The sequence below is a fragment of the Pseudoduganella violacea genome (assembly GCF_014191875.1).
Lineage (GTDB): Bacteria > Pseudomonadota > Gammaproteobacteria > Burkholderiales > Burkholderiaceae_D > Rugamonas > Rugamonas violacea_A.
Window position 1 is genome coordinate 335,474 of sequence record NZ_JACHXD010000003.1, and the last position, 108,619, is coordinate 444,092.

General features: G+C 64.2%; 115 protein-coding genes, 2 tRNA genes and 1 pseudogene (2 of these 118 cut by a window edge). 49 read left to right on the forward strand and 69 right to left on the reverse strand.

From position 1 onward, the window contains the following. The 7 genes from FHS03_RS07350 to FHS03_RS07380 all read left to right on the forward strand — a co-directional run. A protein-coding gene (locus FHS03_RS07350) for a putative selenate ABC transporter substrate-binding protein (RefSeq protein WP_183440354.1) crosses the window boundary here: on the forward strand, nt 1–239 show its 3' portion. The gene continues 640 nt to the left of window position 1, outside the view; only the last 239 of its 879 coding nucleotides appear in the window; its start codon lies off the left edge, out of view; the stop codon is at nt 237–239. Nucleotides 240–242: 3 nt separating this feature from the next. Further along, entirely contained in the window at nt 243–1,139 is an 897-nt protein-coding gene (locus tag FHS03_RS07355; RefSeq protein WP_183440355.1) for a phosphonate ABC transporter ATP-binding protein, read from the forward strand. Nucleotides 1,140–1,150: 11 nt separating this feature from the next. Continuing rightward, a complete protein-coding gene (locus FHS03_RS07360; RefSeq protein ID WP_183440356.1) occupies nt 1,151–1,996 on the forward strand; it encodes a PhnE/PtxC family ABC transporter permease in 846 nt (281 codons plus the stop codon). Further along, the gene (gene phnE, locus FHS03_RS07365) at nt 1,993–2,805 is read left to right on the forward strand and encodes a phosphonate ABC transporter, permease protein PhnE (protein WP_183440357.1); all 813 of its coding nucleotides are present in this window, start codon (nt 1,993–1,995) and stop codon (nt 2,803–2,805) included. The genes FHS03_RS07360 and phnE overlap by 4 nt, the downstream gene beginning before the upstream one ends. Nucleotides 2,806–2,825: 20 nt before the next feature. Continuing rightward, nucleotides 2,826–3,506 carry an ABC transporter ATP-binding protein gene (locus FHS03_RS07370; RefSeq protein WP_183440358.1) on the forward strand — a complete coding sequence of 227 codons (681 nt, stop codon included), beginning with the start codon at nt 2,826–2,828 and terminating at the stop codon, nt 3,504–3,506. 170 nt (nt 3,507–3,676) lie between these two features. Next, nucleotides 3,677–3,964 carry a hypothetical protein gene (locus FHS03_RS07375; protein WP_050408514.1) on the forward strand — a complete coding sequence of 96 codons (288 nt, stop codon included), beginning with the start codon at nt 3,677–3,679 and terminating at the stop codon, nt 3,962–3,964. 207 nt (nt 3,965–4,171) lie between these two features. Beyond that, nucleotides 4,172–5,320 carry an efflux RND transporter periplasmic adaptor subunit gene (locus FHS03_RS07380; protein ID WP_183440359.1) on the forward strand — a complete coding sequence of 383 codons (1,149 nt, stop codon included), beginning with the start codon at nt 4,172–4,174 and terminating at the stop codon, nt 5,318–5,320. Between the two features lie 118 nt (nt 5,321–5,438). Here the strand turns inward: FHS03_RS07380 and FHS03_RS07385 are convergent, their stop codons facing one another. The 7 genes and pseudogenes from FHS03_RS07385 to FHS03_RS07415 all read right to left on the reverse strand — a co-directional run bounded on the left by FHS03_RS07385 (nt 5,439) and on the right by FHS03_RS07415 (nt 11,136). Then, the gene (locus FHS03_RS07385) at nt 5,439–5,990 is read right to left on the reverse strand and encodes a TetR/AcrR family transcriptional regulator (protein WP_183440360.1); all 552 of its coding nucleotides are present in this window, start codon (nt 5,988–5,990) and stop codon (nt 5,439–5,441) included. 16 nt (nt 5,991–6,006) lie between these two features. Beyond that, nucleotides 6,007–6,475 (reverse strand): annotated as a pseudogene (locus tag FHS03_RS07390) (nuclear transport factor 2 family protein). Nucleotides 6,476–6,615: 140 nt separating this feature from the next. Further along, the gene (locus FHS03_RS07395; protein ID WP_050408517.1) at nt 6,616–7,395 is read right to left on the reverse strand and encodes a GNAT family N-acetyltransferase; all 780 of its coding nucleotides are present in this window, start codon (nt 7,393–7,395) and stop codon (nt 6,616–6,618) included. Between the two features lie 85 nt (nt 7,396–7,480). Next, nucleotides 7,481–8,053: a hypothetical protein gene (locus tag FHS03_RS07400; protein WP_183440361.1), complete on the reverse strand. Its 573-nt coding sequence runs from the start codon at nt 8,051–8,053 to the stop codon at nt 7,481–7,483. A 94-nt stretch (nt 8,054–8,147) separates the two neighbouring features. Next, the gene (locus FHS03_RS07405; protein ID WP_183440362.1) at nt 8,148–9,605 is read right to left on the reverse strand and encodes a Ppx/GppA phosphatase family protein; all 1,458 of its coding nucleotides are present in this window, start codon (nt 9,603–9,605) and stop codon (nt 8,148–8,150) included. Nucleotides 9,606–9,684: 79 nt separating this feature from the next. Next, nucleotides 9,685–10,845: a GGDEF domain-containing protein gene (locus FHS03_RS07410; RefSeq protein WP_183440363.1), complete on the reverse strand. Its 1,161-nt coding sequence runs from the start codon at nt 10,843–10,845 to the stop codon at nt 9,685–9,687. A gap of 15 nt (nt 10,846–10,860) precedes the next feature. Further along, the gene (locus FHS03_RS07415) at nt 10,861–11,136 is read right to left on the reverse strand and encodes a hypothetical protein (RefSeq protein WP_176348785.1); all 276 of its coding nucleotides are present in this window, start codon (nt 11,134–11,136) and stop codon (nt 10,861–10,863) included. A gap of 153 nt (nt 11,137–11,289) precedes the next feature. Between FHS03_RS07415 and FHS03_RS07420 the strand changes: the two genes are divergently transcribed. The 3 genes from FHS03_RS07420 to FHS03_RS07430 all read left to right on the forward strand — a co-directional run bounded on the left by FHS03_RS07420 (nt 11,290) and on the right by FHS03_RS07430 (nt 15,253). Beyond that, a complete protein-coding gene (locus FHS03_RS07420) occupies nt 11,290–12,048 on the forward strand; it encodes a fused MFS/spermidine synthase (protein ID WP_183440364.1) in 759 nt (252 codons plus the stop codon). Between the two features lie 143 nt (nt 12,049–12,191). Further along, nucleotides 12,192–15,068, forward strand: a complete 2,877-nt coding sequence (locus FHS03_RS07425; RefSeq protein WP_183440365.1) for a bifunctional diguanylate cyclase/phosphodiesterase — start codon at nt 12,192–12,194, stop codon at nt 15,066–15,068. After that, entirely contained in the window at nt 15,065–15,253 is a 189-nt protein-coding gene (locus FHS03_RS07430) for a hypothetical protein (RefSeq protein WP_050408523.1), read from the forward strand. The genes FHS03_RS07425 and FHS03_RS07430 overlap by 4 nt, the downstream gene beginning before the upstream one ends. On the opposite strand, the gene FHS03_RS07435 is transcribed toward FHS03_RS07430, so the two are convergent. Beyond that, nucleotides 15,234–16,151: a LysR family transcriptional regulator gene (locus FHS03_RS07435; protein WP_183440366.1), complete on the reverse strand. Its 918-nt coding sequence runs from the start codon at nt 16,149–16,151 to the stop codon at nt 15,234–15,236. The genes FHS03_RS07430 and FHS03_RS07435 overlap by 20 nt on opposite strands. A 109-nt stretch (nt 16,152–16,260) precedes the next feature. Between FHS03_RS07435 and FHS03_RS07440 the strand changes: the two genes are divergently transcribed. Beyond that, nucleotides 16,261–17,466: a serine hydrolase domain-containing protein gene (locus FHS03_RS07440; protein ID WP_183440367.1), complete on the forward strand. Its 1,206-nt coding sequence runs from the start codon at nt 16,261–16,263 to the stop codon at nt 17,464–17,466. Continuing rightward, nucleotides 17,463–18,662, forward strand: a complete 1,200-nt coding sequence (locus FHS03_RS07445) for an MFS transporter (protein WP_183440368.1) — start codon at nt 17,463–17,465, stop codon at nt 18,660–18,662. The genes FHS03_RS07440 and FHS03_RS07445 overlap by 4 nt, the downstream gene beginning before the upstream one ends. 145 nt (nt 18,663–18,807) lie before the next feature. Here FHS03_RS07445 and FHS03_RS07450 read toward each other — a convergent pair whose 3' ends face one another. Both FHS03_RS07450 and FHS03_RS07455 read right to left on the reverse strand, forming a co-directional pair. Beyond that, nucleotides 18,808–19,209 carry a hypothetical protein gene (locus tag FHS03_RS07450; RefSeq protein WP_183440369.1) on the reverse strand — a complete coding sequence of 134 codons (402 nt, stop codon included), beginning with the start codon at nt 19,207–19,209 and terminating at the stop codon, nt 18,808–18,810. Beyond that, a complete protein-coding gene (locus FHS03_RS07455; RefSeq protein ID WP_183440553.1) occupies nt 19,206–19,676 on the reverse strand; it encodes an acyl-CoA thioesterase in 471 nt (156 codons plus the stop codon). Before FHS03_RS07455 ends, FHS03_RS07450 begins: the two co-directional genes overlap by 4 nt. A 105-nt stretch (nt 19,677–19,781) precedes the next feature. Between FHS03_RS07455 and FHS03_RS07460 the strand changes: the two genes are divergently transcribed. Both FHS03_RS07460 and FHS03_RS07465 read left to right on the forward strand, forming a co-directional pair. Next, nucleotides 19,782–21,098, forward strand: coding sequence for a M16 family metallopeptidase (locus FHS03_RS07460; RefSeq protein WP_183440370.1), 1,317 nt, complete (start codon nt 19,782–19,784; stop codon nt 21,096–21,098). 4 nt (nt 21,099–21,102) lie between these two features. Then, nucleotides 21,103–22,506 carry a M16 family metallopeptidase gene (locus FHS03_RS07465; RefSeq protein ID WP_183440371.1) on the forward strand — a complete coding sequence of 468 codons (1,404 nt, stop codon included), beginning with the start codon at nt 21,103–21,105 and terminating at the stop codon, nt 22,504–22,506. Nucleotides 22,507–22,571: 65 nt separating this feature from the next. Here FHS03_RS07465 and FHS03_RS07470 read toward each other — a convergent pair whose 3' ends face one another. Next, nucleotides 22,572–22,931, reverse strand: a complete 360-nt coding sequence (locus FHS03_RS07470) for a hypothetical protein (RefSeq protein ID WP_183440372.1) — start codon at nt 22,929–22,931, stop codon at nt 22,572–22,574. 84 nt (nt 22,932–23,015) lie between these two features. Beyond that, nucleotides 23,016–23,150, reverse strand: a complete 135-nt coding sequence (locus tag FHS03_RS28380; protein WP_260108882.1) for a hypothetical protein — start codon at nt 23,148–23,150, stop codon at nt 23,016–23,018. Nucleotides 23,151–23,340: 190 nt separating this feature from the next. On the opposite strand from FHS03_RS28380, the gene FHS03_RS07475 reads away from it, so the two are divergent. Then, nucleotides 23,341–23,523 (forward strand): hypothetical protein, encoded by a 183-nt coding sequence (locus FHS03_RS07475; RefSeq protein WP_183440373.1) that lies wholly within the window; start codon nt 23,341–23,343, stop codon nt 23,521–23,523. Nucleotides 23,524–23,535: 12 nt separating this feature from the next. Here FHS03_RS07475 and FHS03_RS07480 read toward each other — a convergent pair whose 3' ends face one another. Beyond that, entirely contained in the window at nt 23,536–23,703 is a 168-nt protein-coding gene (locus FHS03_RS07480) for a hypothetical protein (RefSeq protein ID WP_183440374.1), read from the reverse strand. Between the two features lie 35 nt (nt 23,704–23,738). Continuing rightward, nucleotides 23,739–24,482 carry a DJ-1/PfpI family protein gene (locus FHS03_RS07485; protein WP_183440375.1) on the reverse strand — a complete coding sequence of 248 codons (744 nt, stop codon included), beginning with the start codon at nt 24,480–24,482 and terminating at the stop codon, nt 23,739–23,741. Between the two features lie 278 nt (nt 24,483–24,760). Between FHS03_RS07485 and FHS03_RS07490 the strand changes: the two genes are divergently transcribed. Continuing rightward, nucleotides 24,761–25,567, forward strand: coding sequence for a GlxA family transcriptional regulator (locus tag FHS03_RS07490; RefSeq protein WP_183440376.1), 807 nt, complete (start codon nt 24,761–24,763; stop codon nt 25,565–25,567). Here the strand turns inward: FHS03_RS07490 and FHS03_RS07495 are convergent. Together FHS03_RS07495 and FHS03_RS07500 are read right to left on the reverse strand one after the other, a co-directional pair. After that, nucleotides 25,564–27,468, reverse strand: a complete 1,905-nt coding sequence (locus tag FHS03_RS07495; RefSeq protein WP_183440377.1) for a sensor histidine kinase, YfiR-like protein-associated — start codon at nt 27,466–27,468, stop codon at nt 25,564–25,566. The two genes, FHS03_RS07490 and FHS03_RS07495, sit on opposite strands and share 4 nt — an antisense overlap. After that, nucleotides 27,465–27,977, reverse strand: a complete 513-nt coding sequence (locus FHS03_RS07500) for a TOL_0243 family YfiR-like periplasmic protein (protein ID WP_183440378.1) — start codon at nt 27,975–27,977, stop codon at nt 27,465–27,467. Before FHS03_RS07500 ends, FHS03_RS07495 begins: the two co-directional genes overlap by 4 nt. A 219-nt stretch (nt 27,978–28,196) precedes the next feature. Between FHS03_RS07500 and FHS03_RS07505 the strand changes: the two genes are divergently transcribed. After that, the gene (locus FHS03_RS07505; RefSeq protein ID WP_183440379.1) at nt 28,197–29,069 is read left to right on the forward strand and encodes a 2OG-Fe(II) oxygenase; all 873 of its coding nucleotides are present in this window, start codon (nt 28,197–28,199) and stop codon (nt 29,067–29,069) included. A 16-nt stretch (nt 29,070–29,085) separates the two neighbouring features. Here FHS03_RS07505 and FHS03_RS07510 read toward each other — a convergent pair whose 3' ends face one another. Together FHS03_RS07510 and FHS03_RS07515 are read right to left on the reverse strand one after the other, a co-directional pair. Further along, nucleotides 29,086–29,445 (reverse strand): hypothetical protein, encoded by a 360-nt coding sequence (locus FHS03_RS07510; protein WP_183440380.1) that lies wholly within the window; start codon nt 29,443–29,445, stop codon nt 29,086–29,088. Nucleotides 29,446–29,551: 106 nt separating this feature from the next. Then, nucleotides 29,552–30,064 carry a ClbS/DfsB family four-helix bundle protein gene (locus tag FHS03_RS07515; RefSeq protein ID WP_183440381.1) on the reverse strand — a complete coding sequence of 171 codons (513 nt, stop codon included), beginning with the start codon at nt 30,062–30,064 and terminating at the stop codon, nt 29,552–29,554. A gap of 70 nt (nt 30,065–30,134) precedes the next feature. Between FHS03_RS07515 and FHS03_RS07520 the strand changes: the two genes are divergently transcribed. Further along, a complete protein-coding gene (locus tag FHS03_RS07520) occupies nt 30,135–30,539 on the forward strand; it encodes a hypothetical protein (RefSeq protein WP_183440382.1) in 405 nt (134 codons plus the stop codon). Nucleotides 30,540–30,777: 238 nt separating this feature from the next. Here the strand turns inward: FHS03_RS07520 and FHS03_RS07525 are convergent. The 5 genes from FHS03_RS07525 to FHS03_RS07545 form a co-directional block, all read right to left on the reverse strand. Then, nucleotides 30,778–30,868, reverse strand: a tRNA-Ser gene (locus FHS03_RS07525). A 91-nt stretch (nt 30,869–30,959) separates the two neighbouring features. Beyond that, nucleotides 30,960–31,050, reverse strand: a tRNA-Ser gene (locus tag FHS03_RS07530). A gap of 94 nt (nt 31,051–31,144) precedes the next feature. Then, nucleotides 31,145–32,434, reverse strand: a complete 1,290-nt coding sequence (serS, locus tag FHS03_RS07535; RefSeq protein ID WP_183440383.1) for a serine--tRNA ligase — start codon at nt 32,432–32,434, stop codon at nt 31,145–31,147. An 87-nt stretch (nt 32,435–32,521) separates the two neighbouring features. After that, nucleotides 32,522–32,731 (reverse strand): hypothetical protein, encoded by a 210-nt coding sequence (locus FHS03_RS07540; protein WP_183440384.1) that lies wholly within the window; start codon nt 32,729–32,731, stop codon nt 32,522–32,524. A 198-nt stretch (nt 32,732–32,929) separates the two neighbouring features. Continuing rightward, nucleotides 32,930–34,375 (reverse strand): aminotransferase-like domain-containing protein, encoded by a 1,446-nt coding sequence (locus tag FHS03_RS07545; protein WP_183440385.1) that lies wholly within the window; start codon nt 34,373–34,375, stop codon nt 32,930–32,932. A gap of 174 nt (nt 34,376–34,549) precedes the next feature. On the opposite strand from FHS03_RS07545, the gene FHS03_RS07550 reads away from it, so the two are divergent. Beyond that, nucleotides 34,550–34,873, forward strand: a complete 324-nt coding sequence (locus tag FHS03_RS07550) for a DUF2917 domain-containing protein (RefSeq protein ID WP_229426099.1) — start codon at nt 34,550–34,552, stop codon at nt 34,871–34,873. Between the two features lie 20 nt (nt 34,874–34,893). On the opposite strand, the gene FHS03_RS07555 is transcribed toward FHS03_RS07550, so the two are convergent. After that, nucleotides 34,894–35,691 (reverse strand): alpha/beta fold hydrolase, encoded by a 798-nt coding sequence (locus FHS03_RS07555; RefSeq protein WP_183440386.1) that lies wholly within the window; start codon nt 35,689–35,691, stop codon nt 34,894–34,896. Nucleotides 35,692–35,823: 132 nt separating this feature from the next. On the opposite strand from FHS03_RS07555, the gene FHS03_RS07560 reads away from it, so the two are divergent. From FHS03_RS07560 to FHS03_RS07570, 3 genes are all read left to right on the forward strand, one after another. Continuing rightward, a complete protein-coding gene (locus tag FHS03_RS07560) occupies nt 35,824–36,114 on the forward strand; it encodes a type II toxin-antitoxin system Phd/YefM family antitoxin (protein WP_183440387.1) in 291 nt (96 codons plus the stop codon). 4 nt (nt 36,115–36,118) lie between these two features. Continuing rightward, entirely contained in the window at nt 36,119–36,457 is a 339-nt protein-coding gene (locus FHS03_RS07565) for a type II toxin-antitoxin system RelE/ParE family toxin (protein ID WP_183440388.1), read from the forward strand. 61 nt (nt 36,458–36,518) lie between these two features. Then, on the forward strand, nt 36,519–37,226 hold the full coding sequence (locus FHS03_RS07570) for a GntR family transcriptional regulator (protein ID WP_183440389.1): 708 nt from the start codon (nt 36,519–36,521) through the stop codon (nt 37,224–37,226). A 1-nt stretch (nt 37,227) separates the two neighbouring features. Here FHS03_RS07570 and FHS03_RS07575 read toward each other — a convergent pair whose 3' ends face one another. From FHS03_RS07575 to FHS03_RS07605, 7 genes are all read right to left on the reverse strand, one after another. Beyond that, nucleotides 37,228–38,601, reverse strand: coding sequence for an 8-oxoguanine deaminase (locus tag FHS03_RS07575; RefSeq protein WP_183440390.1), 1,374 nt, complete (start codon nt 38,599–38,601; stop codon nt 37,228–37,230). 115 nt (nt 38,602–38,716) lie between these two features. Further along, nucleotides 38,717–40,072 (reverse strand): nucleobase:cation symporter-2 family protein, encoded by a 1,356-nt coding sequence (locus FHS03_RS07580; protein ID WP_183440391.1) that lies wholly within the window; start codon nt 40,070–40,072, stop codon nt 38,717–38,719. A gap of 461 nt (nt 40,073–40,533) precedes the next feature. Further along, nucleotides 40,534–40,767 (reverse strand): AbrB/MazE/SpoVT family DNA-binding domain-containing protein, encoded by a 234-nt coding sequence (locus tag FHS03_RS07585; protein WP_183440392.1) that lies wholly within the window; start codon nt 40,765–40,767, stop codon nt 40,534–40,536. A 110-nt stretch (nt 40,768–40,877) separates the two neighbouring features. Further along, nucleotides 40,878–43,343: an ABC transporter permease gene (locus FHS03_RS07590; protein ID WP_183440393.1), complete on the reverse strand. Its 2,466-nt coding sequence runs from the start codon at nt 43,341–43,343 to the stop codon at nt 40,878–40,880. 169 nt (nt 43,344–43,512) lie between these two features. After that, a complete protein-coding gene (locus FHS03_RS07595; RefSeq protein ID WP_183440394.1) occupies nt 43,513–44,820 on the reverse strand; it encodes a replication-associated recombination protein A in 1,308 nt (435 codons plus the stop codon). Between the two features lie 52 nt (nt 44,821–44,872). Continuing rightward, on the reverse strand, nt 44,873–45,514 hold the full coding sequence (gene lolA, locus FHS03_RS07600; RefSeq protein WP_183440395.1) for an outer membrane lipoprotein chaperone LolA: 642 nt from the start codon (nt 45,512–45,514) through the stop codon (nt 44,873–44,875). An 11-nt stretch (nt 45,515–45,525) separates the two neighbouring features. Continuing rightward, nucleotides 45,526–47,889 (reverse strand): DNA translocase FtsK, encoded by a 2,364-nt coding sequence (locus FHS03_RS07605; protein ID WP_183440396.1) that lies wholly within the window; start codon nt 47,887–47,889, stop codon nt 45,526–45,528. Between the two features lie 192 nt (nt 47,890–48,081). On the opposite strand from FHS03_RS07605, the gene trxB reads away from it, so the two are divergent. From trxB to FHS03_RS07620, 3 genes are all read left to right on the forward strand, one after another. After that, nucleotides 48,082–49,032 (forward strand): thioredoxin-disulfide reductase, encoded by a 951-nt coding sequence (gene trxB / locus FHS03_RS07610; RefSeq protein ID WP_183440397.1) that lies wholly within the window; start codon nt 48,082–48,084, stop codon nt 49,030–49,032. 5 nt (nt 49,033–49,037) lie between these two features. Beyond that, complete coding sequence (locus FHS03_RS07615) at nt 49,038–49,724, forward strand: Smr/MutS family protein (protein WP_183440398.1); 687 nt, start codon at nt 49,038–49,040, stop codon at nt 49,722–49,724. A 114-nt stretch (nt 49,725–49,838) separates the two neighbouring features. Beyond that, nucleotides 49,839–50,465, forward strand: a complete 627-nt coding sequence (locus FHS03_RS07620) for a trimeric intracellular cation channel family protein (RefSeq protein ID WP_183440399.1) — start codon at nt 49,839–49,841, stop codon at nt 50,463–50,465. 31 nt (nt 50,466–50,496) lie between these two features. Here FHS03_RS07620 and FHS03_RS07625 read toward each other — a convergent pair whose 3' ends face one another. Further along, on the reverse strand, nt 50,497–50,835 hold the full coding sequence (locus tag FHS03_RS07625; RefSeq protein ID WP_050408554.1) for a P-II family nitrogen regulator: 339 nt from the start codon (nt 50,833–50,835) through the stop codon (nt 50,497–50,499). A gap of 26 nt (nt 50,836–50,861) precedes the next feature. Continuing rightward, entirely contained in the window at nt 50,862–52,916 is a 2,055-nt protein-coding gene (locus FHS03_RS07630) for an NAD(+) synthase (RefSeq protein WP_183440400.1), read from the reverse strand. Between the two features lie 237 nt (nt 52,917–53,153). On the opposite strand from FHS03_RS07630, the gene FHS03_RS07635 reads away from it, so the two are divergent. Beyond that, nucleotides 53,154–54,293, forward strand: a complete 1,140-nt coding sequence (locus tag FHS03_RS07635) for a GNAT family N-acetyltransferase (protein WP_183440401.1) — start codon at nt 53,154–53,156, stop codon at nt 54,291–54,293. 6 nt (nt 54,294–54,299) lie between these two features. Here FHS03_RS07635 and FHS03_RS07640 read toward each other — a convergent pair whose 3' ends face one another. Both FHS03_RS07640 and ppa read right to left on the reverse strand, forming a co-directional pair. Then, on the reverse strand, nt 54,300–54,554 hold the full coding sequence (locus FHS03_RS07640) for a DUF2164 domain-containing protein (RefSeq protein ID WP_183440402.1): 255 nt from the start codon (nt 54,552–54,554) through the stop codon (nt 54,300–54,302). A gap of 66 nt (nt 54,555–54,620) precedes the next feature. Further along, nucleotides 54,621–55,163, reverse strand: a complete 543-nt coding sequence (gene ppa, locus FHS03_RS07645; RefSeq protein ID WP_050408558.1) for an inorganic diphosphatase — start codon at nt 55,161–55,163, stop codon at nt 54,621–54,623. A gap of 161 nt (nt 55,164–55,324) precedes the next feature. Between ppa and FHS03_RS07650 the strand changes: the two genes are divergently transcribed. Beyond that, complete coding sequence (locus FHS03_RS07650; RefSeq protein WP_183440403.1) at nt 55,325–55,549, forward strand: hypothetical protein; 225 nt, start codon at nt 55,325–55,327, stop codon at nt 55,547–55,549. Continuing rightward, entirely contained in the window at nt 55,549–55,827 is a 279-nt protein-coding gene (locus FHS03_RS07655; RefSeq protein WP_183440404.1) for a type II toxin-antitoxin system RelE/ParE family toxin, read from the forward strand. Before FHS03_RS07650 ends, FHS03_RS07655 begins: the two co-directional genes overlap by 1 nt. 35 nt (nt 55,828–55,862) lie before the next feature. On the opposite strand, the gene FHS03_RS07660 is transcribed toward FHS03_RS07655, so the two are convergent. Genes FHS03_RS07660 through hemC form a run of 4 tightly spaced genes read right to left on the reverse strand, consistent with a single transcriptional unit; the run spans nt 55,863 to nt 60,071 of the window. Beyond that, nucleotides 55,863–57,059: a heme biosynthesis protein HemY gene (locus FHS03_RS07660; RefSeq protein ID WP_183440405.1), complete on the reverse strand. Its 1,197-nt coding sequence runs from the start codon at nt 57,057–57,059 to the stop codon at nt 55,863–55,865. Between the two features lie 3 nt (nt 57,060–57,062). Beyond that, complete coding sequence (locus FHS03_RS07665) at nt 57,063–58,277, reverse strand: uroporphyrinogen-III C-methyltransferase (protein WP_183440406.1); 1,215 nt, start codon at nt 58,275–58,277, stop codon at nt 57,063–57,065. 5 nt (nt 58,278–58,282) lie between these two features. Further along, entirely contained in the window at nt 58,283–59,044 is a 762-nt protein-coding gene (locus FHS03_RS07670) for a uroporphyrinogen-III synthase (protein ID WP_183440407.1), read from the reverse strand. Further along, nucleotides 59,037–60,071: a hydroxymethylbilane synthase gene (gene hemC / locus FHS03_RS07675; RefSeq protein ID WP_183440408.1), complete on the reverse strand. Its 1,035-nt coding sequence runs from the start codon at nt 60,069–60,071 to the stop codon at nt 59,037–59,039. Before hemC ends, FHS03_RS07670 begins: the two co-directional genes overlap by 8 nt. 95 nt (nt 60,072–60,166) lie before the next feature. On the opposite strand from hemC, the gene ppc reads away from it, so the two are divergent. Beyond that, on the forward strand, nt 60,167–62,983 hold the full coding sequence (ppc, locus tag FHS03_RS07680) for a phosphoenolpyruvate carboxylase (protein ID WP_183440409.1): 2,817 nt from the start codon (nt 60,167–60,169) through the stop codon (nt 62,981–62,983). Nucleotides 62,984–63,040: 57 nt separating this feature from the next. Here the strand turns inward: ppc and FHS03_RS07685 are convergent, their stop codons facing one another. Further along, nucleotides 63,041–63,724, reverse strand: coding sequence for a pyridoxamine 5'-phosphate oxidase family protein (locus FHS03_RS07685; protein ID WP_221208069.1), 684 nt, complete (start codon nt 63,722–63,724; stop codon nt 63,041–63,043). A gap of 98 nt (nt 63,725–63,822) precedes the next feature. Between FHS03_RS07685 and FHS03_RS07690 the strand changes: the two genes are divergently transcribed. Continuing rightward, nucleotides 63,823–64,449 carry a GIN domain-containing protein gene (locus FHS03_RS07690; protein WP_183440411.1) on the forward strand — a complete coding sequence of 209 codons (627 nt, stop codon included), beginning with the start codon at nt 63,823–63,825 and terminating at the stop codon, nt 64,447–64,449. A 9-nt stretch (nt 64,450–64,458) separates the two neighbouring features. On the opposite strand, the gene FHS03_RS07695 is transcribed toward FHS03_RS07690, so the two are convergent. From FHS03_RS07695 to FHS03_RS07705, 3 genes are all read right to left on the reverse strand, one after another. After that, on the reverse strand, nt 64,459–64,911 hold the full coding sequence (locus FHS03_RS07695; protein ID WP_183440412.1) for a carboxymuconolactone decarboxylase family protein: 453 nt from the start codon (nt 64,909–64,911) through the stop codon (nt 64,459–64,461). 109 nt (nt 64,912–65,020) lie between these two features. Then, nucleotides 65,021–65,914, reverse strand: coding sequence for an RNA polymerase sigma-70 factor (locus tag FHS03_RS07700; protein WP_183440413.1), 894 nt, complete (start codon nt 65,912–65,914; stop codon nt 65,021–65,023). 12 nt (nt 65,915–65,926) lie between these two features. Continuing rightward, entirely contained in the window at nt 65,927–66,589 is a 663-nt protein-coding gene (locus tag FHS03_RS07705) for a GNAT family N-acetyltransferase (RefSeq protein WP_183440414.1), read from the reverse strand. Nucleotides 66,590–66,643: 54 nt separating this feature from the next. On the opposite strand from FHS03_RS07705, the gene FHS03_RS07710 reads away from it, so the two are divergent. Beyond that, on the forward strand, nt 66,644–66,982 hold the full coding sequence (locus FHS03_RS07710) for a zinc ribbon domain-containing protein YjdM (protein ID WP_183440415.1): 339 nt from the start codon (nt 66,644–66,646) through the stop codon (nt 66,980–66,982). Here the strand turns inward: FHS03_RS07710 and FHS03_RS07715 are convergent. Further along, on the reverse strand, nt 66,969–67,967 hold the full coding sequence (locus FHS03_RS07715) for a 2-dehydropantoate 2-reductase (RefSeq protein WP_183440416.1): 999 nt from the start codon (nt 67,965–67,967) through the stop codon (nt 66,969–66,971). The two genes, FHS03_RS07710 and FHS03_RS07715, sit on opposite strands and share 14 nt — an antisense overlap. 153 nt (nt 67,968–68,120) lie before the next feature. Between FHS03_RS07715 and FHS03_RS07720 the strand changes: the two genes are divergently transcribed. Then, entirely contained in the window at nt 68,121–69,326 is a 1,206-nt protein-coding gene (locus tag FHS03_RS07720) for a PAS domain-containing sensor histidine kinase (protein WP_183440417.1), read from the forward strand. Between the two features lie 24 nt (nt 69,327–69,350). Here FHS03_RS07720 and rpoD read toward each other — a convergent pair whose 3' ends face one another. Next, entirely contained in the window at nt 69,351–71,861 is a 2,511-nt protein-coding gene (gene rpoD, locus FHS03_RS07725) for an RNA polymerase sigma factor RpoD (RefSeq protein ID WP_183440418.1), read from the reverse strand. A 442-nt stretch (nt 71,862–72,303) separates the two neighbouring features. Between rpoD and FHS03_RS07730 the strand changes: the two genes are divergently transcribed. Together FHS03_RS07730 and FHS03_RS07735 are read left to right on the forward strand one after the other, a co-directional pair. After that, nucleotides 72,304–72,783, forward strand: a complete 480-nt coding sequence (locus tag FHS03_RS07730) for a ProQ/FINO family protein (protein WP_183440419.1) — start codon at nt 72,304–72,306, stop codon at nt 72,781–72,783. Continuing rightward, nucleotides 72,783–73,436 carry a 3'-5' exonuclease gene (locus FHS03_RS07735; RefSeq protein ID WP_183440420.1) on the forward strand — a complete coding sequence of 218 codons (654 nt, stop codon included), beginning with the start codon at nt 72,783–72,785 and terminating at the stop codon, nt 73,434–73,436. Before FHS03_RS07730 ends, FHS03_RS07735 begins: the two co-directional genes overlap by 1 nt. Nucleotides 73,437–73,489: 53 nt before the next feature. On the opposite strand, the gene FHS03_RS07740 is transcribed toward FHS03_RS07735, so the two are convergent. Then, entirely contained in the window at nt 73,490–74,905 is a 1,416-nt protein-coding gene (locus FHS03_RS07740) for an aminotransferase-like domain-containing protein (protein WP_183440421.1), read from the reverse strand. Between the two features lie 136 nt (nt 74,906–75,041). Here FHS03_RS07740 and FHS03_RS07745 point away from each other — a divergent pair, with 136 nt between their 5' ends. The 3 genes from FHS03_RS07745 (at nt 75,042) to FHS03_RS07755 (ending at nt 77,814) form a co-directional block, all read left to right on the forward strand. Continuing rightward, nucleotides 75,042–75,749: a c-type cytochrome gene (locus FHS03_RS07745; protein WP_183440422.1), complete on the forward strand. Its 708-nt coding sequence runs from the start codon at nt 75,042–75,044 to the stop codon at nt 75,747–75,749. Between the two features lie 10 nt (nt 75,750–75,759). Then, nucleotides 75,760–77,043: a cytochrome c gene (locus FHS03_RS07750; RefSeq protein WP_183440423.1), complete on the forward strand. Its 1,284-nt coding sequence runs from the start codon at nt 75,760–75,762 to the stop codon at nt 77,041–77,043. Nucleotides 77,044–77,127: 84 nt separating this feature from the next. After that, a complete protein-coding gene (locus FHS03_RS07755; protein ID WP_183440424.1) occupies nt 77,128–77,814 on the forward strand; it encodes a hypothetical protein in 687 nt (228 codons plus the stop codon). 12 nt (nt 77,815–77,826) lie between these two features. On the opposite strand, the gene FHS03_RS07760 is transcribed toward FHS03_RS07755, so the two are convergent. Then, the gene (locus tag FHS03_RS07760) at nt 77,827–78,462 is read right to left on the reverse strand and encodes a class I SAM-dependent rRNA methyltransferase (protein WP_183440425.1); all 636 of its coding nucleotides are present in this window, start codon (nt 78,460–78,462) and stop codon (nt 77,827–77,829) included. Nucleotides 78,463–78,674: 212 nt separating this feature from the next. On the opposite strand from FHS03_RS07760, the gene FHS03_RS07765 reads away from it, so the two are divergent. Next, nucleotides 78,675–79,457, forward strand: coding sequence for a head GIN domain-containing protein (locus tag FHS03_RS07765; protein ID WP_183440426.1), 783 nt, complete (start codon nt 78,675–78,677; stop codon nt 79,455–79,457). Between the two features lie 189 nt (nt 79,458–79,646). Here the strand turns inward: FHS03_RS07765 and FHS03_RS07770 are convergent, their stop codons facing one another. The 5 genes from FHS03_RS07770 to purU form a co-directional block, all read right to left on the reverse strand. Next, nucleotides 79,647–80,105, reverse strand: coding sequence for a copper chaperone PCu(A)C (locus tag FHS03_RS07770; RefSeq protein WP_183440427.1), 459 nt, complete (start codon nt 80,103–80,105; stop codon nt 79,647–79,649). 39 nt (nt 80,106–80,144) lie between these two features. After that, nucleotides 80,145–80,558: a DUF2946 domain-containing protein gene (locus FHS03_RS07775; protein ID WP_183440428.1), complete on the reverse strand. Its 414-nt coding sequence runs from the start codon at nt 80,556–80,558 to the stop codon at nt 80,145–80,147. Between the two features lie 98 nt (nt 80,559–80,656). Beyond that, nucleotides 80,657–81,403, reverse strand: a complete 747-nt coding sequence (locus tag FHS03_RS07780) for a M48 family metalloprotease (protein ID WP_183440429.1) — start codon at nt 81,401–81,403, stop codon at nt 80,657–80,659. A 14-nt stretch (nt 81,404–81,417) separates the two neighbouring features. Beyond that, a complete protein-coding gene (locus FHS03_RS07785) occupies nt 81,418–81,954 on the reverse strand; it encodes a YaeQ family protein (protein WP_183440430.1) in 537 nt (178 codons plus the stop codon). Nucleotides 81,955–81,975: 21 nt separating this feature from the next. Beyond that, complete coding sequence (purU, locus tag FHS03_RS07790) at nt 81,976–82,845, reverse strand: formyltetrahydrofolate deformylase (RefSeq protein WP_183440431.1); 870 nt, start codon at nt 82,843–82,845, stop codon at nt 81,976–81,978. Nucleotides 82,846–82,980: 135 nt separating this feature from the next. Here purU and FHS03_RS07795 point away from each other — a divergent pair, with 135 nt between their 5' ends. Beyond that, complete coding sequence (locus FHS03_RS07795; protein WP_183440432.1) at nt 82,981–84,003, forward strand: NADP-dependent oxidoreductase; 1,023 nt, start codon at nt 82,981–82,983, stop codon at nt 84,001–84,003. 111 nt (nt 84,004–84,114) lie between these two features. After that, nucleotides 84,115–84,474, forward strand: coding sequence for a KGG domain-containing protein (locus FHS03_RS07800; RefSeq protein WP_221208070.1), 360 nt, complete (start codon nt 84,115–84,117; stop codon nt 84,472–84,474). On the opposite strand, the gene FHS03_RS07805 is transcribed toward FHS03_RS07800, so the two are convergent. Then, nucleotides 84,451–85,260 (reverse strand): inositol monophosphatase family protein, encoded by an 810-nt coding sequence (locus FHS03_RS07805; protein ID WP_183440433.1) that lies wholly within the window; start codon nt 85,258–85,260, stop codon nt 84,451–84,453. The two genes, FHS03_RS07800 and FHS03_RS07805, sit on opposite strands and share 24 nt — an antisense overlap. Nucleotides 85,261–85,355: 95 nt before the next feature. Between FHS03_RS07805 and FHS03_RS07810 the strand changes: the two genes are divergently transcribed. Next, entirely contained in the window at nt 85,356–86,180 is an 825-nt protein-coding gene (locus FHS03_RS07810; RefSeq protein ID WP_183440434.1) for an AraC family transcriptional regulator, read from the forward strand. On the opposite strand, the gene FHS03_RS07815 is transcribed toward FHS03_RS07810, so the two are convergent. The 4 genes from FHS03_RS07815 to modA are packed head-to-tail and all read right to left on the reverse strand — an operon-like array spanning nt 86,177 to nt 89,100. After that, nucleotides 86,177–86,989 carry a TOBE domain-containing protein gene (locus FHS03_RS07815; protein ID WP_183440435.1) on the reverse strand — a complete coding sequence of 271 codons (813 nt, stop codon included), beginning with the start codon at nt 86,987–86,989 and terminating at the stop codon, nt 86,177–86,179. The genes FHS03_RS07810 and FHS03_RS07815 overlap by 4 nt on opposite strands. Further along, nucleotides 86,982–87,659 (reverse strand): ATP-binding cassette domain-containing protein, encoded by a 678-nt coding sequence (locus FHS03_RS07820; protein ID WP_183440436.1) that lies wholly within the window; start codon nt 87,657–87,659, stop codon nt 86,982–86,984. The genes FHS03_RS07815 and FHS03_RS07820 overlap by 8 nt, the downstream gene beginning before the upstream one ends. Before the next feature lie 11 nt (nt 87,660–87,670). Continuing rightward, entirely contained in the window at nt 87,671–88,342 is a 672-nt protein-coding gene (gene modB / locus FHS03_RS07825; RefSeq protein WP_183440437.1) for a molybdate ABC transporter permease subunit, read from the reverse strand. Nucleotides 88,343–88,356: 14 nt separating this feature from the next. After that, entirely contained in the window at nt 88,357–89,100 is a 744-nt protein-coding gene (modA, locus tag FHS03_RS07830) for a molybdate ABC transporter substrate-binding protein (protein ID WP_183440438.1), read from the reverse strand. A 136-nt stretch (nt 89,101–89,236) separates the two neighbouring features. Between modA and FHS03_RS07835 the strand changes: the two genes are divergently transcribed. Genes FHS03_RS07835 through cydX form a run of 5 tightly spaced genes read left to right on the forward strand, consistent with a single transcriptional unit; the run spans nt 89,237 to nt 92,948 of the window. After that, nucleotides 89,237–89,869: a GbsR/MarR family transcriptional regulator gene (locus FHS03_RS07835; RefSeq protein WP_229426100.1), complete on the forward strand. Its 633-nt coding sequence runs from the start codon at nt 89,237–89,239 to the stop codon at nt 89,867–89,869. After that, a complete protein-coding gene (gene cydP, locus FHS03_RS07840) occupies nt 89,866–90,066 on the forward strand; it encodes a cytochrome oxidase putative small subunit CydP (protein WP_183440440.1) in 201 nt (66 codons plus the stop codon). The genes FHS03_RS07835 and cydP overlap by 4 nt, the downstream gene beginning before the upstream one ends. Then, the gene (locus tag FHS03_RS07845; protein WP_183440441.1) at nt 90,066–91,628 is read left to right on the forward strand and encodes a cytochrome ubiquinol oxidase subunit I; all 1,563 of its coding nucleotides are present in this window, start codon (nt 90,066–90,068) and stop codon (nt 91,626–91,628) included. Before cydP ends, FHS03_RS07845 begins: the two co-directional genes overlap by 1 nt. Before the next feature lie 9 nt (nt 91,629–91,637). Beyond that, nucleotides 91,638–92,780: a cytochrome d ubiquinol oxidase subunit II gene (gene cydB, locus FHS03_RS07850; protein ID WP_183440442.1), complete on the forward strand. Its 1,143-nt coding sequence runs from the start codon at nt 91,638–91,640 to the stop codon at nt 92,778–92,780. Nucleotides 92,781–92,792: 12 nt separating this feature from the next. Then, a complete protein-coding gene (gene cydX, locus FHS03_RS07855; RefSeq protein WP_176348711.1) occupies nt 92,793–92,948 on the forward strand; it encodes a cytochrome bd-I oxidase subunit CydX in 156 nt (51 codons plus the stop codon). Here the strand turns inward: cydX and FHS03_RS07860 are convergent. Beyond that, nucleotides 92,945–93,808 carry an endonuclease gene (locus FHS03_RS07860; RefSeq protein WP_183440443.1) on the reverse strand — a complete coding sequence of 288 codons (864 nt, stop codon included), beginning with the start codon at nt 93,806–93,808 and terminating at the stop codon, nt 92,945–92,947. The genes cydX and FHS03_RS07860 overlap by 4 nt on opposite strands. A 47-nt stretch (nt 93,809–93,855) precedes the next feature. Here FHS03_RS07860 and FHS03_RS07865 point away from each other — a divergent pair, with 47 nt between their 5' ends. Beyond that, nucleotides 93,856–94,353, forward strand: a complete 498-nt coding sequence (locus tag FHS03_RS07865) for a YgjP-like metallopeptidase domain-containing protein (RefSeq protein WP_183440444.1) — start codon at nt 93,856–93,858, stop codon at nt 94,351–94,353. 13 nt (nt 94,354–94,366) lie between these two features. On the opposite strand, the gene FHS03_RS07870 is transcribed toward FHS03_RS07865, so the two are convergent. Then, the gene (locus FHS03_RS07870) at nt 94,367–95,140 is read right to left on the reverse strand and encodes an Lcl C-terminal domain-containing protein (RefSeq protein ID WP_183440445.1); all 774 of its coding nucleotides are present in this window, start codon (nt 95,138–95,140) and stop codon (nt 94,367–94,369) included. A 244-nt stretch (nt 95,141–95,384) separates the two neighbouring features. Between FHS03_RS07870 and FHS03_RS07875 the strand changes: the two genes are divergently transcribed. Together FHS03_RS07875 and FHS03_RS07880 are read left to right on the forward strand one after the other, a co-directional pair. Then, nucleotides 95,385–95,585 carry a hypothetical protein gene (locus FHS03_RS07875; protein ID WP_183440446.1) on the forward strand — a complete coding sequence of 67 codons (201 nt, stop codon included), beginning with the start codon at nt 95,385–95,387 and terminating at the stop codon, nt 95,583–95,585. A 216-nt stretch (nt 95,586–95,801) separates the two neighbouring features. Further along, nucleotides 95,802–97,457 (forward strand): sensor domain-containing diguanylate cyclase, encoded by a 1,656-nt coding sequence (locus FHS03_RS07880; protein WP_183440447.1) that lies wholly within the window; start codon nt 95,802–95,804, stop codon nt 97,455–97,457. A gap of 20 nt (nt 97,458–97,477) precedes the next feature. Here FHS03_RS07880 and FHS03_RS07885 read toward each other — a convergent pair whose 3' ends face one another. The 10 genes from FHS03_RS07885 to FHS03_RS07930 all read right to left on the reverse strand — a co-directional run. Beyond that, complete coding sequence (locus FHS03_RS07885; RefSeq protein ID WP_183440448.1) at nt 97,478–97,852, reverse strand: type II toxin-antitoxin system PemK/MazF family toxin; 375 nt, start codon at nt 97,850–97,852, stop codon at nt 97,478–97,480. After that, nucleotides 97,849–98,388 (reverse strand): LOG family protein, encoded by a 540-nt coding sequence (locus tag FHS03_RS07890; RefSeq protein ID WP_183440556.1) that lies wholly within the window; start codon nt 98,386–98,388, stop codon nt 97,849–97,851. The genes FHS03_RS07885 and FHS03_RS07890 overlap by 4 nt, the downstream gene beginning before the upstream one ends. 4 nt (nt 98,389–98,392) lie before the next feature. Continuing rightward, on the reverse strand, nt 98,393–99,058 hold the full coding sequence (locus tag FHS03_RS07895; RefSeq protein WP_050408601.1) for a TetR/AcrR family transcriptional regulator: 666 nt from the start codon (nt 99,056–99,058) through the stop codon (nt 98,393–98,395). An 82-nt stretch (nt 99,059–99,140) separates the two neighbouring features. Further along, nucleotides 99,141–99,647 (reverse strand): phasin family protein, encoded by a 507-nt coding sequence (locus tag FHS03_RS07900; RefSeq protein WP_183440449.1) that lies wholly within the window; start codon nt 99,645–99,647, stop codon nt 99,141–99,143. 114 nt (nt 99,648–99,761) lie between these two features. After that, on the reverse strand, nt 99,762–103,394 hold the full coding sequence (locus FHS03_RS07905; protein ID WP_183440450.1) for an EAL domain-containing protein: 3,633 nt from the start codon (nt 103,392–103,394) through the stop codon (nt 99,762–99,764). 68 nt (nt 103,395–103,462) lie between these two features. Then, nucleotides 103,463–104,611, reverse strand: a complete 1,149-nt coding sequence (locus FHS03_RS07910; protein WP_229426101.1) for a PAS domain-containing sensor histidine kinase — start codon at nt 104,609–104,611, stop codon at nt 103,463–103,465. Between the two features lie 111 nt (nt 104,612–104,722). Further along, entirely contained in the window at nt 104,723–105,664 is a 942-nt protein-coding gene (locus FHS03_RS07915) for an esterase/lipase family protein (RefSeq protein WP_183440451.1), read from the reverse strand. Between the two features lie 5 nt (nt 105,665–105,669). After that, entirely contained in the window at nt 105,670–107,394 is a 1,725-nt protein-coding gene (locus FHS03_RS07920; protein WP_183440452.1) for a GMC family oxidoreductase, read from the reverse strand. Then, nucleotides 107,394–107,915, reverse strand: coding sequence for a hypothetical protein (locus tag FHS03_RS07925; RefSeq protein WP_183440453.1), 522 nt, complete (start codon nt 107,913–107,915; stop codon nt 107,394–107,396). Before FHS03_RS07925 ends, FHS03_RS07920 begins: the two co-directional genes overlap by 1 nt. Nucleotides 107,916–107,984: 69 nt before the next feature. Further along, nucleotides 107,985–108,619, reverse strand: partial view of an RNA methyltransferase gene (locus tag FHS03_RS07930; RefSeq protein WP_183440454.1) — the 3' portion only. It continues 127 nt past the right edge of the window; 635 of the gene's 762 nt are visible here — the last part of the coding sequence; its start codon lies off the right edge, out of view; it ends in the stop codon at nt 107,985–107,987.

Consider the following 108,619-nt stretch of genomic DNA (forward strand, 5'->3'; position numbering starts at 1 on the left):
CGGTGCGCGTGTTCTACACCACGCCCGGCTACTACGACTATAACTGGACCGTGCGCGCCGACATGGCTCCCGAGCTGAAGAAAAAAATCAGCGACGCCTTCCTCGCGCTGAGCGCCGACAATGCGGAAGGCAAGGCGATTCTGGACTTGCAGCGCGCCTCCAAATTCATTCCCACCAAGGCTGAGAACTACGCCGCCATCGAGGCCGCCGCCAAGAATGCGGGACTGTTGAAAAAGTAAGCGATGGATTCCAGCAGCAAAGAAGACGGCGCCCGCGCGGCGCCGGCAGCAAACCCGCTCCCCGCCAGCGCCCTGCCGCAGGGAGCGGCCGTGTATCGCCTGGAACGGCTCGCGGTGCGCCATATCGGCGGCACGCGCGCGCTGGCCCTGCAAGACATCAATCTGCATATCGCGCCCGGCGAGCAGGTCGCCCTGATCGGCCCTTCCGGCGCGGGCAAGACCACCCTGCTGGCCACCCTGGCCTGCGCCCATCAGCCTGACTCAGGACGTTTCGAAACGTTCGGCGGCGATCCGTGGACGCTATCCGACGGCGAGCGCCACCGCCTGCGCGCCCGCCTCTTCCTCGCGCCGCAAACGCCGCCGCTGCCGCCGCGCCAGCGCGTGGTGACGGCGGTGCTGGCCGCGCGCCTGCCGCATTGGAGCCTGTGGCGCGCGCTGCTCTCGCTGCTGCGCCCCGCCGATCCGGAAGCGGCCTTTCGCGCCCTGTCGCGCTTTAATCTGGGCGACAAGCTGTATGCCCGCGTCGACCGCCTGTCCGGCGGCGAACGCCAGCGCTGCGGCCTGGCGCGCCTGCTGCTCTCGACGGCGCAGGCGCTGCTGGTGGACGAACCCTTGTCGGCCCTCGATCCCGCCCTGTCGCAATTGACCCTCAACACCCTGCAGCAGGAAGCGGCGCAACGCCAGGCGGCGCTGGTGTGCAGCCTGCACCAGGTCGATCTGGCGCTGAGCCACTTCCCGCGCATCGTCGCCTTGAAAGAGGGCCGCATCGTCTTCGACCTGCCGCGCGCGCAAGTGACGGAAGCGATGATCGCCGAGCTGTATCTGGGCGAACAGCCGCCCGCCAATTCGCCGCATCCGCACACCTTGCAGGACAAGCTGGCCGTCGGCGCCTGCCTGTAAGCGGAACGCGCATGCAAAACATTCCCGCCGTCCCTTACGCCGAGCGCCATCCCGATCCCGCCTGGCGCGGCCGCGTCACCTATACCGCGCTTGGCTTGCTGCTGCTATGGCCCATGCTGGTGGCCAGCGAATTCAAGCCGTCCGTGCTGTTCGACCGGCAAAGCCTGAGCGCCACCGGGCGCTTTCTGGCCGGCTTCCTGCCGCCCGCGCATGGGCCGGAATTTCTCGCCATGCTGCTGCGCGAAACCTGGCAGACCATCGCCATCGCCACGGCGGGCCTGAGCCTGGCCTTGCTGGGCGCGATTCCCGCCACGCTGATCGTCACCGAGCGCCTGTCGATCTCGCGCCTGGGCCGGCGCCGCATGGGCGTGCTGCCCGCCGCCGCGCGCCAGCTGGTGCGCTGGCTGCTGGTCCTGCTGCGCAGCGTGCCGGAGCTGGTGTGGGCCCTGCTGCTGGTGCGCATCGTCGGCCTCGGTCCCACGGCCGGCGTACTGGCCATCGCCCTCACCTACTGCGGCATGCTGGGCAAGGTCTACGCCGAAATCCTCGAATCGTCGGAAGCGCATGCCAGCGACAGCCTGCTGATGAATGGCGGCGGACGGCTGGCAGCGCTGTGCTACGGCGCGCTGCCGGAGGCGGCGCCGGAACTGCTGTCCTACACCATCTACCGCTGGGAATGCGCGATCCGCGGCTCGGTGGTGATGGGTTTTGTCGGCGCCGGCGGCCTGGGCCAGCGCATGGATGAATCGATGAAGATGCTGGCCGGCGGCGAAGTGGCGTCCATGCTGCTGGTCTTCGTGTTGCTGGTGGCGGCGGCCGACCTGTTTTCGCGCCTGCTGCGCCGGAGGCTGGCATGAGCAAACAGGAAGACCAGGCCGCACCGGCGCTGCCGCCCGCGCCGCGCCGGCACTGGTCCGGTCCCGCGCTGGGCCTGGCCCTGGCGGCGCTGGTCATCGCCAGCTTCGCCAGCCTGCCGCTGAAATGGCGCGACTTCTTCAGCGCCGACGCGGTGGGCAGCGTGGCCGAATTCCTGGCCAGCTTCGCGCCGCCCGAAACGGGGAGCGGCTTCCTGCGCAAGACCGCGCTGGCGACCGGCGAAACCCTGGCCATGTCCGCCCTCGGCACCTTGCTGGCGGTGGCGGGCGGCATGCTGCTGGCCCTGCCCGGCGCGGGGCGCTTCGGCCGGGCCGCGCGCGCCATGGTGCGCGTGCTACTCAATGTATTGCGCTCGGTGCCGGAGCTGGTGTGGGCCTCCATCCTGCTGATCGCCGCCGGCCTTGGCCCCTTTGCCGGCACGCTCGCGCTGGCCGCCCACACGGCCGGCGTGCTGGGACGCCTGTTCGCCGATGCGCTGGAAAACGCCGCGCCGCTGCCGGAGCAAAGCCTGCGCGCCAACGGCGCACCGCCGTTGGCGGCCTTCTTCTACGCCACGCTGCCGCAAACACTGCCGCAGATGCTGTCCTACACCTTGTACCGCTGGGAGAACAATATCCGCGCCGCCGCCATCCTGGGCGTGGTGGGCGCGGGCGGCCTGGGTCAGATGCTGAAGTATCATCTCTCGCTGTTCCAGATGCAGAAGGCGGCGACGGTGATCCTGGCCATGCTGCTGCTGGTGGCCCTGGTCGATGCCGTCAGCTTCGCGCTGCGGCGCGTCTTGACGCGCTGACGTTCAATCCAAGGAAGACGATGCTCGAATTACGTAAACTGTATAAATCGTATGCCAACGGCCATCCCGTGCTGTCCGGCCTGTCCTACCGCTTTCGCGCCGGCGAGTTCGTCGCCATCATGGGCGAATCGGGCGTCGGCAAATCGACGCTGCTCAATCTGATCGCGGGCCTCGACCACCCGGACGCCGGACCCGGCACGCCCATCCTGGTCGATGGCGTCGCCATGGCCTCGCTGGACGACGACGCCGCCACGAAACTGCGGCGCGAGCGCATGGGTTTTATCTTCCAGGCCTTCCATGTGCTGCCGCATTTGAGCTTGCTGCAAAACGTCGCCCTGCCCTTATTGCTCAATGGCATGCCACAACAGCGCGCGGCGGACATGCTGGCGGCCGTTGGCTTGGCGGGCCGCGAACATGATTATCCGCAGCAACTTTCCGGTGGGGAAATGCAGCGCGTGGCGATCGCGCGCGCCCTGGTGCACCGGCCCGCGCTGGTGCTGGCCGACGAGCCGACCGGCAACCTCGATCCCGACACCGCCGACGCCATCCTGCGGCTGTTACAAAGGGAAATAAAGGCCAGCGGCGCCTGTGCCATCATGGTCACGCACTCGCACGCGGCGGCCGCGATGGCCGACCGCACCTTGATCCTGACGAAGGAGGGCTTACAAGAAACAACATCTGTCAACGCGCTAGCTCAATAAAACTCATAAATATCGAACAAAAACGCGCAAAAATTTTTTTGCGTAGTATAGTTTAATTAACTTGCTTGGTTATCAATGATAGTTGAGTTAGTCGCCACCCTCACCGCCTTGTGGCGGCTAGACAAGCCAGGAAGAGCCAGTCCCATTCACGTGACCTAAGGGAGGAGCAAATGAGCGTGCGGCAAAAAAAACTGGAACTGATCGAAGCGATGAACCGTGCAAGGGCGCTAGAGCCTTCAAGCTTTGTGCCCAATAAGCTGCTCGATACCCTGATCGAAAAAATGCATCTGAAGAACGATGCAGAGCTGTGCCGGGTGCTGGAAGTTCAGCCCCCCATCATCAGCAAGATCCGGCATCGCAAGCTGGCCGTTGGCGCAACGATCCTGTTGCGCATGCACGAAAAATCGGAACTCAGTATCCGTGAATTAAAAGAACTATCGACTGCTTCAGTGCACTGACAAGCCTCTTCTGTCCTTGCCATGCCAGGCGCCGGCATTGCAGTCTCCGGCGCCCACTTCCCCCCTGTACAGCCCAAACCCCGCTGTCAGCATTTTTCCCCGCATTACAACAGCTCCCCCCTCTTAAGGGAGAGGCCGCTTGCGTACCGTGCCGCTAGACTAGACGCGCGAGGCGTCCCCCATTCCCCTCCCACTTGCGAGGTCACCATGAAATTGCTGTTCGCTCTGAGCGTCCTCAGTCTGGCCCTGCTGCCGCTGACGGGCTGCGATTCGTCCCAGGACAAGACGGCGGCCAAGCCGGCCGGCATGCCGGTCTCGGCGGCGCTGGTCGTGCAAAGAGACATTGTCGAAACCCAGGAATTTCCCGGCCGGCTCGAAGCCATCGAGCGCGTCGCAATCCGGCCGCGCGTGAGCGGCTACATCACCAGCGTGCACTTCACGCCGGGCAGCCTGGTCAAGAAAGGCGATCTGCTGTTTACCATCGACGCCCGCCCCTACCAGGCCCAATTGAACAAGGCCGAAGCCGACGCCCACTCGGCCCGCGCCCGCGCCGACCTGGCCAAGGTCGAACTGGAACGCGCCGAACGGCTGCTGGCCGACCGCGCCATCGCCCAGCGCGAATTCGACGAACGCGCCTCCAGCCAGAAAGAACTGGACGCCACCGCGCGCGCCGCCCAAGCCGCCACCGAAGCGGCGCGCCTGAACATGGCGTACACCAAGGTGCTGGCACCGATCGACGGGCGCGTCAGCAAGGCCGAAATCACGGTCGGCAATCTGGTCGACGGCCATGCCGTGCTCACTTCGCTCGTCTCCACCGACAAGATCTACGCCAGCTTCGACGGCGACGAAGAGACCTATCTGCGCGTGGCCGTGCTGAAGCGGGCCGGGGCGCCGGTGCCGGTGCACATCGCCCTCAATAACGAACAAGGCTATCCGCACCAAGGCGAACTCGACTTCATCGACAACCGCCTCGACACCAATACCGGCAGCGTGCGCATGCGCGCCGTGCTGAACAATGCCGAACGCAATCTCGTGCCCGGGCTTTTCGTGCGCGTCCAAATCGCCGCCGGCAATGGCCGTCAGCACGCCACCCGCGCCCTGCTCGTCAACGAGCGCGCCATCGGCACCGACCTCGACCGCAAATACGTCTTCATCGTCAACCGCGAAGGCAAGGCCGAATACCGCGCCATCACGCTTGGCCCGCAAGCCGGCGGCGGCCTGCGCATCGTGCAAAGCGGCCTCCAGCCCGACGACAAAGTCATCCTCAACGGCCAGCAGCGCATCCGCCCCGGCGCCACCCTGACCGTGCAAACCGTCGCCATGGATAGCCGCGACAAAAACGGCCAAGCCCTTTGACCCAAATCAAAAAATGTCCACCCTGGTGTCAGGCACTAAGGTCGGACATTTCTTGATCAGTATCAAACAATGTCCTGCTCTGGTGCCTGACACCAGGGTGGACATTTTTTGATGGTTGTCAAAGGCGGCGTTGGAGGCGCTGCAGGGCGGTGCTGAAGCTGGCCGGGCTTTGCAGGGCGCGCGATAACACCAGCGCGCCTTGGATGCCGGCGACGGTTTCTTCGGCGAGCTCGGCGGCTTCGGCGGCGGGATGGCCGCTGCGCTGCAGGGCGGCGCCGAGGGCGGCGATCCAGGCGGCGAAGTAGCCTTGCACGCGGTCGACAAAGCGGTCGCGCTCGCTGCCCAGGGCGAACACGCCAAGCAGACAGATGCGTTGGCCGGAGTCGAAGTAGCGCTCGACGTCGTCGAACATGCGGGCGATGCCGGCGCGCGGGTCGGCACTTTCCGCCAGCGGGGCGAAGATGTTGTCGCGGAACCAGGCGTCGATGTCGGCCAATACCGCGTCGGCCATTTCCTCCTTGCCGCCGGGGAAGAAGTGGTAGATGCTGCCCTTGCCCAGTCTGGTGCCTTCGCCGATGCGCGCCAAGCTGGCGCCTTCAAAGCCGTACTGGCGGAAAACTTCCGCCAGCAGCGGCACGATGTCGGCTTTTTCTGCGATGAGTCGCGCCATTCCTATCCTTTAATGCTTAAAAGCCCAGCTCGCTCAAGCCCGGATGGTCGTCCGGACGCGGGCCGCTGGCGTCCCAGAAGAACTTGCGTTCGCTGGCCTGGATCGGGTGTTCGTTGATGCTGGCATGGCGGTGGTGCATCAAGCCTTGCTCGTCGAACTCCCAGTTTTCGTTGCCGTAGGCGCGGAACCACTGGCCCGAGTCGTCATGGTATTCGTAGGCGAAGCGAACCGCAATGCGGGCGCCGTCGTATGCCCAACTCCTTGATCAGGCGGTAGTCGAGTTCGCGCGTCCACTTGCGCTTGAGCAGGCCGACGATGGCGGCTCGCCCTTGGACGAATTCGCCGCGGTTGCGCCACCAGCTGTCTTCGGTATAGGCGAGCGAGACCTTCTCGGGGTCGCGCGTGTTCCAGCCGTTTTCGGCCAGGCGGACTTTTTCGATGGCGCTCTCGCGGGTGAAGGGAGGCAGCGGAGGACGGGTAGGCATGGTTTTTCCTTTTAAATGTACCAATCGCCACACAATGTACCGATCAGTACAGTTAACTATAGGCCATGCCGCCGGCGAACGCAAGCATAAAAAACCCGCCTCGGATGAGGCGGGTTGGCAGGGAAGCCGGGAACCTTGCGTCAGGCCGCGCTGGCCAGCGCCGGCTCGCCGACGTTGTAATGGCGGGCATAGCGGGCATCCAGATTGGCCAGCGGCATCAGCAGGAACAGGTCGGCGCTTTCGAAATCAGGATCCCAGGCCGGATCGCCGCAGATCCAGGCGCCGGAGCGCATATAGCCTTTCAGCAGGGCCGGCACCTGCACCGCCGGCGCCGGATCGAGCTTCTGGTAAGGGAAAGGCAGATGCGGCGTGACGCGGTACTCGGGCGGCGCCATATGCTTTTCGCGCAGTTGCTGGTAGACGGCGACGGCATTGTGGCCGCCGTCGGCCAGGCTGATGCTGGCGCAGCCGATCAGGTAGTCGCATTGCTGGCGGCGCATATACTCGGCCAGGCCCGACCACAGCAGCATGATGACACTGCCGCCGCGGTAATCCGGGTGGATGCAGGCACGGCCCGCTTCGAGCATGCGGCCGCGCAGATTATTCAAGCGTCCCAGGTCGAATTCGCCTTCCGAATACAGGCGGCCCAGCTTGCGGGCGCGGGTGGGATTGAGCAGGCGATAGGTGCCGACCACCTTCAGGCTGTCGGATTCGCGCACGATCAGGTGATCGCAGAATTCATCGAATTCGTCGCTGTCGAGGCCATCGTCGCTGGCCAGCGAGTTAAGGCCCATTGACTCGATGAACACCTTGTAGCGCAGGCGCTGCACTTCGCGCAGTTCCTCGGGCGTGCTGGCCATGCTCAGCACCAGACGGCCAGCCGACGCCCGGGTTTCTGCTTGTACGATAGTATGTTGCATGCTTTCATCCTTTCAGTGGGGACGAAAGCAAGCGTAACGAGCTATTGCTTCAACAAAATGACAACTTTATGGCAGTTCGATGACATCAGGCTTTTTTGGGCCGTCCGGTCTTCAACTGTGGTAAAGATGCCAGTACGCTTTGCAAGGTCGCCAGGTCGATCTGGCTGATCAGGGCCACGCCCACGCGCAGCAGCTCGCTCTTTTTGATCTCGAAACCGGCTTTCAGGCAGGATTTCTTCACCTGGCCCAGCACCGCGTATTCGGCTTCGGGCATGGTGAAGCTGTCGCGCACCAACTTATCCTTGCGTGGCTTCTCCTTCGCCACCTCGGCCGCTTTCTCGGCCGGCTTGGCGGCGGCGCGCGGCTTGGCCGCTTTTGGCGCAGCGGCTTTTGGCGCGGCCTTCGGTGCGACAACCTTCGATGCGGCAGGCTTGGCGGCAGGCTTCGCAGCCGGCTTGGCGGCCGCTTTCACGGCAGGTTTGGCCGCGGCCTTGACCGGCTTGACGGCAGCCTTGGTCACAGCCTTGGCGGCCGGTTTCGCCGCGGCGGCAGCTGGTTTGGCGGCGGTGGCGGCGGTTTTCACTGCCGGCTTAGCGGCCGGTTTCACGGCCGGGGCCTTGGCGGCAACCGGCTTTTTCTCGGTTTTTACAACAGTCATGGCGACTCCATTAATTGAACAATATAAACAATATATACCATTTTTCAAGAAAATGGAGCCGTGCAGCGAGAATCTGTGAGAATTCCCCGCCCGATCAGGCGATGGCGCGGATGCTCAGATCGACGCCCACCTCGTCCCAGAACTCCTGTTCCTTTTCCATCCAATAGGCCACGGTGGGGTGTTCAGCCACCCATTCGCGCCGCAGTTCGAGCTCGATACGGTTTTTCATGCGCAGCTTGATGCCCTTGAAATCCAGCTCAATGCGCGAGTGCATGAAGAGAATCGCCAGACGCAGCGCCACTACCGCCTTGGCGAAATCGGACTCGCCCAGCAGCTCGCTGACCTTGCGCAGATTGCCCTTCTGCGCCAGCAGCAGGCGGCTCATGGCCTTCTGCTCGCGGGTGGTGAAGCCCGGCAGGTCGGCGTTCTCGACCAGGTAGGAGGCGTGTTTATGGCTGCCCGTCTGCGACACCACCACGCCGCATTCGTGCAGCAGCGCGCTCCAGAACAGGTGCTGGCTGTAATTCTCCGCGCCCGGCTTCATCTGCTCGTACAGCGTGACGGCATCGTTGGCGACACGCTCGGCGCGCGCCTGGTCGACGTGGAAGCGCTCCATGAACAGGCGCACCGACTGCTCGCGCCGGTCACGCCGGGTCGACCGCAGATACAGATCCCACATCACGCCCATGCGCAAGCCGGCCTCGATGGACTGCATCTGGTTGATGCCCAGTTCATGCACGATGGCGATCAGGATAGCCAGCCCGCCGACGATGGTGCCGGCGCGGTCGGGGCGCAGTCCCGGCATGTCGATCTTGCTGACGTGGCCGAACTCGATGAAGCGCTTTTTCAGCGCTTCCAGGCTGGGCGCCGACAGATCGCCCTTGCCCAGGCCATTTTTCTCGATGATCTCGGCGATGGCGCGGATGGTGCCCGACGAGCCGTAAGCGCGCTTCCAGAACTGCGGGTGGTAAGGCGGCGCGCCGTCCTCGAAATGGCTGCGCGCCGACAGGATGGCCGCCTCGTAGGACGCCGCGTCCACCCGCCCGCCAACGAAGAAGGACAGGCTTTGCTTGACGCTGCCCACGCTGAACGATTCCACCCGCTCGATATCCGCACCGCGGCCCAGAATCAGCTCGGTCGAGCCGCCGCCGATATCGACCACCAGGCGCCGCTCATTGGGCTGGGCCAGGGAATTGGCCACGCCCATATAGATCAGGCGCCCCTCCTCTTCCCCCGAAATGATCTCGATCGGGTAGCCGATGGCCTCCTCGGCCTGCGGCAGGAAGGAGGCCACATTGCGCGCCTGGCGCATGGTGGAGGTGGCGACCACACGCACCGCGTCCAGCTCATAGGCGGCCAGCGTCAGGCGGAAAGTCTTGAGGCAGGCGATGGCGCGCTGGATGGCGGCCTCGCTCAGATTGCCCGCCTCATCCAGTCCGGCGGCAAGGCGTATCGGTTCGCGCATGCTTTTGAGCACGCGGATGGCGTCACCATCGTGTTTGCCTATGTGCAGGCGGAAGCTGTTGGAACCAAGGTCGACGGCGGCGTACATGTAAATTCCGTTTATATCGTTTATACGAAAATGCTATCACACTAAGCGGAATTTGTTACACCCATATGACAAGACGCGCTTAAACCTCCAGCGAAGGCGTCTCGGCTTCGGCCACTTGATTGCGGCCACGCAGTTTAGCCGCTTGCAAGGCTTCGTCGGCGCGCTTGAACAGGCTCACTGTTGTATCTTCGGCACGAATGGTGGTCACGCCCAGGCTGGCCGTGAGCTGGATGATGGCCTTGTCGGCTTTCACCGGCATGCCTTCCACGGCCTTGCGGATGCGCTCCGCGACCAGGCGCGCATCCTCGAGCGAGGTGCGCGGCAGCTGGACGGCGAATTCGGCGCCGCCCAGGCGGCCCATCAAGTCGCTGTCGCGCAACTGCTTGCGGCAGACATCGACCATGGTTTTCAGCACGCTGTCGCCCACCGGATGGCCGTAGCTGTCGTTGACGCGCTTGAACTGGTCGAGATTGAGGATGATCAGGGCGGTCGGCTGGCCCGGACGGCGCGCCAGCGCCATCCACGGCTGCAAAGCCTGGTAGAAGCCGCGCCGGTTCGGCACATCGGTCAGGGCATCGATGGTTTCCAGCCGATCCAGCTCGCCCTGCAGCTTTTCACGCGACAGCAGCAGGTAGCCGAAGCCGTTCAACAGCATCAGCAGATACAGCGCGCCATAACCGACGCCGGCCATGATGGCCGGGCTGACCCAGCTCCAGCCCTCGGGCAGCAGCACGCTCAGCACCCCGCGCGCGGCCACCACCACGGCCAGCACGCTCATGGTCACGGTCAGGAAGCGGCACAACATGCTGCCGGCGCGCCAGAAGCGCAGCAGCGCGGCCACGCCGGCCAGGTAGAAACCACCGAGGATGACGGCGCCCGTGGCGACGCGCAGGCCGCCTTCGCTATCGATGAATTGGCAAGCCAGATAAGCCAGGGAGGCCAGCGCCAGGGCCGGCAGCAGCACGCGGCGCCAGGACGGCCTGTTGGCGGCGTCCCAGAACGCGCCCGCATCCAGGGCCACGCCGGCGAACAGCAGCAGATTGGCGAGCGGGCCGCCGAGGAAATCGGGCAGCACGCCGCGGAAATAGAGCAGCAGCCAGGCCACGGCCTGGCATTGCTTGGCCACCGCCCAGGTGGACAGGCTCAGCGACTTGCGCCGCTCGTAATCAAAGAAGAACAGGGCCGCGCATAGACTCAGGTTGCCCAGAGCCAGGGCTAAGGCAAGGGTGCGAATATCCATGCGCTACAGCGTTTATTAGACCTCGTGCTCGACATTCGTACTGCCGTCGCCCACCTTGCTGCCCCAGGCCTTGAGGAAGAATTCCTTCTCGTCCTCGCTCGGCGCGTCGTGCCAGAAGACGATCAGCGTGCCCTTGTGGTCGTGCAGCTGGCTGACCTTCTCGATAAAATTCTGTTTACCGGCTATATCCGCCAGGGCGGCCACGTAGCCATACACGCGGCCCAGCCGTTCCAGACGGTCAGGTTCGGTAAAGCTGTTGGTCGCGGTGATGGTCGGGTGATCTAAGAACATATTCTCTCTCCGGAGCGCTGGCCATGCTGGCAATGTACCGATTATTTGAATGTATGTAAACGCGGTCCGGCACCCGGCGCGCGCTTCGAGTACACTCTATGCGGCAAACCCGGCAGCTTATCAGAACTTCGGAGCCGGCAACAACCTTGGCATATGACTTCCTCCCTCGAACACACTTCCCTGTTGCATCGGCGCGGCAGCCGCCTGTCGCTGGAATTCCAGCCGGGCGAGGTGCAAAGCCAGATGGACCTGGACGATCCGGACCAATTGGTGCTGCGCTATGCGCGCGCCATGATGTGTTTCGTGCTGTTCAAGCCGCGCGCGCGCCACATCGTGATGGTCGGCCTGGGCGGCGGTTCGCTGGCCAAATTCTGCCACCGCTACCTGCCCTATGCCCGCATCACCGTGCTCGAATTGCGCGCCGACGTGATCGCCCTGCGCGAACGCTTCGCCGTACCGCCCGACGATGAGCGCTTCCGCATCATCCATGCCGATGCCGCCGAATATATGGCGCGCCTGCAGAACAGCGCCGACGTGCTGCTGCTCGACGGCTTCGATCACGATGGCCTGCCCTCGTCCCTGACCACGGCCCGCTTCTACGCCGATTGCCGCCGCGCCCTGCGCCCGGACGGCCTGCTGGTGGCGAATATCTTCAACTACGATCCGCGCTACCCCATCCTGCTGTCCCGCCTGCGCCAGCGCTTCCAGGGCTGCCTGTGCCAGTTCCAGGGCATCGCCGGCAATAACCGCATCGTCTTCGCCCTGAAGGCGGCGTCCGGCCGCCCCACCCCGGCCCTGAACCTGCTGCGCCGGGTGGCGCGCCATCAAGGCCTCTGGCCGGGCCTGGGTTTTGGCCTGGTCAACCGCCTGCTGGCGCGCTGGCTGGTGGCGCGGCTGCGCGGCAGCTTGTAAAAACGGCATCAAAAAGCAGAAAAAAACGATTATTTGTGGCGCTACAACTCGGAATTTCCCCGATTTTGTGACAAACTAGCGCCGCAGTAATATTGCCGCACAGCACCCCCACGCCACATCTTATTTTCCCTACAAGGAGTTTCATGGCTCGCCGCCGCCGGTCATCATCGTCCATTGCCTTTGCCGCAGCCGCCACGCTGGGCGCCGGCCTGGCCGTGACGACCGTGCTGTTCGTGGCGGTGACGGCGCTCGAATACGGCAAGATGGAACTCAGTTTCCAGCAGCGCGCCAATGTGCGCGCCGCCGCCATCCAGCGCGGCTTCGTCGACGCGGTCGAAGTGCTGTCGATCACCAACCAGTTGTTCCGCACCGTGGAACCGGTCAGCCGCGAGCAATTCCGCGAATTCACCCGCCCGCTGCTGGAGCGCTACCCCTTCGTCAGCGCCTTCAACTTCCATCGCGTGCTGACCCACCCGCAGAAGCTCGCCTATGAAGCCGAGATGCGCAAGCAGCACGAAGGCTTCGTGGTGCGCCAGATGATCGGCAGCGAGATGCGGCCGGCGCCCGAGAGCGAACTGTATAGCGTGGTCGATTATCTGGAACCGCTGCAGGGCAATGAACGCGCCTTCGGCCTGGAAGTGCTGAGCAATGGCGCCGTGCGCAAGGCCGTCGACGAGATGCTCGACAGCGGCCGCCCCGCCGCCACCGCCCTGCTGCGCCTGGCGCAGGACGCCAGCGCCGAAAGCGGCATGGTGCTGCTGATGCCCGTGTTCCGCCACGGCGCGCCCAGCGCCACGCCGGAACAGCGCCGCGCCGCCTGGATCGGCGATACCGGAGCCGTAATCCGCACCACCTCCCTGGTCTACACCATCCTGCAAGGCGCCGGCCTGCTGGACGACCAGCAGCTCGTGCTCAGCGTGTATGCGGGCGATCCGGCCCAGCCGGCCAATCTGGTATTCAGCCACGGCCTGCAACGCGGCGACACCCAGCCCGACCACCTGTTCTGGCGCTGGCTCTCGCCCGAATACCACGGCAACGAAATCAAGTCCTTCAATGTGCTGGGACGGCCCTGGCATGTGCGGGTGGAAGCCAAGCCGCGCCCCTTCCTGGCCGACCATCTGGGTTCGCTCTGCACCCTGGTCGGCGGCCTGCTGTTCAGCATCCTGGCGGCGGCCTATGTACAATCCCTGGTGCAACGCTCGCGCCGCGTGCAATTGCTGGTCGATGCGCGCACCGCCGATCTGCAGCGCAGCAACGAGCGCCTGATCGAGGACGTGGCGGCGCGCAAACGCGCCGAACGCAAGCTGCAGGAAAGCGAACAGCGCTTCCGCCGCCTGCTGGCCCTGTCCTCCGACTGGTACTGGGAGCAGGACGCCAACTTCTGCTTCACCAATGTGACCGGCGGCTTCTTCGAAAAAGGCCATATCCGCAAGGAGAGCTATATCGGCCGCACGCGCTGGGAAGCACATCCCGACATGCTGCAGACCAAATGGGGACGCGAGCACAAGGCCTTGCTGGAATCGCGCATGCCCTTCACCAATGTGGAGTACTCCATGCGCGGCGACGACGGCGTGGAGCGCTGGTTCATCACCAGCGGCGAACCGGTCTACGACGCCCAGGGCGAGTTCCGCGGCTATCGCGGCACCGGCAGCGAGATCACCGAACGCAAACTGGCCGAGCAGCGCATCCAGCACATCGCCCACCACGACGTGCTGACCGGCCTGCCCAACCGCATGCTGTTGCAGGACCGCCTGAGCCAGGCCGTGGCCTACGCCAACCGCAGCAGCCACCCGATCTGGGTCATGCTGATCGATCTGGACCGCTTCAAATTCGTCAACGACAGCCTGGGCCACAAGGCCGGCGACCAGCTGCTGGTGACGGTGGCCAGCCGCCTGCAAACCAGCCTGCGCGCCAGCGACACCGTGGCCCGCCTGTCGGGCGACGAATTCGTCGCCATCCTCAGCGAATACCCGGACGAATCGCTCTCGCCCGACATCGTGCAGCGCGTGATGAGCAATCTGGCCCAGCCCGTGCTGCTGGAGGGGAAGGAATTCTTCGTCACCTGCAGCATCGGCGTCGCCGTGTACGAGGGCGATGCCGCCGCCGCCCAGCACCTGATCGAGCATGCCGACATCGCCATGTATTCGGCCAAGAAAATGGGCCGCAACTGCTTCCAGTTCTACCAGCCGGCCATGAACGAGGAAGCGCAGGAGCGCCTGCGCATCGAGGGCGCGCTGCGCAAGGCGCTGGAGCGCGAGGAATTCGTGCTGCACTACCAGCCCCAGCTCGACCTGCAAAGCGGCGAAGTGGTGGGCATGGAAGCGCTGCTGCGCTGGCAGCATCCCGAGCTGGGCACCGTGCCGCCGCAGCGCTTTATCGGCCTGGCCGAGGAAACGGGCCTGATCCTGCCGATCGGCGCCTGGGTGCTGCACAGCGCCTGCGCCCAGGCCAAGGCCTGGCAGGACGCCGGCCTGCCGCCCCTGCGCGTGGCGGTCAACCTGTCGGCACGCCAGTTCAGCCAGCCGGGCCTGGTCGACGAAATCCGCGGCGCGCTGGCGCAGACCGGCCTGCCCGCCTCCTGCCTGGAAATCGAGCTGACCGAAAGCCTGTTCATGAACGATGTGCAGCAGGCCGTGACCCTGCTGCACGAGTTGAAGGCGCTGGGCGTGACGCTGTCCATCGACGACTTCGGCACCGGCTACTCCAGCCTGTCCTATCTGCGCAACTTCCCCATCGATGTGCTGAAAATCGACCGCTCCTTCGTCAGCGACATCGCGCATGACGCCGAGGACGCGGCCATCGTGGCTTCCATCATTGCACTCGCTCACAATCTGAAGTTGCGCGTGATCGCGGAAGGGGTAGAATCGCGGGAGCAGCTCGACTACCTGCGCCGCAACGGATGCCACGAAATGCAAGGCTATTATTTCAGCCGTCCGGTCGCGCCACGGGATTTTGAACAAATGCTGCGCGAGGGGAAAAATCTCGGCCTCGCGCCGCTCCGCACGGGGACCACAGGATGAATACACACGACCTGCGCCACCAGCAAGTGCGCGCCGACCATAACACCCGCGACATCATCAATCAGGCCATTTCCGCCCTGCCCGAAGTGGGCCTGAAACGCGCCGCCGAATTCCTGGCCGCGATGGGCGTACCCTCCAGCGTGGCGGTGCGCACGCTGATCTACCCTACCCGCCGCCGCCACTAAGGCCTCGGCTCTCCTCCGGAAATACCCGCTCGCTCAGGAAATCGATCAAGACCCTGAGCCTCGGCGCCAGCTGCTTGCTGGACGGCCAAAGTATATGAAAGCTGCCGCTATGGCGCGTATGCCGCGGCAGCACGCTTTGCAGGGCGCCATGTTCCAGATCCGCCCGCACCGCGAAATCCGGCAGGCAGGCGATGCCCATGCCTTGCCGGGCAAAGTGCATGAGGGTGTCGATGGTGCTGCATTCCAGCGCGGCCGGCAGGCCGCTGCCATACAGTTGCTCCCAATCCGCCAAAGGCCAGGCTTCCAGCTTGCCCGTGCTCGGGAATTTGTAGAACAGGCAGCGGTGGCGCTGCAGATCCTGCGGCTGCGCGGGCGCCCCGTGCTGGCGCAGATACGCCGGGGCGGCCACCAGGCGCAAATGAAAGGTGCCCAGCTTGCGGCTCATCAGGCGCGAATCGGCGCTTTCGCCCACGCGCACCACGGCGTCGAAGCCTTCCTCGATCAGGTCGACGCGGCGATCCGTGCAATCCACGTCGAGCAGAATCTCCGGATACAGGCGGGCAAACTCCACCAGCACGGGATTGAGCAGGTTGCCGACCAGCGGAAGGCTGATGCGCAGGCGGCCGCGCGGCGCGCCCATGGTGCTCGATAGCGCTTGCTCGGCCTGTTCGATCTCCAGCAGGATGCGGCGGCAGCTTTCGAGAAAGAGCTTGCCTTCGGCCGTCAGGCGGATGCTGCGCGTACTGCGGTGGAACAGGCGCACGCCGACCCGCTGCTCCAGGCGCGCAATGCTCTTGCCGATGGCCGACGGCGACACGCCCAGCACCCGCCCCGCCGCGACAAAGCTTTGCGCTTCCGCCGCCTGCACGAAGGCCGTCAGGCCGCCCAAATGATCCATATCCCACTCCATTGCGGACACATACGTCCTTTATGAAGGGAATTCTAGCCTGTTTTTCTTTAGTCGGCATGTCACTAAGCTGGACTTCCCTCTTCAATAAGGAAGTCCGATGTCCCACTTCAACTCCACCTCCGCCCCAACCGGCAATCCCGCCCTGGCGGCGCGTCTTGACGCCGTGATCGACCAGGCACTGGCAGAGCAGCGCCTGGTCGGCGCCGTGGTCCTGGCCGCGCAAGGCGGCCGCCTTGTCTACCAGCGCGCCGCCGGCATGGCCGACCGCGAACAGGCACGCGCCATGACGGCCGACACCGTATTCCGCCTGGCCTCCGTCTCCAAGCCCATCGTCTCGGCCGCCGCGCTGGTGCTGGTGGCGCAGGGGCGGCTGGAACTCGACGCGCCAGTGACGCGCTACCTGCCCTACTTCCAGCCGGCGCTGGAAAACGGCGCCGTCCCCACCATCACGATCCGTCATCTGATGACCCATACCGCCGGCCTGACCTACCGCTTCTTCCAGGAGGAGAATGCTTCCTATGCGCGCGCCCAGGTTTCGGACGGCATGGACCACAGCGGCATCAGCCTGCGCGAGAACCTGGTGCGGCTGGCATCCGCTCCGCTGCTGTACGAGCCGGGCACGCAATGGAAATATTCGATGGCGACCGATGTGCTGGGCGCCGTCATCGAGCAAGCCAGCGGCCTGCCGCTGGCGCAAGCCGTCGCCGAGCTCGTGACCGGGCCGCTGGGCATGCGCGACACGGGCTTTCTGGCCCATGATCCGGCGCGGCTGGCGGCGGCCTACGCCAACGCCGCTCCCGCGCCGCGCCGCCTTGACGAGCACGCGCAACTGCCCTTTATCGAAGGCACGGCGGGCTTCCTGCTGGCGCCGGGCCGCGCGCTGGACCCGCATGCCTACCCTTCCGGCGGCGCCGGCATGGTCGGAACGGCGGGCGACCTGCTACTGCTGCTGGAAACCCTGCGCACGGAGGGCGGCTCTCTGCTGCCGCCGGCGCTGGCGCGCGAAATGACCCGCAACCAGATCGGCGACCTGCCCATGGCCTTCTGGCCCGGCCGCGGCTTCGGCCTGGGCATCGCCGTGCTCACAGACCCCGCCGCTGCCGCCAGTCCCGAATCGCCCGGCACCTGGCGCATGGGCGGCACCTACGGCCACTCCTGGTTTGTCGACCCGCAGCGCGAACTCACGGTGGTGGCCTTCACCAACACCGCGCTCGAAGGCATGTCGGGTGCCTTCGTCGACCAGCTTTGCCACGCCGTCTACGCCGGCCTGCCGGCCGTAAGCAACGACAAGGCGGCGGCATGAAGGGGCCGCATCCCATCTTCTTCGTCGGCCTCGGCCTGTTTGGCCTGTACTGCATCGAGTTCGGCGTGGTGGGCATCCTGCCGCTCATCATGGAGCGCTTCCACGTCACGGCCACGCGCGCCGGGCTGCTGGTCGGCCTGTTCGCCCTGGTCGTGGCGGTGGGCGGGCCGCCGCTGGTACTGTTGGCTTCGCGCGTCAACCGCAAGCGCATGCTGGCCGGCGCGCTGCTGTTCTTCGCCGCCATCAGCGTCTGGTCGGCCTACGCGCCCGGCTTTGAAAGCCTGCTGGCACTGCGCCTGCTGGCGGCGCTGCTGCATCCGGTCTACTTCTCGCTGGCGATGGTGGCGGCGATCGCCATGTATCCGCCCGGGCAGGCCGCGCGCGCCAGCGCCCATGCCTTCGTCGGCACCAGCATGGGCATGGTGCTGGGCATACCCTTGACCACCTGGATCGCCGCCGCTTTCAGCTACGAGACATCGTTCTTCTTCTGCGCCGCCGCCAACGGCATCGCCGCGCTGGGCTTGATGATCTGGCTGCCGCAGGCGCCGGCCGGCGCGCAGCTCTCGTATGGCAAGCAGTTGGGCATCTTACGCAAGCCGGTGCTGTGGCTGAACATCGCCGCCGCCACCATGGTGTTTGCCGCCATGTTCTCGGTCTACGCTTATGCCGCCGAACATCTGCGCCACATTGGCATGGACGGCAAAGCGATCAGCGTAATGCTGCTGGTCTTTGGCTTAGGCGGGCTGCTGGGTAATCTGCTGGCCGGCCACCTGCTCGGCAAGCGCCTGGTGCTGACCGTGCTGCTGCAGCCGCTGCTGCTGGCCTTCGCCTACGTGATCCTGCATCTCTTCGCCACGCCGGCGGCGATGACGGGACTCGTGGTAATCATGCTGTTCTGGGGCGCGGCCCATACCAGTGGACTGGTCGTCACCCAGGTCTGGCTTAGTTCAGCGGCGCCGGAAGCGCCCGAGTTTGCGACCGGCCTGTATATCGCCTTCATCAATCTGGGCGTGACCATTGGCGCCGTGGTGGGCGGCAGCTTCATCGCCTCGTCCGGCATGCGCGGCAGCATCGCGAGCGGCTTGACCTTCGCGCTGCTGGCGGCGGCGCTGGTGGCATTCAAGACGCTGCTGTATGACGATGCTTCCAGGCGGCGCATCGGCTCAGGGATGGCGCTGCTGAAATCCGGGAAGTAGTGGATCGCGCGGAGCCGCCAAACTGGCGATGCTTCTGCGGCTTGGCCGTTTCCCCTTCGGTTGATGCCGCGGAAGCCCTAGGCTCTCCGCAGGATCGATCGCGCCAACAACTGCTGGCGCAACCGGCTTTACAGTTCAGGGGACGCTACCGCTCGCGCTTCGGATACTCGAAATTACCCGTACTCCAGCGGATGGCCTCTTCGCTCGGTTCGCCAAGCTCAAGCTCTGTCTCCATTTCGATGTCATAAGCAATCTGATGGTGCCTCGTCAAGAGATTCTCGAAGACTTCCAGACTCTCCAGGCATCCTTCTACGTAGATTTCAAATTTTGTTCGACGCGCAGCCAGTTCCTCCAGCAGATCCAGAACCCGCGCTTCATTTTCTGCCGCATCCCGGCCGAAGAGATCGCAGATCGGAAGCTGAGCGCCTTTTTTCAGCGCCTGGGTAATAGTCGACAGCGGCGCTTGCGAGGCGGATCGGAGGAGCGCAACAAGGCCACGCTCCGGGGAACATGGCCCTATGCGAAGAGCAAATGGAACGGTCATCAAGGTTTTTTCTTCGCCGCGCTGACCTGCTGGCGCGCCGCCTTGCGCGCCTTGGCCGCATCGAAGCGGGCGACCTGCTCCGGCGTTTCGGGCACCAGCGGCGGCACGGCGAGCGGCTTGCGGTCCTTGTCCACGGCGACCATCGTGAAGTAGCAGCTGTTGGCGTGGCGCACCAGGCGCTGCTGGATGTTTTCGGTCACGACGCGGATGCCCACTTCCATCGAGGTGGTACCGGTATAGTTGACCGAGGCCAGGAAGGTCACCAGCTCGCCCACATGGATCGGCTGCAGGAACATCACCTGGTCCACCGACAGTGTGACCACATAACTGCCCGAATAGCGGCTGGCGCAGGCATAGGCTACGCTGTCGAGCAGCTTGAGGATGGCGCCGCCGTGCACATTGCCGGAGAAGTTGGCCATATCGGGGGTCATCAAGACCGTCATCGTCAGCTCGTGGGCCGACCAGTGCATTGCGCTATCCATAAGTACTCCTTAAGTTGACATCCGGCATTTTACTTGCAATTATCCTATGCTTGTTTTCGAGTTATTCCTGTCATTTCACCGAAAGGGCTTAGTATGAAGTGGAAAATCCTGGCTGCCAGTATCGCTCTTGGCGCGGCAGCCTCCGCGCAGGCCGCGCTGTCGGCCGATCAGGTGAAATCGTTCACGCTGCCAAACGGCATGAAGTTCATCGTGCTAGAAAGCGGCAACATCCCCAACGCGAATATGTACACCTTCTGGAAGGTCGGTTCGCGCAACGAGGCGCCCGGCACCACCGGCCTGTCCCACTTCTTCGAACACATGATGTTCAATGGTTCGAAGAACTATGGTCCGAAAATGTTCGACCGCACCATGGAAGCCAAGGGTGGCGCCAACAACGCCTACACCAATAGCGACGTGACGGTGTACCAGGACTGGTTCCCGGCGTCTTCGCTGGAGACCGTGTTCAAGCTGGAAGGCGACCGCATCGCCCACCTGAGCATCGATCCGAAAGTGGTGGAGAGCGAACGCGGCGTGGTGCTGTCCGAGCGCAGCACGGGTCTGGAAAACTCGAATCTGCGCATGCTGATGGAGCAGTTGAACAGCGTAGCCTACACCGCCCACCCCTACTCCTGGCCGGTGATCGGCGTCGAATCGGACATCAAGGCCTGGACCCAGCAGGATCTGAAGAACTACTTCCAGACCTACTACGCGCCTAACAACGCGGTTTCCGTGATCGTGGGCGACGTCAAATTCGACGAGGTGAAAAAGCTCGCCGGCAAATACTTCGGCGCCATCCCGAAACGCGCCGCGCCGCCCGCCGTGCGCACGGTGGAGCCGGAACAGACCGGCGAGCGCCGCCTGTTCGTGACCAAGCCTTCGGCCACTTCGCCGAACCTGATGGTGGCCTACAAATCGCCGAACGCCAGCCACGCCGACGTGTATGCGCTGGAAATGCTGATGGACGTGCTCACCCAGGGCAAGACTTCGCGCCTGTACAAAGCGCTGGTGGAACAGCAGCTGGCCACCTCGGTCAGCGCCATGAGCACCGACGGTTTCGATCCCGGCCTGATTTACCTGAACGCGGTGGCCGCCGCCAATGTCGACGCGGGCAAGCTGGAACAAGCGCTACTGGCCGAGGTCGACAAGGTCGTCAAGGAAGGCGTCAGCGAGCAGGAACTGCAAAAGGTCAAGAACCGCAAGCTGCTCGACCTGTACCGCGCCCAGGAAACCATCAACGGCAAAGCCCAGCAACTGGGCAATTTCGAGGTGTTCTTCGGCGACTATCGCAAGATGTTCGACGCCCCCGCGCAGTACGAAAAGCTGAACGCGGCCGATATCCAGGCCGTCGCCGCCAAATACCTGAAGAAATCGCAGCGCACCGTGGGCGTGCTGGCCGCCAAGGAGGAATAAGAGTATGAAGAAACTGATCGTTATGAGCCTGCTGGGCGCGGCCGCCGGCGCGGCGCAGATTCCGGCCAGCGCGGCCGAATTCCGCCTGCCCGCCTTCGAGAGCGCCAAGCTGTCGAACGGCCTGACCGTCTACCTGATGGAGCGCCACGACGTGCCGCTGATCGCCGTGCGCGCCGTAGTCAAAGCCGGCGCCGTCAACGACGCGCAGCAGGCCGGGCTGTCCAACCTGACCGGCGATGCCCTGCTGCTCGGCACGCAAAAACATAAGAAGGCCGAGATCGACCAGGCCTTCGACTTCCGCGGCGCCGTGCTGGCCGGCGGCGCAGGCACCGAGCAGACCACGGTGCAAGCTAACTTCGCGCGCGCCGACGCGGCCGAGCTGCTGCCCCTGTTCGCCGAAATCGTGCAGCAGCCCAGCTTCGACGCGGCTGAATTGGAGAAGATGCGCGCCCGTAAAGTGGCGGGCTTGAAACAGCAGAAGGAAAGCCCGCGCCAGGTGGTGGGCAACTACTACCGCAGCATGTTGTTCGGCGGCGGCGCCTACGCCAACCCGGCCGCCGGCACCGTCAGCAGCGTGGCCGCGCTGAAGCAGGACGATGTGAAGAGCTTCCACCAGCGCTACTACCGTCCGGACAACGCCGCCATCGTGGTGGTGGGCGACTTCAAGGCCGGCGAGATGCGCCAGCAGCTGGAAAAGCTGTTCGGCCAATGGCAGGCCAGCGGCCCGGCGCCGCAAGCCCAGGACAATGGCAAGGTGCAGGCCGACAAGCCGCGCGTCTGGCTGGTGGACAAGGCCGACGCCATCGAAACCACCTTCCTGATCGGCGGCAAGGGTATCGCCCGCAACGATCCGGACTACGTGCCGCTGCAAGTGGTGAACACGGTGCTGGGCGGCCGCTTCACTTCCTGGCTCAACGACGAGCTGCGCGTGAACTCGGGCCTGACCTATGGCGCCAACAGCGCCTTCGCGCCGCTGTCGCAGGCCGGCACCTTCCAGATCTCCAGCTTCACCGCCACGCCGAAAACCGAGGCGGCGCTGGACCTGGCGCTGAAAACCTATCAGCGCCTGTGGGATAAGGGCATCGACAAGACCACGCTGGAATCGGCCAAGGCCTATGTCAAAGGCCAGTTCCCGCCACGCTTCGAAACCAGCGAGCAGCTGGCCGGCCTGCTGGGCGATATGTACGCCCTGAACGTGGGCCGCGAGCAGATCGACAACTTCATGCAGGATGTCGACAGCCTGACGCCGGAACGCGCCAAGCAGCTGGTGGACAAGCACTTCCCGCGCAATAATCTGCAAATGGTGCTGGTCGGGAAAGCGGAAGCGATCCGCAAGCTGGCCGCCAAATACGGCGAGGTGACGGAACTGCCGATCACCGCCGACGGCTTCAAGCCTGCGGCCCAGTAAGACCGGGTAGAATGACAAAAAGCGCTCCACGGAGCGCTTTTTTCATTGCCGGAGGAAGCAAAAACTCAGATGCCCTGGGCTTCGATGTCCGCCAGCGAGGCGCGGCCTTTATCGGTGATGGCGAAGCCGCCTTCCACCTGTTCGATATGGGATTTTTTGCCGAGGAAGAGCGCCACATCGGCGTCCAGCGTGACCGCCTGGCTTTCCGTCAGCGCGCGCAGGGCCATGATGCAGCGGCGCAGGAACAGCGCTTCGCGGCCCTTGTCGGTCAGGGTGATGGCGCCGCTGCGCGCGATGCTGATCATTTTCAGACCGGACAGACGCTTGGTGTTGCGGCCGACGCAGGCGCTGGGCCGGCCCTTGATGCCGCGGGCCACCTCGTCCAGCGCATTGTATTCGTCGGTGGAGAATTTCTCGTTTTTCATTGCCTTGTTTCCATGATGAGCTTGCGGCCGTCATGGTACGCGCCTCCCCGCCTCAGGGCAAGGCCGGCGCTCAGGCGGCAGCCTTTAAGTGCGCAAAACCAACCACAACGCGCTCAGGCCAGCCACCAGTCCCAAGCCGATCAACAGCTGGGCGCGCTTGCTGGCCCAAGGGCTGGCGCGTCGTCCGAGATAGATCTTGTTGTGCAGGGAATTGCCCATTTTGGCCTCCACATGATGAAAAACCTGTCGATGGTCAAATTATATGAATACTTTGATGACAGGCTGGTGACGACGGACACAAAAATCAAAATATATAGCCATGAAGCAACATCAATTACGAACAAGCAAAATGCAAGCGAGCGCTCCGCCTCGCGCCGCCCTGCTAGCATGGCGGAAAAGGAGGTGTGGCATGAATCCGACAGAGAACACCCGCGCCGATGAACACGGCCGCGGACACTTGATGGACGAACCCGATATTGGCAGCGGCGAGAAAACACCGGGCGAGCTGGAGACCGAAGAGCATATCCGGCAAATCCGGCCCCAGCCGGCAGCGGAGACGGCAACAAAGGCCGAGCCGCCGCCCAAGACCTGAATCAGGCCGGCCTCAGGCCTTGATCGGCGGCGCGGCCGGCACCGGCTCCTCGATCGGCGGTTCTTCCGGCAGCGGCGTCTCGTCCGGCGGCGGATCTTTTTCCGGCACCGGCGGCGGCGTTTCCGGATCGGGCGTGATGTGGGCGCGCTGCGGGCGCGGCGGTTGCTCGATGGCTGGCATGATAGGTCTCCCTCAACATTAGCAAAATAGTAGCGCTAACTGGCAGATCGGGGGCTTTCTCCAGATATCAAGACTTGGCCGGCGGCGCGCGCCGCGTGCGCGGCCAGCGCCACTTCCTCGCTGTACAGGGCGCTGGCGCTCTGCAAGACCGCCGCGTCGACGTGGCGCGGGTGGCCGGGGCCGAAAGGCGGTTGCGGATCGTATTCGATCAGCAGTTGCAGGATGCGTGCGAACGGTTCGTCGTACAAGCGCGCGGCCAGGGTCAGCGCAAAGTCCATGCCGGCCGTGACGCCGCCGCCCGTCAAGCGGTTGCGGTCTTCCACCACGCGCGCGTCGCAGGGCATGGCGCCCATTTCCGCCAGCAGCTCGCGCACGCCCCAGTGCGAGGTGGCGCAATAGCCTTGCAGCAGACCGGCCGCCGCCAGCAACAGGGAGCCGGTGCATACGCTCGTGACCCAGTCGGCCGCGGCGCCGCAGCGGCGCAGGAAGGCCAGCACTTCCTGATCCTGCATCAAGGCCCAGGTTGCACCCTTGCTGCCGGGGACGAACAGCACGGTGGGACGCTGTGGACAGCCGGCCAGCGTGGCCGTGGGCAAAATGGCAAAGCCGGTGTCGCACGCCACCGCCTCCAGATTTTTCCAGACCAGGTGCACGCGGGCGTTGGGCAGATTGGAAAAGACCAGCTGCGGCGCCACCATGTCCAGCGCCGTCATGCCGGGGTAGATCAGCATCACGATATCGGTGGATGCGCCAGCCTGCACCTTTGCTTCGCTACTCATTCTTGCTGCTCCTTCTCTACGGTGAAGGCCTTACTTTACAGATGCAAGCAATGGCAGGAATGACGCAAAACAGGCGTTTTCTGCCATAATCGGCCGATGAGCAAACGCCTCGCCGCGCCCCGCCGCATCGTCTTCGTCGCCACCGACCTCACGGAAGAATTGGACCTGTTCGGTTCCGTATCGGCCTTCTGCGCCGCCAACCGCAGTCCGGCCCTGGATGCGCCGGCCTACCGCATCGAAATCGTCTCCGGCGCGAGGACGGCGGCAATCGCCGGCAATTGCGGCATCACCCTGCTCAGCAACGGTTCCTGCTTCGACCTGCGCGGCGCCATCGACACCCTGATCGTGGTCAGCGGCGAACACGCCCACCAGCCGCAAAGCAAGGAGCTACGGCCTGGCTGGCGGCGCATGGGCCGAAGGCGCGCCGCCTGGTCTCGATCTGCACCGGCGCCTTCGTGCTGGCCCAGGCCGGGCTGCTGGACGGGCGGCGCGTCACCACGCACTGGAGCCGCGCCGCTATGCTGGCCGAGCGCTTTCCCGCCGCCGACGTGTCGGCCAATGAGCTATGGGTCAAGGATGGCCCGCTCTACACCTCGGCCGGCGTGACGGCGGGCATCGACCTGACCCTGGCCCTGATCGAGGACGATATCGGCGCGCCGGCCGCGCTGGAGGTGGCGCGCGGCCTGGTGGTCTTCCTGCGCCGCCCGGGCGGCCAGGCGCAATTCAGCGTCACGCTGGCGGCGCAGCAGGCAAAGACGCCCGCCATCCGCGCCCTGCAAGCCTGGCTGCCCGAACATCTGGCCGAGGATTTGAATGTGCAGCGCCTGGCCGACCGCGCCGCCATGAGCGCGCGCCACTTTGCGCGCGTGTTCCGGCGCGAGCTGGGCGACACGCCGGCCGCCTATGTGCAACGCCTGCGGCTGGAGCAAGCGCGCTGGATGCTGGAGGATGGCAGCTGGAGCATCGAGCGCATCGCCGCCTTAAGCGGCTTCTCCGATGCGCAGCTGATGCGGCGCGCGCTGAAACGGGCGCTCGGCGTCTCGCCCGGCCAGTACCGCAGCCTGCACCACGCGCCGCCCGCCTAGTGCTGGGTCAGCGCCTGCTCCTGGCGCTCGCCGGCCAGGATGGCCTGGATGCGCTCGAAGCTGATCGGCTTCACCACATGCAGGTCGAAGCCGGCGTCGAAGGCTTGCTGGCGGTCCTTCTGCTGGCCCCAGCCCGTCACCGCCACCAGCAGCGCCTTGCGCAGCGCCGGCAGGCGGCGCAGCGCGCGCGCCAGGTCGTAGCCGTTCAGTTGCGGCAAGCCGATGTCGAGGAAGGCGATATCGGGCGCGAAGGCCTCGGCCGCCGCCAGCGCCTGCACACCGTCATGGCTGATATGCACGGTATGGCCCATGGAGCGCAGCAGCGTGCCGATGCCGTTGACGAAGTCGGTATTGTCGTCGGCCAGCAGGACGCGCAGCAGGCGCCGGGTACGCGGTGGCGCGGCCGTGCGCGGCGCTTCCGCCGCCGGCGCCCCGGCCAGCGGCAGCAGGATCACGAATTCGCTGCCCTGCCCCAGCCCCTTGCTGAAGGCCTGGATGGTGCCGCCGTGCAGTTCCACCAGGCGCCGCGCCAGCGACAGGCCCACGCCCAGCCCCGCCGAACTGCGCTCCAGCGAAGAATCGGCCTGGGTGAACATTTCGAAGATATGGCTCAGCATCTGCGGCGCGATGCCGATGCCGTTATCGCGCACGCTGAGTTTGAGCTGGCCGCCGCCCACCGTTCCTTCCAGCGCGATGCGGCCGCCGCGCACCGTGTACTTGGCGGCGTTGTTGAGCAGGTTCGACAGCACTTGCGCCAGCCGCGTGGCATCGCCCAGCAGCCACACCGGCTGCGGCGGCAGGCTCACCGTCAGCTCGTGGTTCTGCCCTTCGATAAAGGGACGCGCGCTTTCCACCGCGTCGCCGACCACGGACTGCAGGTCCAGTCCCTCCTTGCTGATGGCGAGCTTGCCCGTGTTGATGCGCGAGACGTCGAGCAGGTCGTCGACCAGCCGCACCATCTGCTTCAACTGGCGCTCCATGATGGCGCGCGCCTTGTCGATGGACTTGCCGTCGGCGGCATTGATGCGCATGATATCCAGGCCGGTGCGGATGGGCGCCAGCGGGTTGCGCAGCTCATGCGCCAGCGTGGCCAGGAATTCATCCTTGCGGCGGTCGGCCTGCAGCAGCGCATGCTCGGCGCTCTGGCGCACCGCCATTTCATGCTCCAGCGTGCGGTTGGCTTCCTGCAGGGCGTGGGAGCGGCGGCCCACCTCGGCCAGCATATCGTTGAAGGCATCGACCAGGGTGGCGATCTCGCCGCTGCCGGCCTGCGGCACGCGCAGCGAAAAATCGCGGCGCTGGCGCACCTCGCGCGCCACGCCGGTGACGGCGGCCAGCGGCCGGGTAATGCCTTCCTGCAGCCGCGAGGCCACCAGGGCCGCCAGCAACAGGCTGCCCAGCATCACGCCACCGAGAATCGCGCCATAGCGGCCGATGCGCTCCAACAGCGGGTATTGCGCGCTCAGATACACATGGCCAATAACTTCACCATTGTCCAGTATGGGCTGGCAGACCGTCATCTGGCCGCCCTCGACGTGGTAGCCAACCGGACCGGGACGAGCGGGAAACACCGGCGTTTCCTGCGCCGACTGCGCATAGGCGGCGAACATGGCGTCGCGCGCCGCGTAGATGGCGCCGGCGTGGATCGCCGGACGCACGCGCAGCAGGGCCAGGTTCTGGCGCGCGGCGGCGGGGTCGTTGAAGTTCAGCGCCGGCGCGCTGGCCATCGCCACGATTTCGGCCTGCGCGGTGAGGTCGCTGGCCCAGGTCTGCTGGAAGCTGCGCGCGTCGTACAGCAGCATGCAGCCGGCGGCCACCAGCAGGGCCACGAAGGTGGTGGCCAGCGCCATCAGGATCAGGCGGGCGCGTACCGAACCGGCGTTTACGCGATTGAGCATCATGGACCCTTCTGGATCTGGTAGGCCACCGACAGCAGGCGCGAACTGAGTTTGAGATTGCTCTTTTCGGCCGCCGGCAGCGAGACTTCGAAGCGCACGCGCTCGTCGACCACACGGAAATTGATGACGGCACCCTGCTGCAGGCCGCCGTCCGTTTCGCTGATGCCCAGCACCGAGTGCTGCTGCGCGGCGCGCAGCCAATGCGCCGGCTTGTCGGCGTCGGCGCCGACGAAGAGGATATTCAGGCCGGCCAGCGCGTCACCCTCGTTTAGCGTGCGCACGGCGATGACGCGGTTGCCTACCGTGCGGCCGGCCGTGATGCGGCCCAGTTCAGCGGCCACGTCGTCGGCATCGACCACGCCGACGGTCAGCGGCGCGCTGGTGTCGGCGGCCGGGAATTCGACATAACCAAGGAATTTGTAGAGGAAGGCGGCTTTCACGCTGCGTTCCAGCGTCGGCGCCGCCACGCTGGCTGGGGGCGCACCGCCGGCGATGCAGCTCAGCGCGAACAACAGGCACACCAGCACAAACAAGCAACCCGGCAGACCGGGGGCTAGCCTCACACTTCGGACCGGCGCTATGGTTGGGGCAGTCGTCATCTTGTCTGAGTGGCTGTGCGGGCCAGGCAGGTGGTGTATCGATTATAAACACATCTGTTTGCATTGACGTCCGTTTTGATAGCTTCGCAACACTCTGGCAGCTTATGGGTGTGCATGCCATACTGCGCCACTATGAACACCTTTACTCATCTCCCGCAGGAATGGGATCATTGGCTGGACCGCAACCTGGCCAAGGGCTGTCTGGTGCAGGACATCGTCAAGGCCATGGTGGAAAGCCGTTTCGACGCGGATTTCGCCGCCCGCACCGTGGCCGAGCGCGTCGAACTGCGCGCGCTGCAAACCCAGGCCGCCCTGCCCGCGCAGGCCGCTCCGCGCCAGCCCTACCAATACGGCCTGCCGCGCTTTGCCCATGCCGGGAATGTGATTTCCACTTTTGACCGCGACGTGCATATCACGTTCCGCATGCAGCGGCCGGTGCTGGCCGTGCTGGACGATCTGCTCACGCATGAGGAATGCGACCGCATCGTCGGCCTGGCGCGCGACCGCCTGCAGCGTTCGGCCACGCTGGATCCGCTGTCGGGCCAGCATCAGGTCAAGGACCACCGCACCAGCATGGGCGTGTTCCTGCCTGCGGCGGGCGACGCCTTCCTCGACGGGATCGAGCGCCGCATTGCCGAAGTGATGAATTGGCCGCGCGCCAATGGCGAGCCGCTGCATGTGCTGCACTACGATGTGGGCGCCGAATACCGGCCGCACCACGATTTCTTCGATCCCGCCAAACCGGGCTTCGGGCCGACGCTGGCGCGCGGCGGGCAGCGCGTGAGCACGCTGATCACCTATCTGAACGAGGTGGAAGGCGCGGGCGAGACCATTTTCCCGGCCCTGCACCTGTCGGTGGTGCCGAAAAAAGGCTCGGCGGTGTATTTCGAATATTTCAATGAGTCCGGCCAGCTGGACTGGGATACCCTGCACGGCGGCGCGCCCGTGACCCAGGGCGAGAAATGGGTGGTGACGAAATGGATGCGGGAAGGGGTGTTTACCTGAACCCCTTCCCTATTACTCAGGCCAGGCTTTTGCGGTAGGCGGCAATCAGATCCAGGGCATGGATGGGGATTTTGGCGTAGGTATCCATGATGCTCGGATCGGCGGTTTGAAAGGCATAAATGGAACGGGATTCCATTTCGGCCAGGGTGCTCAAAGTCGAGATCAATTCCTGGCCGGTTTGTTCGACCTTGCTGCCCTTGCGGCTTGAAATATCCTTGCGAATCAACGTCAGCAATTCCGGCAGCTCCGCCCTGGCGCTTGCGGATGGCAATAAAATCTCCCTGCCGTATTCGTTGATCAGTTGCGTCAAATTACTTTTGATTCTGGCCATATTGTAGATGAAATGGCCGACTTTTTCGTAACGTGCCTGATTCATGGTATGGTCCTGATTCGATTGATCGGGTGCGGCTAGGGTAGCACCGGAAAAGCCGTGGAATATTCACGCTTTTTCACATCGTCATTTATTTTGCGCTGAGTAGTCCTTATTTACTATCGCGATTGTTCAACCATTTACGCAGCCGTGCCCTGGCATTTGCATAGGGCGAGGCGGTGTTGAACTGGATCATGCGGCCTTTGGGGTATTTTTCGTACCAGGCTGCACCATACAGGCTGGCGTCGGTTTCGCTTTCGACCAGGGCGGTGATGCGGGCTTTTACGGCGGCGAATTGCTGGAGTAAGGCGGGATAGTCGAGGGTGGAATAGTCGGCGTAGAATTTCTGCGCCAGACGGCCTAGTTCATTCCATTTGTAGCCGGTTTCGGGGAAATCGACGGGTTTGCCTTGGGATTTGCGCTCGCACCATTTTAGGACCAGCTCGTTCCAGCCTATTAGGTAGGATACTAGATTTGCCACGCTCATTTGGCTGCCTTTGGCGTGGCCTTCCATGGTTTTTTCTTGGGTGCGGTCGGGTGGGATTTTGGCGAGGTCATTTGCCAACGTCTGGTAGTTGCTGTCGATGGCGTCGAGTAATTGCTGGCGGGTTTGGGGGATGCTCATGGCTTTGCGCTCCGGGTTTGCTGGCTAGAATAGCATTTCTCTGCTTCTTATTTGACTGTTTGGGGGATTAATGGGGGAGCCGATTCTTCCGCTGGCTTATCGCTGGTTTTTGGCGAAGGGTTTGACGGATTGGGAGCCTTGGTATTTTGTCGATACGCTGGATTCTTTGGGCAAAGGGGTGGATCTGGCGCGGCATCGGTTTGCGGCGGAGGCCTTTGCGGCGGAGACTGGCGCTGATTTTGAGGTTTATTTATTTGCGCGGCGGCAGGATATGGAGACGTTTGCGTTCTTTGCGGTGCGGGATGGCTTCATTTTGGATCGGGTGGTGTCGATTCATTTGTCGTTTTCGGGGAGGAGGGAATTGCGTAGTCCTCTTCGGGTGGAGGATCTGGAGATGAGTTTTACTGACTGGGTGGGAAGCGTTTGCTTGCGGGATGCGGCGGAATTGATGGATGAGGAGGATTTGCTGGGTTGAGGTTTTTTTGCTTGCGGTGGTGGCGACGCGTGCTTTTTCTAGAGTGGGTTTTGGGTGCGAGCGCTCCGCGCTCGCAAAGCCGCCCCGCAGGGGCGGCAATTGGGCGATTCGGTCGCGTCCCGCGACCGCGCGACCGCCGCCAGGCGGATCGCTTTCGAATCCCACGCGCGAGCCCCGCAGGGGGCTCGCTCCTTTCCGACAGCAAAAAAAAACCGCCATTCGGCGGTTTATTTTTTACTGGCGGAAAGGGTGGGATTCGAACCCACGGTACACCAAAGATGTACACTGGATTTCGAGTCCAGCGCATTCGACCACTCTGCCACCTTTCCTTTTGTGTGCGTGATCTGGAGGATTTGATTACCCTCTCACTTATATATGAAAAAAGCCCGCACTTCCATGCGGGCTTTTTTCTTTATCCTTTGGCGGAAAGGGTGGGATTCGAACCCACGGTACACCAAAGATGTACACTGGATTTCGAGTCCAGCGCATTCGACCACTCTGCCACCTTTCCTTTTCCCGCTACTAGCGTTGCGAGAGACCAAGATTATAGCAGGCTTTCTTGAAAACGGAAGGGGGTTTATCTCATTTCCCCTTCTTCGCTTTCATCAGGCGCTCAGCTTGGTCAGTCCGCCCATATACGGTTGCAATACGGCCGGGATCTCGATGCTGCCGTCGGCTTGCTGGTAGTTCTCCAGAATCGCCACCAGGGTGCGGCCTACGGCCAGGCCGGAGCCGTTCAGGGTGTGCAGCAGCTCGGGCTTGCCTTGGGCGTTGCGGAAGCGGGCCTGCATGCGGCGGGCTTGGAAGGCTTCGCAGTTCGACAGCGAGGAAATCTCGCGGTAGGTGTTCTGCGCGGGCAGCCAGACTTCCAGGTCGTAGGTCTTGGCGGCGCCAAAGCCCATGTCGCCGGTGCACAGGGACATGACGCGGTAGGGCAGGCCCAGTTCCTTGAGGATGGTTTCGGCGTGGCCGACCATCTCTTCCAGCGCTTCGTACGATTTTTCCGGATGCACCACTTGGACCATTTCGACTTTGTCGAACTGGTGCTGGCGGATCATGCCGCGCGTGTCGCGGCCGTAGCTGCCGGCTTCGGAGCGGAAGCATGGGGTGTGGGCGGTCATTCGCAGCGGCAGGCTTTCGGCCGCCACGATTTCGTCGCGCACGATATTGGTCAGCGAGACTTCCGAGGTCGGGATCAGGTAGAAGGTTTCGCCCTCACCTTCGGCGCCGCCTTTTTTCACCGAGAACAGGTCGGCTTCGAACTTGGGCAGCTGGCCGGTGCCTTTCAGCGAATCGGCGTTGACCATGTACGGGGTGTAGCACTCGGTGTAGCCGTGCTTGTCGGTGTGGGTGTTCAGCATGAACTGGGCCAGGGCGCGGTGCAGACGGGCGATGCCGCCTTTCATCACGGAGAAGCGCGAACCGGTCAGTTTCACGGCGGTGTCAAAGTCCAGACCCAGCGGGCCGCCCACGTCGACGTGGTCCTTGACTTCGAAGTCGAAGCTGCGTGGCGTGCCAATCTTGCGCACTTCCACATTGCCGCTTTCGTCTTTACCTTCCGGCACGGATTCGTGCGGCAGGTTGGGAATGGTTTCCATGAACTCGCTCATGCGCGCTTGCACGGCGCTCAGGGCGGTTTCGTTGTTTTTCAGTTCATCGCCCAGGCCAGCCACTTCCGCCATCACGGCCGAGGTGTCTTCCCCTTTGCCCTTCAACATGCCGATCTGCTTGGACAGCGAATTGCGCTTGCTTTGCAGTTCCTCGGTACGCATCTGGATGGCTTTGCGCTCGTGCTCCAGGGCGTTGAAGCCGGCTACGTCGAGCTGGAACTTGCGGGTCGCCAGGCGGGCTGCGACGGTGTCGATGTCTTTACGGAGAAGTTGAATGTCTATCATGGATGGGAATTGCGGCTATGTCCAAAAGCGCAATTGTACCAAGACGACGCCACTTCTTTCGAGTTTTACGCCCCGCGGCGTGCCGCCTTAGATCAGGGCGGCTTTTTCGGCGGCGCTCAGGCGTTTGGCGCTGACCACCACCACGTCCATGGCGGCGGGAGCGGCGGGAGCGGCGGCGATCACGCTATTGTCGGCGGCCACTTGCAGCGGACGTTTTTCGGTCACGCCACCCACGGCAGCGACGGCGACGGCAACGGCGACCAGGAAGATGGCTTCGATGTTTTTCAGTGCGTTCATGATGTTCTCCTTCAGTTCAGTGGGGTGCTTCGGCTTGTTGATTACTGCTTGCATGGTTCCACTGTAGCTAAAGGCTCCCTGCCCCGCGATGGGCTTGCGACGAAACGAACAAAAGGCGGGATGAAATGCTGAAAAGCCGCGCCGGACACCGGACGGACGGCGCGGACAGATGGCATAGACAGGCAGCGCGCCGTAGCCTCAGGCGCGCAGGGCTTGCGGGGCGTCGGCCTGGTGCCGCGCCAGCTCGCCCAGACGCATGACGGCGCGCTCGATATCGTCGCTCCAGGGGTTGCCGCAGTTAAGGCGCAGGCAGTTGGAGAACTTGCCGGAGGCCGAGAACAGCGGCCCAGGCACGAAGGCGATGCCCTGCCCCAGTGCCGCCTGGTGCAGCAGGAGCGAATCGACCTGCTCCGGCATCTGTATCCACAGCACGAAGCCGCCCTGCGGTTCGGAGACCGAGCACTCGGCGGGGAAATGGGCGTGCACCGCGTCCGACATGCGGGCGATGCGCTGCGACAGCACGCGCCGCATCTTGCGTACCTGGACTTCGTAGCTGCTGCCGTTCAGGAAGTCGGCCAGCACGGCTTGGAAGAACTGGCTGCTGGAGCCGCTCGACACCATCTTCAGCAGCGTGATCTCTTGCGCGAAACGGCCCGCCACCACATAGCCCACGCGCGAGGCCGGCGTCACCGCCTTGGAAAAGGATGAGCAGAGCAGCACATTGCCGCTGGTATCGTAGGCCTTCACAGGACGCGGACGCTCGGCCGTGAAGCACAAATCGCCGTAAACGTCGTCCTCGATCAGCGGCACATTGTGTTTCGCCAGCAGATTGGCCAGACGCTGCTTGCTCTCCTCCGGCATGATGCAGCCCAGCGGGTTATTCGCATTCGGAATGAAGAGGCAGGCCTGCACCAGGCCCGCATTCAGTGCCAGCTCCAGCGCGTCGATGGATGGCCCGGTTTTCGGATGGGTCGGGATTTCCAGCGCCTTCATGCCCAGGCTTTCCACCAGTTGCAGCAGCACGAAATAAGTGGCCGATTCGAGCGCGATGGTGTCGCCCGGCTTGGCGACGGCGCGCAGGCACAGGCTGATCGCCTCGGTGCAGGAACTGGTGACGACGATCTCGGTCGCGTCGAGCCGCCCCCACTCCAGCGCGCGGCGCAGGATGTGGCGGGTGAAGGACGGCTCATTGGTTTCGTAACAGCTTACCTTGCTGAGCAGGGCCGGTTCGCGCCGCGCCACGCTGGCCACCGCCTTTTGCATGCGTTTGATGGGCAGCAGCTCGTCGGGCGGCCAGGCGGAACCGAGTTGCACCATCTGCGGCGCCTCGTTCGCCTTCAGCACCCGCATCAGCAGACTGTTGATACCGACGAAGGCAGCCTCCTTCAAATCCGGCTGCACCTCCGGCAGCGCCAGCAGGCGGGCACGGTGCCGCACATAGTAGCCGGCCTGCGGGCGCGCCTCGACCTGTCCCCGATCCTCCATCAGACGCAAAGCTTGCAATACCGTACTCACGGACAGGCGCTTTTGCTGCGCCAATTGGCGGATCGACGGCAAGCGGTCGCCAGGCACGAAGACGCGCCGGGCAATCAGATCGCCCAGCTCATTGGCCAATTGTTCGTACAGATTGATTTGCGATGACATTTTCTTATTCTGGCCCCGCCCCTCCGCCGCAGACAGGTACAACGCCATCATTTTTCGACCAGCACAGTTTAGCCCACCCGCCGCTGTACCCATAACAATTTCGCCGCGCTGCATCTGTTATGGGCACAGGCCGGCCGCTATGCTGGAACCATGATGAATCAGGGAGAAACGCTCATGAAACAGACCGCCGCCGAATACGCACTACGGGAAAATCAGCCGCTGCGCCTGGACGATGCCGGCGGCAGGCTGGTGGAATGCCTGTCCGGCGTGGCCTGGATCACGGCTTACGGCCAGCACACCGATTTCCTGCTGCGCCCTGGCCAAAGCTTCCTGGTGCCGAACGATGGTCTGACGCTGGTTGAAGCCATCATCGAATGCCGCGTGCGCGTCAGCGCGCCCGCCAGCGCGGGCTGGTTGCAGCACGCGGCCCGCTACGGCCAGGCGCGCCTGGGAGAAACCATGGACCGGCTGCGTCAAAGCCTGCAACCGGCCGCTTAAGCATCACTCGCAATGGCGCCTCAATCGGCGGCGGCGCTCTCCACCAGCCATGTCAGCACGGCCGCGTTGAACTCCTCGCGCTTGCCGAGCATGACCCAGTGGCCGGTATCGAAGGCCAAGGCCTTGCTGTGCGGCTTGCCGTTCAGCGCATCGGCCCAGGCGCTGGAGTGGAACATGAAGGGCTTGCGCGTGCCGTAGGCGAACAGCAGCGGAACCGTGGGCTTGAACGGTACGGAATCGCGATAGCCGCCGGTCCATACCGCATGGTAGGGATAGTTCATGCCCGCGCCGATCTGAGCCGGATCGGCCGGCACCTTCATCTTGCGCGCCATATTGCGCGTCATATCGTCGCCGGTGCTGCCGCCAATCTTCCAAGCGGCGGCCAGCCACAATTGGTAGAACAAGATGCCCAGCTTGGCGCGCCAACCCAGTTTGGCCGTATGCGCGCGCGAACCGGCGTCGCCGATATCCACGCCGACAATGCGCGATACCAGCTGCGGATGGCGCATATAGAACTGGTAACCGAACACGCAGCCCCAATCATGCAGCATCAGGATCACTTTACGGTCGGGACTGACCTGGCGCACGATGTTGAGGAAGATGGCCATCAATTCATCGAGCGACCATGAGCGCGTGGGCTGGCTCAAATCATAGCCAGGCAGCGTGAAGCGCGCGCAGCGATAGTGCGCTTTCAGCGCCGCGACCTGGCCGTCCCACACCTTGAGCGTATCGGGCCAGCCGTGGATCATCACAATCGTCTCCGCGCCCTCGCCCTCCACCATCACCTCGATCCCATCCACCGTCAAGCGCTGCTCCATCCTGTCACCCGTCTCCTTATAAAGTTGTCAGCAGCTTATCCTCTCCCCCGCCCCGCTGTCCAGCGCCACTGGTTGACGCCCGGTTTTCTGGCGTCTAGACTGAATTCTGTCCGAATTCCGTCAGGAGTTTCCATGTTTTTATCGAAGACCCGGCCCATCTCCTACCTGAAGAGCAATACGGCGGAACTGGCTGAAGAACTCAAGAACGATCAGAACGATATCCTCATCACGCAAAACGGCGCGGCAGCTTTCGTTTGCGTCCCCATTGAACGCTACGAAAACAATCGGCAAGCGCTGGCTTTGCTACGCCTACTGAATATGGGCAAGCAGGAAGTGGAGCAAGGCCGGTACTCCGACGCCGATGAGGCCATGCGCGAGTTGGAGCAGGAGCTTTTCCCGGAAGGCCAGCGCACAAAGGGCTGACGCGATGCGCTACAAGGTCAAGCTGACCGACGCTGCGAAGGCCGATATCGCCGAACTTGTTGCCTATGTGCGCCAGAGCTTTGGCGAGCAAGCTGCACATACAGCGTTCAAACAGTTGCAGGCAAAATTCAAACTCCTGCATACCAATCCCTATCTGGGGGCGCCGCTGCCGCAACTACAAACGCTCATCGTGGCGCAATACCGCTCCTACGTTATCGCGCCGCACACCCGCTTTATTTATGAGATCGAGGAGAACGAGAAAACGATTTTCATACATCTTGTTTGCGGCGGCCGCCAGGATTTCGAAAGCGTCTGCTTCAGCCGCCTGGCGCGCGCAAAATAATGCGAAGACTCATAACGCTGGCGACATGGCAAATATATGGTCGCCACGGTATCATTGAGCAATGAATACGCGTAGCGCAGAAGCCGAAGAAAAGCCAAACTCCGGGGAGAGTTCCTACGAGATCGCCAACCATCTCGCCGAGGCCATCGCGGCGCGCAAGCTGCCGCCGGGGACCAAGCTGCGCGAGGAGGCGCTGTCGCGTTTGTATTCAGTCAGCCGCACCAAGATCCGCGCGGCGCTGCTGATCCTGTCCAAGGATAAGCTGATCGATATGGTGCCGGACAAGGGCGCTTTCGTCAGCCAGCCCAGCGAAAAGGAATCGCGCGAAATCTTCGCGGCGCGGCGCATCATCGAGGCGGCGCTGGCGCGCGAGTTCGTGGCGAAGGCGCGGCCGGCTGACTACAAGCTGCTGGAAAAGCATCTGCAGGCCGAGCGCGCATCGCTCCAGGGCGACAATTCCAAGATCCGCGCCCAGTTGCTGGGCGACTTCCATGTGCTGCTGGCCGAGGTGGTGGGCAACCAGGTGCTGCTGGAAATCCTCAGCGAGCTGGTGGCGCGCAGCTCCCTCATCACCATGCTGTACCAGTCCGACCGCGACGCAGCCTGCTCATCCAACGAGCATGCGGATTTCCTCAAGGCGGCGCGCTCCGGCGATGCCGACCAGGCGGCCAGCGTGATGCTGGCCCACCTGCATCACGTGGAAGCGGCCCTGGTCTTTGCGCCGAACAGCCATGCCGCCAAGGATCTGGTCACGGCCCTGCTGAAGTAAGTCAGGCCGGCCGGCTGCCCGCCGCCAGCGCCAGTTGCCGCGCCAGGCGGTTGTGGCGCTCGATCACCAGCGGCAAATCCACCGTCTGCAACTGCCCGTCGCGCACCACGACCTTGCCGTTGATGATGCTGTGCGAAACATGCGAGGGCGTGCAGAACACCAGCGCCGCTACCGGGTCGTGCAGCGCGCCGGCAAAGCCGATCTGGTCGAGCTGGAACAGCACGATGTCGGCCGCCATGCCCGGTTTCAGCGCGCCGATATCGTCGCGGTTCAGCACCTTGGCGCCGCCCAGCGTGGCCAGTTCCAGCGCCTGACGCGCCGTCATCGCGTCCGGGCCGAAGCCGACGCGCTGCAGCAGCATGGCCTGGCGCGCCTCGCCCAGCATATGGCCGGCATCGTTGGAGGCGCAGCCATCCACACCCAGGCCCACCGGCACGCCGTGCGCCCGCATCTTGCCGATCGGCGCAATGCCAGACGCCAGCCGCATATTCGAGCAGGGACAATGCGCCACGCCGGTGCCGGTGCGGCCGAAGAGCTGGATGCCATGCTCGTCCAGCTGCACGCAGTGGGCATGCCAGACATCATGCCCTACCCAGCCGCAATCCTCGGCATATTGGGCCGGCGTCATCTTAAATTTCTCGCGGCTGTAAGCGATGTCGTTGAGGTTTTCCGCCAGATGGGTATGCAGCGACACGCCATGGCTGCGCGCCAGCGCCGCCGACTCCTTCATCAGATCGCGCGAGACGGAGAACGGCGAGCATGGCGCCACCACGATGCGCTGCATGGCATAGCGTCCGGCGTCGTGGTAGGTCTCGATCAGGCGCTGGGTATCGCGCAGGATGGCACCCTCCTCTTCCACCACGCAGTCTGGCGGCAGCCCGCCTTTCGACTGACCCACGCTCATGGCGCCGCGCGCCGCGTGGAAGCGCATGCCGATCTCGCGCGCCGCCTCGATGCTGTCTTCCAGCCGGCAATCGTTGGGGTAGATGTAGAGATGGTCGCTGCTCGTGGTGCAGCCGCTCAGGATCAGTTCCGACATCGCGGTCAGCGTCGAGGCATGCACCATCTCGGCCGTCAGATGGGACCAGATCGGATACAGATTGGTGAGCCAGTCGAACAGTTCCCCGTTCTGCGCGGCCGGAATCACGCGCGTCAGGCTCTGGTACATATGATGGTGGGTGTTCACCAATCCTGGCAGCACCACATGCCGCGAGGCGTCGATGACCTCGTCGGCCGTCTGCGGCAACTCGGCCATCGGCCCAACTTGGGCAATCACATTGTCGCGGATGAAAACGCCGCCATCGGCGATTTCGCGGCGCTGCTCATCCATGGTGACGACAACGCGCGCATTCTTGATCAGTAGGGTTTTAGTCATTGGTCTGAAATGATAAAACGCTGCGGAAACAATGCCGGGCATTGCGGAAACAGCATGGAAAGCGCCGGCCATCGCTGGCCGGCGCGGGGATGGGATACTACTGCGGCTGGAAGATTTACGCCACCTCCAGTTCCTTGGTCAGCATGGCTTGCGGCACCAGCTCATCTTCCTCGTCACCCGTTTCCACCGGACGCTCGGGCAGCACCAGGTTCAGGAAGACGGCCATCAGCGCGCCCACGGTGATGCCGGAACCGAAGATCTCGTGCACAAAAGCGGGCAGTTTGGACAGCAATTCCGGCCGCACCGTCACGGCCAGGCCGCAACCGACCGAGACGGCGATGATGATGCCGGTGCGCTTGTTCTGTTCCACCTTGCTCAGCATCTGCATGCCGGCCGCGATAATCATGGCGAACATCATCAGGCCCGCGCCGCCCAGCACCGGCTGGGGAATCGTCACCACCACCGCACCCAGCACCGGGAACAGGCCGGCCAGCGCCAGCAGCACGCCCGTCAGCGCCACCACATGGCGGCTCGCCACGCCGGTCAATGAGACCACGCCCACGTTCTGCGCGAAGGTCGATACCGGAGGGCTGGACAGCACGGCGGCAAAGGCCGAACCCAGGCCGTCGCACAGCACGCCGCGCGCCAGCAGCTTGCCGCGCATCTTGGTCTGCGTGGCGCCGCCCAGGGCCATGAAGGTGCCGGTGGTTTCCACCATCGTCACCAGATAGGCAATCGCCATCGCCACGATGCCGCTGAGCGGGAAGGTCAGGCCATAGTGCAGCGGCTGGGGCAGCGCGAAAATCTCGGCCTTGTGCACGGAAGAGAAATCCACCATGCCCAGGCCCAGGCACACCAGGTAGCCGATGAACATGCCCAGCACCACGGCGGCGGCCGAGAAAATGCCTTTCCCGTACTGCACCAGCGCGATCACGGCTACCAGCACGAAGACGGCGATGCCCAGATTCATCGGCGCGCCATAGTTCGCGCCCGGCGCCTTGCCGCCCGCCGCCCAGTCGATCGCCACCGGCACCAGGGACAGGCCGATCATCGTCACCACCACGGCAGTCACGGAATGCGGGAACAGCTTGCGGATCTGCGGCATGAAGAAGCTGCCGACGATCATCACCAGCGAGGCCGCCAGCGAGGAACCGAGAATGCCCGGCACGCCATGTTCCAGCCCCACCGAAATGGCCGCGCCGACAAAGGCGAAGCTGGTGCCCATCACGCAAGGCAGGCGGATGCCAACCGGTCCCACGCCCTTGCATTGGATGAAGGTGACGACGCCGGAGCCGAGCAGCGCGGCATTCACCAGCGCCACCATCTGGTCGGACGGCAGTTTAAGCACGGCCCCCACGACCAGGGGCACGGCGATGATCCCGCCCAGCGCGGCCAGCATATGCTGCAGCGCCAGCAGGACGGTCATAATCAAGGGCGGATGATCGTCCACCTGGTAAAGCAGCTTGTTCATGTGTTGTCTCCATCGGTATTTTTCGGATGCTGTAAGCCCGGCCGGTGGCGTGCGGCGGACGGAAAACAAAGCGGAAAGAATGGGACAGGCGCATGGACTCGCCACCGGGGTACGGGACGGTTCGCGGTTGCGGCGGTGCAGGCACGGCGGTGGCTAGCTTGACACGCATGGGGCATCTCTCCAATGAGGTGCAGCAGCGCCGCTTCTGCCGGCGACGTTGGATCAAGGCTTGTTAAAAATGACAGCCTTCAATGCAGCCCATGATGCCGATGCCGGGATTGATTGTCAACGAATTTTGTATACAATTTGTGCCGCACTGCGGTAACGATGCGGCCTCATTACGGGAATTTGAACGGGTTTCGGATGGTAAACTGCCGCTCAACCAGCAAGCCGTCCTGCATATCCTCCGAATACAAGCTGCCGACAACAGGTAGAGCAGAATATTGGTATCAAAAAACGGCTCAGCGACGCTCATGGATGGCTTGGCGATCAAGCTTGAAATCCGCTGGCAATCTGCCGCGGAATTTCCTTAGCTGAACCAGCGGCTCACTTGCATTGAGTCCCTCAGCGGCTGTAAGCGAACGCTTGCCAATCACCTGGATATCGATATGGTCTCCCGGCTTCAGATCGAGCGCTTCAACCACGGATGCCGGCAGGCGAACTGCCAAGCTATTGCCCCATTTTGCGACTTGCATATGCCCCTCGCAATCTATCTGTGTATGGAGCATATCGTATCACGAGGAGATTCAGTGCTTGATTGCCACGCCACTCCGAAGGCGGAGAGCGTGACAATCGTTCAAACTGCTCAAGCACGCAGTGCTGCGGCAGGATTCAGGCCCATGGCTGCCCAGGCTTGGCGGGCGCCGGCCAGCGCGGCCATGGCCAGGCCGATCGCCAGGGCAAAGACGGGCGCCCAATAGGCAAGCGGCGCCCGCTCGGCGAAGGAGCCGAGGAATTTGGCGATGATAAAGGCCGCCAGCGGCAGGCTAATTAGGGCCGGCAGCAGGACCATCACGCCCAGTTCGCGCGCCACCAGCCGGCCGATGTGGGCGCGCTGGGCGCCAAACAGCTTGCGCAGGGCGATTTCGCGCGTGCGGCGCTCCACCGCGTCGGCGGCCAGCACGTAGGCGCCAATGCCGGCAATCAGGAAGGCGATGGTGGTGGCGAAGGTGAGCATGCGCGCCACCCTGGCATCGGTGTCATAGTTAGCCGCGTAGATATCCTTGGCCGGGCGCATTTCCAGCACCGAGTTGGGGAAGTAGGCGGGCCATAAGCGCCGCACCGCACGCTCGATCTGCGGCAGCGGCAGCGCGGAGCGGACGCTCAGCGTGGTGCCGTCGGTCCACAGCTCATAGGCGGCCGGATAGGCGGGTTCGCGCAGCGAGTAGAAATGGATTTCCGGCGCAATGCCGACCACGCGCTTGCTCAGCATGCCGTCCTTCTGCCCTTCGCCTTCGCCGCGGAACAGCAAGGTCTGGCCCAGCGCCTCGGCAGGCGTGGCGAAGCCGAACTGGCGTGCCGCCAGCGCGTTGATCACCACAGGGACGCTGTCGTTTTCCTTGTCCGTCCCGGCTTCGAACAGGCGGCCGGCGACAGGACGGATGCCATACAGCGCGAAGAAGTTGGCGCTGACCGATTTGACGTCGACCGGCATGCCCTTCCCGCCTTCGCGCCGCATCTCCGTGCTCCAACGGTTTTTCGAGCGGCCCATGGCATCGGTGCTGACCGCAACGCCGGCGATACCGGGTTCGCGCTTGAGCGCCTCGATGAAGCTGCGCGCCTGTTCGCTGCGCCTGACCGCATGCGCTTCCGGCAGGTCGACAATCAGCAGCGGCGCTGGATCGAAGCCGGGCGAGGCCTCCATGGCGAAGCGGGTCTGCCATGCCACCGCCAAGGTAAAGCTGGCCAGCCCCATGGCGACGCCGATCTGCAGCACGGTCAGAATTTGGCGCAGGCGCCGGCTGCCCAGCGCCTCGGTATCGGAACGGCCGGCCAGCGCTTGCGATGGACGCACGCGGAAGGCGATCCACGCCGGATAAATGGCGGTCAGCAGGCCAAGGAACATGCCGAGCAAGGCCGCCGCGCCGATATTCGCCGCCGTCAGCACGCCGCTTAGGTCACGCTTGGTCAGCTCGCCGAACAACGGCAATGCCAGCCAGGCCAGCAGCAGCCCCAATGCCGTCGCCAGCAACGCCAGCAGCAGCGACTCGGCCACGAACTGCCCTGCCAGCCGCGGCGCTCCCGCGCCCAGCACCTTGCGCATGCTGATCTCGCGCTGGCGCCGTATCACGCGGATGGTCGCCAGGTTCACATAGTTGATCCCCGCCAGCAGCAGGATCAGGCCAGCCACAATCAGCAAGCCGACAATCATGGCGCGGCTGCCCCGATCGACCTCATACGAAAAACGGTTCGGCGCCAGCTGCGTGTCGAAATAAGCTTCGCGCAAGGGCGACAGCATGATGTCCATGGCCTTGCGCTTGCCCAGGCGCGCGCGCACTTCGGGCGGTATGCCCTGCGCCGCCGGCGCGCGGTCGATCGCCTGCTGCAAGCTCTCTCCGACCGCTTCGGGCGAAGCGCCGGGTTTCAGGCGCACCAGCAGATAACCCCACCAGCCGTTCGCGCCGATCAGCGCTTCGCTCCTGGCTTCCGCCGGCACCAGGGCCGAGGCGACGCCATTCAAGGCTTCATAGGGAATGGTGGTATTCGCCGGCGGATCGCGCAGCACCGCCGCGATCCGCAGGCTGGCCGGCTGTTCCTGCACGCTGCTGGCGCGCACCGTGCGGCCCAGCACATCGGTGGTGCCGAACAGGCGCAGCGCGGTCTTTTCGGTGATGGCGAAGCTGTCCGGCTGCGTCAGCGCCGCATTCAGGTCGCCTTTCAGCGCCCGCAGTCCCAGCATTTCGGCAAAACCGGGCAGCACGGTCAGGCTTTTCAGCTTGCGCAACTGGGCATCGGTCTGCACGGTAAGCGGCAGCCAGTTGACAAAGCCGCTGGCGGCGGCCACGCCCGGCGTTCTTTGCGCCGCAGCGCGCAGCAGGGTGGGCGCCTGATCGGTCCAGTCAGCGTAGTCGCCCATATTCTGGCGCTGTTTGACCAGATAGACACGGTCGGCATCCGGCACATGCGCGTTGTATTGCCAGGAGTAGCGCGCGAATCCAAGCAACAGCAGGCACGCGGCCAGGCCTACGCCCAGGCCCAGGATCGCCACCAGGGAAAAAGCCGGGTCTTGAATCAGGATGCGCAGGCCTATTCGAAAATCTCTGAACCTCATCTCTCCTCCGTTCTATATAAGGGTGAAAACCCTTGTAGAGCAAAGGATGTGCCAACGTGTGAAGGCGCTGGAATGCGGCGTTTTTCGTCTTCGCCGCGCAGGCAGTGTGCAGTTCCGGACAGCGGCGCTTGCGATGGCTGTTCAGAACTGGACACTTGGATAGCCGGCCTTACTTCTTGCCCGCATCCGCATCGAGCGAACGCAGGAAGGCCAGCTTGTCGGCGATCTTGCTTTCCAGGCCGCGCGGCACCGGTTGATACCAGCCCGGCTCGCGCATATCGTCGGGGAAGTAGGTTTCGCCGGCCGCATAGGCGTGCGGCTCGTCGTGGGCGTAACGGTAGTCGTGGCCGTGGCCCAGTTCTTTCATCAATTTGGTCGGCGCATTGCGCAGATGGACCGGCACCTCGCGCGACTTGTCGCGCTTGACGAAGGCCATGGCGGCGTTGAAGGCGTTGTAGCCGGCGTTGCTCTTGGCGGCGACGGCCAGGTAGATCACGGCCTGGCCCAGCGCCAGCTCGCCTTCGGGCGAACCCAGACGCTCGTAAGTGGCGGCGGCATCGTTGGCCATGGTCAGGGCGCGCGGGTCGGCCAGGCCGATATCTTCCCAGGCCATGCGCACGATGCGGCGTGCCAGGTAGCGCGGATCGGCGCCGCCGTCGATCATGCGGCAGAACCAGTACAGGGCGGCGTCGGGATTGGAGCCGCGCACCGACTTGTGCAGGGCCGAGATCTGGTCGTAGAAATTGTCGCCGCCCTTGTCGAAGCGGCGCGCGTTCAGCGTCATGGCATTTTCGACGAAGCTGGCGTCGATCTTCTGCACGCCGGCCGATTTGGCGGCGGTGTCGGCCTGCTCCAGCAGATTCAGGAAGCGGCGCGCATCGCCGTCGGCAAAGCCGACCAGGGTGTCGATGGCCACCTCCTCGAACTGCAGATGCGGCAGCGAGACTTGCTGCGCCTTGGCCAGCAGCTGGCGCATCTCTTCGTCGCTCAGCGATTTGAGCACATACACCTGGGCGCGCGACAGCAGCGCCGAATTGACCTCAAAGCTGGGATTTTCGGTGGTGGCGCCGATGAACGTCACCAGGCCCGATTCCACGAACGGCAGCAAGGCGTCCTGCTGCGCCTTGTTGAAGCGGTGGATCTCGTCGACGAAGAGGATGGTGTGCTTGCGGTACTGGTCCAGGTTCTGCTGCGCCTGGTCCATGGCGGCGCGGATATCCTTGACGCCCGCGAACACCGCCGACAGCGCGATGAAGGCGGCGTCGAAGGCATTCGCCGTCAGCCGCGCCAGCGTGGTCTTGCCGACGCCGGGCGGCCCCCACAGGATCATCGAATGCGGCTTGCCGGCCTGGAAGGCCAGCCGCAGCGGCTTGCCCTCGCCCAGCAAATGGGTCTGGCCGATCACCTCGTCCAGGGTTTTCGGACGCAGCGCTTCGGCCAGGGGCTGGCGCGGTTCGGTTGAAAAAAGGTCGGCCATAATCTTTGTCGGTGGAGGCGCCGCAACGCTCCACGTTGCGCTGCCGGGAAACTTAATTATTCAGGACGTCGGCGCCCTTGGGCATGACAAATTTAAAGGCGCCCGCATTCAAGGCCGGATTCTTCTCGAACTTGCGGAAGGACAGCACCGAGGTCTGGCCGAAGTTATCCTTCAGCTCCATCGCTTCCGGCGTGCCGCTGCGCAGGCCGATCAGGATCTGCTCGAAGCTGGTGTCCTTGGTCTTGGGCACGGCTTTCAGCCATTCCAGGCCGTCGCGCGTGCCGGCTTCGCTCAAGGTGAAGTTCTTGTCCAGCTCATTGCTGCCGAACAGGATGGCGGCCGGCGAAGAACCAAGCGCGTCGCCCAGCTTTTTCACCGTGACCTGGTTCAGGTCCTTGTCGTAGATATACAACTGTTCGCCATCGGCCTGCAGCAACTGCTCGTAAGGCTTTTGATAATTCCAGATGAATTTGCCGGGGCGCGCAAACACGAAGGTGCCGGTGGTCGGCTGCGACACCTTGCCGCCGCTCTCGGCGTTCTTCACCAGCTTTTGCGTGAACTCACCCTTGGCCGACTTGGTGCCGGCCACAAAAGTCTTGAACTGCTCCAGCGCCGTGGCGCCGGCCACGCCGGACAGACTTGCCAACAGCAAGCCGCCTGCCGCCAGCGCGGCCTTGAATTTGAATTGCTTCATGCGTCGCTTCCTTATTCTGCGCTGTCGGACGGGGCGAGAATGTCGCGGTTGCCGTTCGACTGCATGGCCGAAACCACGCCGCTGTTTTCCATTTGTTCCAGCAGGCGCGCCGCGCGGTTATAACCGATGCGCAGATGGCGCTGCACCAGCGAAATCGAAGCGCGGCGGTGCTTGAGCACCACCTGCACGGCCTGGTCATACATCGGGTCGGCTTCGCCGCCGCCCTCGCCGCCGCCACCTCCACCGCCGGCATCGCCGCCGCCTTCGCCGTCCAGCGTGCCACCTTCCAGGATACCCTCGATATAGTTGGGTTCACCCTGGGCTTTCAAGTGCTTGACCACGCGGTGCACCTCGTCGTCCGAAACGAAGGCGCCGTGCACGCGCACCGGCAGGCCGGTGCCGGGCGGCATATACAGCATATCGCCCATGCCCAGCAGCGTTTCCGCGCCCATCTGGTCGAGAATGGTGCGCGAGTCGATCTTGGACGAGACCTGGAAGGCGATACGGGTCGGGATATTCGCCTTGATCAGGCCCGTAATCACGTCCACAGATGGGCGCTGCGTCGCCAGAATCAAGTGCAGGCCGGCCGCGCGGGCTTTTTGCGCGATACGCGCGATCAGCTCTTCCACCTTTTTGCCGACCACCATCATCAGGTCGGCCAACTCGTCGATGATGATGACGATGGTGGGCAGCTTTTCCAGCGGCTCGGGCGAATCCGGGGTCAGGCTGAACGGATTCGGAATGTGCTCTTCCTTCTTGGCCGCTTCGGCAATCTTGGCGTTGTAGCCGGCCAGATTACGCACGCCCAGCTTGGACATCAGCTTGTAGCGGCGCTCCATCTCGTTCACCGCCCAGTTCAGCGCGTGGCCGGCCTGGCGCATATCGGTGACGACCGGCGCCAGCAAGTGCGGAATGCCTTCGTAGACCGACATCTCCAGCATTTTCGGGTCGATCAGGATCATGCGCACATCGGCCGGATCGGCCTTGTACAGCAGCGACAGGATGGTGGCGTTGATACCCACCGACTTGCCCGAACCGGTGGTGCCGGCCACCAGCAAGTGCGGCATCTTGGCCAGGTCGGCCACCACCGGCTTGCCGGCGATGTCCTTGCCCAGCGCCACGGTCAACGAAGAGGCATTGTCGTTATAGACCTTGGAGCCGAGGATTTCGGTCAGGCGCACGATCTGGCGTTTGGAATTGGGCAGCTCCAGCGCCATATAATTTTTGCCGGGGATGGTTTCCACCACGCGGATCGAAGTCAGCGACAGCGAACGCGCCAGGTCGCGCGCCAAGTTGACGATCTGGCTGCCTTTGACGCCGGTGGCAGGCTCGATTTCGTAGCGCGTCACCACCGGGCCGGGGTAAGCCGCCACCACCTTCGCTTCCACGCCGAAGTCGGACAGCTTCTTCTCGATCAGGCGGCTGGTGAATTCCAGCGTTTCTACCGACACGGTTTCCTGGGCCGGCGGCGCCTCATCCAGCAGCGACAGCGGCGGCAGGTCGGTGTTTTCCAGATCCTGGAACAGGCTGGCCTGCTTCTCTTTCTGCACGCGCTCGGACTTCGGCACCTCCACCACCTGCGGCTCGACCTTGATGGTGGGCGCGGCAACAGGATGCTTCTCCACGTGCTTGGCGCGCTCCTGCACCACCACTTCCTCGCGCTTGACGGTGGCCACTTCGCCCTGGCGGCGGTCCTGGCGGTCTTCCATGCGCAGGCGGAACCAATCGAAGGCGTTCTCCACCAGCTCGCCGATGCGCTCGGCCACGGCCATCCACGAGACATGGAAGTACAGGCTGAAGCCCAGGCCGAACAGCAGCAGCAGCATCAGGGTGGCGCCGGTAAAGCCCAGGCCCACATGGGCCGAATGGCCGATCAACTGGCCCAGCACCCCGCCCGGGGCGCGCGGCAATTGCACATGCAGGGAGTACATGCGCAGGTATTCCAGCCCCATGCTACCGACCAGCATGAGGAAAAAGCCGATCACGCCGATCAGCCAGACTTCGCGCTGCACCGGCTCTTCTTCCTTTTCCAGCACGAAGCGGTGCGTCAGGCGGCGGTAGCCGCGCCACACGAAGCGGATCAGGATGATGCACCACCACCAGGCCGAAAAACCGAAGATGAACAGCAGCAGGTCGGACAGCCAGGCGCCGAAATGGCCGCCCAGATTGCGCACCTTGGGCACTTCGCTGGCGTGCGACCAGCCCGGATCGAGCTTGTTATAGCTGAGCAGGATCAGCACAAAATACAGGCAAACGGCGGCCAGCGCGAACCAGCGCGCCTCCGACAGCAGGCGCACCATGCGGCTCGGCAGTGGCTGGCGCTCAGTCGTGCTGCGCGTGTAACTATTAGTTGTCTGTTGGCTCGTTTTGCTCATTGCTACAGGTGGATGTTGCGTACGGGGAATAACATGATTGCGCTTATTCTAAGCGATTGAGAGTCAAACTGGCCTTTCAATTCATGGAAATAGCGCTTGGGCTTATAATCCTGCTTTGCTTGCCTGAATTACTTGTGCTTCAGTGCAATGCCCCAAACTATGGTTTTACACCAACTTGCAAAGAATATTCCCATGACCACTACCAAACACGCCCGCGTATTGATTCTTGGCTCCGGTCCCGCCGGTTACAGCGCTGCCATCTACGCCGCGCGCGCCAATCTGAACCCGATGCTTGTCACCGGTGTGGAGCAAGGCGGCCAGCTGATGACCACCACCGACGTGGAAAACTGGCCGGCCGACCCGATGGGCGTGCAAGGCCCGGACCTGATGCAGCGCTTCCTGCAGCACGCCGAGCGCTTCAAGACCGAAATCGTGTTCGACCATATCCATACCGCCAAGCTGAGCGAAAAACCGATCCGTCTGATCGGCGACAGCAATGAATACACCTGCGACACCCTGATCATCGCCACCGGCGCCTCGGCCCAGTATCTGGGCCTGCCTTCCGAGCAGGCCTTCATGGGCAAGGGCGTGTCGGCCTGCGCCACCTGCGACGGCTTCTTCTACCGCGGCCAGGAAGTGGCCGTGGTCGGCGGCGGCAACACCGCCGTCGAGGAAGCGCTGTACCTGTCGAACATCGCCACCAAGGTCACCCTGATCCACCGCCGCGACAAATTCCGCGCCGAAGCGATCCTGATCGACCGCCTGATGGCCAAGGTCGCAGAAGGCAAGATCGAGCTGAAACTGAACAGCAATCTGCACGAAGTCAAAGGCGACGACAGCGGCGTCACCGGCCTGACCATCAAGTCCAACGACGGTGAGCTGAGCGACATCAAGGTGCACGGCCTGTTCGTGGCCATCGGCCACAAGCCGAACACCGGCATCTTCGAAGGCCAGCTGGAAATGCACAACGGTTATATCAAGACCAAGACCGGCACCGAAGGCATGGCCACCGCCACCACCGCGCCGGGCGTGTTCGCCGCCGGCGACGTGCAGGACCACATTTACCGCCAGGCCATCACCAGCGCCGGCACCGGCTGCATGGCCGCGCTGGACGCCCAGCGCTACCTGGAAGCGCAGGAGTAAGCGCCATGGCGGGACTGAAGGATTTCGCCGACCTGAAATCCCTGGGCAAGCAGCTCAGGGAACAGGGCGAGGAGCGCAAGGCCGCCGAGGCCGAGCGCGTCAAGCGCGAAAAGGTACAGGCGCAGGAGGCCAATCTGTTTCAGGCCAATCTGGCGGGCGTCAAGCGCATGCCGGTGTCCGACCGCTATGTGCCCAAGCCCCCTTCGGCGCCCGCCATGCCCGTTGCCGCCGGCCCGCGCAAGCCGCTGACGGCCAAGGAACAGGCGGAAGACGACCAGGCCGTGCTGCGCGAGTCGCTGTCCGACCTGTTTGAAGTCGACCACTATATGGAAGAAGACCCGTCGCTGAACTACGCCGCCCCCGGCGTCGGTCCCGACGTGGTGAAGAAGATGCGCAAGGGCCACTGGCCGGTGCAGGCCGAACTCGATCTGCATGGCCTGAACCGCGACGGCGCGCGCGACGCGCTGGGCGACTTCCTGCGCAAGGCCGTGATGCGCAACCAGCGCTGCGTGTGCGTGATCCATGGCCGCGGCCTCGGTTCGCGGCGCCAGGAGCCGGTGCTCAAGTCCATGGTGCACAGCTGGCTGGTGCAGACCGACGGCGTGGTCGCCTTTTGCCAGGCCCGCTCGGCCGAAGGCGGCGAAGGCGCCCTGATCGTCCTGCTGCGCGCCGCCCTGCAGCCGCAGCGCTGATTTTCAGCAACAATTATTGAAAACCGGCCGCACGGGCCGGTTTAACCCTTCTCGCAAGGGTGGGCCTCATGTTAACCTGTGGTCATCTGTAACTTTCCAACAAGAACCACATACATGAAGCACATGCCGCACGTTTCCCTGATCACGGTCATTGAGATCATCGCGATTCTGGTCGGCGCATTTTCGGGCTTCATCGAAGCGCGCCGCAAGCGCATGGACGTCGTCGGCGTCTTCACCGTGGCCTTCATCGCCGCTTTCGGCGGCGGCACGCTGCGCGACATCCTGCTCGACCGCCGCCCGCTGTTCTGGGTCCAGCACCAGGAATATGCGATCCTGATCTTCATCCTGGCCCTGATCGCCAATCCCCTGATCCGCACCCTGCGCCAGATCGTCTCCGAACGCCTGATCGTGATCGCCGACGCGGTGGGCCTCGGCCTGTTCGCCGTGGCCGGCGTGTCGCTGGCGCTGACGGCGAATATGCCGCTGTTTATCGCTTCGATGATGGGCGTGATTACGGGGATTTTCGGCGGCGTGCTGCGCGACATCGTCTGCAACGAGGTGCCGATGGTGTTCCGCGACGGGAAGCCGTATGCGATCTGCGCCTTCATCGGCTGCTGGCTCTACATCCTGCTGCAGCGGACCAATGTGTCCGACGACTTCGCGCTGTGGCTGAGCGCCACCGTGATTACGCTGCTGCGCCTGTTGACCTGGAAATTCGACATGCGGGTGGGCCGCCCGTAAGCGCCGGGCGCCGCCCTCCCCTGCGGCAGTTTTACACCGCGTCCGCGCCGGTTTCGCCGGTGCGGATGCGGATCACCTGCTCCACATTCTGCACGAAGATCTTGCCGTCGCCGATCTTGCCGGTGCGCGCGGCCTTGATGATGGCGTCCACCACCTGTTCGGCCACGCTATCGTCCACCACCACTTCCACTTTCACCTTGGGCAGGAAATCGACCACGTATTCCGCGCCGCGATACAGCTCGGTATGGCCTTTCTGGCGGCCGAAGCCCTTGACCTCGGTCACGGTCAGACCGGTCACATTGACCTCGGCCAGCGCCTCGCGAACCTCGTCCAGCTTGAAGGGCTTGATCACTGCGGTAATCTGTTTCATCTGATTCTCCTTATGGTTAAAACGGTTCAGGCATCGGGCACGGTCTTCAGGTTTTCCAGCCAGACGGTGGCCTCGGAATCGCTCGGCGCGCGCCAGTCGCCGCGCGGCGAGAGCGAACCGCCCGAGCCGACCTTGGGCGCGTTCGGCACGCAAGTGCGCTTGAACTGGCTGGTCTGGAAGAAGCGGCGCAGGAAGATGCCGAGATTGTGTTTGATATCCTTCAGCTCATACTGGTTGCGCGCCACATGGGTCTCGTCCGGCCACTGGCCCGCGTTGCGGTCCTGCCAGGCATGGTGCGAAAGGAAGGCCACTTTGGCCGGCGCGAAGCCGAAGCGCAAGGTGTAGTACAGGTTGAAGTCCTGCAATTCGTAAGGACCGATCACGTTTTGCGTGATCTGTGCCGGCGCCTCGTCCCCGCTTTTGCCGGGGACCAGTTCGGGGCTGATTTCGGTATTCACCACCGCCAGCAGCACCGCCGAATCGGTTTCGCCGAATTGGCGGCTTTCCGCCACCCAGCGCACCAGGTGCGTGATCAGGGTTTTGGGCACGCTGGCGTTCACATTGTAGTGCGACATATGGTCGCCCACGCCGTAGGTGCACCAGCCCAGCGCCAGCTCGCTCAAGTCGCCGGTGCCGATCACGATGCCGTTGTGGTGGTTCGCCAGGCGGAACAGATGGTTGGTGCGTTCGCCCGCCTGCACGTTCTCGAAGGTGATGTCGTACTCTTCCTTGCCTTCCGAATAGGGGTGGCCGATATCCTTGAGCATCTGGATGCAGCTGGGGCGGATGTCGATTTCGGAGGCGCTGCAGCCGACGAAGTCCATCAGGGCGCGCGCCTGCAGCAAGGTGCGGCTGCTGGTGGCGAAGCCGGGCATGGTCACGGCCAGGATATTCGTGCGCGGCAGCTGCAAACGGTCCATCGCCTTGGCGCAGACCAGCAGGGCGTGGGTCGAATCGAGGCCGCCCGACACGCCGATTACCACTTTCTTGATGCCGCTCGAAGACAGGCGCTGCACCAGCGCTTGCACCTGGATGTTGTACACCTCGTTGCAGCGCTTGTCGCGCAGCTGCGGGTTGGACGGCACATAGGGGAAGCGCGCCACATTGCGCTCCAGCGGCAGCACGCGGTGGGTCGGCAGCTCCAGCGCGAAACGCACGGTGCGGAAGCGCGCCACCTCGTCCTTGTGGCGGCGGCTGGACTGGCCGAACGTCGTGGTGCGCATGCGTTCGCGCGACAGGCGCTCCAGATCGACGTCGGCGAAGATCAGATGCGACTCATCCTGGAAACGCTCGGCCTCGGCCAGCATCTCGCCGTTTTCGTAGATCAGCGCCTGGCCATCCCAGGCCAGGTCGGTGGTCGACTCGCCGCGCCCGGCCGAGGAGTACAGATAGGCCGCCAGGCAGCGCGCCGACTGCTGGCCCACCAGCTGATGGCGGTAATCGGCCTTGCCGACGATGACGTTCGAGGCCGACAGGTTCACCAGCACCGTCGCCCCGGCCAGCGCGGCGAAGGACGACGGCGGGATCGGCACCCACACGTCCTCGCAAATCTCGATATGGAATTTGAACAGCGGCAGGTTCTCGGCCTGGAACAGCAGGTTGGCGCCGAAAGGCACGCTCTGGCCCAGCAGTTCGATCGTGCTGGAGATGGCCTCGTCGGCCGCGCTGAACTGGCGCGCCTCGTAAAATTCGCCGTAATTGGGCAGATAACTCTTCGGCACCACACCCTGGATGCGGCCGCCCGCCACCACAGCCGCGCAATTGAAGAGCTGATGGTCGACGCGCAGCGGCAAGCCCACGATCATGGCCGCGCCGATGCCGCGCGAAGCCTCCACGATCTGCGCCAGCGCCGTCAGGCAGCCGTCGAGCAGCGCGCGCTGGTGGAACAGGTCATCGCAGGTATAAGCCGACAGGCCCAGTTCCGGAAACGCCACCAAGGCCGCCCCCTGCGCCGCCGCCTGCTGCGCCAGCGCGATCGTCTCGGCCGCGTTATGCAGCGGATCGGCCACACGGCAGCGCGGCACCGCCACGCTCAAGCGGACAAAATCATGGGAATACAGATTATGAAAAGAATGCGACATAAAGATGGGGAAGCAGCCAACAAGAATGTCAACGATTTTAACATTGCCCCCTCCTCCCTGCGCACCCGCAGCAAAACCCACCGCCGAGCCTGTGTCCACCTTGGTGCCAGGCACCGATCGGACACGAACTCGACCGTCGTCGGGCCGCCTGAGCCCGTGTCCGATTAGGGTCTGACCCCAAGGTGGACACGGGCTCGGCAGTAGGCGCGTGGACGGGGTTTTGCGTACAATGCGGCGATGGACTATCGCACTGGGGTGATTTCGTCGCTGGCGGAGGTGGGCGAGGCGGCTTGGGATGAACTGCTGGCCGCCCAGGAGCCGGATCGGGCGCCGAATCCTTTTCTTTCTTATGCCTTTCTGCATGCGCTGCATGAATCGGGCAGTGCTTGCGCGGAAACGGGCTGGCAGCCGCAATTCCTCATGCTGTGGGATGGCGATGCGCTGGCCGCGGCCATGCCGCTTTACGTGAAGTCGCATTCCTATGGCGAGTATGTGTTCGACTGGGCCTGGGCCGATGCCTATCACCGCAACGGCGTCGAGTACTATCCCAAGCTGCTGTCGGCGATTCCGTTCACGCCGGTGTGCGGCCCGCGCCTGCTGGCGCGCGATGCTGTGGCGCGCAAGGCTTTGCTGGCCTTCCTGATGGAACAGCAGCAGGCGGCAGGCATGTCGTCCACCCATATCCTGTTCCCGCCCGAGGAGCAGACCGCCCTGCTGGAGGACGCGGGATTCATGCTGCGCAGCGGCGTGCAGTTCCATTGGCTGAATCAGGATTACCCGGACTTCGAGGCCTTTCTCGCCACGCTGGAGCACAAGAAGCGCAAGAATATCCGCGCCGAGCGGCGCAAGGTGAACGAGGCGGGCGTGACGCTGCGCCGGCTGCGCGGCGCGGATATCGACGAAGCGCACTGGCGCTTCTTCCACCGCTGCTATGCCAATACCTATGCAGAGCACCGCTCCTCGCCGTATCTGAACCTGGACTTCTTCCTGCGCATCGGCCGCGATATGCCGCAGAATATCCTGCTGGTGCTGGCCGAACGCGCAGGCCGGCCGATCGCGGCCTCGCTGGTGATCCATACGCCGGACACGCTCTACGGCCGTTATTGGGGCGCGCAGGAGCACGTGCCCTGCCTGCATTTCGAGGCAGCCTATTATCAGCCGCTGGAGTTCTGCATCACCGAGCGCATCGCCGTCTTCGAGGGCGGCGCCCAGGGCGAACACAAGATGGCGCGCGGCTTCCTGCCGCAAAAGACCTGGTCGGCGCACTGGCTGGCCCACCCGGCCTTCGCCGATGCCATCGAACGCTTCCTGCAACGCGAAAGCGGCGGCATCGATACTTACCTGGATGAGCTGAACGAGCGCAATCCGTTCAAATAGGCACGCTTAGCGCTTCTTCTGCCAGTAGGGGAATTCGGTTTCGTAGCAGGTATGTTCGACCTCGGTGATCTTGTCCTGCATCGCGGCCTGCGCATCCTGGATCGCCTGGTTGTAGACCGATGGACCGATTTCACGCACGCAGAAATCGAGCAGCATGCGCGCCTTCAGGCCACCCATTTCCTCGTCCATGTTTTCACCGCAGTAGCGCTGCAGGGATGAAATCAGGCGCTCTTCCACTTCCTTGCTCAGTTTAATGGCCATCAGGCTTCTCTCTAGACATAAAAAAGGCACCTCGCGGTGCCTCTGGCTGAATCGCCGCGAAAGCGCTTAGCCTTCCGGGTTTTCTTTTTTGTACTGCTCGACGCCGTGCAGGATTTCGGCTTTGGCTTCTTCTGGACCGAACCAGCCGTCCACCTTCACCCACTTGCCTGGCTCCAGGTCTTTGTAGTGCTCGAAGAAGTGCTGGATCTGCTGCAGACGCAGGTCTTGTAGGTCTTCCGGCTTCTGCCAGTGTTTGTAGATCGGCAGGACTTTATCGACTGGCACGGCCAGCACTTTGGCGTCTTCACCGGATTCGTCGGTCATTTTCAATACGCCGATGGCGCGGCAACGCACCACCACGCCTGGGATCAGCGGGAACGGGGTGATCACCAGCACGTCGACCGGGTCGCCGTCGTTGGACAGGGTGTTCGGCACATAGCCGTAGTTGCACGGGTAGTGCATCGCGGTGCCCATGAAGCGGTCCACGAAGATGGCGCCGGATTCCTTGTCAACTTCATACTTGATCGGATCGGCATTCATCGGGATTTCGATGATGACGTTGAAATCGTTCGGCAGGTCGCGGCCGGACGGCACTTTATTCAAGCTCATGATTTTCCTCGTTAATACTTTTGAATTGTCTAACCGCGACATTATAGCGAAGTGCCGCCCGCTTGTGCGGCGCACCAGCGCGAATCGCGCACCAAATGCGGCGTCGCAAGGCGCGCCCGCAACGGCGGCGTACAATGGAAAATCACACAAAGAGGTACTTTATGCTTTCCGACCAGCCCCTCCCCTCCGACGATGACGACGACTTCCTGCCGCCCGAGGACGAAGCCGAGTACGAAGCCTGGTTCCGCGCCCAGGTCGAAGCCGGCATTGCCGAGGCCAACGATCCCAATTGCGAGTGGATTCCACACGAAGTTGTTAAAGAAGACATGGCGCGGCAGCGCGCCGAGCTTGAAGCCTTGATTGCTGCTCAGCGCAAGAAAAAATAATGTTGCTGGCCTGGACAACGCGAGCAAGAAAGGAGCCTTGGGCAGCCATTGAGCGTATTGCGCGCAATGCTCCGGAGGCTGCGCTGCGGCAGCTTCTCTCCATTGAGCGCCAGACCGATATGCTGTTGCGCTTCCCCGAGCTTGGCAGGCCTGGCGCTATTCCTGGCACGCGGGAACTGGTTATCAGCCGCTCACCATTTATCGTGCTCTATCAAATCAAAGCAGGAGAGATTGAAATTCTTCGCTTCCTGCATACAGCCCGGCTGCGCCCAAAGTAAAAAGCCCGCTGGACAGCGGGCTTTTGAGTTTCGGCTTAGAGGATGGTGGCCAGGGCGCACTGGCGGTAGTGGTTGGCGGCTTCCTCGGGCTGCTGCAGGGCTTCGTGCAGCTGGGCCAGTTTGAGGTGGGCTTCGCGCACCATTTGCGGGCCGTCGGCGTCGGACAGGGCTTGCTCCAGATAGCGCTGGGCTTTGCCCCACAACTTCTGTTTCAGGCACAGGGAACCCAGGGTCAGCGCCAGCTCCGGCTCGGTGGGACGGGCCTGCATCCAGCGTTCGCAATGCTCGATCTGGGCCAGCAGCGCGGCCGATCCGGCCGGCGCGGCGGCTTCGCGGTAGGCGCGCACGACGCGCTCGTCCCAGTTCGCCGCCAGCGCTTCTTCGGCCACCTGGCGCGCATCGTTATGCAGGCCGCGCGCGTTCAGTGCGGTGGCGGCGCGGCAGGCAATATATGGCTTGATGCGGTCGGCGCCGGGGATCGAGGCCCAGACGCGGCGGATCGACTCGGTGTCGTGCGACTTGTCCGACAGCAGATCATCATACGCCAGCTCGCGCAAGCGGGCCGACAAGGCGGGATGCAGCGCCTTGTGCTTGTCCAGCGAGCGCACCAGGCGCAGCACCTCGGGCCAGTTCTTGGCCTGCTGCTGGGCCTTGAGCGACCATTGCAGGGCGTGGATGTGGCGCGTGCCGCTGGCGTTCAGCTCGCGCACCGCTTCCAGCGCCGCTTCCGGCTTGTGGTCGTCCACCAGCAGCTCGGTGGCCGTCATCAGGCGCGCCGTCTTCATGCCGTTGTCGTCCTGGATGCGGGCCAGCCAGCTGTCGCGGCGGGCGTGCTGCTGCATGCGGTGGGCGGCGCGGGCGCCGATCAGGGCTGCCACGCCGGCGTTTTCCGGCAGGTCGGCAGCGCGCAGCGCGGCTTTTTCGGCATGGCCGAAACGGCCTTCGAACAGCGCCTTGAGCGCGTCGCGCAGCCCCTTGTTGCCGTCGCGCTCACGCTTTTGCTGGCGGTAGGCGGCCACGCGGCCCGGCATCTTCATCGTGGCGCGCAGCGCGCGCAGCGCCACATACAGCACGGCGAAGGCCAGCAGTTCCAGCACCACGAAGAAGTTGAGCGAAAGGTCGATGCGGTACGGCGGGTAGAACAGCACCACATTGCCCGGGTTGAAGCGCGCCGTCACGGCGATACCGATGGCCGCGGCCATCAAAGCGAGTAACCAGAAGAATAGACGCATGGCTTATGGCTTCGCTTTGTAATTGCGCACGGCGTTCAGGCTGTCGGCCAGCGTCGGCATTTCGATCGACAGATTGCTGCCCTGGACCTGGCGCAGCAAGGCTTGCACGGTCTGGGTCTGCTTGGCGCGGGTGTCGAAATACTTGTGCAGCGATTCCTGCGCCGCCAGCAGGTCGGCGCGGAAAGCAGCCTCGTTGCGCGACAACAAGGCCATGCGCGCGTTCAGCAGGCGCAGTTTCAGGTTCTCGCGCAGGAAGTAAGCCTGGGTCGGCGACAGCATCAGCGCGTCCGGCGTTTCGATGCTGCGCACGCGGATCAGCTGGCGCACATCGGTCCACATCTCGCCGGTCCACTCGCCCCAGACGCCCTGGGCTTTTTGCAGCAATGTCGGCTCTTCCACCGGTTCCGGCGCGGCAGGCTTGCCGCCCTTGCCATGGGCCTTGGCCGGCTTGGCGGCCACCTTCTTCTCCGGCGGCGCGGGCAGGGTCGGCTTCTCGTCCGACAGCATGGGCAGGGTGTCGATCTGGGCGATGACGTTATCCAGGCGCACGGCCAGGCCCACCGAATCCACGCTCGGCAGGGCTTTCAGCTTTTCCGTGTCCTTGGCGATGGCGCGGCGGATGGTGATGAATTGCGGCTTGTCGGAACGCGACAGGCTGCGGTCGGCATTCTGCAGCGCGATCAGCGCGCCCGGCACATTGCCGGCCAGCTGCAGCTGCTGGCTGGCGGTGGACAGCACTTGCTCGATCTCGGCCAGCGCCCACTCGTCGCGGTTCTTCGACAGATCCTGGTAGAGCTGTTCCAGCGCCAGCTGCTGGCTTTGCGCTTCCAGCTGGCGGCCTTCCAGCAGGCCGGCCTTGATCTGCAATTCCTTGGTCGATTCCTGCACCGAGCGCACCAGCTGGCCGGTCTCCACATTGGAGGCGTCGCTCTTTTGCAGGCGGCGCGCCAGCTCTTCGCGCAGGCCGCGGATCTGCTTGTGCGATGACCAAGCTTGCGCGGCCAGCAAAATGGCCAGCGGCAGCACGGCAAACGCCAGGCGGCGCTGCCAGATGTCGGTGGAGGACGGGCCGGACGCCGGCGTTGGCGCGGCGGGCGGTGGTACAGGCGGCAGCGGCGGAGTCCCCGCAGCGCCCGTGGCTTGCGCGTCCACGGTGGCTTGCGGCGCCGCGTCGGCTGCCTGCTTGGCTGGATCTGGTAAGGTAGGCAATTCGTTCATGGTCGTCATTGTAACGCGGCGAGCAAGCGCTCGTCGCCTGATCCTGTGAGCGTGACCCGATGACAGCCCAGGGCATTTGCCGACTCGGCAATCCTGGCATGGGGCACGATCAAGTGTTGTTGTTGCATTTTTGCAACGCCGGCTTCCCCCTCGGCTTCGGCCACCAGGGCCAACAGGCCGCGCAAGGCTTCCGAGCTGGTGATGAACCAATCGTTGGGCCGGGCCAGCAGCGCGTGCAGGCGGGCCGCCAGCGCCGCGTCGAGCCGCGGCACGCTGCGGCGGTAGGCCGCCACGAACTGGACTTCGACGCCCGCCGCGCGCAAGCCATCGGCCATCAGTTCACGCCCGCTTTCGCCGCGCACGATCAGCACGCGCTTGCCGCGCAGGGCCGCCAGGTCCAGGGTTTGCAGCAGGTGTTCGGAATCGCTGAATTCGGCCTCGGCCGAACTCACGATCTGCGCCTTGTCCGGCGTGATGCCGTGGGCGGCCAGCGCCAGGCGGCTGCCTTCGCCCAGCACGGCCAGCGTCACGCCGGCCGGCCAGGCCGCGATATGGGCGAAGGCGGCGTCGATGGCGTTGGGCGAGACGAAGAACACCATGGCGTACGCGGCCAGGTCGGCCAGCGCGGCCTTGAGCGGCGCGGCATCGGCCAGCGGCGCGATCTCCAGCAGCGGCAGCACCTCGACCGGACGGCCGAGCGCTGCCACGCGCTCAGCCAGCGGCTGCGCTTGCGCCAGGGGGCGGGTGATGATGACGGCGTCAGGCATCCGGGCTGGCTGCGGCTTCCGCCAGGCAGACCGACAGGATGTCGACCGCATCCTGCTGGCGCAGCAGTTCCGATACTTCCACGCCGAGCGCCTCGGCATCGGCGGCGGCGCCGCGCACCTCGGCGGCGGCCATGCGCTTGCCGTCCGGCGTGGCGACCATGGCGCGCAGGTGCATGTCGGCGCCGGTGACGGTGGCGTAAGCGGCCAGCGGCACCTGGCAGCTGCCGCCAAAGACCTTGGACACCTTGCGCTCGGCCGCCACGGCCTGCGCGGTCGGCAGGTGGTTCAGCGGCGCCAGCAGGGACAACAGGTCCAGGCCATCATTGCGCTCGGCGATTTCGATGGCCATGGCGCCCTGGCCTGCGGCCGGCAGGCTGGTGGCCGGGTCCAGCACGGCGCGGATGCGCTGTTCCAGGCCCAGGCGTTTCAGGCCGGCGGCGGCCAGGATGATGGCGGCGTAGTCGCCACGGTCCAATTTCGCCAGGCGGGTATCCAGATTGCCGCGCAGCGGCTTGATGACCAGGTGCGGGTAGCGCGCCGCGATCAGCGACTGGCGGCGCAGGCTGCTGGTGCCGACGACGGCGCCGGCCGGCAGCGCATCGAGCGAGGCGTAATCGCTGGAGACGAAGGCGTCGCGCGGGTCTTCGCGTTCCAGCACGGCGGCCAAGGCAAAGCCTGCGGGCAGCTCCATCGGCACGTCTTTCAGCGAATGCACCGCCAGATCGGCGCGGCCTTCGGCCATCGCCACCTCCAGCTCCTTGACGAACAGGCCCTTGCCGCCGACCTTGGACAGGGTGCGGTCGAGAATTTGATCGCCGCGCGTCGTCATTCCGAGAATTTCAACGCTGCACTGCGGATATAATAAAGACAAGCGCGCGCGGACATGCTCGGCCTGCCACATGGCGAGCCGGCTTTCGCGCGAGGCGATCACCAATCTGGACGGGATCTGTTGGGCCAATTCGGATGTTTTCAAAACTGTTCTTTCGCTGTTGCTGACGCTCACCGGCGTTGGCCAGTTACTGTGCATGTTTTAAGACTATAAATTTTAGCATGCGCTTCCCCCTTGCAGCCGTGGCCAAAAGCCTTTGCACCGACATACATCATCTTTGTGACTCATCAATTATGGTAAAACAAGCTAGTGCAACCGACGAACAAGCCGGCGCCGATAAAGACGCGCCATTGAAAGAAGATATCCGCCTGCTGGGCCGCCTGCTCGGCGACGTCTTGCGGGAACAGGAGGGCGAAGAGGTCTTCGCCGTGGTCGAGACCATCCGCCAGACCGCCGTGCGCTTCCGCCGCGAAGCCGACGTCGGCGCCGCCAAGGAACTGGACGGCATGCTCAAGATCCTCACCAAGGAGCAGACCATTTCGGTAGTGCGCGCCTTCTCCTACTTCTCCCACCTGGCCAATATCGCCGAGGACCAGCACCACATCCGGCGCCGCCGCGCCCACCTGCTGGCCGGCTCCACGCCGCAGCGCGGCAGCATCGGCCATGCCCTGTGCAAGCTGAAGGAGGCGGGCGTGGGTGAAGACACCGTCAAGGGCTTCTTCCAGGACGCCCTGATTTCCCCGGTGCTCACGGCCCACCCCACCGAAGTGCAGCGCAAATCCATCCTCGACGCGGAACACGATATCGCCCGCCTGCTGGCCGAACGCGACATGCCGCTGACGCCGAAGGAGCGCGCCGCCAACCAGCATATGCTGCGCGCCCGCGTCGCCACGCTGTGGCAGACCCGCATGCTGCGCTACTCCAAGCTGACCGTGGCCGACGAGATCGAAAATGCGCTGTCCTACTACCGCATCACCTTCCTGCGCGAGCTGCCGGCCCTGTATGACGATATCGAAGCCGATATCGCCGGCCAGTACGGCACGCCCGAAGCGCAGATCAATGCGCCCTACGTGCAAATGGGCAGCTGGATCGGCGGCGACCGCGATGGCAATCCGAATGTGAACGCCGGCACCATGCGCCACGCGCTGGAGCGCCAGGCCACCACCATCATGGACTTTTACCTGGACGAGGCCCATGCCCTGGGCGCCGAGCTGTCCTTGTCGACCCAGATCGTACGCTGCAGTCCCGAACTGCAAGCCCTGGCCGACGCTTCGCCCGACACCTCGGACCACCGTTCCGACGAACCTTACCGCCGCGCCCTGATCGGCATCTATGCGCGTCTGGCCAGCACGGCGCGCGAACTGGGCGCCACCAATATCCTGCGCAAGGAAGTGGGCCACGCCGAGCCGTATGCCAGTCCAGCCGCCTTCTCGGCCGACCTGCAACTGTTGATCGATTCGCTGGACGCCAACCACGGCGGCGCCCTGGCCCGCCCGCGCCTGACGACGCTGAAACGCGCCGCCGACATCTTCGGCTTCCACCTCGCGTCGCTGGATATGCGCCAGAGTTCGGACATCCACGAGCGCGTGCTGGCCGAGCTGTTCGCCAAGGCCGGCGTGCAGGCCGACTACGCGGCGCTGGACGAGGATGCCAAGGTCAAGCTGCTGCTGGCCGAGCTGGCGCAATCGCGCCTGCTGTTCTCGCCCTATCTCGAGTACTCGGCCGAAACCGATTCCGAGCTGACCATCCTGCGCGCGGCGCGCGAAATCCGCCAGCGCTACGGCGCGCGCGCCATCCGCAACTACATCATCTCGCACACGGAAACCGTGTCCGACCTGCTGGAAGTGCTGGTGCTGCAGCAGGAAACCGGCCTGCTGCGCCGCAGCGCCGAGGGCGAGAGCACGCTCGACCTGATGGTGATCCCGCTGTTCGAGACCATTCCCGACCTGCAGCGCGCGGCCGGCATCATGGAAAGCGTGATGGCCCTGCCGCTGGTCAAGCAGCTGATCGCCAAGCAGGGACAGATCCAGGAAGTGATGCTGGGCTATTCCGACTCCAACAAGGACGGCGGCTTCCTCACCTCCAACTGGGAACTGTACAAGGCCGAGGTCAGCCTGGTCGAGATCTTCGCCAAAGCCGGCGTCAAGCTGCGCCTGTTCCATGGCCGCGGCGGCACGGTCGGCCGCGGCGGCGGCCCAAGCTATGAAGCCATCCTGGCCCAGCCCAAGGGCACGGTAAACGGCCAGATCCGCTTGACCGAACAGGGCGAGATCATCGCCTCCAAGTTCTCCAACGCCGAAATCGGGCGCCGCAACCTGGAGCTGCTGGTGGCCGCCACGCTGGAAGCGAGCCTGACCCCGCCCGCCTCGGACCAGGGCCAGAAGACCCAGCTGGCGCGTTTCGAATCCGTGATGGCCGAGATTTCCGGCCTGGCCTACAAGGCTTACCGCAACCTGGTGTACGAAACCCCGGGCTTCACCGACTACTTCTTCGCCGCCACGCCGATTGCCGAAATCGCGGAGCTGAACCTCGGTTCGCGTCCCGCCTCGCGCAAGTCGACCAAGCGCATCGAAGACTTGCGCGCCATTCCCTGGGGCTTCTCCTGGGGCCAATGCCGCCTGCTGCTGCCGGGCTGGTACGGCTTCGGCAGCGCCGTGGGCGGCTGGATGGCGGCGGGCAAGCGCGAAGAGCGCCTGGCCCAGTTGCGCGATATGGTGCAGCACTGGCCCTTCTTCGCCACTCTGCTGTCGAATATGGACATGGTGCTGGCCAAGACCGACCTGGCGATCGCCTCGCGCTACGCCGAGCTGGTGGCGGACAAGGAACTGCGCGAGCGCATCTTCAAGCGCATCACCGAGGAATACGCGCTCACGCTGGAATGCCTGGAAGCGATCACCGGCGCGCGCGACCGCCTGGCCGGCAATCCGCTGCTGGCGCGTTCCATCACCAACCGCTTCCCCTACCTCGATCCGCTCAACCACTTGCAGGTTGAATTGATCAAGCGCCGCCGCACCCTCAGCGCGGAATCGGATCTGGCGGACCCGCGCGTGCACCGCGGCATCCACCTGTCCATCAACGGCGTGGCAGCGGGCCTGCGCAACACCGGCTAAGACTTTTCGGCCGCAAGGAAAACGCCGCCCGCGCCAGCAATGGCGGGCGGCGTTTTTTTAATACAGCGTGGTTTGCAGGCGGCCCGGCAGGTCGCGGTCGTACTGGACACCGTCGATGGCGGACTTGCTCAACTCCTGCAGCACCGTGCCCAGGCTGGGCAGGCTGGCCGGCTCGCGCTGCGCGTCCGGCTGCCACAGGCGCGAACGGATCAAGGCGCGAGAGCACTGGAAAAACACCGACTCCACCCGCACCGCCAGCACCGTGCGCGGCGCCTTGCCATCGACGGCAAAGCGCTCCAGCAATGGCGGGTCGACGAGAATCGCGGCGCGGCCATGCACGCGCAGGGTTTCGCCCACGCCCGGCACCATGAACAGCAGCGCCACGCGCGGATCGGCAACGATATTACGCAGGCTATCGACGCGGTTATTGCCGCGCCGGTCCGGCAGCAGCAAGGTCTTTTCATCTTCCACCACGACGAAACCGGCCGGATCGCCACGCGGCGAAGCATCCAGGCCGTCAGGGCCGGCCGTCGCCAGCACGGCGAAAGGCGCCGCCTCGATGAAGGCGCGGTAATGCGGGTGGATGTAATCGACTTCCTTGACGACGGAAGCCTGGCCCGGCTTGCCGTACAGCGCTTCGAGCGCCTGCGGATCGGTGATGCGGTGGGGGTTGCTGCTCCAGTCCACGGGTGTTTCCTCTTCGCTGGCGGGTAAAGGCCGCAAAGTTAGCATATTTTGCATTTCATCGGCGAAAAGCGGCCGTTCGTCGCAAGCCGGCCAGCGGTACGCGAAACTACGTACAATGTTTTCATCACAACCATTATAAGAAGGACACCGCCATGCTGCGTACGCTGCTGCTCACCACCCTGCTGTTCTCCGCCTCCGTCCACGCCGCCGAAGAAAGCCGCAAGCTGGCGCCCTTCAACGCCGTCAACAGCCGCGGCCCCTTCGTGATCAAGGTCGAGGCGGGCAAGGCGCAGTCCGTCGTCATCCGCGGGCGCGAGGATTACATCACCCAGGTTGAAACCCAGGTCGTCAACGGCGAACTGCTGCTCTACTACAAGGACAAGGACCGCCAGAAGAGCAAAACCTTGGACGGCATGGACATCGTCATCACCGTGCCGGCGCTGAGCAAATACCAGCAGGAAGGCGCGGGCGAAACCATTTTGCGCAATCTGGCCGGCGAGCGCGTGGACATCAGCTATCGCGGCGCCGGCCGCCTGGAGGCGAGCGGCAAGGTCAAGCTGCTGCGCCTGAAAGCCCAAGGCGTGGGCGAAGTCAATACCAAGGCTCTGCTGGCCGAAAACGCCGACGTCAATTTCGAAGGCATGGGCGACGTCAGCATCTACGCCAGCGGCACCCTGAACGCCGTCGTGCGCGGCATGGGCAATATGAGCTACTACGGCCACCCCAAAACCCTGAACAAATCGGTCCAGGGCATGGGCAGCGTGAAGGCGGGCGACTAGGCCGTCGGCTCAAGCCTCCAGCGGGATCGGATTGCGCAAGCTGACGTTGAGCAGGTTCCAGGCGTTGATGGTGACGATGACGAAGCCCAGTTCGGCGATTTCCTCGTCGCTGAAGTGCTGCTGCAACTGGGCGAATTCGGCGTCGCTCGGGTCGGTGCGCGGGATGCCGGTCACCAGCTCGGCCCAATGCAGGGCAGCGCGTTCGCGTTCGGTGAAGAAGGGAGCTTCGCGCCAGCCGGCGACGGCGTTGGCGTGGCGCGGTTCGACTTCCATCTTGATCAGGTCGCGCCAGTGCATGTCGATGCAGTAAGCGCAGCCGTTGATCTGCGAGACGCGCAGCAGGACCAGGTCCACCAGGCGCTTGCCCAGGAGTTCGGTGCGCAGGCCGTTGGACAGGGCCAGCAGGTTCTGGAAGCCTTTCGGGGCCAGTTGGTAGTATGCGATGCGTGCTTTGGCGCTCATAGTATGCCTTTCGGTTGGTAGCGGAAACCGCCCTTTGCGGCTTCCATACCCATAAGACGCGGCACGCATCCGGCTTGTGACAGCTTTGCGCAAAAAAATTTAAAAAATCTTAAATCGTCTGCGGCAGGCCGGCCAGCTTGTCCGGATTGCGCACGGCGTAGATGCCGACAATGCGCTCGCCGTCCACCACGAAACTCTGGGCCGATTCCAGCTTGCCTTCCACATAGCGCAGGAAACCCGGCTCGCCATTGACCATGGCCATGCGGTAGACGATCTGGCCGCCATGTTTGGCCAGCATGCCGGCGTACAGGTCGGCCACGAAGTCGGTGCCGCCCACCCGGCCATGGAAGGAGGGCACTTTGCCGCCGCCATCGCCCACCAGCGTGACATCCTCATCCAGCAGCGCCTTGATCGCATCGCGCTGGCCGCTGCCGGCGGCCTGCATGAATTTGGCGAGCAGGCTGCGGTGGGCTTCTTTTGGCACCTCGAAGCGCACCCGGTCCTGCTGCACGCGCTCGCTGGCGCGGTGCACCATCTGGCGGCAGGCCGCTTCGCTCTTGCCGATCAGCTCAGCCACTTCGGCGTAGTCATGGTCGAAGACCTGGCGCAGCAGGAAGGCGGCGCGCTCCTCGGGCGACAGGCGCTCCAGCACCCACATACAGGCCATCGACAGCTCGCTCGCCATTTCAGCCGCCGCTTCCGGCGTATTTTCATCCAGCGCCTCGACCAGCGGCTCGGGCAACCACCAGCCCACATAGGATTCGCGCTCGGCCTTGGCGGCGCGCAGGCGGTCGATGGAAAGCCGGGTCACGATCGTCACCAGCCAGGCTTCGGACGATTGCACCGCGCTCTTGTCGCTGCCATACCAGCGCAGCCAGGCGTCCTGCAGGATGTCCTCGGCATCGGCACGCGTGCCGAGCATGCGATAGGCGATGGCGAACAGGCGCGGGCGCAGCGCGGCGAAGGCATGGGTGTCGGCGGGGATGGGCGGCGTCTCTTGCATATACTGTTTACATTATTTAGTCAGTTGCGCGTGGCGCAGTTCGCGGGTGGGCGCAAAGCCCATGCTTTGGTACAGCGCGCGGGCGCGCGCGTTGGCCGCGCCCACATGCAGCATCGGCGTGACGCCCTGTTCCAGCATGCCGTGCATGATATGGCTGACCAGCAGGCGCGCATGGCCCCGCCCCGTATGCTCGGGATGAGTGCAGACCGCGCTGATCTCGCGCCAGCGGCCCAGGTCCATGCGCTCGCCGCTCAAGGCGATCAGCCGGCCCGCCTCGCGCAAGCCGATATAGCGGCCCAGCTCACCGGTGCGCGGGCGGAAATAGCCGGGAAAGGCCAATGCCGTCAGCGCCTGCATGGCGGGATCGTCCGCCGCCAATTCGCAGATGGCGGCGGCGGGTGGCGCGGCCAGCGCGCCGCCCTGATACACCATTTGCAGCACCGCGCCGAGCTCCTTCAGCTGCCAGCCGGACGCCAGCCGTGGCAGCGCGCCGAGGAAGTAATTGCCCGCGCCGATCCGCAGCAGCGCCTCGTCATCCAGCAGGAGGTCCGGCTCCGCCACGGCGCCGAAAGGCGCGATATCGGAGGGGAAGCACAGCGCGGCACCGGCCGCCTGCGCCAGATGGGACTGGGCGCTGATGAGCGCCGTCCAGATGGGGTTTTCCAATTCCTTCACTGCCGCTCCTGCCTCAGGTTGTATACTACTGCTTTTGTCTGGAACAAAATCATTATGAGTACCCTGCCACCTTGCCCTCAATGCCAGTCCGAATTCACCTACGAGGACGGCGCCATGCTGGTGTGCCCGGAATGCGCGCACGAATGGTCGGCCGGCGCCGCCGACGCGGCTGACAGCGTGCGCGTCTACCGCGACGCCTCCGGCAATGTCCTGCAGGATGGGGATACTGTCACCGTTATCAAGGATCTCAAGCCAAAAGGTTCGGGCGGCGTGATCAAGCAAGGCACCAAGGTGAAGAATATCCGCCTGGTCGACAACGATCACGATATCGACTGCAAGATCGACGGTTTCGGCGCCATGAGCCTGAAATCGGAATTCGTCAGGAAGGTTTAAGCGCTTCCTCCGGATACAGCCCCCGCACCCGCGCGAACAGGCGGGTCAAGCCCAGCAGCGCGTCGATATTCGGCGTCGCCACACCGACGCGCTGGCCGATCTCCCGCACCACCGTCACCAGGCCATCAAGCTCGATCGGCCGCCCCGCCTCCACATCCTGCAGCATCGACGTGCGGAAAGCGCCCAGCTTGCGCGTGACCTGATGCCGGTCTTCCGGCGACTCCGTGATTTCGCAGCCGATGCGCTGGCCGATGGCCGCCGCTTCGCGCATGGCGGCCTGGCAGAAAGCGCTGGCCAGCGGGTCGTCGAGCAGGCGATCGGCGGTGGCGCCCGTCATCGCGGTGACGGGATTGGTCGTCATATTCCCCCACAGCTTGTACCAGATGTCGTAGCGGATGCGCGGCGACAGCGTGGCATCGAAGCCGGCCTGTCCGAATAGCTGGACCACGCGGCGCGCGCGTTCCGATTCGCCGCCCGCCGCCTCGCCGACGATCAGACCGCGCCCCATCTTGTGCTGCACCAGCCCTGGCTCGGTGGTGAAGGTGCTGGCATGGATCACGCAGCCCAGCAGCGACTCGTATGGAATGGCCGCGCCGATGCGGCCGCCGGGATCGACGCTGTGCAGCGGCTCGCGCCCCAGCACCGGATTGCCTTCCACGAACCACCACGGCACGCCGTTCATGGCCGGCAGCACCATGGTCTCCGGTCCCAGCAGCGGCGCAATGGACGCCGCCACCTCGGGCAGCGCGGGGGCCTTGACCGCGATGATGACCAGATCCTGCACGCCCAGCTGCGCGGCGTCGGCCGCCGCGACGGCCGGCGCCGTCACCAGGCCATCAGCCGTCTGCAAGCGCCAGCCGTGACGGCGCAGCGCCTCCAGCGTGGCGCCGCGCGCCAGCGCGCTGGTTTGGCAAACGCCGGCGGCCGCCAGCCGCGTGCCGAGAAAACCGCCGATGGCGCCGGCCCCCACGATGCATACTTTCATTCCGATATCCTTATATCCGGTGTGTAGTGCCGAAATAATAAGTCATCGCGCATTTTCCCTCCAGCCGCAGCCCGCGGTTTTTATGCCGCAGTGCGGAATCGAAAATTACCGAAAAAGAAAGACAATCAAGCAACGAGTATTTACAATGGTTTTATGCCCACCCTGCTCATCAGCCTATTTTCCTGCGCTTTGGCCGCCGCCCTGCTCGCCCAGCACGCCGCCAACCGGCGTTTGCGCGCGGAACTGCAGCAGCGTGAGGAACAAGGCGACGCGCAGGCGCAGCGCCTGCGCTGGCTGACCGAACTGGTGGCCACCATGCCGGTGCCGACCTTCATCAAGGATGCCCAGTCGCGCTTCGTGATGATGAACCACGCTTGCGAACAAATGTTTGGCGTGCCCTTCGACTCATTGCAGGGCAAGGTCGGCGAGGAATTCTGGCCGCCGGAGCAGATGGCGGCCTTTCTCGCCAACGACCGCGCCTCCTTCACCGCGCGCGGCCTGGTGGTGCGCGAGGAGCTGCTGTGGGATGCGGGCCTGGACGCTAGCCGCCAGGTGCAGACCTTCAAAAAACCCATGTTCAACGCCGCCGGCGAACCTGAAATGTTGATCGGCATGTTCATCGACATTAGCGAACGGGAACAGGCCAAGGCCGCGCTGCAAACCTCGCTGCGCCAGTTGCGCGAACTGAGCGACTATGTGGAAATGGCGCGCGAAAACGAGCACCAGCGCATCGCCCGCGAAGCCCACGATGAACTGGGCCAGACCCTGATGGCGCTGAAGATCGACGTCTCCATGCTGCACGCGCGCACGCGGCCCAGCCATCCGTTGCTGCATGCCGAGAGCCGGCGCGTGCTGGCCACGCTGGACCACAGCATCGCCGTGGTGCGCGCCATCATCAACGAACTGCATCCAAGCACCCTGGAACTGGGCCTGCCGGCCGCCGTGGACTGGCTGCTGAAGCGCATCCGGCGCGACAGCGGTCTGGTTTGCCAACTGCACCTGCCGGAGGAAATCGCGCCCCAGCAACTGGAACAGCGCCGCACCTGGGCCGTGTTTCGCATCATCCAGGAGGCGCTGGCCGATATCGTCGCCACGGCCCAGGCCAGCCACGTCGACGTCTCGCTGCGCATGCTGAACGACACGCTGTTCCTGACCATCAGCCATGACGGCCTGCCCAGCCGCTTCAGCGACGGCAACGACCTGCCCAAGATCGCCATCCGCGAACGCATTGCCGCCATCGGCGGCGAACTCGATGACGGCGGCGCCGAGCCAAGCTGCGTGCTGGCCGCGCGCCTGCCGGGGCGAAAAAAAGAAAGGGAGGCCGCAGCCTCCCCTTCCGATCCAGGCCTTGCGGCCTGACATCCTTCTTCTTGCCTGCGCAGCTTAGTTCTGCGTCAGGAAGGTCTTCAGCTTGTCCGAGCGCGATGGCTGGCGCAGTTTGCTCATGGCCTTCGCTTCGATCTGGCGGATACGTTCGCGCGTCACGTCGAACTGCTTGCCCACTTCTTCCAGCGTGTGGTCGTTCGACATTTCCACGCCATAGCGCATGCGCAGCACTTTCGCTTCGCGCGGGGTCAGGGAGTCCAGCACTTCCTTGATCACATTGCGCATCGAGGCGTGCAGGGCCGCATCCAGCGGCGCCAGCGTGGTGTTGTCCTCGATGAAGTCGCCCAGCTGGGAATCGCCGTCCTCGCCCATCGGGGTTTCCATGGAAATCGGCTCTTTGGCGATCTTCATGATTTCGCGGACTTTGTTTTCCGGCATTTCCATCTTCACCGCCAGGGTGGCCAGATCCGGCTCGCTGCCGGTTTCCTGCATGATCTGGCGCGAGATGCGGTTCATCTTGTTGATGGTCTCGATCATGTGCACCGGCACGCGGATGGTGCGCGCCATGTCAGCGATGGAACGGGTGATGGCCTGGCGAATCCACCAGGTGGCATAGGTCGAGAACTTGTAGCCGCGGCGGTATTCGAATTTATCGACCGCTTTGAGCAGGCCGATATTGCCTTCCTGGATCAGGTCGAGGAATTGCAGGCCGCGGTTGATGTACTTCTTCGCGATCGAAATCACCAGACGCAGGTTGGCCACCGTCATTTCGCGTTTGGCGTGGCGGGCGCGCTTCTCGCCCGCGGCCATCTGCTTGTTGATCTTGCGCAGGTCGGCCAGCGGCAGCGCCACGCGTTCCTGCAGGTCGATCATCTTGTTCTGCAGCTCCTTGATGGCGGGCACGTTACGGCCCAGCACCGCGCTGTAGGGATAGCCGGCGTCGACTTCGCCGTCCACCCAATCCAGGTCGCATTCATTGCCCGGGAAGACCTTGATGAAGTGGGCGCGCGGCATGCCGCATTTGTTCACGCACAGTTCCAGCACGGCGCGCTCGATGCTGCGCACCTGCTCCATCTGGCCGCGCAGGGTGTCGCACAGCTTTTCCACCACTTTCGCGGTGAAGCGGATGCCCAGCAGCTCGTTGGAGATGATGTCCTGCGCCTTCATGTAGGCCGGCGAGCCGTAGCCACCGGAGGCCCGGCGCATCTTGTCGTACTGGTTGGAGATGATGGCGAATTTTTCCAGCGCATCGATCTTCAGTTGCGCCAGCTGCTCGGTCGAGAAGCCGGCCGCGCCGCCATTGGCGTCGCCCTCTTCTTCCTCTTCCTCCAGCTCTTCTTCCTCATCCTCGTCATCGGAGGAAGCGGCGGCCGGCGCGCTGGCGGCCGGCGTGCTGCCAACCTCGTTCAGGTCGACGAAACCGTCCACCACTTCATCGACCTTGGTCTCGTCGTTTTCGATCTTCTGCGCCAGGGCCACGATCTCGGCGATGGTGGTGGGGCAGGCGGAGATGGCCTGGATCATGTCGCGCAGGCCGCCTTCGATGCGCTTGGCGATCTCGATCTCGCCTTCGCGCGTCAGCAGGGCCACGGCGCCCATTTCGCGCATATACATGCGCACCGGGTCGGTGGTGCGGCCGAAGTCGGAATCGACGGTCGACAGCGCGGTGGCGGCGGCCGCTTCCACTTCATCGTCGCTGGCGGCGGTGGCCACGCTGTCGCTCAACAGCAGGCTTTCCGCGTCCGGCGCGCGCTCGTAGACGGCGATGCCCATATCGTTGAAGGTGGCGATGATGCCTTCGATCGCTTCCGGATCGATGATGTTTTCCGGCAGCTGGTCGTTGATCTCGGCATAGGTCAGGAAGCCGCGGTCCTTGCCCATATTGATCAGGTTCTTGAACTGCAGGCGGCGTTTTTCCAGGTCTTCGGCCGAGGCGTTGGCGTCCATGCCCAGCGCATCCAGGCCCTTGGCCTTGCGCTCGCGCGCCTTCGACACGGCCTTCAGTTCGGCGCGTTCGACCGCGTTCAGCGCGGCCACTTCATCGTTTTCCGGCGTGAATTCGCTCGGCTTGCGGCCGCGGCGGCCCGGCACTTTCACCTGCGGCAGCAGGTAGCCGGAGGTGTCGATGGCGGCCAGGGTGGCGGCGTCGGTCACCTGGCTGACGGCGGCCGGGCCGCTGGTCACGGTGACGGGGGCCGCTTCCGCCTTGGCTTTGCGGGCGCGCGTCACGGTCGGCTTGGCGGCGGCAGCGGCAGCGGCGCCACCGGGCGCGGCCAGCGAGACGGCGGTGGCCGCGCCGGTCTTGCGCGCCACTTTCACGGTCTTCTCGGCGGCAGCCGCTTCCGCGACCTCATTGGCTTCCACGGCTTCCGGCGCAGCGCTTGCCACGTCATCGGCGGCCACGGCGGCCAGGCGGGAGCGGGTCTTCTTCACTACGGTGACGGGTTTGCCGGCAGCTTCCTGAGCATTGTCGATGACGTAAGATAAACTCGTCTTTGGTACAGCCAGCTGCGCCGAAGCGGTGCGGGGTTTGGCGGACAACGTTAGGGTTTTCGGCGTTTTCGTCATTAAATATCTCTCAGTGCGAGACCCGGCAGGTCGCGGCGAAAAAGTGAATAATCCACCCAGTCCGCGTTTCGGTCTCGATGGCGCTTAAGTTCGGGGAGCTATCGGAATGAAAAAAGCCCGCTGTACGGGCTTTGCTTCCGTTGTATTCAGTGCTGAATAGAAGAGAGGGCGGATTATGCCCTATCGCGTGACATCGGGATAATGGATAGATCCCATATCGGCCATGCAGAAACCATATAACCCAGCCAGCAACGCCGGGTCAGACACTCTTTACCAAACTGAATCCGCACCGCCCTGCTTTTGGTGCGTCGGTCATTATACATCTTTTGACGCGCCGCCGCATCGGTAAAATGATAGTCAAAACAACATCATGGCCTAATTTGCACTGCGCGCGCAGGTCGCGCATGGTATGCTGGCGGCTCTTGATTAACCATTGAAGTTCATGAACACTAGCCTTACCCCTACGCCGCCGGCCACCGACAACAGCGCCGCCGCGCCGGCACCGGCCGCCGCAGGCGCCGCACCGACTTCGGCCCGCGCCCTGCTCAAGCAACTGCAAACGCAATTCCCCGCCTTCCGCGACTGCCTGCCGCTGTCGATCGGCATCGACAAGCAGATCCTGGCCCAGCTGCCGGAAATCGACCGCAAACTGATGCGCGCCGCGCTCGGCATCCACACCGGCTCGCAGCGCTATCTGCGCGTCATGGAAAAAGCCAAGCTGCGCTTCAACCTCGATGGCAGCGAAGGCGCGGAAGTCACCGACGTGCACCGCAAGCACGCCAAGGATGTGCTGCAGGAGCGCTTCAAGAAGGAAGCCGAACGCAAGAAGGCCGAGCGCGACGCCGCCGCGGCCGAGGAAGCGAACCGCCGCCGCCAGGAAAAGCTGGAACAGCTGACCGCCAAATTCTCGCGCAAAGGCTGATGAGCGAAACCGCGCAGCAGGAAGCCGAGCTGCCGCCCTACCCTGGCATCACGCTGGATCAAGTGCGGCTGGTGCGTTCCGCGGCCGACGCCGAAGCGGCGCAGGCGGCGCTGCTGGCGTCGGACGTGATCGGCTTCGATACCGAATCGAAGCCGACGTTCCAGAAGGGCCAGCATTCCGACGGCCCGCATCTGATCCAGCTGGCCAGCGACGAACTGGCCTATCTGTTCCAGGTCGGGCCGCACGTGGGACCGCTGCTGCCGGCGCTCAAAGCCATACTCGAATCCGAACAGACCATGAAGGTCGGCTTCGGCCTGTCCGACGATATGAAGCGGGTGCGCGCCAAGCTGGGCATCGAACCGCTGCAAGTGGTCGACCTGTCCGTGGCCTTGCGCGGCGGCCAGCGCAACGACCTGGGCGCCAAAAGCGCCGTCGCCAAATTCTTCGGCCAGAAGCTGCAAAAGTCGAAGAAGATCTCCACCACCAACTGGGCCGCGCCGCGCCTGAGCGAAAAGCAAATCCTCTACGCCGCCGACGATGCCCAGGTCGCCCTGCGCGTCTTCCGCCGCTGGCTCGCCAACGGCAACGTCCTGCCGCCGCAAAAGCCGCCCAAAGTGCGGCGCCCACGCCCCCAGCCACCCACCCCAGCCTGATTACAGCCGGGTCCGTGTCCACCCTGGTGCCAGGCACCTAGGTGGACACGGACTCAGCCCTGGAGCTGGTCGCGGGCGAGCTGGCCAAGGGTGGCGATGGCCGCTTCATGGTCAGCGTCCCAATGGTGGCCGTAGTTCAGGCGCAAACAGTTCCGGAAGGCGCGCTTGGCGGAGAAGATCGGCCCCGGCGCGACGCTGATGCCGTGCGCCAGCGCGCAGCGGTGCAGGACCAGGGCGTCGACGCCCTCCGGCAAGGCGACCCACAGGAAGTAGCCGCCCTGCGGTTGCGTAAACCGGGTGCCGGGCGGGAAATGGCGGGCAATCGCCTGCATCATTTTTTCCTGCTGGCCGGCAAGCGCGCCGCGCAACTGGCGCAGGTGGCGGTCGTAGCCGCCCTGCCCCAGGTATTCGGCCAGCGCCAGCTGCGAGGGCATGGCCGCGGCCAGGCTGGTGGTCAGCTTGAGGCGTTCGACATGGCGCGCGAAGCGTCCCGGCGCGGCCCAGCCGACGCGAAAGCCGGGTGCCAGGCATTTGGAAAAGGAGCTGCAGTGCATCACCAGCCCCTTGCCGTCGTAGCGCTTGGCGAGCGCGGGACGCTGGGCGCCGAAATACAGCTCGCCGTACACATCATCCTCGATCAGCGGCACATCGTAACGCGCCAGCAGCTCGACCAGGGCTTGCTTTTTCTCGGGCGGCATCAGACTGCCCAGCGGATTCTGGAAGCTGGTCATGATCCAGCAAGCTTGCGGCTTGTGCTGCTCCAGCGCTTCAGCCAGCGCGCCCAGTTCCATGCCTTCGCGCGGATGGGTCGCCACTTCGACCGCCTTCAGGCCGATGCGCTCCAGCGCCTGCAAGGCGGCGTAGAAAGTGGGCGATTCCACCAGCACCGTGTCGCCGGGATGGGCCACGGCCTGCAGGCAGAGATTGAGCGCTTCCAGCGCGCCATTGGTGATGACGATTTCGTCGGCCGCCACCTGCACCCCATCGAGCTGGTAGCGCAGCGCGATCTGGCGCCGCAGTTCGGCATTGCCCGGCGGCAGATCGGCCACCGTGCTCCAGGGATCGATGCGGCGCAAGGCGGCGGCGGCGGCGCGGCCCAGCTTCTCCAGCGGGAACAGCAGCGGGCTGGGAAAGGCCGAGCCGAAAGGCACGTTGCTGCGCTCGCGGCCGGCGTCCAGCACGGAAAATACGAGCTCGCTGACGTCGACCACGGTCGATACGCCATCGGGGCGCGAGGCTTCCGGCTCGGGCGCCAGCGGCTGGCGCTGCGCCACGTAGTAGCCGGAACGCGGACGCGACTCGATGGCGCCGCGCGCTTCAAGCAGATAGTAGGCCTGGAAGACGGTCGATGGGCTGACGCCGCGCCGCTCCTGCTGCTGGCGCACGGACGGCAGGCGCTCCCCGGGCCGCAGCACATTTTTTGCGATCATGCCGGCGATTTCCTCGGCCAGCGCTTCGTAAAGCTTCAACTCGTCTCCCGGTCGAGGATTGCAAACTGATCCCCTGTTTCTATTGCCCTTCTGAGCCTGTTCTTCTTCGGCGGCGGAGTATATCCTGTCCCTTTTACCGTACAAACGCCCAATTTTAAGCAAAACGGTTCTCTTTATGCCAATTCTTTCGTTTTCGCTGCGGAACAGCGCCATTGCGGCGCTGGCTGCCGCCTTGCCGCTGCTGGCCGCCGCCGCGCCGGCGGCCTTGCCGGACACGCTGGAACAACGCGTGGCGGCCTGCGTCGCCTGCCACAAGGCCAAAGAACAGAGCGATGCCTTCTTCCCGCGCATCGCCGGCAAACCGGCCGGCTATCTGTATAACCAGCTGCTGAATTTCCGCGACGGCCGCCGCCAGTATCCGATGATGACGTATATGGTGGAGCAGCTGCCGGACGCCTACCTGCGCGAAATCGCCGAATACTTCGCCGAGCAGCATCCGCCCTACCCGGCGGCGCAAAACAGCGGCGCCACCCAGGCCCAGCTCGAACGCGGCCGCAGCCTGGCGCTGCAAGGCGATGCCGGCAAAAAGATCCCGGCCTGCGTGGCCTGTCATGGCGAGAAGCTGACCGGCGTGGCGCCCGCCATTCCCGGCCTGGTCGGCCTGCCGCGCGACTACATCAATTCCCAGTTCGGCGCCTGGAAGAACCAGAAGCGCAAGGCGCATGCGCCGGACTGCATGGCCGACGTGGCCAGCCGCCTGAGCGAAGCCGATGTGGCGGCCGTTTCCAGCTGGCTCGCGACCCAGGTGGCCGACGCCGGCGACCTCCCCGCCACCGCCCACGCCAAGCCGCTGCCGCTGAAATGCGGCGGCGTGCCTCAATAAGGGGCGCCTCATGAAGAAAAAAATCCTTACCCTGTTCGCCGGCCTGCTGGTTCTGCTGGCCGCCGCTGCGTTGTGGCTGTGGCCCAAGGACGACGCGGGCGCGCCGGCCAGCGCCGCCTTCAAAGCGCTGCCTGCGGCCGAGAAAGTGGCGCGCGGCGCCTATCTGGCCAAGGCCGGCGACTGCATGGCCTGCCACACCACGCGCGGCGGCGTCGCCTTTGCCGGCGGCCGCGCCCTGCAAACCCCGTTCGGTAATGTGATCGCGCCCAATATCACATCGGACAAGGAAAACGGCATCGGCAGCTGGAGCGCCGACGATTTCTGGAACGCGCTGCACAACGGCAAATCGAAAAATGGCCGCCTGCTCTATCCAGCCTTCCCCTACACCGATTACACCAAGGTCACGCGCGACGATTCGGACGCGCTGTACGCCTACTTCCAGACCGTGCCCGCCCACCCGCAGGCCAACCGTCCGCACGAGCTGCGCTTCCCTTACAACCAGCAGCTCACGCTGGCCGTGTGGCGTGCCATGTACTTCAAGCCCGCCGTCTACCAAGCGGACAATAGCAAGCCGGCCGAATGGAACCGCGGCGCCTATCTGGTGCAGGGCCTGGGCCATTGCATCGCCTGCCACAGCACGCGCAACGCCCTGGGCGCCAGCGATGGCGGCCTGAATGGCGGCATGATCCCGGTGCTGGGCTGGTATGCGCCTTCGCTCAATTCCGACCGCGAAGCGGGCCTGGGCGAGTGGCAGACGCCGCATATCGAGCAGTTGCTGAAAACCGGCATCTCGCCGCGCGCCACCGTCTTCGGCCCGATGGCCGAAGTGGTACGCCAAAGCCTGCAGCATCTGAACGACGCCGATATCGGCGCCATGGCCCTGTATCTGAAATCGCTCCCGGCGCCGGACGGCAAGCCCGAACCCTACGAGCGCGAGAAGAGCAGCGAAGCCGTCGCCTTCCTGGCGGCGGGCGCGAAGATTTACAAATCGCAGTGCATGGACTGCCACGGCGAAAACGGCGAAGGCATTCCGCCGGCCTATCCGCCGCTGGCCGGCAACCGCGCGCTGACCATGGACGAAGCGGTCAATCCCATCCGCATCGTGCTGAATGGCGGCTTCCCGCCCGGTACGGCGGGCAACCCGCGCCCTTACGGCATGCCGCCGTTCAGCCATGCGCTGAACGATGTGGAGGTGGCGGCCGTGGTGTCTTATCTGCGCAGCGCATGGGGCAATAATGCGCGCCCGGTGAGCAGCGTCGAGGTAAATCGCTACCGCAACGTGCCGCTCGAATAATCTTTCTTGACTAGCGATATAAAAGCAAAACGTAAGGACTTGGGCGTAGAATGACAGCAGGTCACGCTCAAGGCGCTTACGATCATGCCAATAAAAATACGTACCGTTTTGCCTGTCCTGCTGGGCCTTGCGACCAGTGCCGCGGCGCAGGCGCAGAGCTTCGAAGCGCGCTGTGCCAGCGAACTGCAATCGCGCTTCCAGGTGACGTCTTCCAGCGCGGGCTATGCGGTGGACAATACCGTCGCCACCAAGGTGCTGCATAACCGCGCCGTGCACAATAGCGCCGGCGACATGATGCTGGGCCTGACCTCCGCCACCTCGCGCGTTGAAGTCAGCATCGATGGCCATGTCCTGCAAGACCCGGGCAACGGGCGCGAATGCCTGGCGCCGCAGATCAGCGTCGACCTGCGCTATCTTCCCCTGCAAGTGTATGTGGCGCGCGAGTTTTCGCCGGCCGGCTGCCCTTACCGCGCCGTGCTCGATCACGAAATGGAACACGTCAATCTCTATCTGCAGCACTTGCCCAAGGTGGCGGGACTGGTGCAGCAGGCGCTAGAAAAGCGCTACCGTGGCGCGCCGCTGTATGCGGCCAGCGGCGCGGGCCTGGACGCCCTGGCCAATCAGATCGATACCTGGCTTTGGCCCATGATCAAGACCGAGATGCAGCGCATTGAGGTCTATCAAAAAGCCTTCGACAGCGACGAGGAATCCTTCCGCCTCAGCTCCGCCTGCCAGGGCGAACTAGGACTCAATCTGCGCTCGCGCTATTGAAGGCGGGCCGCCTCAGCGCGGGTATTCGAAGCCGGTGCGCAAGTCCATCGGGATGTTGCGTCCGCCCTGGCTGACGGTCAGACGTTGCGGCGGCTCGTCGCCGGCCAGCGCGCCCGGCTTGACCATCAAGCCTTCGCCCTTGCGCATCAGCGCATCACAACGCTCATATACGTTCGGGCAGCCCGTCCCGGCCAACAGCGCCTGCACGATGGGCACCTTCCACGCATCGACCGCGCCCGACTGGAACTGGCAGATCAGATAGCCGTCCTTGCCGCCGTAGCTATGCACCAGCAAGCCGGACAAGCCGTCCGCATCGCCATCGATCAGTTGCACCAGTTCCTGCGGCGCGGCCTGGGCCAGGGCCGGCGCGCGTTTTTCCAGCGCGGCCTTGACGCGGCGCTTCATCATCGCGTGATCCACCGGCTCGTCCTCGCGCAGCGTCCAGATACGGGCGGCGATCTGCGACTTGGCGCTGTAGCCGGCGCGCGCCAGGAAACGCCGCGCCGACGATTGCACGATGGCAGTCGCCCCGGCCTTCATTTTTTCCTGGGGACGGCCTTCGACTTTCTCGATGGCCGATTGGTAGATCCAGGGCGAACCGGCGAGTATGGCCGCTTCCTTGCCCTGTTTGATGGTGATGATAAGCATGTGCATCCTGTCAGAGGTGGCCGCAAAAGCGAGCGGCCAATCCAGCATCTTACAGGATCGCCGCGCGGCCGCGCCAGCGCGGCGGCCCAGTCCAGTCCCGCCTGTCGGCATTCTATTCCCGTTCACGCGCAGTTTGTCGCATGGCGGCAGCCCTGGCCTTGGCGCTGAAATACTATCAGCCCATACCAATCGCAAACCCAAGGAGGAGACCCATGGTTGAACTGAAAAATATCCCAGTCGCCGCGCGCGGCATCGTGCTCGCCGCCGGCCTGCTGGCGGCGGCCGCGCCGCTGAGCCAGGCCGTGGCCGGTCCCGGCAGTTGGTTCCGCGGCGAACGCGTGCAGGGCAACGGCAAGATCGTCAAGCAGAGCCGGGAGCCGGGCCACTTCAGCGGCGTCGGTCTCGGCATGAGCGGCAACGTCGAGATCCGCGTCGGCAATAGCGAAAGCGTGACGATCGAGACCGACGAGAATATCCTGCCGCTGATCGATACCGTGGTCGAAAACGGCACGTTGAAAATCCGCCCGGTGAAAAAGGACGCATCCTTCGATACGCGCAATCTGCGCATCGTGGTGCAGGCGCGCGCACTGGAAAAAGTCTCGGTCGGCGGTTCCGGCAATGTCGAGGTAAACGGCATGCGCGGCGAGCGCCTGCAATTCGACGTGGGCGGTTCCGGCACCATCAATGCGCGCGGCCTGGAAGGCGCGTCGGTGGCGGTTTCGCTGGGCGGCAGCGGCAGCCTGAAAGCCAGCGGCACGGCGGAGAACGTGAACGTGTCGATCGGCGGTTCGGGCAAGGTGGCGCTCGGCCAGCTGCAAGCGCGCAATGTGGTGGTCAGCATCGGCGGTTCAGGCGAGGCGACCGTGTGGGCCAAGGAATCGCTGAACACCAGCGTGGCCGGCTCGGGCGACGTCTCCTACTACGGCGATCCGCGCGTGAACAAGAACGTGACGGGTTCGGGCTCGGTACGCCGCGCCGGTGGCGCACCACAGTAACCGGAACTGCAGGCGCAAAAAAAACTGCCCGGTGGGGACCGGGCAGATAAAGGGATGAAAATGAGAAGGTGAAGAAAGGTACTGCAGTTACATCGATACCCACGTCCAGCGCCGGCGCATGGCCGCAGGGTGAGCACTGCCGCCGCCGCGGCGCAGCGGGCGTCAGTGCATTAATACGGGGGTGGCGGCTTAGTGGCCGGCGTGGGCGCGCGCGGACGGGCTATAGTTGATCGGCTTGACCGGCACTTGCACTTCCACGGTCTCGCGCTTCTTGTCCTTCTTCTCGAAGGTCAGTTTCAAAGGCACGGTATCGCCTTCTTTGAGCTGGCGTTTCAGCTGCATCAGCATGACGTGATAGCTGCCCGGCTTGAGCTCGACCGCTTTGCCGGCCGGCAGATCAAGGCCATCGATCTCGGACATCTTCATCACATTGTTTTCCATCGACATCTGGTGCAACTCGGCATTCGCGACCGTGGTTTCCACGCCGACCAGGCGCGCATCCTGCGCCGATTGCAGCAGCATGAAGGCGCCGCTGGCTTTAGCGGCAGGGACGGTGGCGCGCGCCCAGCTTTCGCTGACCGTGACTTGGGCCATGGCCGAGGCGGCGAACGCCATGGAAATGGCGCATGCAAAGAATTGCTTTTTCATTCAAAACTCCTGATTTTTGTGGGAAGAACAGCGACATCATCACACAAGAACAGGAGGACCGCGCGGGATTGAGGCACGCCAGCCTTGCAGCGGCACAGGCGCGCGGTACAACATGAAGGGAAGAAGACGGTTGCCGTCGAGTTCAGCCAGCAGGGGCCGTTCGGCGGGCGGCGGAGCGAAGGAAGCGGCATGCGTGAAGCAGTAGCCGCAGTCCTCCATCGCCATTTTTTCGGTCTGGGCCGGGGTCTGCTTTTGCGGTTTGCTGCGGTCGGTCAGCGCCAGGAAGGTGGCGTAATCGAGTTCGCCGCTGCCGCTCAGGCGCTGGCCATCATTCAGACAGATTTCCCAGCTGCGCTGCTGGCCCTTGCACAGGGAGAGCGCGTGCGAGATCGACGGGGCGAGCGCGTTCAGCAGGATCGCGAAGCACGAGAGCCAGAGAGCACGACGCCACATTGTCGAATGTCGATACATGCGGCGATTATAGCCCAGGGTTTTGCCGCATACGGCCCGGCGTTTACCCGCCATATCAAGAAAATCGAAAAAAGATTGGACTAGCGAATGCCCGGCGGCTGCTCCAGCTGTTCGGCCAGCAGGCGCGCGGCCTGCCAGCGCCGCGCCGGCGCCGGATGGGCGAAGCTGTCCAGATACGGCGCGTAACTGTTGCGGCTCAACTTCTGGAAATAGCGCGCCAGCCTGGCGGCGGGCCAGCCGGCGCGCCAGGCCAGCTTCAAGCCTTCACGGTCGGCCTCCTCTTCCTGCTGCTGGTTCAAGGGGGCGAGCCGGCGCATCAGCCCCTGGTCATGGTCGACCGCGTGTTCCAGTTCGGCGAAGGGGCGCGCCGCCCATTGCGGGTCGAGGCGCAGCGCCTGCTCGAATTCGCGCAGATTGTGCAGCAGCACGGCGTGGGCGATTTCATGCGCCAGCAGCATGGCCAGTTCGGCATCGTTCAATTCCAGGCGGCGCGTGAATGCGCGGCTGAGCAGCAGCTTGCCGCCGGCCATGGCAAAGGCGTTTTCGTCGCCGTCGGGCGTGGTATGCCATTCCCAGGACCAGGCGGCGCTGACGGGATAGTCGCGCGCGGCCTGCGCCAGCAAGGGCTGCAGGATGCGTTCGACGCGGGCGTGGAAGGCGGAATCGGTATCGAGGCTGTGGGCGCGCCGCAGCTCGTCGATGCGCTCGCGGTACAGGCGGGCGGCGCCCTGCTCCACCTGCGCCTGGTCGAGGGCCAAGGCAGGCAGCGGCGCGCACAGGATGCACGACAGGGCAAGCAGGCGGGCCAGGAATGGAAGCTGGTCCATGGCCCGCCGCCGCATCAGGGCTTCAGGGTTTCGCGGTCGATCAGGACCGTCTGTTCGCCGTCGGTCAGCCAGATCTGGCCGTCCTGGATGGTGCATTGCAGCTGCATGCTGCGCTTGGCCATGCTTTCCAGCGCCAGCGTGGCGTCGGACGGCAGATTGATGACCGTGACGTTCTTGGCGCGGTCGACCTTGTTGGCGATCTGCTTCCACCAGATATGGCTGGTGGCGTTGTAGCAGTACACGATCACCTTGTCCGAGCGGCCCGCGCCCTTCAGGATGCGGCGGTCGTCCGGCTGGCCGACTTCGATCCACAGCTGGATGGCGTCGGTCAGGTCTTTTCGCCACAGGTCCGGCTCATCGACGTCGAACATGCCCTTGGTGAAGGTCAGCGCCTCGTCGGCATGGATGGCGAAAGCCAGCAGGCGCACCATCATGCGTTCGTCCGTTTCGGACGGGTGGCGCGCCAGGGTCAGCGTATGGGTGCCATAGTAGTTGCGGTCCATGTCCGCAATCGACAGTTCGGCTTTGTAAATTGTTGCTTTGAGTGCCATCTAGAAAACTATATATACGGTTTATTTAAATACCACGGTTTTGCTGCCGTTCTGCAGCACGCGATGCTCGACGAACCACTTCACGGCGCGCGCCAGCACCACGCATTCCACGTCGCGGCCGATGGCCGACAAGGTGGCGGCGTCCATCGAATGGTCGACGCGCTCCACATCCTGCTCGATGATCGGGCCTTCGTCCAGATCGCCGGTGACGAAATGGGCGGTGGCGCCGATCAGTTTCACGCCGCGGTGGTGCGCCTGGGCGTAAGGCTTGGCGCCCTTGAAGCTGGGCAGGAAGGAGTGGTGGATATTGATTGCCTTGCCTTTCAGGCGGGCGCACAGCGATGGCGACAGGATTTGCATATAGCGCGCCAGCACCACCAGATCGACCTGGTGCATGTCCATCAGTTCGATGATTTTCGCTTCCTGGGCCAGCTTCGCCGTCTCCGGCGCGCCGGTTGCCAGCGGCAGGTGGTGGAAGGGAATATTATAGCTGGCAGCCAGCTGGTAGAAGTCCATGTGGTTGGAGACGATGGCCGGGATTTCGACCGGCAGCAGACCGCTCTTGTAGCGGAACAGCAGATCGTTCAGGCAATGGCCGATTTTCGATACCATCAGCATCACGCGCGGCTTGTAGTGCGCGTCGTGCAGATCCCACTCCAGCTGCATGTCCCGCGCTAAGTCGGCGAAGGCGGCGCGCAGCGCCTCATCGCTGACGGCACTGTCTTCGCGCGAGAAGTGCACGCGCATGAAGAAACGATGCTCTTCCTGGTCGCCAAACTGGGCGGAGTCGATGATATTGCAGCCATGGTCGGCCAGGAATCCCGAGACGCGATGCACAATGCCGCGCTGGTCCTGGCAAGAAAGAGTCAAGATGTATTCCGGGTAGATCATGGTCGATTCCTATTAGGGGGTCAGTATTGTCGCACGAATAAGCTGCAGCGCAGCAAAAACAAAAAGTACGATCATGCCTTTCCGACAATTTGTGGTTTATAGTGCAGAGATAACACCTTTTTGAAGGGAATAACGATGACGACGACCTTGGAGAACCGGCAATTCCGGCTGGCGGCGCGCCCGGTGGGCATGTCGCAGGCCAGCGACTGGCAGCAGACGGTGGAGACCGTGCGCGAACTGGCGGACGGCGACATCCTGGTGCAAACGCTGTATCTCTCGCTCGACCCGGCCATGCGCGGCTGGATGAACGACGCCAAATCCTATATCCGGCCGGTGGCCATCGGCGAAGTAATGCGGGCCGGCGGCGTGGGTGTGGTGCTGGCTTCGCGCTCGGCCAAGTTCGCGGTGGGCGAGCATGTCTCGGGCGGCCTGGGCGTACAGCAGTACTGGATCGGCCAGGCCGAGGACAAGGCGGCTGCCTTCTACAAGATCGATCCCGAACTCGCGCCGCTGCCGACCTGGCTCAATACCCTGGGCATGCCGGGCATGACCGCCTATTTCGGCCTGACCGAGGTGGGCCAGCCGCGCGCCGGCGAAACGGTGGTGGTGTCCGGCGCGGCCGGCGCCGTGGGCCAGACCGTGGGCCAACTGGCCAGGCTGCTGGGCTGCCGCGCCGTGGGCATTGCCGGCGGCGCCGCCAAATGCGATTTCGTGGTCAAGGAGCTGGGCTTCGACGCCTGCATCGACTACAAGCAGGCTTCGGTGCGCGATGGCTTGAAGGAACACTGCCCGCAGGGCGTGGACGTGTACTTCGACAATGTCGGCGGCGACATCCTCGACACCGTGCTGACCCGCATCAACCGCAAGGCGCGCATCGTGATCTGCGGCGCCATTTCGCAGTACAACAATACTTCGCAGGTACAAGGCCCGGCCAACTACCTGTCGCTGCTGGTGAACCGCGCCCGCATGGAGGGCATGGTGGTGTTCGACTATGCCGACCGCTATCCGGTGGCCATGGCGGCCCTGGGCAAATGGCTACAGGAGGGCAAGATCAAGAGCCGCGAAGACGTGGTGCGCGGCCTGGAGAACTTCCCGCAGGCGCTGTCCATGCTGTTCGAGGGTAAGAACTTCGGCAAGCTGGTGTTGCAGCTCAGCTGATTTTTTCGCAACGAACGGAACTAAAGCCATCTTCCCCTCTCCAATCAGCAAACGGTTCCCTGCCGTTTGTCGCCCGCGGGCGATCCGATCAACGCGGACAAGGAGATGGAGATGGCTAACAATCAAGCCGGGCAAGGCGAGGGCAACAGCCAAAAGGCCGATCCCGCCAGCAGTCAGAAAAGCAACGCCAAGCGCGGCTTCGCCGCCATGGATGCCGCGCAGCAGCGCCAGATCGCCAGCAAGGGCGGCCAGGCGGCCCACCAGAAAGGCACGGCGCACGAATTCGACTCCGAGGAGGCGCGCCGCGCCGGACAGAAAGGCGGCGTGGCCGTGAGCCGCGACCGCGAACATATGGCCGCCATCGGCCGCAAGGGCGGCGAGAGCCGGCAGTCAGCCCAGCGCAATGCCAATGCCAATGCCAGCGGCGGCAACCGCCAGGCCGTGGATTCAGGCGGCAGCGAGACAGGATGAGCCGTTCAGCGTCAGCAGCAGGCTGGCGTGGGCGCCGGGCGGCGCCGCCACCAGGCTCCCGGAATGCGGATGGTAAGCCAGGCCTTCCACCGTGCTGGTGCGCCCGCCAGCCTCGCGCACCAGCAAGGCGGCGCCCGCGCAGTTGAAGCCATCCTCGCCATATTGCCAGAAACCGTCGAGACGGCCGCCAGCCACATAAGCCAGTTGCAAGGCCACCGAACCGAGATTGCGCACGGCGGTCGCCTCGGCCTGCACCGCGCTCAGCGCGCTGGCGGCCAGCGCCAGCATGCGCGGCTGGGCGCTGGCAAACGGCGGATGGTTGGTGGCCAGCACGCCATGGCGGTGGCTGCCGCCGCCACTAACGCCCATGCGGCGGCCATTCAGGAAGGCGCCCCGCCCTTCCACGGCATGGAACACCTCGCCATTCATCACATCGAAGACGGCGCAAAACACTGGTTCGCCATCGCGCAGCAGGGTCAGGCTCATGGCCCAGAACGGAATGCCGCGCAGGAATTGCAGCGCGCCGTCGATCGGATCGCATATCCAGCATTCGCCGTCAACCATGCGTGGGTCATCCTCGTCCCTTTCATCGCGCCAGGCGATATGGGGATAGAAAGCGCCCAGCTCCTGGCGGATCGCCTGCGCCGCGCCACCGTCGATGCGCTGGAAGGCTTCCATCATCTGTTCCGGCTCGGCGGCCGCCTGCAGCGCGCGGAAAGCGTCGCGCAATTCCTCACCGACCGAGCGTAGCAGACTCAGGATCACGTCCAGATCGATTTGTCTCATGATTGACTCCCTTGCTCGAAAGTCATAGATTGCCATGAGAAATTTTGTCCCGCTAACGGTAAAATGCCACTCAATATCTTGATCGGGCCAAAATCATGCCAGAGATCGACTACCAGGTCGCCCGGCTCAAAGGGGGCCACCGCATGTGCCTACTGGCCGAGTACGCCACGCCAGGGCAGAGCCACGAGGTGCACAGCCATCCGCAAGGCCAGCTTTACCTCGCCGTGCAAGGCTTGATCGTGGTGGAATCGACCGGCATGCGCTGCATGATGCCGCCCGGCCGCATGGGCTGGATTCCACCCTATGCGCCACACGGGGCCGTGGTGCACGGCAGCCCGAACAGCGATCTGGTTGGCTACAATATTTTTCTGGCGCCCGAGCTGTGCGGCAAGCTGCCCGAGCTGCCCGTGGTACTGCGTCCCAGTCCGCTGGCCCATGCCCTGATCGAGCGCATGGTGAGCTGGGAGGGCGGCGTGCCGCCGGACGAGAGCGGCTACCGCATCCTCGACGTGCTGATCGACGAGATCCAGCGCGCCGAAGCCGATCCGCTGCGCCTGACCATGCCCAACCATCCGCGCCTGCAGCAGATGGCGGCCGCCATCGCCGAGCATCCGGCCGACGAAACCGATCTGGATCGCTGGGCCGAGCGCCTGGGCCTGTCCCGCCGCAGCATCACGCGCCACTTCCGCGCCGAAACCGGCATGTCGGTGGTGGAGTGGCGGCAGACAGCGCGCCTGCAGAAAGGCGCGGAAATGCTGAACGCGGGCGAATCGGTGACGGCGGTGGCGCTGACCCTGGGTTATGACAGCGTCAGCAGCTTTATCGCCCTCTTCCGCCGCATGCTGGGCGTGACCCCGGCCCGCTTCGCGCGCGGCCCGGTCGACCCGGCGCAGGCCGAGCAGCAGGAGGCCGCCGCTTAACCGGGCACGCCGATGATGACGGCCGAAGCCTTGAACAGGGCGCTGGCCGGCATGCCCACTTCCAGCGCCAGCAATTCTTCGCTGTCGCGCGTGACGGTGGCGGCGATGGTGCCGCCGCCCGGCAAGGCGATGCTCACGTCCGAATTGACGGCGCCCGTTTGCAGGCGCGAGACCGTGCCGCACAGGCGGTTGCGCGCCGACAGTTTGGCCTCGCTGTCGCCGGTGGCGATGATGATGGAGGAAGCCTTGATCAGCGCAAAAGCGGCGCAGCCTTCGACCAGCCCCAGGCTGTCCGTGCTGTCGCGCGTGATGATGGCGATGATCTTCTGCCCGCCCACGATGTCCAGCGTGATTTCGTCGTTGACCGCGCCGCGCTTGATCACGCTGACGGTTCCTGCAAACTGGTTGCGCGCACTGGTTTTCATTCTCATGGTCTGGAGCAAAAGGAAATCGTCGGCCAGCGCATGCGACTGGCGGCTCAGGTGTTCGATGAACAGGCGGTGTTCGCGTTCGATCTGGCGGAAGTTCTCCACCAGCTGGGCGCCGCGCTTGGTCAGATGCGTGCCGCCGCCGCCCTTGCCGCCGGCCAGGCGTTCGACCAGGGGTTCGCCCGCCAGGTTGTTCATGGCGTCGATGGCGTCCCAGGCGGCTTTGTAGCTCATCTTGATGGCCTTGGCGGCCTTGGTGATGGAGCCGTGTTCGGCGATGGCGGCCAGCAGGGCCACCCGGTCCGGGCCGCCCAGGTGCTGGCCGCCCATGGTCATCCAGACCTCACCCTGCAATTCCAGTTGTCTTTCTTCGCTAGACATGGCGCTCCTCAATAATGGCGCCGTCCGACATGGTCAGGACATGGCCGCCGAAAGTGTTGGCATCGTCGGGGTCGTGCGTAATCAGCAGCATGGGAATGCCCAGGCGCTGCTGCAGCGCATCCAGCTCGGCGCGCATGCGCACGCGCAGGGCCGGATCGAGGGCGGCGAAAGGCTCGTCCAGCAGCAGCGCCGCCGGATTGGCAATCAGGGCGCGCGCCAGCGCGACGCGCTGCCGCTGTCCGCCCGAAAGCTGGGACGGCGGCTGGTGCGCCACGGCGCGCAGCTCGAAAGCGTCGAGCCAGTATTCGAGCGCCTCGGAATTGGCCGTGGGCTTGGGATTGAACCAGCCGCCCTGCATGCCAAAGGCGATATTCTGCCGCACATTCAGGTGCGGGAACAAGGCGTAGTCCTGGAACAGATAGGCCACGCGCCGTTTCTGCGGCGTGATATTGATCCCGGCCACGCTGTCGAACAGGCGCTTGCCCGCCAGCTCGATCACACCGCGGTCGGGATGCATGAGCCCAGCGACGGCTTTCAGCATCTGGCTCTTGCCCGCGCCGGAAGCGCCGTAGATCACGATGCGCCCGCTGTTGGACGTGAAGTTCGCCTTCAGCTTGAATTCGCGCTGGCCGGAGCGCAGGGTCTTTTCGATGTCGATATGGAAGTACATGTGCTCCTGCCTTATTGCTGCGGATTGCGGCTCGGCGTGAGACGGTTGGCCAGCACCAGCACGACCACGCAGGTGACGGAGGTGATCAGCACCAGCAGATTGGCGGTATCGTCCTGGCCTGCCTGCACCGCTTCATAGACCGCGATGGACAGGGTCTGCGTCTTGCCTGGAATGCTGCCCGCCACCATCAGCGTGGCGCCGAATTCGCCCATGGTGCGGGCGAAGGCCAGCAGCACGCCGGCCAGCACGCCGCGCCAGGCCAGCGGCAAAGTCACGCGCAGGAAGATGGCGAATTCGGAGACGCCCAGCACGCGCGCCGCCTGCTCCAGCTGCACATCCACCGTTTCAAAGGCGGAGCGCGCCGCCTTCAGCACCAGCGGAAAGGCGACGACGGCGGCCGCCAGCACCGCCGCCTGCCAGGTGAAGATCAGATTGATGCCGAAGCTGCTTTGCAGCCAGGCGCCCAGCGGCCCCTGGCGCCCGATCAGCACCAGCAGGTAGTAGCCCAGCACCGTGGGCGGCATCACCATCGGCAGCGTCAGCACGGCGTCCAGCAGGTCGCGCCCCGGAAAGCGGCAGCGCGCCAGCAGATAGCCGGCCGCCACGCCCAGCAACAGGTCCAACAACGTCGCCCACATCGCCACCTTGAGCGAAAGACCGAGCGCGGTCCATGCAGCATCCATCTAACAATCCTTGCTTATGGGCGGCCGAAACCGTATTTGGCGAGGATGGCCTGCCCCGTGGACGACAGCGTGAAATCGACGAACTGGCGCGCACCCTTGGCGTTGGCGGCGCCGCTCAGCGCGGAGATCGGATAAGTGACCGGAGTGTCGGTCGGCACGGTGAACTGCGCTTTCACTTTGTCCTTCTGTGCGCCGACGTCGGTGGCGTAGACGAAGCCCGCATCGACTTCGCCGCGCGCCACGTAGTCAAGGCTCTGGCGCACCGAGGCGCCGAAGATGAATTTGGTTTCCACGTTGGACCACACGCCGGCTTTTTCCAGCGCCTGCTTGGTGTAGCGGCCGATCGGCACGCTGGCCGGATTGCCGGTGGTGATGCGCTTGATGTCCGCGCCGCGCAGATCGCCCAGGTTTTTCAGCGCCAGGGGGCTGGTGGACGGCGTGATCAGCACCACGCTATTACTGACGAAATTGTGGCGGCTGCCGGCGGCCAGCAGCTTCATGCCCTCGGCCTTGTCCATGGCTTCCTGGTCGGCGGACGCGAAGACGTCGACCGGCGCCCCCTTGCTGATTTGCTGCACCAGGGCGTCGGACGCGGCGAAGTTCAGCAGAACCTTGTCGCCGGCATGGGCCGCTTCATAGGCCTGCGACAGCTCGCGGAACGCGTTGGTCAGACTGGCGGCAGCCGATACCGTGATGTCGGCCGCATTGGCCAGGCCGGCCGTGGCCAGCAGGGTAACAAGACACAATTTCTTCAACATGACTTTCCTCTCTGGAAACAAAAGCGCGATATAGCGAATTATATAGCGACTCAAATTTGCCTGTCACCAGCAGAAAATTGATTTAGATCCTATAATTTCAGAAAATCCTGAAAATTCATGAAAGATGAAAGGTAACATGAACAATCTGACGCCGCTCGCCCAAAAATTCATCCTGCACTTTGGCGAGATGGGTAGCCGCTGGGGCATCAACCGCACCGTGGGCCAGATTTACGCTCTGCTCTACGTCAGCGCGCGTCCCCTGAACGCCGACGAAATCGCCGAACATCTGGCCTTCTCGCGTTCGAATGTGTCGATGGGCCTGAAAGAGCTGCAATCCTGGCGCCTGGTTAAACTGCTGCACCAGCCGAACGACCGCCGCGAATACTTCGAACCGCCCAAGGACGTGTGGGACATCTTCAAAGCGCTGCTGGAAGAGCGCCGCCGGCGCGAGGTCGAACCCACCCTGTCCATGCTGCGCGAATCGCTGCTGGAAAATCCGGCCACCGATAGCGACCGCTACGCCCAGCAGCGCATGCGCGAGATGTATGAGCTGATCGAGCTGTCCAGCTCCTGGTTCGACGATGTGCAACGCCTCTCGCCCGACACCCTCGCCTCCCTGATGAAGATGGGCTCCACGGTCAAGAAGCTGCTCGACGTGGGCGACAGCGTACGCGGCAAACTCGGTTTCGGCCGTGGCGCCGAGGCGCAAGCCCAAGCCGATGATGCGGCCAGCCGCAGTGCTGGTGGCGGCGGTGGGGACCATCCATGAAGCCCCCCGGACGGTATTCGCTGGCCGTCGCCATCACGCTGGCGCTGATCGTCAAGGCCGCCATCCTGTACGGCTTATGGAAGGCCTTCTTCTCCGAGCCGCAAACCAAGAAAATGCGTCTGCCCACCGGGCAGGTTGAAAAACACCTGCTGCCGCCAGCCGCCCCCGTTCAAGCAATCCGCCCGAAAGGTGAATAATGACTTCCGTCGATGAAGTAGTCGCTTTGTCGCGCCTGCAGTTTGCTGCAACCGCGATGTATCACTTCCTGTTTGTGCCGCTGACGCTGGGGCTATCCTGGATTCTGGTGATCATGGAATCGGTCTATGTGATGACCGGCCGCGAAATCTATCGCGATATGACCAAATTCTGGGGCAAGCTGTTCGGCATCAATTTCGCCATGGGCGTGACCACCGGCATTACGCTGGAATTCCAGTTCGGCACCAACTGGGCTTACTACTCGCACTATGTGGGCGACATCTTCGGCACGCCGCTGGCGATCGAGGGCATGATGGCCTTCTTCCTCGAATCGACCTTCGTCGGCCTGTTCTTCTTCGGCTGGAATAAGCTCAGCAAGGTGCAACATTTGAGCGTGACCTTCCTCGTGGCGCTCGGCTCCAGCCTGTCGGCGCTGTGGATCCTGATCGCCAACGGTTGGATGAATAATCCTATCGGCGCAGAATTCAATTACGAGACCATGCGCATGGAGCTGACCAGCATCGGCGACGTCTTCTTCAACCCGGTCGGCCAGGTCAAGTTCGTGCACACCGTGGCGGCGGGCTATGTGACCGCGTCCATGTTCGTGCTGGGCGTGTCGGCCTTCTACCTGCTTAAGGCGCGCGATATTCCGTTCGCGCTGCGCTCCTTCGCCATCGCCGCCGGCTTTGGCCTCGCGTCCACCCTGTCCGTGATCGTGCTGGGCGACGAATCGGGCTACACGGCTGGCGAAGTGAACAAGGTCAAGCTGGCGGCCATCGAGGCGGAATGGGAAACCGAGCCAGCGCCGGCCGGCATCACCGTGGTCGGACTGCCGAACGACGAGCATGAGCGCACCGATTACGCCATCAAGATCCCCTATGTACTGGGCCTGATCGCCACCCGTTCCACCGACCAGGAAGTGGTGGGCATCAAAGATTTGAAGAAGGATCATGAAGTCCGCATCCGCAACGGCATGAAAGCATATGCCGCCCTGACCCGCTTGAAATCGGGCGACAAATCGGAAGAAGCCAAGCAAGCCTTCAAACAGGTGCAGCAAGACCTCGGTTATGGTTTGCTGCTGAAGAAGTACACCCCGAACGTGGTGGACGCCACCGAGGCGCAGATCAAGATGGCGGTCAACGATACGATTCCCAAAGTGGCGCCGCTGTTCTGGTCCTTCCGCGGCATGGTCTTCCTCGGCATGCTGTTCCTGTTCATCTTTAGCGCCTCGTTCTACTTCCTGGTGCGCAAGCGCCTGGCGCAGCAGCGCTGGTTGCTGAAACTGGCCGTGTTCGCGATTCCCCTGCCCTGGGTGGCGGCGGAACTGGGCTGGATCGTGGCCGAGTATGGACGCCAGCCATGGACCATCGCGGGCATCTTGCCCACGCATTTGTCGGCCTCGAACATCCAGCCGCAAAGCCTGTATTTCAGCCTGGCCGGCTTCGTCGGCTTCTACACCCTGCTGCTGGTGATCGAAATGACCTTGATGATCAAGTTCGCCCGTCTCGGTCCAAGCGCCCTGCACACAGGGAAGTACCACTGGGAACAACAGCCCGCGCAATAAGGAGCCATCATGCTATTCGACTATGAAACCTATAAAGTAATCTGGTGGTGCTTCGTCGGCGTGCTGCTGCTGGGCTTCGCGCTCACGGGCGGCTTCGACTTCGGCGTCGGCATGTCCCTGCCCTTCCTCGGCAAGAACGATGTCGAACGGCGCATCATGCTCAACACCGTCGGCCCGACCTGGGAAGGCAACCAGACCTGGTTCATCGCGGCGGGCGGCACGCTGTTCGCCGCCTGGCCCATGGTGTACGCGGCCGCCTTCTCCGGCATGTATATCGCGCTGATGGTCTGCCTGTTCGCGCTGTTCTTCCGGCCGGTGGGCTTCGACTACCGCAGCAAGCTGAAAGACCCGCGCTGGCGCAATGCCTGGGACTGGGGGCTGTTCGTGGGCGGTTTCGTGCCGCCGCTAATCTTCGGCGTCGCCTTCGGCAACCTGCTGCTGGGCGTACCCTTCCGCTATGACGAAATCCTGCGCCTGGAATACACTGGCACCTTCATTGGGCTGCTCAATCCCTTCGGCCTGCTGGCTGGCCTGCTGGCCGTCGCCATGCTGCTGATGCACGGCGCCACCTTCCTGCACCAGAAGGCCGACGGCGTGTTGGCCGAACGCGCGCGCAGCCTGGCCATGGTTGCCGCCGTGCTGGTAATCGTGCTGTTCGCGGCGGCCGGTTTCTGGGTCGCTTACGGCATCGAAGGCTACCGCATTGTCACCATGCCCGATCCGAATACGGCCTTCATGCCGCCCGCGAAAACGGTGGAACGCGCCGTCGGCGCGTGGATGGACAACTACAGCCGCTGGCCACTGAGCATAGCCCTGCCGCTGGCCGCCTTCGCCGGCGCCCTGCTGGTGATCGCCTTCAGCGCCGCGCGCCGCAGCCTGCTGGCCTTTCTCGCCAGCGGCTTGACGGTGGCCGGCATCATCCTGACGGCCGGCGTGGCAATGTTCCCCTTCGTGCTGCCCTCCTCGCTGCAGCCGGGCCACAGCCTGACCGCCTGGGACGGCGTTTCCAGCCACAAGACCCTGGGCGTGATGTTCTGGGTCGTGGCCCTGCTCTTGCCCATCATCGTGATGTACACCAGCTGGGTGTACCGCGTGGTGCGCGGCAAAGTCACCGAACAGCACATCCGCGACAACGAACATTCCGCTTACTGAAAGGAGCCGACTATGTGGTACTTCACCTGGATATTGGGCATCGGTCTGGCCCTGGCGCTGGCCATCATCAATGTGATGTGGCTGGAAGCGAATTACGCCTTCGGCCAGCGCGACGAGGAAACCACCCGCGCCAGCTTCGAGAACGCGCGCGCCGCCGAAAAGGACTAGCGCGGCAGCACCGTCAACCCTCCTTGCAACAGCGGCCGGACGAGGATCTGGTACACGTCCATATCGAAGCGCGCTACGGGCAGATTGGCGCGCAGCGCGTCTTTCTGCGGCTCGGGGCCGAGGTAGCACCAGCGGTCCACGCGCTGCACCTGGCGCAGGCCATCCGACTCTTCCACGATGCCGATCGCGCCTTCGTATGGCCAGCGCGCCAGACGCAAGGTCGCCAGCGCTTCGCGCAGGCGGGCGGCATGCGTCTCGGCACTCTCCTCGCCCGTGCAGGCGCCACGGCAACGCGCGATCTGGCGCGCGAAGCAGGAGCGGCCCTTGGCCACTTTTTCCAGACCCGTCACGGCGGGACACAGGCCGTGGCGTTCCACCAGTTCGCGCAAGGCTTCCAGCGCGGCGCGGCGGCTGCCGAACAGGCCATACAGACCGTCGGTGGTGGCGAAATCCACCTCATTGGCGAACACCACTTCGGGCGCCGGACCATCCAGGCTGAGGGAGCACATTTCGCGGAAGCGGCGCAGCTTCTGGTTGAACACCGGCTGATGCTGGCGCACCAGTTGCGCCTCGCGCAGCAGCGCGCCGATCTCGCCGCCGGTGCGTTCAAAGTCAATGAAGGCGGTGCGCGCCAGCATCTGCGACTCCTCCGCCGTGCGCAGATGGCTCAAGACGCGCAGGCGGATATTGATGCTCTTGCCGATGTAGATGGGCACGCCGTTCGCATCGCGGAAGAAGTACACGCCGGGCAGCGGCGGCAAGGCGTCGATGCAGTCGCGCGGAATATGGGCGGGATAGCTGAATTGGAGAATGGGATCGCTGCAAACCAGCAGGCCTACCGAATTGACATGGGTGCGCATGGCGTCATGATAGCGCTACAGTCCGCTTGTGGTACATTCACGCCTCCATGAAATACCTCAGCGCCTATTCCGAACAGACCCGTAGCCAGGTCGAACAGCTGCTTACCCAGGATCGCCTGGGCGAAGTCCTGCTGAAACGTTATCCAAAATCCCACGATGTGCGCACCGACCGCGCCCTGTACGACTATGTGCAGGAGCTGAAGAGCGAGTATCTGCGCAATGCGGACCCGATCAACAAGGTCGCTTTCGATAACAAGATCCACGTCATCAACCACGCCTTGGGACTGCATACCTCCATCTCGCGGGTCCAGGGCGGCAAGCTCAAAGCCAAGCACGAGATCCGCGTCGCCACCATGTTCAAAGACGTGCCGCTGGAATTCCTGCGCATGATCGCCGTGCACGAACTGGCCCACGTCAAGGAAAAGCAGCACGACAAGGCCTTCTACAAGCTGTGCACCTATATGGAACCGAACTACCACCAGTACGAATTCGACGTGCGCCTTTACCTGACTCAGCTCGATCATTCCGGCCAGCGCTTGTGGTGACGGATTTACCTGATTACGCAATCACCCTGCGCACGCAGCGCGCGTAACCTTCAAATTCGCGTTCAGTCTGATACGCGACACCCGTGTCGAAGTCTTTGCACCAGGCCTCGTTTTCGAGGTCGCCGGCCTCGTTCGACCAGTACCAGTTAGGCCTGAACGCGTCTTTCAGCGTCGCATACAACAAGATCTGCTCGCGCCGTCCCGGCAGGCTGTGACCCTGGCTGCCGGCCCATGCCAAGGCGGTCTCCCATGACTGGTGTACCAGCTCGCCGGCCTGCAGCAGCAGGTGATAATCCGCGCCGCCTTGGCCGCCGAGGACCAGGCCGGCGTACCGTTCGCCTTGTTGCAAGAGGATGGGGGACGCGGCCGATGGCGCGATGTCGACCCGGCGCACAGCGCAGGCGCGGCCGGAGTAGGTTTTGCGGTAATTGTATTGGGTGCCATTGTCGAAGTCGTGGCTCCATGCCATGCGCGGCAGGATGGCGTCCGCTTCCGATGACCAATACCATTGCGCAGGAAAAGCCTGGCGCAGGTTGGCGTGCAACAGGGCCAGTTCGCGGCGCGTCGGCAGACAGGCCCCGCGCTGTTCGGCCCAGTCGAGCGCGGCTTGCCAGGGCACAGCATCGGCATCGCCGGGCAGAAGAAACAGCTGGTAGCCAGCCGCGCCCTCCTCGCCCGGCACAATGCCTGCGAAGCGTTCGCCGGCAACGGAGCCCGCATCGCCATCCTCAACGATATAACCGGCATTTTCCGATTCAGCTTTCCGGCGGTCGGGTAATTGAGACATATGTAAGCAAGAGTGGCGGTGCCGCCATTATGCCTGCAAGGGCCGCCGCGTGGAGTGATCGCCCCTTTCCTCGCGCAAAGTGGTCTTATTGACAACTGAAAATTTACTAATTATCTTATGCTCGCGATGGCTTAATTCGGTAAAAAAGCTACTTTCGAGACATCGCTGCTATCGCTCCAAAGCTGTTTCACCTTGCTGCATAACATCACCAATTCATCATCATTCGATTCATAGGAGACAGACCATGAAGAAAAGTATTGCTTTGGGTGTACTGATGGCCGGCGTCATGCTGGGTGCTTTTGCCGCTGAAGAACGCTTCTACCAAATCCATATTTCGCAGAATGCTGGACCGTCATACTGCGGCGAAGTGTGGCCCGGCTCGCAATTCAACGGTGTCCGCCAGGGGAGTGGACCGTACTACTACATCGCCTGCATCAAATACTAATCGGCAAGCCAGCCCGGCGCTGCCGGGCTGAACTCAGCTGCTGACGTTGCCTTAAATCCACATTACTTCAGAGAATTCTGACATACAGCAAGGCACTGACTATACTGGCGCCATACGCCCTTACCCCGCGTCTCCCTTTCCGTTCCGGCCAAATCCCTCGCCGACCATAAACATGGCGCCGCATCGCGCGCCGCACTATTACATCACGAGGGATACATGGACCGGTTTGGCATCCGCACCACCTCTTTCAAATTCCGCATGACCGGCATGGTCGCCTGCTTTGCCTTTGCCGCTTCCGCCGGCGTGGCCACGATTGCCCTGGGTTTCGCCGAATCAGGCGTCAAAAATTTGCTGGGCGCGCAGGAAGTCTCCATGGTTGCCAGCGCCGCCGCCTACGTCGATCAGGATCTGGACGCCAAGCAGCAGCAGCTGAAAGCCGTCACCGAGCGCCTGCCCCTGGGCGACGCGCCCACCGCGGCGCGCCTGCAGACGCTGATCGAGGAACATGGCTCGCTGCGCGACATTTTCTTCAACGTGACGGTTTTCGATATGAGCGGCAAGCTGGTCGCCAACCTGAATGACCGGCGCGCGGTGGGTAGCATCAGTGTGGCCTCGCGCCCCTTCTTCCGCGACACCGTGCGCCTGCGCGAAGGCGTGATTTCGGCGCCGTTCCAAAGCCTGCTGTCGAACAAGCCGGTGGTGGTGGTCACGGAACCGATCACCGACATGCACGGCCGCCTGCTGTACGTGATCGCCGGCGCCATCGACTTGCAGCGCCCCAGCTTCGCCGGCCAGATCGACGCCATGTATAACGGCACCACGGCCCACCTGTTCATCATGAGCAGCGAGGGTGTGGTGATCTACCATCCCGACCGCTCGCGCATCCTGAGCCGGGTGGACGCGAGCAGCAAGGCCTGGGGACCGGAATTGGCCCATGCGCTGAAAGCCAGCACCGGCTGGTCGGAGGGATCGAGCATCAACGGCCCCGCGCTGATCGCCACCGAAAAGCTGCGCAAAACAGAATGGATCATCGGCGCCGCCTATCCGGTGCAGGAAGCCTTCGCGCCGCTGCTGTCCAGCCGCCATAAGGCGATGGCGGCAGCGGGCGTGGTCGCCGTGCTGGCCGCCCTGCTGGGCTGGTGGCTGACCTGGCGCATGCTGCGTCCCCTGAGTTTGCTGCGCAACCACGTCGCCCAGATCACGGCGGGCAACGAGAACATCGACGTCTTCAACGTCAAGACCCGCGACGAATTCGGGCAGCTCAGCCGCGCCTTCTACCGGCTGTCGATGCAGCGCCGCGCCGCCGAACACGATCTGCTGCGCATGGCCACCACCGACGCCCTGACCGGCGTGCATAACCGCCGCATGTTCGATGAAATCCTGCCGCAGGCGGTGGCGCGCGCCGGCCGCAACCGCAGCAATCTGGCGCTGGCCCTGCTCGACGTGGACTACTTCAAGACCATCAACGACACCATGGGCCATGCCGCCGGCGACGCCGTGCTGGTCGAATTCGCGCGCCGCCTGCGCAGCAGCGTGCGTCTGACCGACACGGTGGCGCGCCTGGCGGGCGACGAGTTTGTCATCATCTTCGAGCAGGTGGACGATACGGGAACGGTGTCCCAGCTGGGCGACAAAATTCTGGAAGCCATGCAGGCGCCCTTCCAGGTGGAGGGCAAAGCCCTGGTCGTCACCGCCAGCATCGGCATCGCCGTCACCACGCGCGCCGCCGCCGCGCCGCTGGAAATCCTGCGCGCCGCCGACCAGGCTCTGTACGGCGTCAAGGCCGCCGGCCGCAATGGCTTCGCCTTGAATACCGTGGGCCAGGAAAGAGTGGTCGCGATCGAACCGTCGCTGGAGGGACAGGCGGCGTAAATCAGCTTTTGCGGCCCTGATCAGCGCTGGAAGAAGGAGGCTTGCTGAAAGCGCAGGCCGGAGAGGATCTGCTCCACGCGTTCGGCGGACAGGGCGCCGATATAGCGGCCCAGGCGGGTTTTCTCCACGGCGGAGATTTGCGACACCAGCACGATGCTGGGCTTTTCCAAGCCGCCCTCGCCGACGTCGAGCAGTACATTGCCCGGTTCCTTGATGCGTTTCAGGTTGCTGCTCAAGGCGCAAACCACTACGCTGGCGATGCGTGAGCGGTTGAAGACATCGTCCTGCACCACGACATGCGGATGCGGAATGCCGGGAATCGCGCCACCCGTTTCGTCGGAGTCCAGCCAGTAGATGTCGCCACGGCGGATCTCGCGGGCGGCGCCGGAACTCATTTGGACTTGAGCCGTTCCAGCAAGGCGCGCGGGTCGGTGTCGATCTGCATCAAGGCCGCGTGCTGGGGGCGCACGAAGCCCTGGCCGCGCGCGTGTTCGATGAAATCCACCAGGCGGTCGTAATAGCCGCTCATGTTCAGCAGGCCGACCGGCTTGCTGTGGATGCCGATCTGCGCCCAGGTCAGCATCTCGAACAGTTCTTCCAGCGTGCCCAGGCCGCCCGGCATGGCGATGAAGCCGTCCGACAGCTCGGCCATCATGGCTTTGCGCTCGTGCATATCCTTGACGATGAACTGGCGCGTCAGGCCGTTGTGGGCCACTTCGCGTTCCACCAGCTTGGTCGGGATCACGCCCGTCACCTCGCCGCCAAGGCGCAGCACTTCATCGGCGATGATGCCCATCAGGCCCACATTGCCGCCGCCGTAGACCAGGGACATATTCTGTTCCACCAGCGCCGCCGCCAGGGCGCGCGCGCCTTCGGCGTAAAGCGGGTCGGCGCCGGCATTGGCGCCGCAATACACACATACGGTCTTGATCACGTTATTTGAGTTTCTTCAGATATTCTTCGGAGAGCTTCTGGAACAGCACACTGGTTTCGCCGCGCAGATAAGGACCGATCTGCGACAAGACCTGATAACAGCCGCGTGCCAGGGCGTCGGCCATCGATTGCTGCTCGCTGTATTTGCGCGGATTGCGCACATATTCGTAGGACAGCCAATACGTCGCCACCACCACCATATTCGTGGCCATGGCCTCGATGGCGTTATCGCTCGCTTCCAGCGAATTCTCGCTGCGCAGGTCGAAGCACAGCTGCTTGGCGACCTTGATCTTGTGCGCCAGGATCTGCTTGAAGTGCAGTTCCAGCTTGCGGTTGCGCGAGAGCAGATCGTTCAGGTCGCGGTAGAAGAAGCGGTAGCGCCAGATCAGCTCAAACATCAGGTGCAGGTAGAGCCACACGTCTTCGATGTTCGAGCGCCGTCCGTCCGGCACTTGCAGGATGCGTTCGATCTCCGCTTCAAACTGCACGAAAATCGAATTGACGATATCGTCCTTGTTGCGGAAATGGTAGTAGAGATTGCCGGGAGAGATATTCATCTCTTCGGCGATGACGGTGGTTGTTATATTCGGTTCGCCAAACTCATTGAACAGTCGCAGGGATAATTCCAGAATCCGTTCCCGAGTGCGGCGTGGCGCTTTTTGTAGCATAGCAGGCGTTCTCTATTATTTCTCCTGCAAGCATAACACCGATAGTGCCTATTCCAGAAGTTCCATTCCCCTTACCTTCTATTTAAGCAGGCTTTTTACGGGATTTTGAAGTCTTGATAATGGCCTTTTCCGCTTTTTTAACGGCAGGCTTTTTGGCCGCAGCGGAGGTTTTAACGGCTTTGACGGCAAATTCTGCCACCGGCGCAGCCTTTGTCCTGCTTTTCTTCGGCGCGGGCGCGCCAGCCTTCAAGGCTTCAATCTGGCCGCTTAATTCTTCGACGCGCGCGATCAGGGCGTCGATATCCTTGCGCATCGGGACGCCGATGGAGATCAGGGCGCGCGTGACGCGCTCTTCGAAGATCTGCTCCAGCCGGTCCCAGGAACCGTCCGCATGCCGGCCCACGCCATCGGACACGCTGCTCATGGTGTCGCGCACTTCGGCGGCCGGCGCCTTGGCCGGCTCGCGGCTACGCTTTTGCAGCTCGGCGAAAGCGCCAAGCCCAGCCTGCCAAACCTGCTGCGCCGAACGGCGCACGGCCTTGGCCATCTGCTCGTCGCTCATTACCGCCACCTTCGCTTTTTTTACCATTTGCCGCCCCCGCTCTGTCTTGTGCCGAAGCCCATTTTAGTAAGCAAAACTAGAACGGGGCTTCTAATGCAAGCCACTATGAGCGCTATTCATGCGCCCATGAGATCGGGTCATTCAGGCCGCAACTTGCTGGCTGCTGCCATGCAACTGGCCGTGCAGGCGGAAGCCTTCGCGGATATTCTCGCGCAGCACCGCGCCCTTCCACGGCTTGGTGTAGAAGCGGTCGATGGCGCCGTGGTTGATGGCGGCCATGATCGGCGTCAGGTCGGCGTAGGCCGAGAGCATGATGCGGAAGGTGTCCGGCGCCAGGTTCTTGACGCGCTCCATGAACTCGGTGCCGCTCATCAAGGGCATGCACTGGTCGCACAGGATCACCTGCACGCGGTGGCGCGCCAGGATGTCGAAGCCTTCGGCCGCCGTCTGCGCCGTCAGGATGCGGTAGCCGTCCTGCGACAGGAAGTCGCTCAGCACATCGAGCATGAAGGCGTCGTCGTCCACGATCAGTAAGGTTTGCTGTTCGACGATGCTTTCGTCCACCGGCGCCTGCAGGTATTTGCCTTCGGTGATCATCAGCTCGAATTCTTCTTCCGGCACCGGGCGGCTGAAATAATAGCCCTGCATCTCGTCGCAATCGTGGCGCCGCAGGTAGGACAGCTGGGCATCCTTTTCCACGCCTTCGGCGATCACTTTCAGCTTCATGCTGTGCGCCATATTGATGATGGCCAGCACGATGGCCGCGTCGTCGGGATTGCTGGTGACTTCGCGCACGAAGGCGATATCGATCTTGAGCTTGTCGATGGGGAAGCGCTTCAGATAGGCCAGCGAGGAATAGCCGGTGCCGAAATCGTCGATCGAAATCTTGATGCCGAGTGCCTTCAGGTTCTGCAGCACGGTGATGGTTTCCTCGGCGTTCGACATCAGCGAGCTTTCCGTCAGCTCCAGTTCCAGCAGCTCGGGCGCGATATCGTGCTCCTTGATGGCGCGCATCACCTCCTCTTCCAGGCCGCCGACGAAGAACTGGATGCCCGACACATTCACCGACAGCTGCACCTGGCCGGTGCGCGCCTTGCTCCACTTTGAAATCTTGCGGCAAGCTTCGTGGATCACCCAGGTGCCGACGCGCACGATCAGGCCCGTCTCTTCGAGCAGCGGGATGAACAGGGCCGGCGAGACCATGCCGTGGCCGGGACGTTTCCAGCGGATCAGCGCCTCGGCGCCGCTGATGCGGCCGGTGGCGATATGCACCTTGGGCTGGAAATACAGCGTGAATTCCTCGTTCTCGATGGCGCGCCGCAGCGCGTTCTCCATATCGAGCCGCGCCAGCGACTGCGCGTTCATCTCGGCCGTGAAGAAGCGGAAGGCGTCGCGCCCGGCCTCCTTGGCGCGGTACATGGCCGTGTCGGCGTACTGGATCAGGGTGTCGGGATCGGTGCCGTCGTCGGGATAGACCGAGATGCCGATGCTGGCCGTGACCGTGACTTCATGGCCTTTCAGGTCGAAGGGCTGGCGCATCGCTTCGCGGATCTTGTCGACCACGGCGATCGCGTTCTGCGCGCCTTCGGGCAGCATCAGGATGGCGGCGAATTCGTCGCCGCCGAAACGGCCGATGGTGTCGCGCACGCGCAGGCAATCGACCAGGCGGCTGGAGAACTGGCGCAGCAGCTCGTCGCCGATGGTGTGGCCGAGCGTATCGTTGATGTTCTTGAAGCGGTCCATATCGAGGAAGAGCACGGCCAGCGCCCAGCGGTGTTCGCCGGCCTGCTTGAGCGAGTGGCTCAACGAGTCGTAGAACTGGCTGCGGTTGGGCAGGCCGGTCAGCGTGTCGAAATGGGCCAGCTTGAGCAGGCGCTGCTCGGCTTCCTTGCGCTCGGTGATATCGCGCGCCACCGCCACCAGAATCCAGTTCTGCCCCGAACGCAGGGTGCGCCGCTGCACTTCCACCGACAGCGGCGAACCATCCTTGCGCTGCAGCAGCAGCTCGGCCATGGCCCCGCTCTGGTCGCCCGAGAGCAGCTTGTCGTACAGGTCTTCCAGCTGGGCCAGCGCCCCGCCCTGGCGCCGCTCCGGTCCCACGCGCAGGAAGTCCTCGCGCTCGTAGCCCAGCATGCGGCAAGCCGTGACGTTGACGTCGACGAAGCACTGGTTGGCGCGGTCGACCAGGAAAATGGCGTCGGCCGTGGCGTCCATCGCCAAGCGGAAGCGGCGCAAGTCTTCGTCGAGGCGGATGCGCGCGTTCATGTCCAGCTGGAGCTGGGCGTGGTGGCGCTTGATTTCCTCGTACAGCAGCAGGTTTTCGTAGGCGCCCGCGATCTGGGCCGAGACCGTCACGGCCACGCGCTCGTCGACTTCGCTGAACTCGGCGGCGCCCAGCTTGTCCACCAGGTACAGCCAGCCGTGGATGCGCTCATGCGAAATGATGGGCACGCCGAGGAAGGAGTGCACCGGCAGATGGCTGCCCGGCAGGCCCAGCGAGGAGGGATCGCCGCCGACGCTGCCGCTGCGCACCGGCTGCCGCGTTTCCAGCAAGGTGCCGAGGATGCCGGCGCGCGGCGACTGGATCAGCAGCTCACCCGACTGGTTGGCGCCGCAGCAGGCATAGTAGCTCAGCTCCCCCGCGCCCGGCGCCAGCACGCCGATGCAGGCGTATTTCGAGACGCAGATATTCTGCGCCACGCGGCAGCCGATCTCGATCAGGGCTTGCGGGTCGCGCTCGGCGCCCAGGTCGATGCCCAGCTCGATCAGCGCCGTCAGGCGCAGGCTGACCGCCTGCAAGCTCGATAGCGAGCGCGACAGCCGGTCCGTCATATTATTGAGGTGTTCCGGCTCGCCGTCCGACGCCTCGCCGCCCTGGTTGGCCAGCTGGGTGATCTGCAAGCTGCTCGACTCCAGCTCGCCCAGGTATTCGGCCACCGTATCGTCGATGCCCATCAGGCGCCCTTCGGCGGGCGGCTCGGGCACGAAGGCCGGCACCGTCTCCACGCTGTGCACCGTGCCCAGGGCCTCGTGCACGGTGCGCAGGATCACGTCCGGGTCGGACGGCTTGGGCAGCACCCAGCGCACGCCGCAGGCCTCGGCCACGGCCATCGCCTCGCGCTCGCGGTAGGTGGCGGTGTAGAAAATCACCGGCACGTCGGCCGTTTCCGGATGGCTGTGCATGCGGGTGACGAATTCATAGCCATCCATATTCGGCATCAGGATGTCGGAAATCACCAGGTCGGGGCGCTCGTTCTGCACCATCTTCAAGCCCTCGGCGCCATTGGCCGCCTCCAGCAGCCGGTGGCCGCTGTAGCCCAACAGGGTCAGCAGGAATTCGCGGTTCAGCACATGGTCGTCGACGATCAGGATGGTGGCCGTCTCATACGGCGCCGGGGGCTGGCCCGCCCCCGGCAAAAAAGACTCGATCTGGCTGACGAAGGTGTCCGGTTCGATGGGCTTGCCGATATAGCCGTCGAAGCCGGCCGCCAGCAGGCGCTCGCGGTCGCCCACCATGGCCAGGGCGGTGACGGCCAGGGCCGGAATGGTGCACAATTCGGGATCTTGCTTGAGCTCGGCCACCACGCCATAGCCGTCGAGCTTGGGCAGGTGCACGTCGCAGATGATGAGGTCGGGCCGCTCGCGGCGGGCCGCCGCCACCCCCTCCTCGCCGTCATGCGCCATCAGGGGCGTGTAGCCGAAGGCCCGCAGCAGATAGACCATCAGCTCCATATTGGTGGGATTGTCTTCGATGATGAGGATGCGCGCCGCCATTTGCACTCCTGATGAATTGCCCCGCGCCACGGGACGCCGAGCCGACATTAATTTTCCTCCAGTATCGCTTATTCCAGCGGGAGGGAGAGCGCGAAAGTGCTGCCTGCGCCGGGCCGGCTATCGCAAGTGATGTTTCCTTTCAACAGTTCCGCCAGTTTCTGGCTCAGGTGCAGGCCCAGGCCCGTGCCCTCGAACTGCCGGGTCGAACCCTGGTCGATCTGGGTAAAGGCCTGGAACAGCAGGGCCTGGTCTTCGGGCGCGATGCCCACGCCGGTGTCGCGCACGCGGATGACGGCGCGCGGCCGGCCCTCCTGCTCGGTGGCCTCGAGCGTGACGCCGACCTCGCCGTTTTCGGTGAACTTGAGCGCATTGTTCAGCAGATTTATCAGAATCTGCTGCAAGGCGCGGCGGTCGCTGTGGACGCTGAGCGGCGTTGGCGGCAGGCGCAGGCTCAGGCCCAGGCCGCGCTGGCGCGCCTGCGGCCGGAACAGCAGCACCAGCTCGTCGAGCAGGGCGCAGCAATCGATGCGTTCCAGATGCATGTCCACCTTGCCCGATGCAATCTTGGTCAGGTCGAGCAGGTCGTTGATCAGCGACAGCAGGTGGCGCGCGCTGGTCTGGATGGTGCGCAGCTGGCGGTCCTGCTCGCTGTTGATGGGGCCGGGCAGCTTCATCAGCATGGTGCCGGTGAAGCCGATAATGGAATTGAGCGGGGTGCGCAACTCGTGCGACATGGCGGCCAGGAAACGGTCCTTGGCCAGATGCGCCTGCGCCAGCTCGGCATTCTTGTCCTGCAAGGCCTGCTCGATGCGGCGCCGCTCGCTGATGTCGCGGATGGCGCTCATCACCAGCAAGCCGTGGCCGGTCTGCACCGGATTCAGGCTGATCTCGACCGGAAATTCGACGCCATCCTTGCGCAAGCCATACAGCTCGCGCCCGGCGCCCATGGGGCGCAACTGCGGTTGCTGCTGATAGCCGCGGCGGTGGCCCACATGGGCGGCGCGGAAACGCGCCGGCAGCAGCTGTTCGAGCGCCATGCCCGGCAATTCGTCCGGGGCATAAGCGAACAGCGTGCCGGCCTGGCGGTTGGCCATCACGATCCGGCCCTCGCCGTCGGCCAGGACGATGGCATCGGGCACGAATTCGAGCAGCCCGCCAAAACGGGCTGCCGCATCCGCCATCTCATCACGCATCAGCATCCCGGCATCAGTGGCCATCGTCAGCATTCCGGATAGGAGCCTGTTCCCACCATACATCATTTGCGGGCGGAAAATCTCTCCGAAACTCACCAGCGGCGCCGCGGCCAGGCCTGCGGGCCGCAAAAGCGCCTAATGCAGCGCCGCCGGACTGCCGGAGGCGCCGGCCGCCGCGCCCGAGGCGGCCAGGATTTCGGCCAGCACGCGGCACTGTACTTGCGGATGGCGGCCCAGCGCCACATGGCCGATGCCGCCGAATTCGATATTGCGCGCGCCCGGCAACTGGCTGGAATCCTGCGGCGCGATGATATTGTCGTGATGCGACCAGATCGAGGTAAACAGCGCGCGCCGCGCCGCATCCTCGCCGCCGGCCAGGCGCGCCAGCCACTCGCTGCCGCGCCGCATCTGGCGCGCATTGCTGCCCACGCCCAGCGTCGCCAGCGCCGTGCCGTGGTGCGGCGTGCCCAGCGTGACCACGCGCGCCACGCGCGCCGCGCCGTGCTGGCGCAGCCAGGCGCGCGTCACCAGGCCGCCCATGCTGTGCGCCACCACCACCAGACGCGGCGCGCCGCTGGCCTGCAGCAGGCGCTGCGCGGCGTCTTCCAGCAGCGGCACAAAGTCTTCGATATCGGCGGCCACCGGTTCCAGGTCCAGCGCCAGATGGCTGACACGCTCGCGCCGCAGCACGTCGGCCAGCTGGGTCCAGTAGCCGCCGTTGCAGCCATACCCATGCACCAGCAGCACCGGCAAGGCGCAGGGCTGGCTGGCGATATGCATCTGCGGCCGGTGGCGCAACATGGTCCAGGACGAGGCCAGCATGGTGGCGCCGTATTCCTCGAAGAACAGGCGGGCGCGGCCGGTCCAGTCCAGCCGGTGCTGGGCCGGCAAGGGACTGCGTGCGCGGTGGCTCAGGCGGAAATTGCTGGCCGTGATCGCCATGCGCAGCAGCAGCACGCCCAGCAAGGCCGCCAGCAGGGCCACGTCGAGCGCGAACACCTGGGCGGCCAGATACCAGAACAGCAGCAGCGCCAGCAGCTGCAAGCCCATGATCACGGTCAGGATGCGGCGCACCATGCGGCTTACCCCAGCACCCGGTCCACGCCGGCCGGCGCTGCGGGCGCGCCTGCGGCCACGGCGGCCGGCTCGGCTTCCGGCCGCGGCGCCGGACGCCCGGTCAGCTGCTGCGCCAGGCCGCTGGCCAGGCGCGCCGCGATGCCGTAGATGGTCAGTTGCGGATTGGCCCCGATCGAGGTCGGGAACAGCGAACCGTCATGCACCGACACGTTGTCCAGGCCACGGTAACGGCCCTGGGGGTCGACCACGCCATGGCGTTCGTCGCCGGCCATGGTGCAGCCGCCCATGACGTGGGCCGAGACCACGCGCGTCAGCAGGCGCTTCATCGGCAGGTCCGCAATGCCCTGCTTGGCTTCGGCCCAGCTGCAATAGGCAGGCGCCAGCTCGTGCACCGGCGTCACCGTCAGCGCGCCGGCCGCGAACTGGATTTCGGCCATGCTCAGCAGCGCGCGCCGCGCGCCCTGCCACAGGTAGTCGCTGATCGGATAGTCGAGCACGGGCGAGCCGTCGCCGCGCAGCTCGACCGCGCCGCCCGGCGACTCGGCATGGAAGCCGTCGCGCAGCAGCGCCAGCAAGGCGTGCAGGTGGGGGAAGCTGGTCATGGCCTCGGCATGTATCGCGCCAAAGCCGGCCATAGTGGTGGCCATCAGCAGCGGGTGGATGGGCGGCGCTTCCAACTTATACCCCACGGCGCCGTCGATCGGCTGGGTTTCCAGGAAGTGGTCGGAATACACCGATTGCGGCGCGCCCGCATAGCCGTCCACGCGCTGGGCGAAGCGCCCGGCCGAGACCAGGGTGGGATGGAGGAAGGTGCGGCGGCCCAGCAGGCGGCCCGGATCGGGCGCCTGGGAGCGCAGCAGCAGGGCCGGCGAGTTGATGGCGCCGCCGGCCACCACGAAGTGGCGCGCGCGCAGCGTCAGGCGGCGGCCCGTGAGCGCGACGCCATCGGCCGCCAGCGCGCTGCATTCGAGCCGGTCGGCGCGTTCGCCTTGCAAAATGAAACGCTCGGCGCGCGCGCGCGTCAGCAGGGTGGCGCCGCGCTCGAGCGCGGCCGGAATGGTGGTCACCAGCATCGACTGCTTGGCGTTGGTGGGACAGCCCATGCCGCAGTAACCCAGGTTCCAGCAGCCGTTCACATTGCGCCGGATGACGCCGGTGGGGATGCCCAGGTGCATGGCGCCGCGCCGCAGCAAGTCGTTGTTCTCGTTGGGCGGCACCGACCAGGGGCTGATATGCAGGCGCGCCTCCATCATGGCGAACCAGGGCGCCATCTCGGCCGCGCCATAGCCGGACAGGCCGAATTCACGCTGCCAGAAGGCCAGCGTGGACGGCGGCGTGCGGAAGCTGGTGGTCCAGTTGATGACGGTGGTGCCGCCCACGGTGCGGCCCTGCAGGATGTTGATGGCCTTGTCGCGCGTCTTGCGCGCCGCCGATTCCTGGTACAGCGCCGGATAGGCGTCCGCCTCGCGCATCTTGAAGTCGCGCGAGGATTTCAGCGCGCCCTCTTCCACGATCAGCACCTTGAGGCCGGCCAGGGCCAGGATTTCGGCCGTGACGCCGCCGCCGGCGCCGCTGCCGACCACCACCACATCGGCCTCGTAGCTCTGGTCGCGCTCCAGGCGGGACGCGTCGACCACCTGCCAGCCGGCGGCCAGGCCGGCCTGGATCGGGTCGGGAATCGGCGAGCCGGCAGCGGACGCGGCAGCCGTTTGCACAGGGATGGTCTTCATCAGCTCAGCTCCTTTAACGGGCCGGGGTAGCCGATGGCGCTCCAGGTGGCGGGATCGGCATACCAGCCGGCCAGCACCAGGTCATGCAAGGCGTGATAGCCCGACTGCAGCAAGCCGAGGCGGTGCTGGCGCCAGCTCTCGAGGAAGGCGGCCACCTGGTCGGGCCGCGCCTGCGGCCAGGGCGGCACCCCGGCCAGCAGGCGGCGCGTGGGCGCCAGCGTCAGCAGGCCGAACAGGTCTTGCACTTCGCGCTGGGTCGCCAGCGGCAAGCCGAGAATGGCGTGGCGCACGCGCTCCACGGTGGCGGCGACGGCGGCCGCGCGCGCCAGCGGCTCGGCCGGCAGCATGGGCCCGGCCAGCGCCGGCACCAGGGCCGTCAGCATGGCTTGCCCGGCCGGGCTCAGACGAAATCCGGGTGCAGCAGCCGGCGCGCTTTGCCAGCGGTAAGCCGCGCCACCCGCCGCCAGGACGGCGGCGCCGGCCAGGCCGACTTTGAAAAATGCCCTGCGTGAAGTCCGCATATCTCCCTATCCTTATAGATTTTTTGTCTAGTGTAACCAGAGGACAAGGGAGAAATTAGAGGACCGCGTCTATTTTTTGGGCAAACCGTCCTGCATGCGGCGGGCGATGCCGCGCAGGATGTTGACCTCTTCCTTTTCCAGGCCGGCGCGCGCGAACAGGCGCTTCAGGCGCGGCATCAGCTTGCGCGGGTTGCCGGCGTCGAGGAAGCCGATCCGCACCAAGCCCTGTTCCAGGTGCGCGTACATGCCTTCGATTTCGGCCAGGCTGGCCGCTTCGCCGTGGAAGCCCACCTCGCTGGCGGCGCGCTGGCCTTCCAGCGCCGCCATGCGGCATTCATAGACCAGCACCTGGGCCGCCTGCGCCAGATTGAGCGAAGAGTAGTCGGGATTGGCCGGGATATTAATCAGCACATTGCACTGCTCGACCACCTCGTTGGGCAGGCCGAAGCGCTCATTGCCGAAGATCAGGGCCGCTTGCAGCTCGGGCGTGGCCGCGAGCTGGCCGGCCAGTTCGCGCGGCGTCCAGACCGGCGGCGAGAATTCGCGCAGCCGGGCCGACACGGCGGCCGCGAAATTCACGCCCTCGAGCGCCTCGGCCATGCTGCCGACGATGCGCGCGCCGGCCAGGATGTCCTGCGCCCCGCTGGCGAAGGCCACCGCCTCCTCATGCTCGAGGGCGCCGTCGCAGCGCGGATTGACCAGCA

Coding starts and splice junctions, on each gene's coding strand:
- FHS03_RS07595 (WP_183440394.1), bottom strand. CDS start 44,820: ATGGCCGACCTTTTTTCAACCGAACCGCGCCAGCCCCTGGCCGAAGCG.
- FHS03_RS07410 (WP_183440363.1), bottom strand. CDS start 10,845: ATGGATATTCGCACCCTTGCCTTAGCCCTGGCTCTGGGCAACCTGAGT.
- FHS03_RS07835 (WP_229426100.1), top strand. CDS start 89,237: ATGAACAATCTGACGCCGCTCGCCCAAAAATTCATCCTGCACTTTGGC.
- lolA (WP_183440395.1), bottom strand. CDS start 45,514: ATGAAGCAATTCAAATTCAAGGCCGCGCTGGCGGCAGGCGGCTTGCTG.
- FHS03_RS07545 (WP_183440385.1), bottom strand. CDS start 34,375: ATGTCATCGCAAATCAATCTGTACGAACAATTGGCCAATGAGCTGGGC.
- FHS03_RS07475 (WP_183440373.1), top strand. CDS start 23,341: ATGAATCCGACAGAGAACACCCGCGCCGATGAACACGGCCGCGGACAC.
- purU (WP_183440431.1), bottom strand. CDS start 82,845: ATGATCTACCCGGAATACATCTTGACTCTTTCTTGCCAGGACCAGCGC.
- FHS03_RS07660 (WP_183440405.1), bottom strand. CDS start 57,059: ATGCGTCTATTCTTCTGGTTACTCGCTTTGATGGCCGCGGCCATCGGT.
- FHS03_RS07755 (WP_183440424.1), top strand. CDS start 77,128: ATGCCAATAAAAATACGTACCGTTTTGCCTGTCCTGCTGGGCCTTGCG.
- FHS03_RS07765 (WP_183440426.1), top strand. CDS start 78,675: ATGGTTGAACTGAAAAATATCCCAGTCGCCGCGCGCGGCATCGTGCTC.
- FHS03_RS07505 (WP_183440379.1), top strand. CDS start 28,197: ATGAACACCTTTACTCATCTCCCGCAGGAATGGGATCATTGGCTGGAC.
- FHS03_RS07710 (WP_183440415.1), top strand. CDS start 66,644: ATGAGTACCCTGCCACCTTGCCCTCAATGCCAGTCCGAATTCACCTAC.
- FHS03_RS07780 (WP_183440429.1), bottom strand. CDS start 81,403: ATGGACCAGCTTCCATTCCTGGCCCGCCTGCTTGCCCTGTCGTGCATC.
- FHS03_RS07485 (WP_183440375.1), bottom strand. CDS start 24,482: ATGAGTAGCGAAGCAAAGGTGCAGGCTGGCGCATCCACCGATATCGTG.
- modA (WP_183440438.1), bottom strand. CDS start 89,100: ATGTTGAAGAAATTGTGTCTTGTTACCCTGCTGGCCACGGCCGGCCTG.
- FHS03_RS07865 (WP_183440444.1), top strand. CDS start 93,856: ATGAAATACCTCAGCGCCTATTCCGAACAGACCCGTAGCCAGGTCGAA.
- cydB (WP_183440442.1), top strand. CDS start 91,638: ATGCTATTCGACTATGAAACCTATAAAGTAATCTGGTGGTGCTTCGTC.
- FHS03_RS07565 (WP_183440388.1), top strand. CDS start 36,119: ATGCGCTACAAGGTCAAGCTGACCGACGCTGCGAAGGCCGATATCGCC.
- serS (WP_183440383.1), bottom strand. CDS start 32,434: ATGATAGACATTCAACTTCTCCGTAAAGACATCGACACCGTCGCAGCC.
- FHS03_RS07665 (WP_183440406.1), bottom strand. CDS start 58,277: ATGAACGAATTGCCTACCTTACCAGATCCAGCCAAGCAGGCAGCCGAC.
- modB (WP_183440437.1), bottom strand. CDS start 88,342: ATGGATGCTGCATGGACCGCGCTCGGTCTTTCGCTCAAGGTGGCGATG.
- FHS03_RS07625 (WP_050408554.1), bottom strand. CDS start 50,835: ATGAAACAGATTACCGCAGTGATCAAGCCCTTCAAGCTGGACGAGGTT.
- FHS03_RS07510 (WP_183440380.1), bottom strand. CDS start 29,445: ATGAATCAGGCACGTTACGAAAAAGTCGGCCATTTCATCTACAATATG.
- FHS03_RS07435 (WP_183440366.1), bottom strand. CDS start 16,151: ATGGATCATTTGGGCGGCCTGACGGCCTTCGTGCAGGCGGCGGAAGCG.
- FHS03_RS07885 (WP_183440448.1), bottom strand. CDS start 97,852: ATGAGTTCCGGCGCCGCCCGCGAGATCCGCCGTGGCGACATCTACTGG.
- FHS03_RS07540 (WP_183440384.1), bottom strand. CDS start 32,731: ATGAACGCACTGAAAAACATCGAAGCCATCTTCCTGGTCGCCGTTGCC.
- FHS03_RS07900 (WP_183440449.1), bottom strand. CDS start 99,647: ATGGTAAAAAAAGCGAAGGTGGCGGTAATGAGCGACGAGCAGATGGCC.
- FHS03_RS07750 (WP_183440423.1), top strand. CDS start 75,760: ATGAAGAAAAAAATCCTTACCCTGTTCGCCGGCCTGCTGGTTCTGCTG.
- FHS03_RS07445 (WP_183440368.1), top strand. CDS start 17,463: ATGAAGGGGCCGCATCCCATCTTCTTCGTCGGCCTCGGCCTGTTTGGC.
- FHS03_RS07575 (WP_183440390.1), bottom strand. CDS start 38,601: ATGACTAAAACCCTACTGATCAAGAATGCGCGCGTTGTCGTCACCATG.
- FHS03_RS07895 (WP_050408601.1), bottom strand. CDS start 99,058: ATGCTACAAAAAGCGCCACGCCGCACTCGGGAACGGATTCTGGAATTA.
- FHS03_RS07560 (WP_183440387.1), top strand. CDS start 35,824: ATGTTTTTATCGAAGACCCGGCCCATCTCCTACCTGAAGAGCAATACG.
- FHS03_RS07480 (WP_183440374.1), bottom strand. CDS start 23,703: ATGCCAGCCATCGAGCAACCGCCGCGCCCGCAGCGCGCCCACATCACG.
- FHS03_RS07460 (WP_183440370.1), top strand. CDS start 19,782: ATGAAGTGGAAAATCCTGGCTGCCAGTATCGCTCTTGGCGCGGCAGCC.
- FHS03_RS07920 (WP_183440452.1), bottom strand. CDS start 107,394: ATGAAGACCATCCCTGTGCAAACGGCTGCCGCGTCCGCTGCCGGCTCG.
- FHS03_RS07405 (WP_183440362.1), bottom strand. CDS start 9,605: ATGTACGCCGCCGTCGACCTTGGTTCCAACAGCTTCCGCCTGCACATA.
- FHS03_RS07795 (WP_183440432.1), top strand. CDS start 82,981: ATGACGACGACCTTGGAGAACCGGCAATTCCGGCTGGCGGCGCGCCCG.
- FHS03_RS07815 (WP_183440435.1), bottom strand. CDS start 86,989: ATGTCTAGCGAAGAAAGACAACTGGAATTGCAGGGTGAGGTCTGGATG.
- FHS03_RS07785 (WP_183440430.1), bottom strand. CDS start 81,954: ATGGCACTCAAAGCAACAATTTACAAAGCCGAACTGTCGATTGCGGAC.
- FHS03_RS07735 (WP_183440420.1), top strand. CDS start 72,783: ATGAGCGAAACCGCGCAGCAGGAAGCCGAGCTGCCGCCCTACCCTGGC.
- FHS03_RS07915 (WP_183440451.1), bottom strand. CDS start 105,664: ATGGTGCGCCGCATCCTGACCGTGATCATGGGCTTGCAGCTGCTGGCG.
- FHS03_RS07440 (WP_183440367.1), top strand. CDS start 16,261: ATGTCCCACTTCAACTCCACCTCCGCCCCAACCGGCAATCCCGCCCTG.
- FHS03_RS07370 (WP_183440358.1), top strand. CDS start 2,826: ATGCTCGAATTACGTAAACTGTATAAATCGTATGCCAACGGCCATCCC.
- FHS03_RS07385 (WP_183440360.1), bottom strand. CDS start 5,990: ATGGCGCGACTCATCGCAGAAAAAGCCGACATCGTGCCGCTGCTGGCG.
- FHS03_RS07805 (WP_183440433.1), bottom strand. CDS start 85,260: ATGAGACAAATCGATCTGGACGTGATCCTGAGTCTGCTACGCTCGGTC.
- FHS03_RS07355 (WP_183440355.1), top strand. CDS start 243: ATGGATTCCAGCAGCAAAGAAGACGGCGCCCGCGCGGCGCCGGCAGCA.
- FHS03_RS07430 (WP_050408523.1), top strand. CDS start 15,065: ATGAATACACACGACCTGCGCCACCAGCAAGTGCGCGCCGACCATAAC.
- FHS03_RS07905 (WP_183440450.1), bottom strand. CDS start 103,394: ATGGCGGCGCGCATCCTCATCATCGAAGACAATCCCACCAATATGGAG.
- FHS03_RS07845 (WP_183440441.1), top strand. CDS start 90,066: ATGACTTCCGTCGATGAAGTAGTCGCTTTGTCGCGCCTGCAGTTTGCT.
- FHS03_RS07515 (WP_183440381.1), bottom strand. CDS start 30,064: ATGAGCATCCCCCAAACCCGCCAGCAATTACTCGACGCCATCGACAGC.
- hemC (WP_183440408.1), bottom strand. CDS start 60,071: ATGCACAGTAACTGGCCAACGCCGGTGAGCGTCAGCAACAGCGAAAGA.
- FHS03_RS07455 (WP_183440553.1), bottom strand. CDS start 19,676: ATGCACTGGTCGGCCCACGAGCTGACGATGACGGTCTTGATGACCCCC.
- FHS03_RS07550 (WP_229426099.1), top strand. CDS start 34,550: ATGAAACAGACCGCCGCCGAATACGCACTACGGGAAAATCAGCCGCTG.
- phnE (WP_183440357.1), top strand. CDS start 1,993: ATGAGCAAACAGGAAGACCAGGCCGCACCGGCGCTGCCGCCCGCGCCG.
- FHS03_RS07375 (WP_050408514.1), top strand. CDS start 3,677: ATGAGCGTGCGGCAAAAAAAACTGGAACTGATCGAAGCGATGAACCGT.
- FHS03_RS07655 (WP_183440404.1), top strand. CDS start 55,549: ATGTTGCTGGCCTGGACAACGCGAGCAAGAAAGGAGCCTTGGGCAGCC.
- FHS03_RS07400 (WP_183440361.1), bottom strand. CDS start 8,053: ATGACTGTTGTAAAAACCGAGAAAAAGCCGGTTGCCGCCAAGGCCCCG.
- FHS03_RS07590 (WP_183440393.1), bottom strand. CDS start 43,343: ATGAGGTTCAGAGATTTTCGAATAGGCCTGCGCATCCTGATTCAAGAC.
- FHS03_RS07630 (WP_183440400.1), bottom strand. CDS start 52,916: ATGTCGCATTCTTTTCATAATCTGTATTCCCATGATTTTGTCCGCTTG.
- FHS03_RS07685 (WP_221208069.1), bottom strand. CDS start 63,724: ATGCAAAATATGCTAACTTTGCGGCCTTTACCCGCCAGCGAAGAGGAA.
- FHS03_RS07690 (WP_183440411.1), top strand. CDS start 63,823: ATGCTGCGTACGCTGCTGCTCACCACCCTGCTGTTCTCCGCCTCCGTC.
- FHS03_RS07465 (WP_183440371.1), top strand. CDS start 21,103: ATGAAGAAACTGATCGTTATGAGCCTGCTGGGCGCGGCCGCCGGCGCG.
- FHS03_RS07775 (WP_183440428.1), bottom strand. CDS start 80,558: ATGTGGCGTCGTGCTCTCTGGCTCTCGTGCTTCGCGATCCTGCTGAAC.
- FHS03_RS07420 (WP_183440364.1), top strand. CDS start 11,290: ATGACTTCCTCCCTCGAACACACTTCCCTGTTGCATCGGCGCGGCAGC.
- FHS03_RS07640 (WP_183440402.1), bottom strand. CDS start 54,554: ATGGCCATTAAACTGAGCAAGGAAGTGGAAGAGCGCCTGATTTCATCC.
- FHS03_RS07395 (WP_050408517.1), bottom strand. CDS start 7,395: ATGCAACATACTATCGTACAAGCAGAAACCCGGGCGTCGGCTGGCCGT.
- FHS03_RS07615 (WP_183440398.1), top strand. CDS start 49,038: ATGGCGGGACTGAAGGATTTCGCCGACCTGAAATCCCTGGGCAAGCAG.
- FHS03_RS07820 (WP_183440436.1), bottom strand. CDS start 87,659: ATGTACTTCCATATCGACATCGAAAAGACCCTGCGCTCCGGCCAGCGC.
- FHS03_RS07745 (WP_183440422.1), top strand. CDS start 75,042: ATGCCAATTCTTTCGTTTTCGCTGCGGAACAGCGCCATTGCGGCGCTG.
- FHS03_RS07585 (WP_183440392.1), bottom strand. CDS start 40,767: ATGCAAGTCGCAAAATGGGGCAATAGCTTGGCAGTTCGCCTGCCGGCA.
- FHS03_RS07730 (WP_183440419.1), top strand. CDS start 72,304: ATGAACACTAGCCTTACCCCTACGCCGCCGGCCACCGACAACAGCGCC.
- FHS03_RS07695 (WP_183440412.1), bottom strand. CDS start 64,911: ATGAGCGCCAAAGCACGCATCGCATACTACCAACTGGCCCCGAAAGGC.
- cydX (WP_176348711.1), top strand. CDS start 92,793: ATGTGGTACTTCACCTGGATATTGGGCATCGGTCTGGCCCTGGCGCTG.
- FHS03_RS07770 (WP_183440427.1), bottom strand. CDS start 80,105: ATGAAAAAGCAATTCTTTGCATGCGCCATTTCCATGGCGTTCGCCGCC.
- FHS03_RS07910 (WP_229426101.1), bottom strand. CDS start 104,611: ATGGCCACTGATGCCGGGATGCTGATGCGTGATGAGATGGCGGATGCG.
- FHS03_RS07495 (WP_183440377.1), bottom strand. CDS start 27,468: ATGATGCTCAATCGCGTAAACGCCGGTTCGGTACGCGCCCGCCTGATC.
- FHS03_RS07635 (WP_183440401.1), top strand. CDS start 53,154: ATGGACTATCGCACTGGGGTGATTTCGTCGCTGGCGGAGGTGGGCGAG.
- FHS03_RS07650 (WP_183440403.1), top strand. CDS start 55,325: ATGCTTTCCGACCAGCCCCTCCCCTCCGACGATGACGACGACTTCCTG.
- FHS03_RS07700 (WP_183440413.1), bottom strand. CDS start 65,914: ATGCAAGAGACGCCGCCCATCCCCGCCGACACCCATGCCTTCGCCGCG.
- cydP (WP_183440440.1), top strand. CDS start 89,866: ATGAAGCCCCCCGGACGGTATTCGCTGGCCGTCGCCATCACGCTGGCG.
- FHS03_RS07415 (WP_176348785.1), bottom strand. CDS start 11,136: ATGTTCTTAGATCACCCGACCATCACCGCGACCAACAGCTTTACCGAA.
- FHS03_RS07880 (WP_183440447.1), top strand. CDS start 95,802: ATGGACCGGTTTGGCATCCGCACCACCTCTTTCAAATTCCGCATGACC.
- FHS03_RS07580 (WP_183440391.1), bottom strand. CDS start 40,072: ATGAACAAGCTGCTTTACCAGGTGGACGATCATCCGCCCTTGATTATG.
- FHS03_RS07520 (WP_183440382.1), top strand. CDS start 30,135: ATGGGGGAGCCGATTCTTCCGCTGGCTTATCGCTGGTTTTTGGCGAAG.
- FHS03_RS07875 (WP_183440446.1), top strand. CDS start 95,385: ATGAAGAAAAGTATTGCTTTGGGTGTACTGATGGCCGGCGTCATGCTG.
- FHS03_RS07620 (WP_183440399.1), top strand. CDS start 49,839: ATGAAGCACATGCCGCACGTTTCCCTGATCACGGTCATTGAGATCATC.
- FHS03_RS07715 (WP_183440416.1), bottom strand. CDS start 67,967: ATGAAAGTATGCATCGTGGGGGCCGGCGCCATCGGCGGTTTTCTCGGC.
- FHS03_RS07380 (WP_183440359.1), top strand. CDS start 4,172: ATGAAATTGCTGTTCGCTCTGAGCGTCCTCAGTCTGGCCCTGCTGCCG.
- FHS03_RS07810 (WP_183440434.1), top strand. CDS start 85,356: ATGCCAGAGATCGACTACCAGGTCGCCCGGCTCAAAGGGGGCCACCGC.
- FHS03_RS28380 (WP_260108882.1), bottom strand. CDS start 23,150: ATGGGCAATTCCCTGCACAACAAGATCTATCTCGGACGACGCGCCAGC.
- FHS03_RS07360 (WP_183440356.1), top strand. CDS start 1,151: ATGCAAAACATTCCCGCCGTCCCTTACGCCGAGCGCCATCCCGATCCC.
- FHS03_RS07470 (WP_183440372.1), bottom strand. CDS start 22,931: ATGAAAAACGAGAAATTCTCCACCGACGAATACAATGCGCTGGACGAG.
- FHS03_RS07925 (WP_183440453.1), bottom strand. CDS start 107,915: ATGCGGACTTCACGCAGGGCATTTTTCAAAGTCGGCCTGGCCGGCGCC.
- FHS03_RS07720 (WP_183440417.1), top strand. CDS start 68,121: ATGCCCACCCTGCTCATCAGCCTATTTTCCTGCGCTTTGGCCGCCGCC.
- FHS03_RS07870 (WP_183440445.1), bottom strand. CDS start 95,140: ATGTCTCAATTACCCGACCGCCGGAAAGCTGAATCGGAAAATGCCGGT.
- FHS03_RS07800 (WP_221208070.1), top strand. CDS start 84,115: ATGGCTAACAATCAAGCCGGGCAAGGCGAGGGCAACAGCCAAAAGGCC.
- FHS03_RS07605 (WP_183440396.1), bottom strand. CDS start 47,889: ATGAGCAAAACGAGCCAACAGACAACTAATAGTTACACGCGCAGCACG.
- FHS03_RS07860 (WP_183440443.1), bottom strand. CDS start 93,808: ATGCGCACCCATGTCAATTCGGTAGGCCTGCTGGTTTGCAGCGATCCC.
- rpoD (WP_183440418.1), bottom strand. CDS start 71,861: ATGACGAAAACGCCGAAAACCCTAACGTTGTCCGCCAAACCCCGCACC.
- trxB (WP_183440397.1), top strand. CDS start 48,082: ATGACCACTACCAAACACGCCCGCGTATTGATTCTTGGCTCCGGTCCC.
- ppa (WP_050408558.1), bottom strand. CDS start 55,163: ATGAGCTTGAATAAAGTGCCGTCCGGCCGCGACCTGCCGAACGATTTC.
- FHS03_RS07425 (WP_183440365.1), top strand. CDS start 12,192: ATGGCTCGCCGCCGCCGGTCATCATCGTCCATTGCCTTTGCCGCAGCC.
- FHS03_RS07760 (WP_183440425.1), bottom strand. CDS start 78,462: ATGCTTATCATCACCATCAAACAGGGCAAGGAAGCGGCCATACTCGCC.
- FHS03_RS07555 (WP_183440386.1), bottom strand. CDS start 35,691: ATGGAGCAGCGCTTGACGGTGGATGGGATCGAGGTGATGGTGGAGGGC.
- FHS03_RS07670 (WP_183440407.1), bottom strand. CDS start 59,044: ATGCCTGACGCCGTCATCATCACCCGCCCCCTGGCGCAAGCGCAGCCG.
- FHS03_RS07570 (WP_183440389.1), top strand. CDS start 36,519: ATGAATACGCGTAGCGCAGAAGCCGAAGAAAAGCCAAACTCCGGGGAG.
- ppc (WP_183440409.1), top strand. CDS start 60,167: ATGGTAAAACAAGCTAGTGCAACCGACGAACAAGCCGGCGCCGATAAA.